Below are 112,830 nucleotides of genomic sequence, written 5' to 3' on the forward strand. Positions count from 1 at the left end.
GGCCAGGTCTTCGACACCGCCCCCGCGGTCACGATCACCGACGGCCTCGCAGCCGCCCACCAGGCGATCCTCGGTGACCGTCTGCGCCTGCCCCTCGACGCGCACCTGTCGGCAGCCGTCGCCGGCGGGCCCGTCGCACACGCCGGACTCGTCACCGATCTCGCCATCGGACAGTCCACGCTGGTCACCCACCACGTCAAGGCCAACCTGTTCTACCGCGGCCTGCGCTTCCACCGCTTCCCGCACATCGGCGACACGCTCTACACCACCACCGAAGTGGTCGGCCTGAAAGAGAATTCGGCCAAGCCCGGCCGCAAGCCGACCGGTCTGGCGGCGCTGCGGATGAACACCGTCGACCAGAACGGGCGGACCGTCCTCGACTTCTACCGGTGCGCGATGCTGCCGCTGAGCGGCAGCCCCGATCCGGATCGGGTCGTGGCCGCCGACGACCTGTCCGCAATCGGACCGCAGGAGCCGCCGCGGTGGTCCGCCCCGGTCGACTGGGACCTCGACACCTACCGGAAGCGGGTTCCGGGAACGCATTTCGATCCGTCGCTCGCCGGGGCGGCGCTGCGGTCGAGCGGCGACGTCGTCTCCAGCGCACCCGAGCTGGCGCGCCTGACCCTCAACATCGCCGCCACCCATCACGACGAACGCGTCGGCGCTGCAGGACGACTGGTGTACGGCGGCCACACCATCGGCCTGGCTCTGGCCCAGGCCAGCCGGGCGCTGCCGAACCTCGTCACCGTCCTCGGCTGGCACTCGTGCGACCACACCGGTCCGGTCCACGAGGGCGACACCCTCACCAGCGATCTGCACATCGAGTCCGCCCACCCGTTGGAAAGTGGTGGGGGCGTGCTCGAACTGCGCTCGATCGTCCATGCCCACCGCGGCACCGATGCGCCGGCAGCCGTGCTGGACTGGCGCTTCACCGCGCTCATGGCCTGACCCCGGAACCGACATGACTTCTCCTGCCCCGGCACCGATTCCCCCCGTCGTCCCGGACACACACGACTGGCGTCTGCACGCCCGCTGCCGGTTCATCGGGCCGGACACCTTCTACGCCCCCGAGGGTGAGACCCTGGGCGAGAGGCAGCGCCGGGAACGAGCGGCCCGGGACATCTGCGCGGCCTGCCCGGTGCGCCTGACGTGCCGCGACCATGCCGTGAAGAACAAGGAACAGCACGGGATCTGGGGCGGGCTCACCGAGAGGGAACGTCGCGGACTCCGCTACGTCCGCTGGCTGCCGGACCGTGCTACGTCGGCGGCAGGCTGACCGCGCTCAGACACCGAGGTCGTGCGCGAGCCGCTGCACCTTCTCGCGCGCGGCGTCCAGGCTCGCCGCAGAACGGTCCGCCATCGACTCCAGGGCCGGAATGCGTCCCGCCAGTGTGTATTCGGCGGTGACGACGGTGACGTCCATGCCGAGGGACGCGCCGAGCACCTGCTGCAACGGCGGCACGGTGCAGTCGAGTCCCTCGTCCGGATCACCGGGACCGTAGGCCAGCCCGCGACTCGAGATCACGACGACGGGCGTGCCGGCGAACGGCTGGTCCGGGGTGTCGAACGGCACGGTGGTGCCGAGCACGTGGACGTAGTCGATCCACGCCTTGAGCGTCGACGGCAGCGACCAGTTGTACATCGGGGCACCGATCACGACGGCATCGGCGCTCCGGGCCTCGGCGATCAGCTCGGTCTGCAATGCCTCCGCCGCGGGATCGACGGAGGCGCCGGGTGCCCGCAGTCGCGGCGCGTAGTGCAGTTCCGCGTCCCGCAGGTGCGGGACCGGATCGCGGTGCAGATCCCGTTCGATCACGGTGTGGTCCGGTCCGCGCCGGCGCCATGTATCGGCGAAGAGACGGGTCAGCTCACGGGAGACGGACGTCTCGAGGTTTGCGGACGAGTCGAGCTGCAACAACTGGGGCATGTCGGACTCCTTCGGGTTCGAGTACTGCGCCAGTGGATCACTGGGTCGATCGGCGTACTGGGCCGGCTACTGCACGATGCCGGCGGCGCGCAGCCCGGCGATCTGCTCGTCGGTGAGGCCGAGGTCGGCGAGCACCGCGTCGGTGTGCTGGCCCAGCGCCGGGACCGCACCCATGCGCATCTCCACGTCGGTGAACGTCATCGGCGGCAGCACGGCCCGCACGGGGCCCGCCTCGGTGGCCACCTCCCGCCACCGGTTGCGCTCCTCGAGCTGCGGGTGCTCGATCAGATCCTTCATCTCGTTCAGCCGGGCGGCGGGTACGCCCGCGGCGGCGAGACGCTTGTCGAGTTCGGCGGTCCCGAAGCGGCGCGTGTGCTCGGCGACGACCGCGTCGGTCTCGGCGCGGTGCTGCACCCGCAGGATGTTCGTCGCGAACTTCGGGTGCCCGGCGAGATCCGGACGGCCGAACACCTCGGTGACGAGGGCCCGCCAGCCGCGGTCGTTCTGCACACCGATCAGGATCTTCCCGTCGACGGTGGGGTACGCGTCGTAGGGCGCGATCGACGCGTGGCTCAGGCCCATCCGCTGAACCTGCGTGTCCTGATACATCTGCAGGTACATGGGGTGGCCGAGCCATTCGACGGTCGCGTCGAACATCGACACGTCGATCGTCGCACCCGCCCCGGTGCGCTCGCGCCGGAACAGCGCCGCCTGGATGGAGGTGAGCGCGTACATGCCGGCGGCGATGTCGGAGGTCGGGATGCCGGTCTTCGTGGCGGTCTCCGGGGTGCCCGTGATCGAACACAGCCCGGTTTCGGCCTGCACGAGCATGTCGTAGGCCTTGCGTTCGCGCAGCGGACCATCGGTGCCGTAGCCGGTCATGTTCACCACGATCAGCTCGGGTCGTGCGCGGCGCAGCTCGTCGGCGCCGAGCCCGAGCCGCGCCGCCGCGCCGGGTGCGAAGTTCTGGAGCACCACGTCGGCTTCGTCGACGAGGCGACGCACCGTGGCGACGCCCTCGGTGGCCTTGAGGTCGATGCAGATCGACTCCTTACCTCGGTTGAGCCACACGAAATGCGACGCGAGGCCGTGCACGGCGGCGTCGTAGTTGCGGGCGAAGTCGCCCTCCCCGACCCGTTCGATCTTGATGACGCGGGCGCCGAGATCGGCGAGGTGACGGGTCGCGATGGGGGCGGCGACCGCCTGTTCGAGGCTGACGACGGTGATGCCTTCCAGCGGCAGGCCCGTCGACACCTCGCCTGTCGGCTCGCTGTTCTCACTCATCCCGTCTGTGCCTTCCTGTCTCGGTATGCCGCTGCGGCTTCTCCCCTGGCACGCGAACACCACCGCCGCACGTCGTCCTCCCGCGCCCCGTGTCCGATCAGCCACGCCTCCGGCCCGCCGGGATGCGCGACCAGGCGCTCGACGATCGGGGTGATCGCCTCGGCGGGAGCGCGGAACAGGTCCGGCGGCACCGCCCGGTCGCCGTCCGAGGACGAGGCGCCGCGCAGCCCGACGGCCTCCCAGCGACGGTACAGAAGGGGCATGTTCGTGTCGGTGGCCACGTAGTCGTCGACGACGGCCTGCGGTTCCACACCCGCCGCGAGCAGCAGGACGGCGACCGCGAGACCGGTGCGGTCCTTGCCGGCGGTGCAGTGCACGAGGACCGGGCCCGCGGCCCGCGCGACTACCGGCACGAGACCGGCGAACAGCGGCGCGGCCACGTCGAACACGCGACCGTAGAGTTCGGCGAGGCCGAGGCCGGTGCGCCCGCCCGGTGCGGCGTCCGCGTGCAGCGACAGCTGGTGCACGCGCGTGCCGTCCGGCCAGGTGTATGCGCGGTGACCACGCTCGGCGTCGGACCGCAGGTCGACGACGGTCGCAGGCGGCCGGTCGGCGAGGAGTCCGCGCGCCACGTCGCCGGTGTAGCAGGCGTCGCCGCGGTACAGCACACCGGCGGCGGTGCGGCCGCCGTCGGTCAACGGCAGCCCACCGAGGTCCCGCAGGTTCACCGGCCCGGGTCCGGACTGTTCTTCGTCCTGCACGTGCGCCCCTTCTCGTCCGACCGGGACCCCGTGCCCCCGTCACCCCACAGTCGATACCCGACCGGCGGTACCTGTCCAGCGGGGTCCCGAGCGAACTACTCCGGCCGGCCGTCGGTGATCAGCGGCCACAACCCCCGCGACCCGGCCTCGACGGCCGCGGCGGTGAGCCTGTCGTCCCAGAACCGGACGGAGCCGAACTCGCGGCGCCACGACAGCAGCCGGTTCGCGTGCCGGTGCAGCTCGTGCTCCATGGTGAAGCCGATCGCACCGAGACTCTGGTGGGCGTTGCGCACCACCACCGACGCGGCGTGCCCCGCGCAGGACTTCGCTGCGGCGATCGCGAATCCCGCCTCGGTGCTGCCGAATCCGGACTCCTCGGCGATCGTCACGGCGGCCTGCGCGGCCGCGCGTGCGAGCGCGCCCTCGGCAGCGATGTCCGACACCAGGTGCTGCACCGCCTGGAACTTGGCGAGTGGACGGCCGAACTGGACGCGGGCGGTGGTGTGGCCGACCACCAGGTCGAGCACCCGTTCCATCGCGCCGCTCATCGCCAGCGCCCGGGCGAGTGCGCCGCGGCGCAGGAACTCCTCCGCGGTGCCGTCCGGCACCTCGGCACCGGAGAGCGCGGCGACGTCGACGCGGATGTGGTCGCGCGGCTCGGACGCGACGTCGACCGCCTCGGTGACCTCGACGTCGGCGCGGGCGACGTCGGCGACCCGCCACGCGCCGTCCGTCTCCCACAGCACGACCACGGCGTCCACGTCCCGGGCCCACGGCACGTGCCGGGCCGAGCCGTCGGCATTCAGCACCGCGGCGGTGCGTGCCGCCGCCGGATCGGTCACCGCGCGCGCACAGCCGGACAGCTGCAGCAGCCAGCCGGCGAGGAGGTCGTTCTCGGCCACCGGCACCGCCGCGGCACCGGCGCCCGCGGCGCCGAGCAGGTAGGCGGCCTCGGCCCAGCCCGCCTCACTGCCCCCGTCCGCCTCCGGGCCGGTGAGCCGGGCGAGACCGAGTTCGGCCAGGGTCGACCACAGTTCGCGGTCGAGACGCAGCGGGCCGCTGAGGCGGTGATCGTCGCCGCGGCGCTCACCGAAGAGCTGTTCGAGCATCTGCGCGAGTTCGCGCATCTCCACGTCGTTGCCGGTAGTCGCGTTACTCATCAGCGCATCCCCAATCCCCGCGCGATGACCCCGCGCAGAATCTCACTCGTGCCGCCTCGGAGGGTGAATCCGGGACGCTGCATGACACCGGCTCGCACCAGTTCGGCGAATCCCTCACCGGGGGCGTCGCTCTCGTCGGCCAGTTCGTCGGCGAGGTCGGCGATGTCGCCCTCGGTCTGGGTGCCGAGCACCTTGACCACCGACGCGGCGACCTCCGCGTTCTCGTGCCGCTGCAGTGCCTCGGACACCCCGCGGGACATGTGGTGCAGGCCGAAGATCCGGCCCACGAACGCGCCGATGCGGGGATCGGCCGGCAGGCGCCCGGCGCCGGCCTCGTCCACCGCGCCGGCGAGCACCCCGAAGGTGGACATGAAGCGTTCCGGGCCGCTGCGCTCGTAGCCGAGTTCGGAGGTGACCTGCGCCCAGCCGTCGCCGACGGTGCCGAGCACGAGGTCGTCGGGCACGAACACGTCGTCGAGGACGACCTCGTTGAAGTGGTGTTCACCGGACATCGACAGGACGGGCCGGATCTCCACGCCGGGCGAGTCGAGCAGGACGATGAACTGGCTCAGCCCGGCGTGCCGGTGCGCCGGGTCGAGCGGCGCGGAGCGGGCCAGCGCGAAGAAGGCGTCGGCGTGGTGGGCGCCGGAGGTCCACAGCTTGGTGCCGGTGATGCGCCAGCCGCCGTCGACCTGCACGGCCCTGGTCTTCACGCTCGCCAGGTCGGATCCGGACTCGGGCTCGCTCATGCCGATGGCCCAGCAGATCTCGCCGCGGGCGATACCGGGCAGGAAGCGCTGTTTCTGTTCCTCGGTGCCGTACTTGAGCAGCGACGGTGCAGCCTGTCGGTCCGCGACCCACTGGGCGGCGACCGGCGCACCGACGGCGAGGAGTTCCTCGGTGACGACGAAGCGCTCCATGAAGGTGCGGCCCTGCCCGCCGTACTCGGTGGGGATGGTCATGCCGACCCAGCCGCGGGCAGCCAGGGCCTTGGTGAAGTCGGTGTTCCAGCGGGCGAGCCAGGTGTCCACGCCGGGGGTGAACACGCCTGCGTCGATCTGCTCGCGCAGGAAGGCGCGCACCTCGGCTCGCAACTCCGCGAGGCTCGGGTCGGGGGCACCGGCGTCCGGCACCAGTGATGTACGCATCGTCGTCTTCTTCCGTGAGGGGGTCAGGGTCGCGGTTGCAGCAGCAGCAGGGCCAGATCGCCGTACCGGGCCGCGATGTCGGCGGGGGTGTCCGGACCGTCCGGGTCGTACCAGTTCGCGATCGAGGTCGTCATCGCCAGGATCGAGCGGCGACAGTCCTCCGGGTACGGGGTGGTGAACGCGCCGGATTTCACGCCGTCCTCGATGATGCTGCCCAGCAACTCGTTTCCGGAACGTCGCCGTTGCTCGTAGACCGCCGCGTTCTCCGGTTCCAGGTTGCGGACCTCGGTGCCGATCATCAAGCTCTGCTCCTGGCAGGTGGTGCGGAACCGGACGAGGGCGATCACCAGGGCCCGGAGTCGCTCCACCGGGTCGTCCCCGACGCGCGAAAGTTCCTCGTCGCACATCGCGTCGAAGGCGTTGACGCCGTCGATCAGGATGGCCAGGAGCAGGTCCTGCTTGTTCTTGTAGTGGTAGTACAGCGCCGACAGGCTGACGCCGGCTTCCTGGGCGATCGTCCGGATCGACGAGGCCCCGTATCCGTTGCGGACGAACTCGCGGCGGGCCGCCTCGATGAACGCCCGTTGCCGCTCCGAGGGCGCCACGGTGTCTCCCGGTCGTGCGTACGTTCCCCGCCGCGCGCTCATCGGCTACCTCCGGCGGTCGTGAGACGCAGCGCGCCCTTGACCAGCTTTCCGGTGGGGGTCCTGGGCAGTGCGTCGACGAAATCGACGCTGCGCGGGCACTTGTATCCGGCGATGCGGTCGCGGCAGTAGGCGATCAGTTCGGCGGCGAGCGCGTCGTCGCCGGCGACGCCCGCCGCCGGTTGGACGACCGCCCTGACCGATTCGCCCATCTCGGCGTCCGGCACGCCGATCACCGCGACGTCGAACACCGCGGGGTGCAGGGCGAGGGTGTTCTCGATCTCCTGCGGATAGATGTTCACCCCGCCTGAGATGATGGTGAACATGGCCCGGTCGGTGAGGAAGAGATAGCCGTCCTCGTCGAGGTATCCGATGTCCCCGGTCGTCGCCCACGTGGGATGCAGCGGGTGGCGCGACTCCGCCGTCTTCTCCGGATCGTTGTGGTACTCGAAGCTGTAGCCGGGACGTTCGAAGTAGATCGACCCGATCTGCCCGGCCGGCAACTCCGTTCCGTCCTCGGCGCAGACGTGGGCACGGCTGGGGTGGCCGTGACCGGTGCGGCCCACGGTGCCGGGTTTGCGGAGCCACTCCTGCGGCGAGACGATGGTGCTGCCGACGGATTCGGTGGACGAGTAGTACTCGTAGATCCGCTCGCCCCACCAGTCGATCATGGCGCGCTTGACCTCCGCCGGGCACGGCGCGGCCGAGTGGATGGCCACCCGCATCGCGGACAGGTCGTAGCGGGAGCGGGTCCGGTCGGGCAGCTTCAGCATCCGGACGAAATGCGTGGGCACCCACTGACTGTGAGTGACGCGGTGGCGCTCGAGGTCGGCGAGGCAGGTCTCGGCGTCGAACCTTCCGGCGACGATCGCCGTGCCGCCGAGGGCCTGCGCCGCGGCCCCGAATCGCAGCGGCGCAGCGTGGTAGATCGGGGCCGGGGAGTAGTACACGCAACTGTCGTCGAAGTCGAAACGCTGCAGCAGCCCGACCGCATTGGAGGCCGCCTGCTCGCCGACCTGGGCACCGCCGAGCGCAGGCTTGATTCCCTTGGGCCGGCCCGTCGTTCCGGAGGAGTAGAGCATGTCCGTGCCGCCGGGCTGGTCGGCCGGCGGCACGGTGCTCATCGCCGCGATCTCGGCTTCGTATCCGAGGTGTCCGGGTACGTCACCGCCGAATGCCAAGCGGTGCCGCACCTTCGGCGTGTCGACGGCAACGGCGACGGCCAGGTCCGCGAGCGGAGCGGAGACCACGAGGGCGGTGGCGTCGCAGTCGTCGACGATGTAGGCGACCTCGGAGGGGGCGAGATGCGTGTTGACGAACGTCACGTACATGCCGGACCGTACTGCCGCCCAGTACAGTTCGAATGCGGTGACGTCGTTGACCGACAGCACCGCGAGGTGGTCGCCGGGGCCGAGGCCGTGGGCGCGGAGCCAGTGCGCGAACTGCACCGAACGGTCCTCGAGCTCACGGTAGCTCACCACCCGGCCGGTGGCGGCCTCGATCGCCGCCGGCTTGTCCGGGGCGGCCGACGCGTAGCGTCCGGGATACATCCGAGCTCCTTTCCACCTGCCTGACGGGACGGCTACAGGCCGAGGTCCTTGGCGATGATTGTCTTCATGACTTCGCTGGTGCCACCGTAGATCCGGCTGACGCGGGTGTCGGCGTAGAGCCGGGCGATCGGATACTCGGTGATGTAGCCGTACCCGCCGTGCAACTGCAGGCACTTGTCGATCACGCGACCGGAGACCTCGGTGCAGAACAGCTTCGCCCGGGCGGCGTCGGCGACCGACAGCTCGCCCCGGTCGAGCAGCTCGAGGCAGTGATCCGCGAAGACGCGGGCAGCCTGCACCTCGGCGGAGCATTCCGCGAGGACGAACTTGGTGTTCTGGAACGAAGCCACCGGCTTGCCGAACACCTTGCGGTCCCGCGTGTACGCGAGGGCATGCTCGATCGCGGCCGCAGCCTGGCCCACCTGGTTCAGGGCGATGCTCAGACGTTCCTGGGGCAGGTTGTGGGCGAGGTAGCCGAACGCCTTGCCCTCCTCGCCGAGGAGATTCTCCACCGGCACCTTCACGTCCTGGTACGACAGCTCGGCGGTGTCCTGCTGGTGCAGACCGAGCTTGTCGAGCTTGCGGCCGACGGAGAACCCTTCGGCGTCGGTGGGGACGCAGAGGATCGACAGACCGGCGCGACGGTCCTGCGGGTCGAACGGCGCGGTGCGGCACACGGTGAGGACCAGATCGGCGGTGACGCCGCCGGTGATGAACGTCTTCGCGCCGTTGACGACGTAGTGCGAGCCGTCGGCGGACAGCTTGGCAGTAGTGGCGATGTTGGCCAGATCGGAGCCGGTGCCGGGCTCGGTCATCGCGATGGCGGTCATCATCCGGCCGGACGCGAAGTCCGGCAACCAGCGCTTACGCTGCTCGTCGGTGCCGTATTCGAGCAGGTACGGCAGGATCAGGCAGGAGTGCACGGTGTACGAGCCGAAGGAGACGCCGGCCCGCGCCACTTCCTCGAACACGATGGCGTTGTACTTGAAGCTCGACTCGCCGCCACCGCCGAACTCCTCGGGCACCTGGATGCCGAGGATGCCGAGTTCACCGAGACGGTGGAAGAACTCGCGCGGGGGCCGGCCCAGCCCGTCCCACTCCTCGTGCTGCGGCAGCACCTCTCGCGCGATGAAATCGCGCACCATGGATCGGAATTCGTCGTGCTCCCGGCTGAAGATCGTCCGCTCCACGGCCGTGCTCCTTCGTTTGCGTGCGGCGACCCGAGGGGGTCGCGGCGGTCAGTTCCCGGTGAAGTTCCCGCTGCGGCGTTCGAGGAACGCCGAGAGGGCCTCGCCGTGGTCGGCGGTGTGGTGCGAGAGGGCCTGGAACGCTGCGGAGAGCTCGAGGATGCTGTCGAGATCCTGGCGCTGGCCCTCGCGCATCAGCTTCTTGGTCATGCGCAGTGCGTGCGGCGGGTTCGAGGCGACGCGGGCGGCGAGCTCACCGGCCGTGGCGAGCAGCTGATCGGGTTCGACGACCCGGGAGACCATGCCCCACTCCAGCGCGGTGGCGGCGTCGACGCGGTCGCCGGTGAAGGCCATCTCCGCGGCCCGCGCCGACCCGATGGCGCGGGGCAGCAGCCAGGCACCGCCGTCGCCGGGGATGATGCCGAGCTTGACGAAACTCTCGGCGAAGAACGCGGTGTTCGAGGCGATCCGCATGTCGCACATCATGGCCAGGTCGCAGCCGGCGCCGACCGCGGGTCCGTTGACTGCGGCGATGATCGGCACCTCGCAGTGGTAGATCGCCTTGGGCAGCCGCTGGATTCCGCGACGGTAACCCTCCCGCAGCTGATGCGGGGCGCCCCCGAACATCCCCGTACGGTCGGCCATGTCCTTGACGTTGCCGCCGGCCGAGAACGCGCTCCCGGCTCCGGTGAGGATCACCACGCGGGTCTCGTAGTCCGCGTTCGCCTCGTCCACGAGCTGCACCAGTCGCTCGACGACGTCGTCGCCGGAGATCGGATTACGCGCCTCGGGCAGGTTGATCGTCCATGTCGTGACGTGGCCTTCGCGGCTGGAGAGTACGACGTCCTCGGGTGCGCTCATGCGGAGGTCCTTTCGGCCGACGGAACGGCAGGCAGCAGATTAGGTCGAACGATCGTTCAAATTACTGTGCCGAGGACCTGTTGTAAAGAGGTGGACGCCGCGACGGCCGGGCCGGCCGCGGTCAGGCGAAGTCGAATACGGGTGGGAGCACGCACACCACCAGCGCCGCCCAGATCCCGAAGACCGGCAGGTACCGGGTCTGCCAGCGTTCGACGGAGCCGAAGCCGCGGCGGCCACGGACGAACCCGAACAGGAGCCGAGCCGACCAGGCGAGACCGACCAGCAGAACCAGGTTCATCCCGAGTGCGGCCACCTTGTTGGCAGTGAAGCCGAACTCCGCGATTCGCGTGAGCATGGCGGCCAGCATGAGCACGTCGACCACGAGCGCGAGGACGACGAGGACGAGCTGCAGGCGGTCGAACAGGTCGGGCGGCAGGTACGGCTCGCGGGCGGAGACCGCGTACAGCAGCAGGCCCAGGACGACGACGAGGATCAGGTCCATCAGGATCAGCAGATTCCGGTCGACGTCGACGACGCTTCCCGTGGTCGCGAAGGCCCCGAGCAACACCAGCAGCATGACGATGGTGACGGGTGTGAACACGCGCGTCAGAACGGGCGCGATGTTCTCCACCACGTTCTGCTTCGCCTCGACCAGCCAGGCGGCGACGACGACCGCACCCGCCGCGCCGAACGGCAGCACCCACTCCTCGACGACCCACTCGGCATCCGTGCCGAGCGCATCGAACGCGCCGATCGTCAGACCCACCAGCACACCCCCGCCGAGGGCGAGAAGGGTGAGATAGACGACCCATTCGCCGGTGAACCGGATGAAGTCCATCCGGCGCCGGTCGGACCGCCACTCGCCACCGACGTAGGCGAGACCGACGACGAACCACAACACGATCGGGGTGTGGATCGCGACGATCACCTCGGTCGATCCGTTCGGCGCGAAGGGGTACCCGTTGATCACGACCGCCGCCAACGCGAACGGCACCAGCAGCGCCGCGGCGCCGCGGGGCGACATCCGGCGCTTCCACGCGAAGTATGCGGTCAGGAACGGAAGCACGAGCAGAGCGAGGTTGCGCGCGACGACGCCCTCGTCCAGGGTCGCCAGCCCCACCTTCAGGGCGACGGCACCGCCGACGGCGAGCGCGAGAACGACGAGCAGTTCACGCCTGGGGCGGGGACCGCCGTCGCCCGAGGCGTCGGATGTCAGGACGAGCTGCTTCCAGAGGCGATCGGAATGCTCGCGTGCGAATTCCCGGGAGATGTCGTCCACGCTGCCCATGCGTTTGACCGCGACCAGGAATGCCTCGTCGGCCGCCAGTCCGGCGGCGGACAGATCCGAGATCTGGTCCCTCAGGTGGTCTTCCATCTCGTCGGCGTCGGCGGTGGAGATCACGCGGCGACGCTCGACGTAGCCCCGCCACCGACCGATCTGCGACTCCAGCGCGGCGTCCATCACGACCACCCCGGGGCCGCGGGCATCTCCGCGCAGCGCCAGACCTGGTCGAGCGCGTCCGCGACGACGTCCCACTGACTGCGCCGCTCGGCGAGCGCGCTCCGTCCCGCGTCGGTGATCGCGTAGTGCTTGCGTCGCCGTCCGGTGTCGGAGCTTCCCCACGACGCCGACACGTATCCGGACCGTTCGAGCCGGTGCAGCAGGGGGTAGAGCATTCCGTCGGTCCATTGGATCCGTCCACGGGACAGGTCCTTGACGCGTTTGAGAATGGCGTAGCCGTAGGACTCACCCTCGGCGAGGATTCCGAGCACGAGCGGGGTCGCCGACGCCGCCACGAGGTCCTTCTCGATGTACATAGGTCTCCTATGCCTAGATCTGCTAGGCATGAAGGTAGCAGGTCCAGCACAGGACGGTCGGTCTTCTGCTGCGAACCACGGGTTCGAAGCGGCCGTCACGCACTTACGCCGCAGGGAGGGTGCCGGTGTCCCGGCACCCTCCCTGCGGTGGGCATACGTCGCCACTCCGTACTGCTGTGTACCGCCCGGTCGGCAGGCGGCTCTCGTGACGCGGTCAGCCCTTCTTCGGCTCCGCCTCCACCTCGTCGTCGTCGGCGAAGACCAACCGGCCGTCGTCCAGCGCGACGGCCCAACGGCGTACCGGCGCCCAGTCCCGTCCGAGTTGCTCGCCGGCCCGGGCGGCCTCGCTGGCGTAGTCCTCGACCACTACACCGGGCGCCCGGCTCTTCTCGCCGCCGCGGCGCACCACCACCCGCGAGCCGACGGTGAGCCCGCCACTGCCTGCGTCTCCCGAGTTGTCACTCATAACAAACGATCATGACATTGAATGCGCCTGCGGACAGCCCAACGGCGGTTCGGCGCCACCGTGTCGGCCTCGGCACGTCCTCACAGCTCGGCTCACTCGACGATCGGGAACAGGGAGTCGCCGTCCTCGGGACTGCCGTCGATCTGGCCGCGGTCGACGCGCGAGTCCTCGACGATGACACCGTCGACCACCTCGGCGTGCTTCCCACCGCCCGCGACGGCGACGTCCCCGTCGACCACCTCGTCGACGACATCCTCGGTCAGTTCGTCGTCGGGCATGGCCGCGACCGGCCGTTCGAGCGGCTCTGCGGGTGCCACGTCGGGCTCCTCCTCCGCGAGGCGCTGGTCCAGCGACTCGCCTTCCTGCTCCTCCCGCTGCGTGGTGCCGAACCGGTCGGCGCCGCTCCAGCCCTCCGGCGGGTCCACGGCCTCGTCGCCGTCGTCGTTGCGGACTTCGTCGGAGTCGAGGCCCTCGCTGGGGCTGAGGGTGTCGCCGGGACCGTCTTCGATACTCATGGCTGTGACGTACCCGAGCCGGCGAACACGGAAACGCACAGACCACGGAAACACACAACGGCGCAGGTTTACCGGGGCCGGCGGCCGGATATGCCGGGGAGACGACCACAGCGAGGAAGCCTTCCCATGGACGAGAACGACCTCTTCCGGCACATCGAGGAACTGGTGGACGAGGAGAAGGCGCTGCGTTCGCAGTCGAGCGGCGACGGCACGAGCGATCAGGACCGGCAGCGTCTGCGCGCCGTCGAGGAACGCCTCGACCAGTGCTGGGACCTGCTCCGGCAGCGCCGCGCGAAAGCCGAGTTCGGCAACGACCCGGACGAGGCGGAGGCGCGGCCCGTGGGGGAGGTCGAGTCCTACCGCCAGTGAGGACCTCGATGACCGGGATCACGAGGAGGACGGATGAGGTTCAGAGCATCGAAAACCATTGCTGCAGTGGCGCTCTCGCTCGGTCTGGCCACCTCGTGCAGCGACGGCGACACCCCGGCGCCGACCACCGGTGGGTCCGTGCCCGCGTCGGCACTAGTGACGGCGACGACGGTCGAGAGCACCTCCGTGCCGGACACCTCGCCGGCCACAGCGTATGAGGACACCACCCCACCACCGACCGAGGCGTCCTTTCCCGGCGAGAATCTGACCCCGGAGGAGGCCGGGGAACTTCAGCGTGCGGTCGACGAGGGCAGCCAGCCGTGGCGGCTGGATCCATCCCTGGTCGCGCAGGCATTCGTGGCGGACCGGTTCGGTTGGAGCGACACCGAGGCGCGCATGGCCGACCCGCACACCGTGGAGGTGACCGACCGCGCGGACGGCAGCATCGTGGTGCTGCAGCTGCGCCAGCCCGTCCGAGAGGGAGCCGACGGCATCTGGGTCGTCACGGACGGCGTCCGGATCGGCTGAGGAACCCGCGCCGGAATCATGCCTGCGCCGCGGTTTGCCGCACGAGGTCGACGATCGCGACGGGAGTATCCGACTGCGGCGCGTGCCCGGCCCACGGCAGCGGCACGAACCGCGCCCCGGGAATCAGCGGGACGTATCGCACCGTCTGCGCGGATGCGACGACATCGAGCACGCCCTGCGCGAGGGTGACGGGGCACGAAACGCGGTCGAGACCCGTCGGTACGTCCGTCAGTACGGCATTCCACAGCATCGACCAGTAACCCTCCGATTCCGCGAAACCTCCCTTCACGGACAGTGATTCGGCTTTCGAAGTGCGCCACGGAAGGGCCCGCAGCCCGGCGGTGAGTGCCGTGCGCCCGACGGTGCTGTGCGACATCCGCTCGATCAACGGGCTGCGTGCCTTGTTGACGATCCGCGCGGCGGCCATGAGCAGTCCCTGAAGCGCCCGCTCCGGCGGCAACCCGAGACCGGACGGGGACAGGGCCACCACCGACAGGGCGCGGCCGCGCCGTGCCAGGTCGAGCGCGAGGCGGCCGCCGAGGGAGTTGCCCAGGATGTGCACCCGATCCAGCCCGTGGGCGTCGAGGTCCGCCGCGAGGGCAGCGCCGAGGGACTCGACAGTGGGACGAGTCGGCAGCATCGGGGACGATCCGTGGCCGGGAAGGTCCACGGCCAGGACGTCGAAGTGCTCGGCGAGGCGCGGAACGAGTTCGGCGAAGTCGTCGCGGGTGGCGCCGATCCCGTGCAGGAGAAGCAGTGGTTCGCCGGAACCGGCACGTCGACAGGCCAATCGAGGAGTGTGCATCGTGCCCATCCTGCCCGGACCGGGAGGGTGCGGCCACCCGGGCGGCCCCCGTCACACCGGCTCGAGCAGTTCCGGACGGTTGTTGCGGGGGTTGTTGACCTCGGTGCCGACCTCGTACGGATGCAGGTGCGGTTCCGGTACCGAGGCGACCAGCGCGTCGACGTCGTCGCGGTCGGTGAGGGCCGGGTCGAGCCACACGTCCAGGAAGGACGGCGGCAGCACCAGTGGACACCGCTCGTGGATCTGCCCAGCGGCGTCGGTGGCCTCCGTCGTCAGCACGGTGACCGTCCACAGCCACTTGTCGGGATGGTCGTCGGGCAGGTCCGGATCGGGCCACAGCTCGTAGAGTCCCGCCATCGCGAGCACACCGTCGCCGTGCAGGAAGTACGGGACCTTGGTGCCGTCCTCGCGCTTCTGCCACTCGAAGTAGCCGTCGGCCGGCAGGATGCACCGTCGCCGCGAGGCGGCGGCCTTGAACGACGGCTTCTCGGTGATCGTCTCGCAGCGGGCGTTGATCATCCGGTTGCCGATCTTCGGGTCCTTCGCCCACGACGGCACGAGCCCCCACCGGGCGGACCGGAGCTGTCGCACCGGCTCCGCGCCGGGCTCGCCCTTCGGGGCGCGCTCGAGCACCACCCGCACGGTCTGCGTCGGCGCGACGTTGTACGACGGGGGCAGCGGATCCCCCACCGTCTCCACCACGTCGAACAGGGAGCGCAGTTCCTGATCGGTGACCGTGCTCGCATACCGACCGCACATGGGCACTCACCTTCCGTCGTCGGGCCTCGACCGGTCGATTCCCATGGTGCCGCACCGCACCGACACGCGTGTGACGCCGGTCATCGGCAGGGGCCGTCCTGACGGGACGCCGGACCCCGCGCGCTAGCCTGGGTGCCGGGACCGGTCGCGCGAACCCGGCGGCGACGTCGCGGGCAGCCGTGGTCTCCCCGGACGTGCGGGCTCCTTCTCGGGTCGGCACGCAGTCTGTCCCCCATCGGATTGGAGTACACCGTGGTCGACCTCGCCTATGTCATCGCCGGGACCGAAGCCACCGGCGGCGCAGGGCTGCAGGCGGATCTGAAGACGTTCCAGGAGCTGGGCGTCTACGGCGTCGGCACCACGACCTGCATCGTCTCGTTCGACCCCCGCAACGACTGGTCGCACCGCTTCGTCCCGATCGCGCCCGAGGTCGTCGCGGACCAGATCGAGGCGGCCACCGCGGCCCACGACCTCGACGTCGTCAAGATCGGCATGCTCGGCACCCCGGCCACGATCGACGTGGTCGCCGAGGGTCTGCGCGGCCGGTCGTGGCGGCACGTCGTTCTGGACCCGGTGCTGATCTGCAAGGGGCAGGAACCCGGGGCGGCACTCGACACCGACAACGCGCTGCGTGAGTCCGTGCTTCCCCTGGCCACGGTGGTCACTCCCAACCTGTTCGAAGCCCGCACCCTGGCGGGGATGGACCGCATCGACACCGTCGACGACCTCGTCGAGGCCGCTCGCCGCATCCACGCCCTCGGCCCGCGGTACGTCCTGGCCAAGGGCGGCGTCGAACTCGCCGGTGACGACGCCGTCGACGTCCTCTTCGACGGCGAGGAGGTCACCGTCCTCTCCGCGCCGAAGGTCGGCCGGGAACGGGTGTCGGGTGCCGGCTGCACGCTCGCCGCGGCCGTGACCGCCGAACTCGCCAAGGGCGCCGACGTGCCGGCCGCCGTCGCGCTCGCGAAGGACTTCGTCACCGCCGGTATCGAGGGCCGGGTCGGGGCGCACACCCCGTTCGACACGGTGTGGCAGGGCGCGTACGCGGCGTCGCGCACGAGCTAGGACCCTCTCTCCGTCGGCGGGACGGATTCGCCTACCGGAGTGCAGATCCGGACATCGACCACCGTCGGGACGGTTGTCGATGTCCGGAACCGGAGCGCGTGGCTCGGTATCGCGATGCGCGGGCGCGCCCGGCGCCTATCGTGGACGGGCATCCGTCCGCTCGGCCGAGAGGATCTTCGATGACCACGACCCGGTCCGCGCTCGTCACCGGCGGCACCGGCGGTCTCGGGGCCGCCGTCACGACGCATCTGCTCGAGTCGGGCTGGCGGGTCGTGGTCCCCTGGGTGGCTCGTACCGAACTCGGGCGACTCGGGGACCATCCGAGTCTGCGTCTCGTGGAGGCGGACGTGTCCGACGACGCGCAGCTGCGGCAGGCCGTCGCGCTCGCGGCCGCCGACGAATCCGCACCGCTGTCCGGCGTGGTGAATCTGGTGGGCGGGTTCACCTCGGGCCCGCGGGTCCACGAGACGCCCGTCGAGGTCCTCGACGCCCAACTGGACCTGAACCTGCGCACCGCCTACGCCGTGACCCGCGCGGCGCTGCCGCACCTGCTCGCGAGCGGCGGCGGATCGGTGGTCTGCATGTCCACCGCGGCGACGAAACGGCCGTTCGCCGGGGGCGCCGCCTACGTCGCGTCGAAGGCCGCCGTGACCGCACTGGTCGAGACCCTGGCCGTCGAGTACGCCGGCGACGGCGTGCGGGTCAATGCGCTGCTGCCCGTCGTCATCGACACGCCCGCGAACCGGGCGGCGATGCCCGACGCGGACCGGCGCTCGTGGTCGCAGCCCGCCGAGATCGCGCGGGTGATCCGGTTCCTGCTCTCCGACGACGGCGCCGCCGTGACCGGGGCGTCGATCCCCGTCACACGCGTGGGCTGACGCGCCCGCGTGTCAGGCGGGTAGCTCGAGCCCCTGTTCGGCGGCGCGGCGCGCCACCTCCGCCGGGAAGACGTTGCGCAGCAGGTACAGGTCCCGGCCGATGACCCAGCCGGGGGCGAGGGCGGTGGCGTAGCGCTCGAAGTAGCCGAGCTGCTTGCCGAACAGCACCAGTTCCTCCGGGCTGGCGATCCCCCACTGCTTGCCGAGCCGGATCAGCGCGACGATGAGGTCGCTCAGCCGCAGCTGTCCCAGGTCGCGCCCGAGGATCGGAGCGAGTGCCTGCGCCACCTGCATGCCGATCTCGGCGTCGTCGGCGTCGAGTCCGCTGGTGTAGCCGAGGGCGCGGATGCCCCGCGCCACGCGGGCGAAGTCCCCGTCGATGGCGGTCGCGCGGAACAGGTCGCGCAGGATGGCGCGCCAGTGCTCGGGCAGCTCACCGACGATGCCGAAGTCCAGGAAGGCGAGACGGCCGTCGTCGAGCAGCCACAGGTTGCCCGCGTGCACGTCGCCGTGGAACGGCCCGTGCAGGACGACCGATTCGATCCACACCTTCACCCCGCGGCGGATGAGCAGACTGGTGTCGATCCCCGCATCGGCGGGCACCCGGTCCATGGGCACACCGCGGAGCCGTTCCATGCAGATCACGCGCGGGCCGCAGTAGTCCCAGTACACCTGCGGCGTGGTGACGGTCGTGTTGTCCCCGAACGCGCCGATGCACTCCCGGAACCGGCTCTGCCGGTCTGCTTCGACCGCGCTGTTGAGTTCGGTCATCGTGGACGAGTGCAGGTCGCGGATGATGGCGGTGGCGTTGGCGATGCGGAAGAACTCGAAGGCCTGCAGCAGACGCGCGCCGACGTAGGCCGCCCGCAGGTCGACGAGCATGCGATGGGCGATGCCGGGCCGCTGCACCTTCACGACCGCCTCCCGGCCGTCGTGCAGGACGCACGCGTGCACCTGGCCGACGGACGCGGCGGCCAGCGGGACGTCGTCGAACCGGGCGAACAGTTCGCCGACGGGATGGCCGAGGTCCTCCTCGATCACGGCGCGGGCCCGGTCCGCGGGCACGGGTGCGACGTCGTCCAGGCAGCGCAGGCACGCGTCGGCCAGCGGCTTGGGGAACACCCCGGACGACGACGCCATGAGCTGGCCGAGCTTGACGAACGTGGGACCGAGGACCTCGAACGCGTCGACGGTGCCCTCGGCGGCGGCGTCGGCGGGACCGCGGCCGTCGGGCCGCAGCGGCCAGGCGAGCAGTTTCAGCAGGACGCTGACGAGGAGCACCACGCCGATGACGACCGTGCGGCCGGCTTCGCGCAGGCCGAAACGCTCGAGCGGGGGCATGTCGACATGCAGCGCCGACGCGGGCGGTCCCCCGGCGTACGGGCCTGTCGGTCGGGGCGCGATGTCGGGCACGGGTCACCTTCGTCCTTCTGCCTGCCGGCGGGGCTGTCGGCCGGGGCAGTTACTGGACGGTACCCGGAGTGCACAGATAGTTCGAGACCCTGTTTCCTGTCGGCCCCCGGGACTACGCTCACGCTCGTAACTGCACTTCGACAGCGACGGGCAGGCGGGGGTACGACATGACGGAGCAGGTTCTCGACTCGCAGGACGACTTTCTGACACTGGCCGGTCCGTACCGGCGTGAGCTGCTCGCGCACTGTTACCGGATGAGCGGCTCGATCCACGACGCGGAGGACCTCGTGCAGGAGACGTACCTGCGCGCGTGGCGGGGCTACGCCAACTTCGGGGGCCGCTCGTCGCTGCGGACGTGGCTGCACCGCATCGCGACCAACGTGTGCCTGACCGCGCTCGAGGGCAGATCGCGCCGGCCGCTGCCGACGGGGCTGGGGGCGCCGAGCTCGGATCCGGCCGACGACCTCGTCGAGCGCGGGGAGGTGCCGTGGCTCGAGCCGATTCCCGGCGGATCCTTCGGCGACGACGGCCGGCCGGAGGATCCGACGGACCCGGCGGCGATCGTGACCTCGCGGGAGTCCATTCGCCTGGCCTTCGTGGCGGCCCTGCAGCATCTGTCCGCGCGGCAACGGGCAGTGCTGCTGCTGCGCGACGTCCTGCAGTGGCGGGCGACCGAGGTGGCCGCCGCGCTGGACACCTCGACGGCCGCGGTGAACAGTCTGCTCCAGCGGGCCCGCGCGCAGCTCGAACAGGCGCAGGTGACGAAGGACGATCTGGTCGAGCCGGAGAGTCCGGAGGCCCAGGCGCTGGTGCAGCGCTGGGTCGAGGGGTTCGAGAAGTACGACATCGATTCGATCGTCGAGATGCTCACCCAGGAGGCGGTGTGGGAGATGCCGCCGTTCGAGGGCTGGTACCGCGGCGCCGCGGCGATCGGAACCCTCATCCGGACGCATTGCCCGGCGAGCGGTCCCGGCGATCAGGTTCTGCTGCCCACGGTGGCGAACGGGCAGCCCGCCCTCGGCCTCTACATGCGAGGCGAGGACGGGCAGCACCATCCGTTCCAGCTGCAGGTGCTCGACGTCGTGGGCGACCGGGTGGTGCATGTGACCGTGTTCTTCGACACCGATCTGTTCGCCCTGTTCGGACTACCCGAGCACCCCTGACGCCGACCGCTACGCCTGCGCGGACGTCTCCGCCTGCGGTCCCATCGCGGCGGCCGCGGCCTCGACGTCCATCCACATGACCTCCCAGACGTGCCCGTCGAGGTCGCGGAAGGCCCGGCCGTACATGAAGTCGGTCTTCATCTCCTCCGACCCGGCGGTGATCCAGTCGCTGCCACCGGCGGCGAGCGCGGCGTCGACGAGGCGGTCGACGTCGTCGCGGCTCTCGGCGGACACGCTCAGGAGCACCTCGCGGGCCGTGGCGGTGTCGCAGATGTCGCCGGTGATGAAGTCGCGGAAGCGTGGCTCCTCGAGGAGCATGACGTAGGTCTGGTCGTTGATCTCGAGGCAGGCGGTGTTGGCGTCGCAGAACATCTCGTTGAAGGTGAAGCCGAGGGCATCGAAGAACGTGCGGGCGGCAGCGACGTCCTTGACGGACAGGTTGGCGAAGAGCATGCGGGGCATCTTCAACTCCTTGCGTGTGAGCGGACGGCCGGCACCTCGTGTGAGGTGTCGAGCAGGTAGACCGTCCGGCTCCGGAAAACTCATCGCGCCGGACGGGATCGCCGAAACCCCGGCGCGAATCGGAGCGAGTAACTATGCTGTGCGCCCGGTGCTTCGCGCACCGGGGTGATGGACCATACCCCGACGGGTATGTACCCTGGCTTCATCGGCCGACGGAGACGATCGGCCGCCCCCGACACCGCGTCCCTCCTCCCCCCCCCCGAAGGCGGGACGTGGCGCCGGGCGTCACGCGCCCGGCGCGGACCCCCTGCCCTCCCTCCCCTCGGGCAGGGGGTTTCGTCTTTCTCGGGTCCGCCTGCGCCCCGTTCGCAGTGCGGGAACAAATCCCCCGGACCGTCGGTTAGAGTAGTTGCATAGTCAACTACATGCCGAAGGAGCCCGCCATGCCCGCGGTGACCGTAGACAACATCCTCACCCTGCCCCGCATCCCGGCGCCCGCAGCCGACGTGCCGGCCCGTCCGGTCCTCGGCGTGCGCACCGCTCCCGTCGGATACGAAGGCGAAGGCTTCCCGGTGCGCCGGGCATTCGCAGGTATCGACCAGCGCTTCCTCGACCCGTTCATCCACATGGACCAGATGGGCGAGGTGCAGTACGCCCCCGGCGAACCCAAGGGCACCCCGTGGCACCCGCACCGCGGATTCGAGACCGTCACCTACATGATCGACGGGATCCTCGAGCACAAGGACTCCAACGGCGGGGGCGGCACTATCGGCGGTGGCGACACCCAGTGGATGACCGCGGGCTCGGGGATCCTGCACATCGAGGCCCCGCCGGAACACGTCGTCGCCAGCGGCGGCCTCTTCCACGGCGTGCAGTTGTGGGTGAACCTGCCCCGGAACCACAAGATGGCGCAGCCGCGATACCAGGACATCGCCGGCAGCCACGTGGCCCTGGCCTCCTCGCCCGACGGCGGCGCCCTCGTCCGCGTCGTCGCCGGTGAGATCGGCGGTGTCCGCGGCCCGGGCGTGACCCATACCCCGATCGCCCTCGCACACCTGACCGTCGCGCCCGGCGCGTCGGTGACCCTGCCCTGGCACCGGGAGTACAACGCGCTCGGCTACGTGCTCGCCGGGGACGGCACCGTCGGCGCCGAGCATGCACCGATCCGGGCGGGACAGACCGCCGTGTTCGGACCGAACGGCGACAGCGTCACGTTCACCGCCGACCGCACCCAGGACTCGCGGACCGAGTCCCTCGAGGTGTTCCTGCTCGGCGGACGGCCGATCCGCGAGCCCGTCGCGATGTACGGGCCGTTCGTGATGAACACCAAAGCCGAGATCATCCAGGCGTTCGAAGACTTCCAGGCGGGACGTCTCGGGACGATCCCGGCCGGGCACGAACAGCTGCCGTGACGCCGCGCCGATGCCCTCGTACCCTGAACCCGCCGCACCTCCCCGAGGAGAATCCATGACCGACGCCACGACCCTCGACATCCGGCGCGCCGAGGACCGGCTGACGACGAACATCTCCTGGCTCGACTCGAAGCACTCGTTCTCGTTCGGCCACCACTACGACCCGGACAACACCCACCACGGGCTGCTGCTGGTCAACAACGACGACACGGTCCTGCCCGGCCAAGGTTTCGACACCCATCCGCACCGCGACATGGAGATCGTGACCTGGGTACTGCGCGGCAGCCTCGTGCACCAGGACTCGATCGGGCACTCGGGCGTCATCTATCCGGGCCTGGCACAGCGGATGAGCGCCGGAACGGGCATCCTGCACTCGGAGAAGAACGACTCCTGGCGGTTGCCCGGCGCCACCGGCGTGCACGCCGCGGAGCACGCCGAGCCGGTCCGCTTCGTCCAGATGTGGGTGGTGCCGGACGAATCGGGCATCACCCCCGGTTACGAGCAGCTCGAGATCGACGACGAGCTCATGCGCGGCGGGCTGGTGCCCGTCGCCACCGGCATCCCCGAGCACCGCGATCACGCCGCCATCCGCATCCACAACAAGTACGCCGGGCTGTCGGTCGCCAGGCTGCAGCCGGGCCGGCCGGTCGTCCTGCCCGACGCCCCCTACCTGCACGTCTTCGTCGCCCAGGGCACAGCCGAGCTCGAGGGCGCCGGAATCCTGCGGGAGGGCGACGCCGTGCGGCTGACCGGTTCCGGCGGACAGCGGGTCCACACCGACACGGCCGCGGAAATCCTCGTGTGGGAGATGCACGCCCGCATCGGCTGACCGGGGTGGGCGCGGCGGCGAGCCGCGAGCCTCGGTACCGTAACCGAGCGAACCCTCGCTCCGCTCGATCCCAGGATGCTGCCCGTGACCGTCACCGCCCCCGAAACCGATCGTCTCAACGCCTTCATGGGCATCGACACCGTGGCCGGGAAGCCTGGCACGGTGTCGTTCCGCCAGCCGCTCGGCACCTGGTTCCTCGACCACCGCGGCCGCACCACCGTCGGGTCGGTCGGCGTGCTCACCGATGTCGTTCTCGGCGCTGCCCCGCACCTCGTGTGGCGCGGGCAGGGCCGCGACACCCGGTCCGTCCTGACCCAGCTCAGCGCCTCGACCGCGAATCCGATGCCGGCCCGAGGGGATCTGCACGGCACCGGCCGCGCCGTCCACGTGGACGACTCCACCGCGTTGAGCACCGCGCAGATCTGCGACGCCGCAGGCGATCTGGTGGTGCAGCTGACGGGACGGTCGATGGTCGTGGATCGTCCCGCCGTGTTCGACTCGTTCGCGGACGCATCCGGTCTGGCCCGGCCCACCCCCGAACCCTGGACGGACCCTTCGGAACTCGCCGATCGCACCGGGCTCGACACGGTCGTCGGCATCGCCGCCGGAACCGTGGCCCGGGGCCCGCTCGCCGGCCTGCTCGATCTGCGCGTCGGCGCCGTCGAGAAGGGCCGTGTCGCCGCGGTCGTCCCACCCGCGGAGTGGATGGCCAATCCGATGGGCACCGTGCAGGGCGGCGTCCTGGTCTCCGTCGCCGGCACCGTCGCCGAACTCGCGGCGCAGACCCTCACCGCTGCCGGACAGGAGTACCGATTGCTGAACCTGACGCTCGACTACCTGCGCTCCCCCGCCGCTCCTGGCCCCGACCTCCTCGTCGACGCCCGCGTCACCCGGGCCGGCCGACGGCTCGCCTCGATCGACACGCATCTCACCGCACCCGACGGCACGGTCCTGGTCCGGGCCCAGGCGAGCGTGCAGCTTCTGGCGCCCTGACGACGGCCGGGCTGATCAGAGGTCTGCCGCCTGACGCAGGCGCAGCTCAGTTGCTCCGCCCGCGACGACCGTGAGCAGTGTGCCGACCGTCAGGCCGCCCGCCGCGCGACGACGACACCTGCGGCCCCGAGCCGCGGAAACCGCATGTCCGAGATGGGGGTGACACTGCCGAGGCGGTTGGTGACGAAGGCGATGGACAAGCCCGTCTCCGGATCGGCGAACGCGCCGGAGCCGCCGAAGCCGAAGTGACCGATCGACTGCAGCGGCTGCTCGCGCAGCGCGACCCAGCCCGGGTGGTAGCCGAGCCGCCAGTTGGGGCGGATACCGAGCACGTAGTCGCGGCGCCGGGTCTGCACCTCCAGGACCTGCTCGAGGGTTTCCTCCTTCAGCAGCCGCGCTCCGTCGAGTTCGCCGCCGTTCGCGAGCGCCCCGTACATCCGGGCCAGCGCGCGGGCGGTGAACACCCCGTTCCACCCCGGCATCACCGCGTCGTGCGCGGCGGGGCTGCGGGCCAGCTCGTCGAAGCCTTCGGCCATGCCCGCCTCGGCGACGCCACGTAGGCCGGGCAGCCGCGACAGCACGGTGCCGGTGACTGCCCACGGCGCGGGGGTCGGGTTCAGCCGGGGGAAGACCCGGGCGATGCGGTGCCGCTCGTCCTGCGGCACGTGGAACCAGAATTCGCGCAGACCGAGCGGGCCGGCGATCTCCTGCTCGACCAGTTCGGTGAAGGACAGGCCGGTCACCCGGATGGCGATCTCGGCGACGAGGTTGCCGTAGGTGACGGCGTGATAGCCGGGGCCGGCGAGCCGCCGCGGATCCGGGGAGGCGGCCGCGAGCGCGGACGCCACCGCATCGGAGTCGAGCAGCCCGAATCGTCCCGGGACGAGGCCCCGGGCGCGATGCAGACCGGCGCGGTGGGACATCAGCTCCCGGACGGTGATGGACTCCTTTCCGGCGGCCCCGAACTCGGGCCAGTACGTCGCGACGGGTTCGTCGTAGTCGACGAGCCCGCGCTCGGCGAGGCGGTGCAGCACGGTGCTCGCGACCCCCTTGCCCGTGGAGAACGACAGCGCGACGGTGTCGTGGGTCCACCGCCTGTCCCGGGACGCCCAGCCCGCCCAGATGTCGAGCACCGGCTCGCCGTGCAGGTACGCCGCGAGCGCCCCGCCGCCGTTCCGGGTGTCGCGGAACATCTTGAAGAACCGGTCGGCGACCGGCAGGAAGCGGGGGTCGACGATCATCTCGGTCCGGGGATGCTCCCCGTCCACCCGCCTTGCTCCCGTTTCGGCACTCATCACGCCACTCCTACCGCAGTCTCCAGCTCCGACAGAGACCGCTCCGTCAGAGGTATCAACGTCGCGATATCCGGTATTACTTCCCCACCGGCCACATATCCGAAACCGATCCGGTCGGCATACGAGCACACCGTGACGTTGAGGGCCATCCCGTCGTACACGATGGACACGGGGTACATCTCCTCGAGGTGGGCGCCGTTCCAGTACAGCTCGGTGCGCGGACCGGGCACGTTGGAGATCGGCAGGTTGTACCCGGGCCGGAGCCCCGGGTCGAACGGAAGCATGGGGGCCAGGATGGTCGGCAGGATGCTCGGTGCCGTCACCACCAGCGACGGCACCGGCCCCAGCGCTGCGACGCGGTCCTTGGCGACCTGCATCGAGCGGTGGATCAGCCGCAGCCGGTCGGCCGGGTCCGTGCGATCGGTACCCAGGGTGCACACCGCCGTTCCGAACGCATTGCCCGCCGTCGCGCCGTCCTGCCGTCCGCGCACCGAGACCGGGCAGATCGCCACCAGGGAGTCGCCGGGGAGTTCGTCGTGCTCGCCGAACCACGAGCGCAACGCGCCGGCCACCATGGCCGTGACGACATCGTTGCCGGTCACGCCCGCAGCGCGCTCGATCGCGCGCAGTCGAGACTTCGGCCAGCCGGCGGCGGCGAAGGCGCGCCCGGTTCCGAGCGGACCGTTGAGCCGGGTGCGTGGCGCCCCGAACGGCAGGACGGTGGTGTCGCTGGTCACGCCCTGCACCGTGGCCCCGACCTGCCCCCCGACGGTCCGCCGAACCAGACCCACACCGGAGGTGAGTGCCCCGAGGGCCGAGCGGGCCAGCCCGAGCGGCGTCGGAAGTCCACCGTGCGTGGCGTCGGGCCGCGGGCGCCTGCCGGTGGCGAAGAACGGGGACATCGACCGGCGATCGGGATCGGGCGACATCGACTCCTCGATCATCCGCAGGCCGGCGATCCCGTCGAGCACCGCGTGGTGGACCTTGGTGTAGAGCGCGAACCGGCCGTCGGGGAGCCCGTCGACGAGGTGGGCCTCCCACATCGGGCGGGAGCGGTCGAGCGGTTCGGCATGCAGCTCCCCCACCAGCTGCCACAGCGCGTCCCGCCCGGCGCCGGGCGGCAGCGACGCCCGCCGCACGTGGTAGCTCAGGTCGATGTCGTCCACGTCGCGCCAGGCCCACCACCCGCCGGTGTCCACCCCCCGGTGCGCCCGGCGGCGCAGCACCGGATCCACCTCGTCGGCGCGGCCGAGCGCGTCCCGGTAGGCGTCGTCGACGAACCGCGAGCCGGCATCCTCGGGTGGGTTCAGGATCAGGACCACTCCGACGTGCATGGGGTTCGCCAGCAGCTCTGCCGTCATGAGAACTGCATCGATGGGGTCCATCAGACCCACTCGTCCACCCCGCTTCCACGTGTATGTGTGGCTTCGGTCACGGTAACTCGAGCGAGGCGTGTCGCGGGCGGAGACGGCCCGTCACCCGTACGCAGGCCCGTGCCGGGTGCCGGGATTCGGTGTAAGGATGGACGGCATGACCATCGTGGAGCATCCCCGGGCTCGGCACTCGGGCATCGACCTGACCCACCTCGACCAGAGCACCCGAGCACAGGACGATCTGTTCGAACACGTCAACGGCCGCTGGCTCGCCGAACACGTGATCCCCGCCGATCGTGCCCTCGACGGCGCGTTCCGCACCCTGTTCGACAAGGCCGAGGTCGACGTCCGCACCCTCATCGAGGAGGCGGCCGCGTCCTCGGCCGAGCCGGGTACCGATGCGCAGCGCATCGGCGACCTGTACGCCAGCTTCATGGACACCGGGGCCGTGGAGGCGGCGGGCCTGGACCCGATCGCCGGCGAACTGGCCGCCGTGGCGGACGCCGCGGACCGGAACGCGCTCGCGGAGGTGCTCGGCCGCTTGCAGCGCGTCGGGATCGGCGGTGCCGTCGGGCACTACGTCGACACCGACGCGAAGAACTCCGCGCGCTACCTGATGCACACGACGCAGTCCGGTCTGGGCCTGCCCGACGAGTCGTACTACCGCGAGGACGGCCACGCGGAGATCCGCGCGCAGTACGTCGCGCACATCGGGCGCATGTTCGAGCTGGCCGGCATCGGGTACGCCCCGCAGCGGGTGCTCGAACTCGAGACCCGCCTGGCGGCCGGGCACTGGGACGTGGTCAAACGGCGCGACGCCGACCTGTCCTACAACCTGGTGACGTTCGAGGCGCTGACGTCCGAGCGACCCGGTTTCGACTGGCGCGGCTGGATCGGCGCACTCGGTGCCACCGAGGAACAGTGGGCCGAGATCGTGGTCCGCCAACCGAGCTTCCTCGACACGTTCGCGCACCTGTGGGCCGAGGCACCCCTCGACGACTGGAAGGCCTGGGCCACCTGGCGGGTCCTGCACTCCCGCGCGCCGTACCTCACCGAGGCGCTGGTCGACGAGAACTTCGCGTTCTACGGCCGCACCCTGACCGGGGCGCAGGAGATCCGCGACCGATGGAAGCGCGGCGTGGCGCTCGTCCAGGACCTGCTCGGCGAGGCCGTCGGCAAGCTGTACGTCGAACGGCACTTCCCGGCCGAGGCCAAGGCCCGCATGCAGCAGCTCGTCGCCAACCTGCAGGAGGCGTACCGGCGCAGCATCGCCGACCTCGAATGGATGAGCCCGCAGACCCGTGAGGCGGCGCTGCGCAAGCTGGAGAAGTTCACGCCGAAGATCGGCTACCCCGACAAGTGGCGCGACTACTCGGCGGTGACCGTCGCCGCGGACGATCTGGTCGGCAACTACCGCAGCGGCTACGCCGCCGAGTACGACCGCGACCTGGCCAAGCTCGGGGGTCCGGTGGACCGCGACGAGTGGTTCATGACGCCGCAGACCGTCAACGCCTACTACAACCCGGGCATGAACGAGATCGTGTTCCCCGCCGCGATCCTGCAACCGCCGTTCTTCGATCTGCACGCCGACGACGCCGCCAACTACGGCGGGATCGGGGCCGTCATCGGGCACGAGATCGGGCACGGCTTCGACGATCAGGGCGCCAAGTACGACGGCGACGGCAATCTCGAGAACTGGTGGACCGACGACGATCGCACCGAGTTCGGTAAGCGCACCGCGGCGCTGATCGCGCAGTACGACGAGTTCGAGCCGAAGGGACTCGCCGGGCACCGCGTCAACGGCAGCTTCACCATCGGCGAGAACATCGGCGATCTCGGCGGGCTGTCCATCGCGCTGAAGGCGTACGAGATCGCGCTCGACGGTGCCGAGGCGCCCGTGATCGACGGCCTCACAGGCCTGCAGCGGGTCTTCTTCGGCTGGGCGCAGGTGTGGCGGACCAAGGTCCGTGACGAGGAGGCGCTGCGCCGGCTCGCCGTGGATCCGCACTCCCCGCCGGAGTTCCGGTGCAACGGGGTGGTGCGCAACATCGACGCCTTCTACGAGGCGTTCGACGTGCACCCCGGCGACGAGTTGTATCTCGACCCCGCGCAGCGCGTGCGGATCTGGTGAGCCGGACGCCGGTGCGCCGCGCCCCCCGACGGGGCGGCGTACCGGCGTCCGAGACTAGGAACGCGAGGACTGCGGTACGGATACCCCGCGCGAGCCGAACCAGGCCAACGGATCCATCTTGGCGCCGCCCGGCTGCCACACCTCGAAGTGCAGGTGCGGACCGGTGGACTGGCCGCGGTTGCCCATCGTGGCGATCACGTCGCCCGCCCGGACCTGCTGGCCGACCGACACGAGCGACTGGTCGATGTGCCCGTAGACGCCGATCGTGCCGTCGTCCTGCTGGATGCGCACCCACAGTCCGAAGCCGGAGGCGGGGCCGGATTCGATGACGGTCCCGTCGGTGACCGACTTGATCGGCGTGCCGATGGCGTTGGCGATGTCGATGCCGTTGTGCGCCGTTCCCCAGCGGGGGCCGAAGCCGGAGGTCAGCGCCCCGATCGTCGGGAAGACGGCGCTCGGGCGGCTCGCGAGTTCGCGCGCGATGCGCTCGGCTTCCTCCTGGGCGATCCGCTCGGCCTCGCGCTGGCGCTCCGCGGCCTCCGCGGCCAGGCGCGCGGTCTCCCGCTCGGCGGCACGCTGCAGCTGGTCGACGTACCGGTCGGTGCCGGCGTCCGGGAATTGCAGCACCTGCGGCGCCGTCGAGAGTCCGACCGTCGGCTGCTGCCGCTCGGGGGCGGCCTGGGCCCGGGGCTGCCCGGGTGCCGCCTGGGCCGCGGCGCTGCCGGCCGCCAGCACGGCACCGATCGCCAGGGGAATGGTCAGCAACCGGCGAGCGGGCCCACTCCGGTGCGCACGCCGGTGTGCCCCACGCCGGGGTACTGCGGGTTCGAGTGTTTCGCTGAAGTTGTCACCATCGGGGCGGGCGTACGGGGCCAAACTGCTGTCCTCGACGTTCGAGTAGTCCGTTCAATAACGGATTGGTCACGGTCGAGTCACAGATTAGCGCATGCTTGCGGCTGTGGGTAGCGCGTCCTGCCTGACCGAATGTCACATCCGGTCGGTTCCGCGACCCGAATGTGACATTCGGTCGGAGGAAGCGCAGCCGCGCGCCGGGCAGTCAGCCGCGACAGCAACGGCGGTCGCGGCTGCCCGGGGACCGCGCGGGTGTGGACAGGACACCGCCGCGGGGCCGGCTCCTGCCGGCTGCCACCTCGATCAGCCTTCCGCGGCCTCGCGCGACGACGCGCCGCCCGGAGCCCGGACGCGGTCCGGGTCGACCAGCATTGTGTCCAGCCAGTCGAACATCCGCTGATCGGTGAGAGCGCGGCCGAGGGGCTGGCAGTGGAAGTTGGCTCCCTCCGCGGCGGTGAAAGCGACGAGTTCCTTCACCCCCGGCAGCCCCTCGGCGAGCCGGCGGGACTGGCCGGGCCAGAACTGCTCGTCCTCCGGGTCGGTGACCAGCATCGGCGTCGTGATCGAGCCGGCGAGGTCGCCGAGCCGGTACTTCAGCACCTCGGTGAGGGTGTCGAAGTACGAGTCCATCCGGCGGTAGGGGCGGGCCCGGAACCGCCAGGTGCGTTCGAGCCGGCCCGACAGCCGCATGCCGAAGGCCATGTCCCGGTCGAACTTCTCCCGGTCGCCCTTCTCGAGCAGTTCGATCATGTTCTTCGGCATGTGCGCGAACCACGACGCGGACACGTCGACCACGCCCGGGTCAGCGACGGCGGCGGCGATCCGGTGCTCGAAGGCCAGTGCGCGCGGCACCCAGTATCCGCCCTGGCTGATCCCGTAGAGAGCGATGCGCGAGTCGTCGACCTCCGGGTACCGGAGGAGGAAGTCCACGATCGGGGTGATGACAGCCTCCCAGTCGTGGCGGAACGGCACGCCGCGTTCGAACAGCATGGACTGCTGGCCGGGGCCGTCGAAGAACAGCACGTTGTAGCCGCGCGCCAGGGCACCGGCGCCCGCGGCGGTCCACAGGCTGCTGATCGGTCCGTCGCTGCCGTTGTTCAGGATCAGTGTGGGGCGGGGCTCGCCGGTCTCCGCACCGAGCGGACGCAGCAGGTAGCCCGGCAGGAAACCGTCCTCGTAGGGAATGTCGACCTGTTCGGCCGGGTGCGGGGTGGTCTCGACGAACCGGTCCCACGCCGCCCGATGCTGCCGGAACGTCGGCAGCAGCGGGCCGTCGTCGCCCAGCCCGTCGACGGAGTTGACTGCGGTAGCGAAATACGTTGCCGCGCGCAGGTATGCGCCTGCGGCACTGATCGCGTGCCCGGTCTCGATGGAGGCGTCGGCGAGCCGTCGGACGCGATTGCCGAGCGCCACCCAGGCGTCGAACCACTTCTCGGGGTCCTTCTCCCCGAGCGGGGCGATGGTGGCGAGGACCTCCCCCACGTCCGCCGCGCCGTGCACGGCCTGCCCGAGCAGGAAGCGGACGTCGAAGTCGAAGTCCTCGTCGCGGTAGAAACCTGCCGTGAACGCCTGGTGGGGATGCGCGAAGAAGGATGCGGGCATGTGAGCTCCCTCGGGCGGTAGCGGGGCACACCCACCGTACGCCCGAACCGGTCGTTCGGCTCGATTTCCGGTCACAGGCGGTGCAGTACGACCTCACCCAGTGCACCGCCGGCGACGGTGGCGGTCATGTAGGTGCAGAACGGTTGTCGCCGGCGGTCCGTCGGCGACCCCGGGTTCAGCAGCCGCAGCCCTGTCGCCGTGGTGGTGTCCCACGGGATGTGACTGTGCCCGAACACCAGGACGTCGGTGTCCGGGTACGCCGCCGACATCCGTCGGTCGCGACCTGCCGAGGCGCCGGTCTCGTGGACGACGGTGAAGCGCACCTCCTCGAGCGTCACGCGTGCGGTCTCGGGCATCCGGCCTCGCAGCTCGGCACCGTCGTTGTTACCCCAGCACGCGACCAACCGGGCCGCCCGCTCGGACAGGGCGTCGAAGAGCGCGACGTCGACCCAGTCCCCGGCGTGCAGCACCACGTCGGCGCGATCGACCTCCTCCCACACCCGCGCCGGCAGGTCCCGCGCGCGGACGGGGACGTGGGTGTCGGCCAGCAGCAGCAACCTCATGCGATCAGTGTGCCCGCCAGGTTTTCGCCCCACGGCGAGGTTTCACGCGGCTCCCACCGGGCACCCCGCCCCGAGTACGCGACGAACGAGTACACGACGAACGATGCCCGCGGCGGACGGCGGGCGCCACCGGGAGGAACACCATGGCCAACGTCGCCGACGGGATTGTCGACCGGCTCCGGGCCTGGGGCGTGCACCGCGTCTTCGGCTACGCCGGCGACGGCATCGACCCGATCCTGGCCGCGCTCGACCGCTCGTCCGAGCACATCGAACTCGTCACGACCCGGCACGAGGAGATGGCGGCGTTCATGGCAACCGGCCACGCCAAGTACACGGGCGAGGTGGGGGTGTGCCTGGCCACCCAGGGGCCGGGGGCGGTGCATCTGCTGACCGGCCTGTACGACGCCAAACTCGACGGCAAACCGGTGGTGGCGATCGTCGGGCACGTGGTGACGACGGCCCAGGGCAGCGGCTACCAGCAGGAAGTCGCGCTGCCCACCCTGTTCAAGGACGTGTGCGCCCAGTACGTGCAGACCCTCGACACCCCCGAACAACTCGACGCGGTACTCGACAACGCATTCCGCACCGCGCGGGCGACGTCGAGCCCGACGTGCGTGATCGTCCCGCACGACGTGCAGCAGGCGGGCGTCGCCGAGGAGGAGCACACCCACGGCGTGGTTCCCAGCGCCGCGACGGTCGCGGTCCCACGGGTCCTGCCCACCGACGCGGACCTCGACCGGGCCGCCGACCTGCTGAACTCCGGGCAGCGGATCGCGCTGCTCGTCGGCCAGGGCGCCCACGGTGCGGCCCGGGAGGTCGACGAACTCGCGGAACTGCTCGGCGCGGGTGTGACGACGTCGCTGCTCGGCAAGCCCGTCATCGACGAGTCCCGGGACTGGGCCTGCGGTGTCATGGGGCATCTCGGCACCACCGCCGCGGCGGACCTGACGACCGGTTGCGACACCCTGCTGATCGTGGGCAGCAACGACCCGTGGACGGAGTTCTATCCCGCTCCGGGCCAGGCGCGCGCCGTGCAGATCGACATCGACGCCCGCAACCTCGGCGCCAAGTATCCCGTCGAGGTGCCCCTCGCCGGGGACGCCCGCGAAACGCTGCGCGCCCTGCTGCCACGGCTGCACCGAACCGACCGCCCGTGGCGCCGCGACGTCGAGCAGATGGTCCGGAACTGGCGGCGGATCGCCGCCGCACGACGCACGGAGCCCGCGGACGGGCTCGATCCGCAGGCGGTCGTCGCGGCCCTGTCCGACCATCTCCCCCCGGACGCCCAGGTGGCGGTGGACGTCGGTTCGGTCGTGTACTGGTACGCCCGGTTCCTGCGACTGCCACCGGGAGTGCCGGCACACCTGTCGAGCACCCTCGCCTCGATGGGATCCGCGATGCCGTACGGCCTGGCCGCCAAGCTCGCCCACCCGGATCGCCCGGTGGTCGCGCTGGCCGGGGACGGCGCCATGCAGATGAACGGCATCTCGGAGCTGATCACTCTCGCCCACCGCTGGCGCGACTGGGCCGATCCGCGCTTCGCCGTCCTCGTCCTCGACAACGGAGATCTCACCGAGGTGTCCTGGGAGCAGCGGGAAATGGAGGGCGATGCCCGCATCCCCGCCTCGCAGACCGTCCCGCCCTTCCCCTACGCCGACTACGCCCGTCTGCTCGGTCTCGAGGGCATCCGGATCGATCGGCCCGAGGACGTCGACGAGGCGTGGCGTACCGCCCTGAGCGCCGATCGTCCGGTGCTGATCCAGGCGGTCGTCGACCCGGGCACCCCGCTGCTGCCACCGCGTGCCCCCGCGGAGAAGGTGGAGACGATGCTCCGGGCCCTCGAGCGGGAGGGCGCGCACGCGGCGGCACAGCGGCTGCGCCGGCAACGCGAGCAGGAAGCAGCCAACTGACGGCGGTCAGACGAGGTTCCGCGGAATGCGGCGGTGCCAGTTCTGCGAATGGACCCGATTCTCCACCGGCCGCGGGTCGACGTCCGGGTTCCCCAACTCGAACGCGTCCAGGCGGGCGTCGATGACGAATTCGTCTGCTGTGCACCGCAACACGGTGTTCGTCGTGATCTCGGTACGCCAGTCGCCGCGTTCGAGGCGGCGCACGGTCCTCGTCTCGCCCCGCACGGAATCGACGTCGTTGCCCCGGAAGCTGAACCACTCGGTGGTGGCGCGGCGGACCGTCGTGCCGACGTCGTCGAGCAGGATCGTGCCCTGATCGTTCTCGATCTCGAGGGTGGAGACCCCGGTCGCCAGGTCGCGTTCGACCTTCCAGTGGTGCCGGCCCGGTTCCAGGTGCGTCGCGGGGGCCTCCGGAGCAGCCTCGGGGGGGCCGAACGCACGTAGTCTCTCGTCGTCCCCGGGACGCTGTGGGCGGTGGGGAAGCGTCAGGGTGCTGGTGCCCGTATTCACCGTCAGCATCACAGGTTCCGGCGACGGCCACGCCAGCGGCCAGTACGACGAGGACACGGACAACCGGATGCGATGGCCGGCGGGGAACGAGTGGGCCATCCCGTTGAGCGGCACCCGCACACGGTACGTCCGGCCCGGCTCGAGGGGTTGCGGGTCGCCGCTGCCGTCGCGGTGGGTGAGATTCAGCAGGCCGTAGGTGACGCGGGTGGCCTCGCCGTCCGGCGCCACATCCGACAGACGCGCCGCCACCATCGCATTGGGTCGGTCCGCCGACACGTCCAACTCGAGCGTCGGCAGCCCGAACACCTCGAAGGTGTCGTCGAGCGGTTCGGTCTCGAACACCAGCGAACCGCCGTCGTCCTCCCGCTGATCGCCCGGCAGGTCCGGTGTCGCGGCATACGAGGCCCACTTGCCGGCGAACATGCCCACACTGAGCGGCGACTGCAGCCGGATCCGGTGGTGGTCGGCTTCCTCAGCAGGCTTGTCGGACAACGAATGCCGGGTCAGAGTGTAACGCCGGTCCTCGATGTTCGGGGACGGCCAGCACGGTTCCGACACCCAGCGACCGGGCCGGTCCGCGTACGTCGGCTGCGGCGGGATGCTGTCCTGCATCCAGGCCCGCAACACCGGCTCGTCCATGATTCCGGTGTCGCGGCCCTTGAGCCAATGATCCCACCAGCGGACGAGTTCCTGCAGGAACCCGATCGCCGGCCCGGGCACGCCCAGGTGCGGATACCTGTGCCCCCACGGGCCGATCAGACCGAGACGCGGAACGTGCAGATGTTCGAGCAGCCGGAAGATCGCGTTGGTGTAGCCGTCCGCCCAGCCGCCGACCGCGAGCACCGGACACTCCACGTCCCCGTAGTTCTCGTTCACCGACGCCCGCTTCCAGTAGTCGTCGCGGTGCTGATGCTCGAGCCACTTCTCGATCCACAATCCGCTGCCGGACAGGCGCTCGTGCCACATCTCCCGCCACCGGTCACCGACGATCGCCGGATCCGGGGGCAGGCTGTTGAACGCGAACATCACCGTCGCCTCGGACAGATTGTCCGAGAGCAGGCATCCGCCCATGTAGTGCATGTTGTCGACGTACAGATCCTCGGTGGCGGAGGCACTGACGATCGCCTTGAGCGCCGGCGGGCGGCGGGCGGCCACCTGCAGACTGTTGAACCCGCCCCACGAGATACCCATCATGCCGACATTGCCGTCGCACCAGGGCTGTTCGGCGAGCCATGCGATGACGTCGCAGGCGTCGTCGTGTTCGGCGGCCAGGTATTCGTCGGCGAGCACCCCGTCGGAGTCGCCGCTGCCGCGCATGTCCACACGCACGGACACGTAGCCGTGCCCGGCGAAATAGGGGTGATTGAGGGCATCCCGCGCCCGGGTCAGGTCCCGCTTCCGGTACGGGATGTACTCGAGTACCGCCGGGACCGGTTCGTCGGTGACCGGTCGCCACATCCGGGCGGCCAGGCGCGCGCCGTCGCGCATGGGAACGAACACGTTCTCGACGTCTCGCACCTCGTACGGGAACGACTCGACCGTGTGCACTAGGCGGCCTCCTCGAATTCGAAGGGCAATGCCTCGAGGCAGTCGCGATAACGCTGCTCCAGTTCGTCATGACCGGAAGCGCCGAGGTAGAGGGTGGCGAGCTTGTACCGGTAGGCGTCCTGGTTGGGTAGGTCGGACAGCCGGGTGCCGGGCTGTACGTCGATCCGCACGACCGTACCGGGGAAACGTGCCTGCAGCGCGCCGATTTCACTCTCACTCGGGACGCGGGTGACGATGCCGTCGTCGTAGCGGGGCACCATGCACTGGGCCGCCACCGCGAATTCACCCTGCCGGTGCGGCATCCGCGGCCGGCGGCCGAGAGCGACGTCGATCGCCACCGCGTGATTGGACGCTCCGTCCACCTTCGCGAACAGGTCGCTGTGCGACTGCGAGATACGGGTGTTCACCTCGATGAGCCACAGCTTGCCCGTCTCGGCGTCCCACATGAATTCGGAGTTGAAGCAACCGTTGTCGTAGCCGGTGTGCCGCAGATAGCGCTCGGTGACGTCGATCATCTGCTGTTGCACCTCGGGCGGGACGGTGCGCGCGGGGTAGTCGAGGTGATCGAAGCTGTGCCCGGACTCGTCCTTGCGCATGTCGAACACGCCGTGCACTCCGAACTCTCCCTGGAAGATCGACCCTTCGGGCGCTGCCTGCGTGCCGGTGACGATCTGTTCGGCCAGGCAGGTGCGAGCGCCCGCGGCGCGCGCCTCCACCGGGATGTCCACGTGAGCCAGCGCCTGGTCGAAGGGACTCGCGATGCGGCCGATCTCCCCTCGGATGCGTGCGGTCGCGGAGGCGAACTCCTCGGCGTTCGACACTTCGAAGCCCAGCTGAGACGAGTGCGCCTTGATCGGCTTGACCCAGAACGGGAACGGGACGTCGATCTTGTCGAGTGCCTCCGGATCGAAGGGATCGAACGCGTCGAAAGCCGGCACACACTCGGGCACGACCTCACGCTGGAGGATGCGGCTCCACAGCTTGTGTTCGCTGCGGATCACACTCTCGAGGCTCGGCGACGGCAGGCCGCGTGCGGCCGCGAGAACAGGCACGAGCACGCTGGTCGGGAAGTCCCAGTGGGCGATGATCGCGTCGACACTGCCCTCGAACGAATCGAGTTCCTTGTCCGCTCTCTCGAGCAATGTGTCGAAGTCGAAGCTGTCGGCGGAGACCAGCGACTCGTAGTCGAGCAATCCGTGGAAGGTGAAGCCTTCGGGAATCTCGACGGTGCCGAGCTCTCCGCGCTGCAGATCGGTCAGTCCAGGTACGAAAATGTTCTCAGTCATCGTGAACTGGCTATCCCCGTCGGGTCGCAACGAAACCTCGGCCGTCCGGTCGGACCGTATTGCGGGGATTGTCGGACTGTGTGCGCCGCGACCGGGTATTGCGGGGAAACTCGTCGATGGGGGTATACCGGGGGCCATCTCCGGGTATGCCTTCCTGACAGCAACGGAGGACAGCGCAGTGGATCGGTACTTATGAGGGCGTCGTTCGATCAGCAATTACGCGACCTCACCGGTCAGCTCCGGGGCCTCGCCGAACTCGCCGCGAGGGCCCTGGAGCTGTCGACACGCGCGTTGCTCGACGGCGACGTCGCAGCAGCCGAGGAAGCGCTCGATCTCGGCGAGGACATCGACACCTTGCACACCGAGTGCAGCGAACGGGCCGTGGCGATCCTGGCGTTGCAGCATCCGGTCGCCGGGGATCTGCGGTTCGTGTTCTCCGCGGTGCGGATGAGCAGCGATCTGGCGCGTATGGGCCAGCTCGCCCTGCACATCGCGCGCGCAGCCCGGCGTCGCACCCCCGGCGAGCTCGTCCCCGATCAGGTCCGGGGCGACATCACCCGGATGGGCGAACTCACGGCCACGATGGTCCGCGCCCTGTGCGATGCCTTCCGCGAGCCGAAGCTGGAGCTGGCCGCGCAGATCCGGAGCACCGACGCGGAACTCGACCTCGTCCACGCCCGCGTCCTCGGGACGCTGCGGGATCCGGCCTGGACGCACGGCGTGACCCCCGCCGTCGACCTCGCCCTGGTGGCCCGCTTCTACGAACGCTTCGGAGACCAGGCCGTGGACGTGGCCGAACGGGTCGTCTTCCTGATCACCGGACGTCGCCCCGACGGCGATCCAGCTCTACCCGGGCGGCCCTGAGGATGTGCCCGGGCCGGTCCGGGTTCACGGTCCGTTCGAGGTCGGCGACGAACTCCTCCACACGCTCCGTGGGCCAGGATTCCAGCCCTCGGCCCGTGCGCTCGGGGTAGGCGGCGTGGACGACGTCGAGGATCCGGTGCGCCAGCCGGCTCGCGTCCTCCACGTCGAGACGGTGGGTCGTGCCGTTCAGGGTGACGTCCAGCCCGTCGCCGGTGTCGGTCACGGCAAAGGTGGTCATGTGTGCCTCCTGTGCTCCCCAGGCGTGAGGGTACTCGAGACGACCACCCGCGACCACCGACGGCGTGTCAGCGGCCGGCGACTGGGTACTCGCCGGACATGAGCATTCCTGCACACGAGCGGCTCGCGATCGTCACCGGTGCCGATTCGGGAATCGGCAAGGCCACGGCCGAGACGCTGGCCTCGGAAGGATTCGACGTGGGCATCACGTTCCACACCGACGAAGCCGGCGCCCGCAGCACCCGGGACGGGATCGAGGAGCGCGGCCAGCGCTGTTTCGTCGTCCGCCAGGATCTGACCAGCCCGGACACCGCCGATGTCGTCGACACGCTCGCCGAGAAGCTCGGCGGTCTGGGTGTTCTGGTCAACAACGCCGGAACCGGGCACACGGACCGAGTTCTCGACCTCGGCTACGAGACGTGGCGCGAGGTGCTCGCGACCGACCTCGACGGTCCGTTCCTGTGCGCTCAGCGCGCGGCTCGCCGGATGATCGCCAGTGGCCGCGGGGGCCGGATCATCAACGTCACGAGCGTGCACGAGCACATCCCCCGGTTCGGGGCCGCCGCCTACTGCAGCGCCAAGGCCGGCCTGGGCATGCTCACCAAGTGCCTCGCACTGGAATTGAGCCGGCACGGGATCCTCGTCAATGCGGTTGCGCCCGGCGAGATCTCGACCCCGATGACAGGCATGGACGAGTCACAGGCGTACCACGAGGACCGTCCCGGCAATCCGGTCGGCCGGCCCGGGCACGTCCACGAAGTCGCCTCGGCCATCGCATTTCTCGCATCGCCACGCTCGTCGTACCTCACGGGCGGCTCGATTCCTGTCGACGGCGGGCTGATGCTCATGGCCGCGCACGGTCACGACATGGCCGAGGAAGCCTGGCGCGAGATCTGACGTCACACCGGCTCGATGTCCGGTAGCCGCCATGTCCTGTCGAACCACGGTTCGAGAGGACCGTACAACCGGAACATGGCCCACCAGCTCTTGCCGGGCACGGTCTGGATCCAGTTGTGGCCGCCCTCGGGTGGCTCGGGGCCGAAGTGGATGTCGACGGAGCCGTCGTCGTTCGGGGTGAAATCCCGGTCCTGGCTCGTCACCGACGGCCACTCCTGCCCGGTCTGCAGCATCGACCGGGTCTGGGTGTCGTAGACGAGGACGGACCAGAAATTGGCGGCCGGAACGTCGGCGGGAACGCGGAGCCGGTAGGTACGGCCGCCGTCGAACGGGTTGCCGTCGGTGTCGACGCAGGCAACGACGTATTGGGACCCGGCGCCGATCTTCTCGACGTCCTCTGCCGGACTCACGCCGGTGACCGAGAAGTTGAACTGCACGGCAGCGTCGAGCAGGGCGACCCCGTCTTCTTCGAACCGATGGCCACCGAGGAAGAATGCGCGCCAGGTGCTGCCCGGGTAACGGTAGGCCTCCGGCTGCCGGAACCGGTAGGTGAGGGCGCGACCGGTGGCGTCACCCACCGCGGCTGCTTCGGTCAGAATCGCCCGCATGCGCTCGTCCGGGTCGAACGGCCTGCCGCGCCGGATGCCGATCGAGGCGAAGAATCCCAGGGTGAGCGGATCGGACGATTCGGGCGGTTCGGACTGCACCACCTCGTCGAGCATTTCCCACGCCCGGAAGTCGGCGGGCGGGACGCCGACCATCGGTTCCGGCGACACGTTCACGAACCGCATGGACGGTGGACGGTCGGCGAGCGCGAGGGGATAGGCCCGGGTCTTGTCCTTGATGACCTCGACGGCGGGATGGGGATCGCCGTGCTCGTCGAGGAAGCCGCGAACGAACATCGCCATGCCGAAGCCCTTGGTACGCACCACGAAGTAGCCGTCGGGAACCTCGCCGTCGTAGCCCGGAGGCAGCAGCAGGTAGGCGCCGCCCTCGCCCTTGTCGGGTCCGGACAGGCCGACGTCGGCCACCCAACGCCCCCAGCTGTCGTCGATCGCGCCCAGCACACCGGGCGGCGCCTCGATCACGAGCGGACCGTCGTGCAGGTCGATCCAGATGGCGGTGTAGGAGGTGCTCGTGTTCGCCGTGAGCCAGACGGTGCAGGGATGCATCAGGTCTTCGAAGACGTACGCCGTCGAGTTCACCGGACCCTGCTCCAGGAGCGCCCTGCGCATCGCCATCATGTTCAGTGCGGGCAGCGCCAGCAGGTACGCCTGGACGGCGCGCTGGAAGTCCAGGTTGTCGAACAACGTCCGGACCGTCGCATCGTCCGGAAAACCGTCGAAGAATCGCAAGGTCCCCAACCGGGTGTGAACCGCGTCGGGCGACTCGATTCCGGCAGGAATGGGGGTCGCAGTCGTCTTTGTCATGGCCAGCCTCCTCGTCACGATGCCCGACTCCGACGCTACGAATCCCCATACCGGCCCTCAAGGGCCGAAAGCCCACAACTCGCCGCCGCTGCAGATTGCGAGAACGCCGCATCTCGTAACCCCTCCCCCGGTGCTTCCGCCGGCCGTTCGGGGGCGAATCTCCGGCACCACCGGACGTACGCAATCTTTCCGAGGGTTCCACCCGGCCCAGCCAGGGTAGGCACCGAACAAATCGACTGCCCGAGGCGGGCGCGACAACTCGACGAACGTGAGACGAGGTGGAACAGGTGCTGTCGGACACCGAGCAGAAAAAGAAGTTGTCGCTGACCGGATCGGTCGCGCTGGGGACCGGGGTGATGATCGGCGCAGGCATCTTCGCGCTGGTCGGACAGGTGGCGGAACTGGCCGGGTCCTGGGTGCCGTGGGCGTTCGTCGCGGGCGCGCTGGTGGTTGCATTCAGCGCCTACTCCTACGTGCGGTACTCGAGCACGAACCCGTCCTCGGGTGGGATCGCGATGATCCTGAAGGCCGCGTACGGGCCCGGTGTGGTGGCCGGGTCGTTCTCGTTGTTCATGTATGTGTCGATGATCCTGGCCGAGAGCCTGCTGGCCCGGACCTTCGGCACGTACCTGTTGCGCCCGTTCGGGATGCAGGGCTCAGCCGTGTGGGTGCCGGTCCTGGCGGTGGTAGCAATCGTCGCCGCGACGGTGGTCAACCTGGTCGGCAACCGGTGGGTGGAAGGGTCGGCGACGGCGACCGCCGCGATCAAGATCGTCGGGATCGGGGCACTGGCGGTGGCCGGGATCGCCGCCACCGGCGTGTCGGCATTCTCGCGGCTGGTCACCGGGGGCGCGGATGCGACGCCGCCGGAGAGCGGACTACTCGGTTTCCTGGCCGGCATCGCCCTGTGCATCCTGGCGTACAAGGGCTTCACCACGATCACCAATCAGGGTGACGATCTACGCGATCCCCGGCGCAACATCGCGCGCTCTATCGTGATCGCGATCGCGGTGTGCACGGTGCTCTACCTCCTGCTGACCGTCGCGGTCACCGGGAGCCTGTCGGTGCCCGAGATCGTCGCCGCCCGCGACTACGCACTGGCCGAGGCTGCCGAGCCGCTGTTCGGGTCCTGGGGTGTGTGGCTGACGGTGGCGGTGGCGGTGGTTGCGACGTTGTCCGGCTTGGTGGCGAGCCTGTTCTCCGTGTCGCGGCTGTACGACATGTTGCGACAGATGGGCCAGGTGCCCGGGTTGCCGGGGTCGGTGAATCGGCAGTCGCTGCTGATCACCGCAGCGTTGGCGCTGGTGACGGCGACGGTGTTCGATCTGAGTCAGATCGCGTCGCTCGGGGCGATGCTGTACCTGTCGATGGACATCGCCATCCACTGGGGCATGGTCCGTCGTCTGCGCGACGAGGTGGAATTCGCAATCTGGGTCCCGGCGGTGGCGATCGCGCTCGATGTGCTCGTGCTCGTGCCCTTCGTGATCATGAAGGTGCGCACGGATCTGTTCACGGTGGTCGTCACCGCAGTGGTGGCCGCAGCCGTCTTCGCCGGCCAATGGCTGATCGTGCGGCGCCGCGGCGACGCCGAGACCGACCGACAGCCGTCGGACGGGCACCGGTCGCAGAAGCGGTGACACCGCCGGGGAGGATTTCAGTTGACGGTGGGGCGGGTCGGGGGCGGGGGCTCGCCCGGCGTCCAGACGTCGAAGGGCACGTCGAAGGTCACCGAGCCGGCGCGCTCGAAGACGAAGGTGAACGGCACGGCGGTGCCCGGGTCGACGGCGGCGTCGGCCATCTGTACCCGCACGGTGATCGGATTGTCGGGGGCGAGGGGTTTGTCGAGTTGTTCGATCGGTTGGCCGGCGGCCAGGGCGGTGTCCGGGCGCAACTCCAGGGCGGCGGGGTCGGCGTCGATGGTCACCGAGGTGGCCTCCTCCGATTCGATGCGCACCAGCCGGTCGACGATGTCGACGCTGGTGTTGACGGCGGTGAACGCCAAGGTGGGGTCGCCGTACCCGGAGGGGCCTTGCGGGTCCGGTTCGGCGTCGAGGTAGACGTTGCGCAGCAGGATGTGTCCGACTTCGGCGCTGCTGCCGTTGCCGCCGCCGCGCACGTCGGCGGTCTGGGCCTGTTGCCCGGCCCCGCACGCGGCGGTCAGCACCAGCAGCAACGGCCCCAGGACGGCGGGGATCCGGTGGCGTGTCCGGGGACGTGGGGGACGCGGCGAGAAGACGACGGTCATGAACTTCGGTGCCTTTCCGATCATGGGTGCCCCGAGGCGTGCTCGGGGACCGGGGACGACGCCTATTCGACGACGGCGCAGGCGACGCGGGGGCCGGCGTCACCGGTGCTCAGGGTTTGCCGGTCGGGGACGGCGGCGCCGTCGGGCAGGGTGTAGCGGGTGGGGATGTGGCCGAAGTTGTCGGGGTCGGCGTGCACGACGACGGCGCGGCCGCGGCCGTTGTTGTTCAGATCGGCCAGGGTGAACGCGTCGGTGGAGGTCACCAGCAGTCCGCGGCCGTCGTCGCGGACATGGATCGAGGTCAGGTCCCCGCTGGCCGGGACGCCGGTGCGGTCGCCGAGCTGCAGGTGCCCACCGGCGGAGAGGAAATCACCGGTCTCGTTTCGGTCGGGGGCGGTCGAGTCCGCCTCGCACGTGCCGTTCTCGTGGACGTGGAAACCGTGAAAACCCGGTTCCAGCCCGGACACGCGGGCCTGGATCTCGAGGAAGCCGGCGCGTTCGACGAAGGTGACCGTGCCGGCCGGATCGCCCTCGGGGTCGGCGAAGCCGGCGGTGACGAAGTTGCCGCCCGGGGAGTGTCCGGGCTCGCCCGGGGTCTCGCCGGTGGTCAGCGGCGCCGGCGAGCCGGTGAACACCGACGGGAGGCCGGTGGTGGATTCGGGTGGGTCGTTGTCGGTGGTGCAGCCGGCCACGGCCAGGACTGCCGCCCCGGCGAGCAGGGCGGCTCCACGGCGCCGCGAGCTCCGGGCGCGCGGGGTCGGCTCCCGGGTGCAGGGACGAGTGGGGGCGGGGTGCGGCACGGTCATGGTTGTTCTCCTGTCCCTCGAAGGGTGCGTCGCTGTGCAGGGAATGCAACGAACCGGGCCCGGGGACAGTCGGGGTGAGCAGCGGGGGTGTCGCGCCGATCGTGTCGTGCGCCCGGCTCGGGCGACGCGCATGTCCCCGCCGTACCCGCACCCCCGCGGCCACAAACGAGGTGGGCGCACGTGAAGGGGCACCGGGAAGTGCCGAGACGGCAGGCGGGGGGCCGGCCCGCACGAGACCTCCGGCCGGCCATACCGTCTGCGGCCGGCCTGGCACAGGGCTGTGAACTGCGGAAACGCCAGGGACGGTGGGTGATCGAACAGTATCTCGGCGACGCCGCATCCCGCGGCCGGGACCCATGGGCAATGCTCGACCCACGCATTGCAATCGCATAACCATGCCGTGCTGCGCCGTACTCTGCCTTGACCCGGCGCGGGGCGTTACTAGCGTGGAGGACAGATCGATCCGACCTGCACCCTCGATCTCCGGCCGCCCCCGGGCCGCGTCTGCTCGCCTGCCTTCGGCGTGGGCACGGCGGTCCCTGAGCCGGCCGCACGAACGGAAAATGCCGTAATGACCAGCAACCCGTCCTTCGCACCCGCCCCACCCCCGGCCGGGCCATCACTGTCGGCGCCGCCACCGTCCTCGGCGCCCGCAGCCGACCGCCCCTCGGCTCCGGCCCTGCAGGTCCACCTCGATCCCTGCCCCGACGGTCCGCTCGTACTGACCGTGCGCGGGGACATCGACCTCGCCACCGCACCCGCGCTCGAGCCCCATCTGAGCCGGGCGAGCGCCGACGGCACCGATCTAGTGCTGGATCTGACGGAGGTGCCGTTCCTCGGGTGCGTCGGCATGGCGATGTTCGACGCCGCGGCGAACCGGGTGCGCCGACGCCGCGCCACGCTCACCACGGCCGTGCAACCGCAGGTGCGGCACGTCCTGCACCTGACGGGTCTCGACGCCACGCTCGGGTGCTGCGACACCGTCGCCGAGGCCGTGGCCGCCACCAACGGCAGCACCCGAACCTGACCACCCGGGAAGGAGAAGACGATATGCGCACCCGAAACCGCCTGTCCGGCCTGATCGGTGTGCTGGTGCTGATCTGGCTGGCCATCGGCGCCGTCGCGGCCGGGCAACGCGGCTACTTCGAAGACGCCTCGACCAACTGCGCCAGCGTCGGCACCATTGCCGTCACCGTCGTGGCCGGACCGTTGAACTACGCCGGGGTGAACCCGAGCGTCGACTGCGAATACCCCCAACCCAGCTCGTAGGGGAGGACACGGAAAGGAAGACTCATGGCAGCCCAGGACCGGCCCGTCCAGCCCATCCTGATCGACCTGAACGACACCGACCTGACCCTGGTCGATCCCGGTGACGACATCCGCGGCCGCGCCGTGTACGACCGCGACGGCGACGAGATCGGCACCGTCGACGGCCTGCTCGTCGACGAACAGGACCACACCGTACGGTTGCTGAGAATCGGATCCGGCGGCTTCCTCGGCCTCGGCAAGACCGACCGCCTCGTCCCCGTCGACGCCGTCGCGCACATCGCCCCCGACGCGGTCCGTCTCGACCGCACCCGCGGTCATGTCGCCGACAGCTCGCCCTACGATCCGGAACTGGCCCACGCCCCGCAGTACTACGCCGACCTGTACGGCTACTACGGATACCGCCCGTTCTGGGGACCGGGAGACATTCCCCCGCCCGTCTCCCCACACATCCGATGAGCGACCACCCGCCCCGACCACCTTTCGTCCCACCGGCGACCGGCCCGCACACCAACTCGGCACCCCGCCGTGCGCAGCCGCCCGCCCCCGACCCCGATCCCGATGGGCTTCCATGACCGACACGAACGCATACCTGTCCGCACCCGCGACGACCAGCACCGAATGGATCAAGCACCATCTGGCCCGGATGGACTCGGAGCCCCCGGCTCCGGTATCCGGCGCCGAGCTACGCACAACCGCCGGGGGGAACACCGCAGCCGGCGGAGCCCCTTCCCGCCCCGACGCCCCTTGAAGGCCCTGTCCCGCTACCGGATCGACCCGGGCAGGTGCCCCGCTGCCCAGTCCTGCCCCGTCCGAACAGCACCGACGTATGCCGCCCCGGCGTTCGGGTAGTGCACGGGCCATGACTGATTCCTCGTCCGCGTCGTCCGCGCAACCACCCGGCGCTGTCACCGGTATCGGCGTGCGCCCGATCAGCACGCCGCTGCCGGTGGGGTTTCTCGGTCTGTGCGTGGCCACCTTCTGCTTCGCCGGTCTGCAGCCGGGGGCACCGTCCGAGCAAGGCACGTTGATCGCGTAGGCAGTGCTCGGATCGACCGTGCCGGTGCAGTTGATCGCGTGCGTGTTCGGGTTCCTGGCGCGTGGTCCGGTGGCCGACACCGGACTGGCGCATCCGACCGGCATGCGCGGTGGCAGAGCACGGCCGGATGGATCGGGGTGCTGCTGGCGACGATGAGCGAGTATGCCGCGCTCGCGTTCGAGCTCGAAGGAGTGGACGAGCGTGCGGTGCTGCCGCTGTGGCGGCGCAGCGACGCCGCCACAGCGATAAACGGGGATGCGGCAGCACAGTTCACCGACCTCACGCGGGAGCCCGGAATGCGCCGGCAACTGTGAGCCGCGAGAAACCCACGGTGACGAAACCGAGTTGCCAGGCGCCTGCGACGCTCTGACCATCGGGACCGAGATCGGTTCGCCGCTCGGTCAATTCATATTCTGGGAAGTAGCTCCACGCGGTACGAACAGACGACGCGGTCGCCGATGTGGGATATGCGGCGACCGGCGACTGCCGGTGCTCAGCCAAGGGAACCGATCAGGTCCCGGCAGGCCTGTTCGCATCGCCGGCACGCCTCTGCGCACGTCTTGCAATGCACGTGGTGGGAGGCGTGCTGGGCGCACTCGTCCCCGCAGGACTTGCACGCCGCCGCGCAGGTCTCGAGCACCGAACGAGTCAGGGCGGCGTCGTAGCCGGTATGCCGCGACAGGACCCGCCCCGTGGTTTCGCAGATGTCGGCGCAATCCAGATCGGTGCGGATGCACTTGATCAACTCAGCCACCGAGTCCTCACCCAGGCAGGCATCGGCGCAGGCGGTGCACGCCTGCGCGCATTCGATACACGCCTCGATGCACGCGGTGAGCTTGCCGGTGTCGATACCGCCGAGGTCCTTCGGGTAGCTGTCGAGCATGGTCGCTGCAGTGCTCATGAGTTTCCTTTCGTCGAATCGGAACACCCGAGCTGCACGCTCCGGTACGAACTCGCGTACCCACGAGCGTGCGGGACGACACGAGACGCACGATTAGTTTTTCGGCCGATTCGGTTGCGGGGAGTCCTGTTACGTGGTGCTCACCGGTTGATGCCGGTGGTCGGCAGCGAAACGGTCACAGATCTCGTCGACGGTCCCGCCGGTGTGGAGGAACCCGGTGTCCAGCCGCCGGGTGAGGCGACGGGTCTGTTCGTCGAGGATCGCCGCGGCCCGGCGGACCTCGATCGCGGACGACCCTGCGCCCGCGGCCGCGAGTCGCGGTGCGTACGACAGAGCGGCGGCGAGCGAGAGGTCTGCGTCGGATTCGCGGAAGAAGTAGGTCTCGCCGTACTGCATAAGGTCCAGTTCGCTCGTGGTCAGCGCCTCGGTGACCGAGTCGAGCCACTGCACGGCGATGCTCGCCTCCGCGGCGGGAAGAATCTGTTCGGTGCCGGTGGCCGCCAGAAGCACGAGCCGGCGGGCAGTGGCGCGGCGACGGCTCAGCGCCGGATAGATCTGCAGCACCCAGGAAATCGCCGCAGTGAACAGCACGAACCCCATCAGCGCCTGCAACGGAATCAGCAGTCGCAGCGCCGGATAGGCCGGTGTGATGTCCCCGAAGCCGAGGGTGCCGACGGTCACCAGGGACAGATACAGCGCCATGACCGGGTCCGACGCGGCCGACGGGCGCAGCGCACTGGCGAAGTAGAATCCGTCGGGCATGTGCGGCAGGTAGATCAGGGCCCAGCCGAGCACGATCATCGTCGCCCACACCCCGGCGGTGACGACGAGTCCGACCGGCCCGACCGAACCCAGCAGCCGCCGTCGCCGCCCGAGGTGGTGCGCGCCACGCCACAGGACCACGAACACCCCCCGGCAGATCGTGCCCAATCCCCGGGGATGCCACAACGTCACGAAGATGTCCCGCAGCGCCCCGACGATCAGCGCCGCACCCACCATACTCGAGATCCAGATCATGATGTCTGCCATCGTCCTTCGAGGGCGTCGCCTACCTGCCGGATGAGCTCGTCGAAGTGCCCACGCGTCGCGGTACCGTGGCCCGGGATGTGCTCCCGCAGGCGCCCGAGCTGGTCGGTGATCGCCGCACGCTGCTGCGCAGTGGCGGCCTTCCATGCCAGCTCCCGCAGCATCGACAGCAACGCGTCCAGCACCGCCGGATCGTCGGCGCCGTAGAGCCGCGGCTGAGTGCACACCAGATCCAGCAGTTCGGCGAAGGTAGGTCGCGCCAGCACCACCCGGACCCGGCCGTGCTCGTCGCACAGGGGGTACGGGCCGAGGCGAAGGTCGAGCAGGTCGCCCAGGACCGCGGTGCACGAGACCAGTCCGTGCACCGCGGTGGTCGGGTCGTTGATGCCGGGCGAGAGGGCCCGCACCACCACATCGGTCAACTGCCGCAGCCCGTACCCGATGTCCTGGACGGCGGTGCGTTCGCTGCCGGTGCGCAGCGCACCGCGCACCCGCTCGCACAGCCTTCGGGCCTCGTCCTCGGCCGGGAGCTGCGGACGCAGGGACCACCACGACGCGACCGGCGTGCCCGCCAGCACCGGACTGCCCACCGGCCGGCTCACCCACACCACCGCCTCTGCCTGCTCGGCCGCCGCGAGCAGCGCGTGCTCGTCGAGCTCGACCAGGAATCCGGACGAGGCCGCCTCGACGTAGTGCGGGCTCGGCGGGGGGACGGGCAGCGTGGGCCGATCCTGCCGATCCGCAGGCAGCAACCTCGCAGCGGTCTCGCAGGTGTCGGCGCGCACCTGTTCGAGCACGGCCTCGACGCGGATCTGCCGGACCAGATGCCCGAGGAACAGCACGAGTGCGAGGACGCTGATGACCGCGAGCAGGTACGCCGTCGTGACCGCCAGCTGGGGGACGAAGGCACTGTCGTCGGTGTCGCTGCGGACCGTGCGCAGCACGGTCAGCGCGTAGACGAACGTCGCGAGGAACAGTCCCAGGGTGCGTTGGACGACCCGGTCGGCGGCGAAGGTGCGCAGCAGCCGCGGCGAGTACTGACTGCTGGCCAGCTGCAGGGTCACCAGGGTCAGCGAGAACGTCAGCGAGGTGACGGTGATCAGCGACCCGGCGATCGCACTGAGCACCTCGCGGGCGGCGTCGGCACCACCACCGAACAGGTACCCCGCCACCGTCGGTGGCAGCCGGTCGTCGACGGCGGCGTCGAGCTCGGGCATGCCGATGCCGGCCAGCACGGCCAGCAGCACCGCAGCTGCCGGGACCGGCCACAGCCGCGAACGTATCGCTTCGACGAACACTTGCCGGCGTTTCAGCGCAGCCCCGATCGGTCCCTGTCGTGTCCGGGTCCGAGAGTCGCCGGTCATCGCAGGCTCACTCGGTGCCGTCGGCGCTCGTCGGTTTCCGGACAGAGGCGCGGCGGCCGGGGCGGGTCACATCCTGCAGTGCCGACCCGTCCCCGAACTGTTCGCGACCGATCACACTCAGACTGCCGTCCGTCTCCAGCACCACGGCCGCAACCCGGCTGACATCCCCGGTGCCGGTTGCACGGATCGCCTGACGGACCTCTCCTGGGCTGATCCGCTGCTGCGCCAGCGCCGAATCCAGCACGGTGCCGTGGTCGACGAGGATCGTGGGCCGGGCGGTGAGCACGGCGCGGCTCCGGGGCCAGCGGGACGACACGGTCGCAACGATGTACTGCAGGGCGGCCAGCAGGATCAAGGCCACGGCGCCCTCGGCCCAGGCCACGTCGGAGCTGAGCAGGATCGTCGCCAGTGTCGACCCCAGCGCGACGGTGACGACCAGGTCGAACGCGTTGAGCTTGGCCAAGGTTCGTTTGCCGGACACCCTCAGCACGATCACCAGAGCGACGTAGGCCGCCGAGCCCACCAGCAGTACCCGCGCAATTTCCGACCATGTCTCGAACCACATCTCCTGCGAATACCCCGGGAACGGCCCGGCAATCACACTCGGAACCGGGGCGGCGCTCACCGGTGCCGCTCGGGGGACCGCGCCGCCGGAGCCGTGGCCCGCCGGTACAGCACCCGGCCCGCCACCGCCGTGACACCGAAAACCACCGTGCTCGCCGCCAGCACCAGCGACCCCGCCGCCAGCACCGTCTCGTTTGCGCCCATCCGCTCGGCCTCGAGGGTCAGATAGAACAGCGCCGACACCCCGATGGGACCGAACCACCCCAGATACAGCCCGTCCGGCAGCGCCAAGCGCAGCGGCCGGCGCAACAACAGCAGGATCGGCACCCGGCGCAACGTCAGCACCGCCACCACCAGACCTATCCCCGCCCAGCCGAGTTCGGCCCACTGCGGCCAGGGCAGCGCCGCCCCCAGCAGGACGAACAGCGGCAACACCGCGAAGCGGTTGATTGCCTCGTCGATCGGTACCTCAGCCGTCCGCTCGCTGCCGGTACTGGTGAGGTTGAATGCCAGTCCGCCGACGAACACCGCCAGCACCCCGTCGACATGGATCAATCCGGCGACACCCAGAATGCCCAGCGCGATCACGACGGTGAAGAACAGTGCCGGCGCCGGATCGGTCGCCCCGTACCTCTCCCCCCAGCGCAGGGCCCGGCCACCAGCCCATCCGCTCGCGGCCCCCATCAGCACCGCTCCGGCCACCTGCCACAGCGACTCCAGTGCCGCCGTGCCCGCTCCCATGCCTCCGGCGACGGCGACCGCGGCCAGCACCAATGGCAACGCCAAACCGTCGTTCGCCCCGGACTCGAGCGAGAGAACCTGCCGATTCCGGGCGGGCAGATCCTCCTCGGCCGCCTCTCCGGTGACGACGTTCGAGGCGAGAACCGGGTCCGTCGGGCACAGGGCCGCGCCCAGCAGCACGGCCGTGGCCAGGGGCATGGACAGCAACGCCCACCCCACTCCTGCGGTGACAGCCGCCATCACCGGCATCGCTACAGCCAGCAACACGGCGACGGGACGCCATTGCCGGCGCACGTCCGTCATCGGGTAACGCAGCGCCACCGCCATCACCGATACCGCCAGCAGGATCCGGCTCGCCTCGTGCAACAACCCCTGCTCGACCGTCAACGCCGGCAGGGAGAGTACGTCGAGGACGTACGGTCCGAGCAGCACACCCGCCGCAAGCCCGAGCAGAGGTTCGGATACCGGAAGACGGCGCATCTTTGCCGACAACGCCGCTACACCGACGCCCAGCACCCCGACGGTGGCGAGAACGATGTCGATGCTCATGCGTTCAGAGTTGCCCGGAGACCGGCACTGTCAATCCTCTCCGGATTCGGAGATGGGCAGGCACATCCGGACCTCGGTGCCGTGCGGGTCGTTCGGCAGATAGCGGATGCTGCCCCCGTGGCGCTCGACGATGTGCTCCGAGATGATCAGACCGATTCCGGAACTGTCCTGTTTGGCGGAGAACGCCCCGGACGCCAGCCGATTTCCCGAGGTATCGTCGTCCATGCCCCGTCCCTGGTCGAAGACGGAGACACAGGCCCACTCCCCCCGTCGAGCCGTCCGGACGGTCAGCTCCTTGACGGCGGTCGAGGGCAACACGATCTCGTCGATCGCGTTGAAGCAGAGGTTGATGACCACCTGCCCGATGAGCACGCTCTCGCCTTCGACCGGCAACGGCGAACGAGACCTGTCGAGCGAGATGTGCACCCCCCGCTCGGCTGCCCGCAGACGTACGAAGTACAGGCTCTCGTCGACCGTCTCGTTGAGGTCGATGGCTGTCTTGGTGCTCTCGATCCGCCGCACGTAGCGTTTCACGGAGGACACGATCTCCGCCGCCCGGCGGAGCTGCTTCGCTATCCTGTCCAGCCCGTAGCGCAGGGCCTCGGGGTCGAGAGATCGGTCGGAGATCCGTGCCTCGAGACCGCTCAGGTAATTCGTCGAGGCCGCGAGGGGCTGCCCGAGTTCGTGAGCGAGGATCATGGCCATGTCCCCCATCGCGTTGTACCGGCTGAGGTACTGGAGATTGGCCTCCTGATACGCGTGACGGCGTTCCCACTCCACCCGATCCGTGACGTCACGGATGGTCAGCACCCGGGACGTCATTCCGTCGTGCACCACGGCCTCGAGGAAGCCGGACAGCCAGGTGGTGCTCCCGTCGCTCTTCTCGATCTCCTGCATGATGCCCACCGGTCCTGCCGCCGCGTCCAGTTTGGCCGCGACGGGCTCGGCGGTCAGCCGGGGCTCGCACCGGCCCAGATCCTCCAGATACACCCCGGACAGTTCGTCCGGGGTTCTGCCGAACAGCTGGGCCGCGAGCGGCGAGATGTCTTCGATGCAGTTCGTCTCGTCGAGCACCACGATGCCCGCCGACGTGTGCGTCATGATCCGCTGCAGAGACTGCGATACCCAGCTGAGTTCCTCCTGCAGCTCCACTTCTTCCGCGATGTTGCGGAACTCGACCATCACGACCTGCCCGTCCTGGAACGTCAGGCGTGAGGCGACCGCATCGGCGAGGAAGTCCTGACCGTCCTTGGTCCGGTACTTCCACTGTCTGCGGCTCGAACCACGTACCACGGCGTCCTGGAGCCACGCCACCCCGACCGAGCGCCGGTACTGGCGCTCCTGGCTGCTCATGTGGTGAGCCTTCAGCGGTCGCAGTTCCTCGAGCGTGAAACCGAACATCCGGCACGCAGCGGGGTTGGCCCAGAGGATGTTCTTCGACGCCGCCTCGTGGATGAGGATCCCCGTCTCCGTCTTCTCCACCATTTCCTGGAAGTCGCGGCCTGTCGGGAACATCGATCCTCACTTCCGGGTGCCGTGACGGTTCATTGTCGCCCCACGATCGGCGGATCGACCATAGGGGATTGCTTTATGACCGGCGGAGTAAATCCCGATACCGCCTCGTCCGAACCTTTCCTAGCGTTCTCCTCAGCGCGACACGACGAGGTGGATGGAGACGACGATGGCGATCCGGAGCACGATGAATCCAGTGCAGGCCGCGACAGCGGGTCCCGCGCGGGAGAAGGCCTTCGAGGACGCTCTCGCCGTGTTGCGGGACCGGCGCGACGAGTTCAACCGGCAACGATTCGTACCGAAGGACTTCGTCGCGCTCCTCAAGCGCGCCGGGCTCTACCGCGCGTCGACCCCCGCACAGTTCGGTGGCGAACCGATGGCCCCCGCCTCCTTCATGAAGCAGGTCGAACGGATCTCCGCGGTGGATCCGGCGACCGGCTGGGTGGCAAGCTTCGGGTCCTCACTCGTGTACTTCGCGGCCCTGCCGGTCGAGACCCAGCAGAAGATCTACGCCGACGGCCCGGACGTCGCCTATGCGGGTGGGTTGTTCCCCATGCAGAAGGCCGAGAAGGTGGACGGCGGCTACGTGTGCAGCGGCCTCTGGCAGTTCGCCAGCGGATGCCTGGGCGCCGACATCCTCGGCATCGGCCTCGCCGGCGGTCCGGAAACGAACGGCAAGCCGCTGACCGCGCTCGTCGACCCCGCCGACGTGGAGATCGTGGAGAACTGGGACGTCGCCGGGATGAAGGCGACCGGATCGCACGCCGTGAAGGCCGACAGGCTCTTCGTCCCCGAGGAGATGACGTTCGTCCGCGGCGGCGCTCCCCGGATCGACGAGCCGCTCACCCGGTATCCGTCGCTCGCCTACGCGGCCCAGGTGCTTGCGGTGGTGACTCTCGGTGCCGCACGGGGAGCTCTGGACTACGCCCACGAGGTCGGAGCGGTGCGATCCAGCATCACCGGCGGTGACAGCAAGGGAAATCGTCCCGCGTACAAGACCGGGCTGGCCCGCGCCGAGGCCGATCTCCGCTCCGCTCGGGCCTTCTTCTACGAGATCACCGACGAGGTGTGGGACCTGGCGGTCCGCGGCGACGAGATCACCGGCGAACACACGGCCATGCTCCGCCTGGGGGCGACCCAGGCTGCCCACGTCGGCCGCAACGTCGTGCTCGCCGCGTTCGACCTGGCCGGCACCGGGGCGATCTACGAGAGCCACCCGCTGCAGCGCTACCTGCGGGACGCGCTCGTCCCGGCCCAGCACGCCATGCTCCAGACCAACACCTTCGAGGCGGCCGGAGCCGTCCTCCTGGGCCTCGAACCCGGCATTCCCAGCTTCCCCTGACCGGGACACGACCTTCGAGACCGGTTCCCGCCTTCCCAGCGAAAGGACGCCCATGACCGCCGAACCGTTGCGCACCCTGTTCTGCATCGGCAACAACCAGAACTTCTTCGATCTGCCGAAGGCCGAGATCGGGCCGGTGTGGGTCGGCATCTCCACCATGCTCTCCACTCTCGCGAACATGGACGGAGTCCAGGTCATCGGCACGTTCGACGACGACGCCCACATGGTCGGCCCGTCCGACGGCTGGCCCTGGACCTGCTACGTCCTGGCCGACGTGAAGGACCAGGAAACGGTCAGGGCCGCGTGCAACTTGTTGCGGACGACGATGATCGGCGAGTACGCCCTCTGGAAGTACTTCAAGATCGAGGCCCGCATGGGCCGGGAACTGACGATCCGCGCCGACGTCGCGGTCTGACCCGTGACCGGCACCGAGCAGCGCCTCGAGATCGTCGAGGCGAAGGACGCCGTCCGTGACTGCATCGCTCGCTACCTGGACCTGTGCGATGTGCCCGGACCACTGCAGAGCCCCGAGCAACTCGGTGTCCTGTTCACCGACGACGCGACCTGGGAAGGATTGGGTCCGGAGTACGCCGACAAGTTCGGGATCGCCCGTGGGCGAGACGAAGTCGTGGCTCTCGTGTCCCGGTACCTGCCGCCGGCCGACCACTTCCTCCGCAACGTGCACCTCCTCGGCAGCGAGCAGATCCGTCTCGACGGCAACCGTGCGAGCGGGCAGTGGATCATGCAGCAGTTGTCGCTCCGTTCGACGGGAACGGCCGAACTTCTCTGCGCCCGGCTCACGATCGACTTCGACCTCGACCGGGCACCCGGAGGAGCGACGGCCCGCATGAGCCGATTCTGCACCCGGCGGATGTTCGCCGCGCCGCTGCCGACCGACGCGATGGCCCACCTGATCCAGGGCGACCGCCCGAGCTTTCACTTCACGAACGAAGGATGACATGACGACGACAGAAGAACCCACCGCACGCACCTACGCGGACCTCGTCGAGAAGGACCGGGTCGCGGGCCGGCTGTACACCGACCCGGACATCTTCCAGGAGGAGATGAAGAGGATCTTCTACAAGACCTGGGTATGGGTGGCACATGAGAGCGAGATCCCGGAGGCGGGTTCGTTCAAGACCACCCAGGTCGGCGATCAGCCGGTCATCGTGACCCGGGATCGCAAGGGCAACTTCAACACCCTGCTGAACCGGTGCCGGCATCGCGGTGCGACGGTGTGCGATCAGCGCAGTGGCAAAGCCAACGGCTTCACGTGCCCGTACCACAACTGGTCCTACGCACTCGACGGACGACTCCGCGGCATTCCCTACCCGGACGGATACGAGGGCGTCGTCGACAAGAGGGACTTCCCGCTCCAGACCCTGCGTACCGAGAGCTACCTGGGAATGATCTGGGCAACGTTCGACCAGGACATCGAGCCCCTCGAGGACTTCCTCGGGGACGCCAAGATCTGGATGGAGCGCTTCTTCAAGCAGAGCAACGGTTTTCCGACCAAGGTGATCGGAGTTCACAAGTTTCGATTCAAGGGGAACTGGAAGATCCAGCTCGAGAACACCACGGACGGCTACCACTTCCCGATGGTGCACAAGTCCTGGATGGCCTCGGTCGATGCCGAGACGGCGGACATGATGTCGTTCATGGACGACCCCACGGCCGAGACCCACGCCCTCGGCAACGGGCACAGCGTCGCGATCATGGCCGCAGCCCACGCGGATCTCGACGTCGACGACGGCACCGAGGAGATCCAGCCTCGCTTCCAGCACCTGGTCGACGAGCTCGCCGCCGCGGGCGAAAGTCCCGAACGGATCCGGCGCTACATGCGATCCATGCACGGTTGCGGTTTCAATCTCAACACTTTCCCGAACGTCGCGATGTCGTCGTCGTTCTTCCGTGTCCTCATCCCCCTCTCCGTCGACGAGACCGAGATCTGGCACATGGCACTGGGAATGGATGGTGGGCCCGAGAGCATCAACCGCGAGCGGCTGAGGATCCACGAGCACTTCCAGGGCCCGTTCGGTTTCGGTAGCCCCGACGACGCCGAGGGGTGGATCCGGGTGCAGATCGGCGCCGGCGGCAATCCGAACATGCCGATCCTCGTCAACCGCGGCGAGGGACGCGAGTACACGACCGAAGAAGGCTGGCCCACCTCGCATGTCACCGACGAGACGGGCATGCGGGAGGCCTACGCGATGTGGAAGAAGATGATGAGCAATGACTGAGACCCTGGCGATGTCGACCCTGACGGACTCCCGTACCCTCCGCGCCATCGAGCTCGTCTGGAGGGAAGCACAGGTCCTCGATGCCAAGGACTATCGGACCTGGGAGCAGATGTACACGGACGAGGCTCTCTACGTGATTCCCATCGATCCGCACACCGAAGACTTCGCCGCGGGCCTGAACATGGTCTACGACGACAAGCGCATGCGGCACCTGCGCGTCGAGCGGATGATGCAGGGCTATTCGCCTTCTGCGGTGGCCGCGGCCCGGACCGTACGCATCGTCTCCCGGTTCACCGTGGAGGAGGTCACCGACACGTCGGTCACCCTCCGGTCGGCCCAGATCCTCAATGCCTTCAAGCGCAACGAGTTCACGACCGTCGGCGCCGAACTGACCCACCGGATCGCTCTCGGGGAGGACAGGGACGCAATCGCTCTCAAGGTCGTGCGGCTCATCGACAGCGAGGACGCGGTCAGCGCCTCGGGTTACCTGCTCTAGGGGGCCGATGTGATCTCTCAGTCCACCGACCCCGGCATCGCCGTCGTCACCGGCGCAGCCGGAGGTATGGGTGCGGCGATTGCCCGGAAGCTCCACCGCGACGGTAGACGGGTTCTGCTCACCGACATCGACACGGCCGGTGTCGAAGCCCTCGCAGCGGAGCTGTCCGGCGACGGGTCCACCGCACGTGGCCTCGAGCTCGACGTCAGCCGCAAGGACGGGTTCGAGGAAGCCCTGGCGACCTGCCGGCAGATCTGGGGCATCCCCACGATCGTCGTCAACAACGCCGCCGTCACGCAGGCAGCGGATCTGATGAACCTGGCGGAGGCGGACTTCACGAGCGTCCTCACGACGAACGTGAACAGCATCTTCTTCGGTTGCCAGGTGTTCGGTGCGGCAATGGCCGACCAGGGATTCGGACGGATCGTCAACATGGCGTCGCTCGCCGGCCAGAACGGCGGGACGGCAACCGGGGGCCACTACGCGGCGTCGAAGGGAGCGATCCTGACCACCACCAAGGTCTTCGCGCGCGAACTGGCCGGCCGGGGAGTGACCGTCAACGCGATCTCTCCCGGCCCGCACGACCTCCCGGTCGTGCGCGCGACGGTGCCCCCCGACAGGCTCGAAGGCATCGTCGCCGGTATCCCTGTGGGACGCTTGGGGAATCCGTCGTTCGTTGCCGACATGGTCGGGCTGCTCACCTCGGACGACGCCTACTTCGTCACCGGCGCCTGCTGGGACGTCAACGGCGGACTGTATCTCCGCTGACCGGATTCCTCCCGTCCGGGAGGGTCCGGCCGGCGCTTTCCGTCCGGAGAAATTCACGAGGAGAAACGGCCATGGCACTCATCGACGTCACCGTCGCCGAGATCGTTCAGGAATCACCCACCGTCAGATCGTTCACGCTGACGAAGACCGACGGATCCCCACTGGGCACGTATCGGCCTGGTGCGCACATCGACGTCGTCGGACCCACGTCGATCACCCGTCAGTACTCGCTCTTCAGTACACCCGATGCGCAGGATTCGTTCGCCTTCGCGGTCAAGCGTGAGCAGAACTCCCGCGGCGGTTCGGCTGCTCTGCACGAGCTGCAGGTGGGCGACGCTCTCCGGATCAGCCCTCCACGGAACCTGCTGAGCATCGCGACGGACGCCACGCACCACGTCCTGGTCGCGGCCGGCATCGGCATCACACCGATGCTGAGCATGGCACGCTACATGGACGTCCACGGCATCAGCTTCGAATTGCACTACTTCGCTCGCAGCGAGGCGGAAGCCGCCTTCCTTCCGCTGCTGCGCGAGCGCTGTCCCGACAGGCTCCACGCCCATCTCGGGGTGGGCCGAGACGAGCAGGACGAGATCCTCGGGAGCATCTTTGCGGGAGCGGACCCCGGAACCCATGTGTACACGTGCGGACCCGACGGGTTCATGACCAAGGTCGTTGCGCTCGCGAGCCGGCACGTCCCGGCCGAGTCGATCCACCTCGAGAACTTCCACGCGACCGAACAGCCGGATGCGTCCGAGAACTCCCCGTTCGAGGTGGAACTGGAAGGCGAGACCTACCGGGTCCCGGCCGACCGGAGCATCGTCGAGGTGCTGCAGGAGAACGGCTGCGACGTGGACACATCCTGCCAGGAGGGTATCTGCGGTACCTGCATCATGCAGGTGGTCGCAGGGACTCCGGTCCACCGGGACAACGTTCTCACGCAGGCCGAGAAGGAGTCCGGCGAGCTCATGGCGGTCTGCGTCTCGCGGGCCGCGGGCGAGCGTCTGGTGCTGGACTACTACTGATCCTCGACCGGCACGTCCACCCCGTACCGGAGCACGTCCCGTACGAGGGTGCTGATGCTGTCGGCGTCGGTCTTGCTCTTGATGCGGGCACGATGGACGTCGACGGTCTTCACGCTCATGCCGAGCTTGCGGGCGATGTTCTGGCTGGGCAGACCTTCGACCACGAGCGCCAGGATCTGGCGCTCACGCGGGGTGAGGGACGCGACCTTGCTCCGCACCGATTCTCGCAGTACGTGATCGGTGAAGCGGAGACGAGCCTTCTCCACCCCGGCCTGCACGGCATCCAGCAGCCGTTGCGGATCGTAGGGCTTCTCCAGGAAGTCCAGGGCGCCCGCCTTCAGGGTGGAGACGGACATCCGGATGTCACCGTGGGCGGAGACGAAGATGATCGCGACGTGCGGCGCGAACTCGTTGAGCTTCTCCTGCAACCGCGTCCCACTCATGTGGGGCATGCGCACATCGAGGACGATGCAGGCCGGCCGGCTGCCGTCGTAGGCGTTCAGGAACTGCTCACCGCTGTGGCAGATCACCGGTCTGATCCCGATGCTCTCCAGCAACCAGTCGACGGATTCGCATACTTCGAAGTCGTCGTCGACCACGTACACCGTCGTCTCGGCTCGGAGGTCTTCCGCACTCTCCGCCATGGCTCGTCACCACCTCCGAATTCGGGAGCCAGGGCTTGTCCCCGACTCCCGACATTGTCCCCGCCCCGGCCGGGCGGGAACCACCGGCTCACGCAACGTCCGCCGGAGCGTCGTCCCAGCAGGCGTCGGCGGTCCAGTAGTCCATTCCCGCGGCGCTCACCCGGTGCTGCCACTCCGTGGTCCGGCGCAGGAGTGGTTCCTCCCTGCGAACCGACTCGTCGGCCGCCTCCGGGCCGTCGGCCTCCACTGTCCAGTGCACCCAGTTGACCTCACGGCCGTACTCGTCGTGGACGAACAGATCGACGTGGTGCCAACCGCGGTCGAAGGTGTCCTCGTAGCAGGTGAGGAACATCCTGTGATGGTGGGTCGGGCGGGGTTCGAGCATGACCGGTCCTTTCTACCGAGCGGAGCAAGCAGATTTCACGAGCCGAGCGAGCAGATTTCACGAGCCGAGCGAGCTCGCAGCTCAGGCGGCAATTTCCGGCAGTTCGCGAAGGAGCACTTCGAGCTTCTCGCCCACGTCGAGCAGCCGGTCCTCGTGTCCCGGTAGCCCGACGATCTGAAGACCCAGTGGCAGCCCCGAGGACGTGCGGGCGCCCGGCACGACCACGACCGGCAATCCGAGCAGCTGCCACGGTCGGCTGAGTATCGGGGACCCGGTTGCGGACAGACCGAAGGGGGCCGGTCCCAGCGCTGCCGGTCCGACGATGATCGGAGCGGAGACGAGAATCGCGTCCAGCAGTTCCCGGGAGCGGTCCCGACGGGTCAGGGCCGCGGCATACTCGGTTCCGGCGATCCTGCGACCGTTCTCCAGCAGATCCCGGATCGGCGCGCTCAGTGCACCCGCGTGTTCGTCGAATTCGTGGGCCCGAGCCCGCGCGGCTTCGTACGACATGACGGTGACGTGGTCCTCGGACAAGGTCTGGACATGATCGTCCCAGTCGAGAGGTTCGGCCTTCACCCCGATCTCCTCCAACAGGGCGGGCACATGTGCCAGCAACGCAGACATGGGGGGTTCCACGGGGTGGAGGGCACCGGCGTTCCAGACCAGGCCCCGAGTCACCGGCTCCGACGCCGGAACCTCCGAACGCCCGTGACCGAATACGTTGTGCACGAAGCGAAGATCGGCTACGGACCGCGTGAGCAGACCCAGGGAGTCCAGTGACTCGCTCAGACCGGTGATGCCGGACATGTCCGTGGTGCCGTGCGCGAGAACCATGCCGGCGGCCCCGCAGTACGAGGCCGGCCGGGTCAGCGAGCCGGCCGTCTGGGTACCGAGCGCCAGGGGCACGGTCCCTGCTGCGACGGCCGCAGCAGAGCCACTGGAGGACCCGCCGGGGGTGTGGTCGAGGGCGTGCGGGTTGCGGGTGGGGCCGGGAGTGAAGTAGCCGAACTCCGTCGTCACGGTCTTGCCCTGGACGATCGCACCGAGGGAACGCAGACGACTCACGCAGGCAGCATCGGTGCCGACCGCATTCGGAGAGGTCACCGTGGAACCGGCGCGCGTCGGCATCCCGGCGACGTCGATGAGGTCCTTGACCCCGACGGACAACCCGGCCAACGGTGCCGAGCCGAGGCCCCGGTCGACGGCACGGGCCTGTTCCGCAGTCGTCGACGACAGGCACACCCAGGCACCGAGTTCCGGTTCCCGCAGTTCGATCGCTCGTCTGACCTGTGTGGCGAGGTCCTCGGCGGTCACCGATCCGGTTCGGACAGCCCCGACCTGCTCACCCAGGGACAGGTCCGACGCGCGCGTGCTCATAGTCCTCCTCCGGTCTCGACTCCTTCATTCTGGGTGAACACGGCGGGAGCCGACAGTAAAGGTTTCCCTCCTACCGCAGTAGGGACGCGTGGAAATAGCTTCTGAACCACTGTCGACTCGCCGACGGATCGAGCATCCGCGGCTCGCTAGGAAAGGTGGCTGCTCATGGCTTCGACCGTGGCGCCCGATGTCTCCGCCTCCCCGGAATCCGGGGAGAAGAGGATCGACTTCCACAGGATGAACCGCAAGGCGTGGATAGTGACGGCTCTGCTCGTCCTCTTCCAGATCGTGGCCTTCGCCGACAAGGCCGTGCTCGGCCTGGTGGCCTCCGAGGCCATGCCCGATCTCGGAATCTCCGCCGTGGAGTTCGGATTCATCGGCAGCGCGTTCTTCTTCCTCTACGCAGTGGTCTCCGTGATCACAGGCTTCCTGGCTGCCAGATTCTCGGTCAAGTGGATCATCCTGACGATGGGCGTCGTCTGGGCGGTCATGCAGTTCCCGATGCTCCTCGGTGGCGGTGCCGCGGTGCTGTTGGTGACCCGCATCGTCCTCGGCGGCGCCGAAGGCCCGGCTACGGCGATGTCCCTGACCTCGGCCCATTCGTGGTTCGAGCCGCGTCGTCGCGCACTGCCGTCCAATCTGGTTGCCGCCGGCTCGACGCTGGGGCCGGTCATCGCCGCGCCTGCCCTCGCCTGGGTCATCGTCGCCTGGGGTTGGCGCTGGGCCTTCGGCGTCCTCGGCATCGTCGGATTCGTGTGGGTCGTCGCCTGGCTCCTGATCGCCGCCGACGGACCGTTCGCCGGGCACGGCAAGCACACCCCGGCGGACGACCGTACCGGCGACCGGAAGCCGGCGCAGCGCACCGCGGAGGTCGCCACGGCCGAGGTGGACGAGCAGAAGCCGGTCGTCGTATGGCGCGCCCTGCTCAGCATGACCTTCCTCGCCGCGGTGATCGGAGGGGCCTCCAACTTCTGGGTCCAGGGTTTCGTCACGACCTGGTTGCCTCAGTACCTCGGCACCGTGGTGGGCCTGTCACTTCCTCAGGTCGGCACAGTCACCACCATTCCCTGGATCCTCGGTGCCGCCGTGCTGCTGCTGCTCGGTTTCCTCGGCCACCGGTTGATGAAGCACGGCCACAACGCGCATCGCGCGATCGCTGTCCCGTTCGGTATCGCAGCCCTGGTGGCCGGAACCTGCTTCATCCTGGTCCAGACGACCTCCGGTGTGCCGGCCGTCGCCCTGCTGTGCCTCGCAGCCGGCTGCAGCCTCGCGTACCCGATGACCGCCTCCGCGATCGCCTACGCGGTCGGTGCCAAGCAGCGGCCGATCCTCATGGCCACGCTCGGCGGCGTGGCCTCGATCGGTGCCATCGTCTCCCCGACGCTCGTGGGCTGGCTGATGGCCCGCGCCGGTTACGTGTCGCCCGCTGCCGGCAGCAAGCTGACTCCCGAGATGGCGACGAACATGGCGACCGGTGTGCACCAGGCATTCACCATCACCGGCATCATCCTTCTCGTGGGCGGCGTGCTCTGCATCCTGTTCCTCCGGCCCGAGAGCCTCGGACGGAAACTGCAGTCCGAGTACGTCAAGCATTGAACCCGGCATCTCGGATGCATGCCGGAACCATCCCGTCCCCGAGATCAGGAGGACCGCAATGACGGAGATCGCGACCCCGGTCGACCGAGGGCTCTTCCGGGAGGTGATGGGGCACTACCCGACCGGTGTGGCCGTCGTGACCGGCCGCGCGGACGACGGTGAACTGCTGGCCCTGGTGGTCGGGACCTTCGGGTCGGTGTCTCTCGATCCGCCCCTCGTCTCCTTCATGCCGATGAAGACGTCGAAGACGTTCGCCAAGCTGCGGGAGTGCGCGTCGCTGTGCATCAACATCGTCGGCGGTGAGCAGGAGGAACTGGTCTCCGCCCTCGCCCGCCGCTGGGAGAACAAGTTCGACGGAATCGACTGGTTCCCGTCCCCGTCGGGGGATCCGGTGCTGGCGGACTCGGTGGCCTGGATCGACACCCGCATCACCGACGCGGTGGAGGCAGGGGACCACTGGATCGTCCTGTGCGCCGTGGCGGACATGGCCGTCACCAACCCGGTGGCCCCGCTGATCTTCTTCCAGGGCGGTTACGGGAGCTTCGTCGGAACCTCGTTGCTGGCTCGGCTGGAGCACCGGCTGCTGTCGGAGATCCAGGAGGCGGACTGCGCCCGGACGGCCGTCGAGGACCTCGCGCACGACATCGGCTGCGAGGTCACGGTCTACACCGCGGTGGGTCGGGACGAGATGGCAACGGTACTCTCGGCGTCGGCTCCCGGAATCGATCCGGAGAACGGCCTGGCGCAGCGAGTTCCGATCGTGCCCCCGATCGGTGACTCGCTCGTGTTCGATCTCCCGCCGGAAGATCAGGAGCGGTGGCTCGCCAAGGCCCGCGGCGTCGAGGAGCCGGGGAGGCAGCTCTACCGGGACCGTCTCGACTTCGTCCGCGCCCACGGGTTCCTGCTGTCGTTCCTTCCTCGGGAAGGCGGAGCCGCATACGAAGGGATGCGCGACGCCACCCACCGTTATGCGAACGGGAGACTGACCCCGGCCCAGGAGCGGAACATCCGGGAGCGCGTGGTCGAATCGGTGGTCGACTACACCTTGCGCGACCTCGAGGAAGAGGAAACCTACGACATCGGTTCCGTCGTACTGCCGGTTCGCGACCGAGCGGGCGGCTACACGCGCACGCTGCGTTTGGGGCAGCTTCCCCGCCGGGTTTCCGGGACGCGGGTACGCGAGTGGATCGCCCGGGCCCAGGAGATTGTCGACATCCTCGAACGCGGGGCCGGTTCCGACCGGTAACCTGTTCCCGCAGAACGGTAGTCGTTTCCGAAGACGAGCACCGGTCAGCCCGTGACCATGATCTGCGCGGCGCTCTCCTTGAGTTTCGCATTGGCCCAGCGCAGTTGGCGCAGCGTCTGCGGGTGGCAGCGTTCGGCCGTGGCGAGCAGTTCCCGGTCCTGCATGGCCTGCGCGGTCTGGGCCAGTATCTCCCAGTCCAGGGAGACCCCGGCTGCCATCCGGTGGATCTCACGCAGGTCGTGCAGGAGCAGCAGGCCGGGCTCGTGGTGCCGGCCGAGCAGTTCGCTGCCCTTCTGCCGCAGCCGGGCCAGGATGGTGTGATCGTCCTCCGGCTCGGCGTCGAGGTCGAGACCGTAGTCACGTCCGACCCGGGCGAGCTCGCGCACGTGCTGCTGGGACCAGCGCGCGAGATCGCGCCCGAGGTAGAAGATCTCGTGGTCGACCTTCTGCCGATCCGAAATCTCCAGCAACTTGCCGGCCAGGTCGTTCTCAGCTCGGTGCAGCTCCTCGATCGCCATGCCCACCTTGTTCACGATGCGCCTCCGCTCGTGTCGACGACGGTCTCGGTCACGGTGGCCGCGGGTCCGCCCTCGGTGTCCGGTATGCCGGCGCCCACCGGACGCGACGCGGTGGTCGTCGGTGCGGCGGACGGCGTGCCGTCACCGGCCAGGAGACGCTCGGCCCGGGCGGCTCCGGTCTTGAACAGTGGCTGTTTCGACGCCGGATCCCAGTCGGTGACGGTCAGTTCGTTGGCGGCCCGGCCCTCGGCGCCGCCCGGCTCGTGCCCGCCCGGGGTGTCCCAGTAACCGTAGTGGAACGGCAGGAACAGCACCCCGGGGCGGATGCCGCTGATCCGCAGCCGTGCCTCCACCCGGCCGCGCGGGGTGGTGATGCGCAGCAGGTCGCCCTCCCCCCAGCCGTGCCGCTGGGCGTCGGAGGCGGACATCTCCACCCACACCTCGGGGGCGGCGTTCTGCAGCTGCGGCGCCCGCCCGGTCTTGGTGCGGGTGTGGAAGTGGTACAGCGTCCGCCCGGTGGTGAGCAGGTACGGGAACTCCTCGGAGACCACCTCGTGCGGGGGCAGGTACTCCCCTGCCTTGATCACCGCCTTGCCGAGGGGGTTCATCGCCTTGTACTCGGTCGGTTCGAGCGGGGCGCCGGTGACCATGTCGCGGCCGTAGCTCTCGCAGTAGTCCGGTGCGCTCCAGAACTTCCCGTCCTCGTAGAGGCGTTCGGTGCCGTCGGGGTGTTCGTCGTTGCAGGGCCATTGGATGCCGCTGCCGCCGCGGAGCTTGTCGTACGAGAGACCGGTGTAATCGCACGGCCGTCCCGCAGTGCACTGCTTCCAGCCCTCGAACGCCTCCTCCGGCGTCGACCACTTGACCAGGGGCTGCCCGTCCTTGTCCTGCAGTCCCAGCCGGCGGGCGTAGTCGATGAAGATGTCGAGGTCGGCGCGGGCCTGCCCGGGCGGGTCGACGGCCTTCTCCGACAGGTGCACGGTGCGGTCGACGTTGGTGAACGTGCCGGTCTTCTCCCCCCACGTGGCGGCCGGCAGCACGACGTCCGCGAGTTGCGCGGTCTCGGAGAGGAAGATGTCCTGCACGACGAGGAAGAGCCGTTCCTGGGTGAGGATTTCGCGGATTCGGCCGAGTTCCGGCAACGACACCGCCGGGTTGGTGCCGTTGACGTACAGGAACCGGATCGAACCGTCCTCGACGTACCGCATCATCTGCATCAGGTGGGTGGGCGCGGTGTAGTGCGGGATCCGCATCGGATCGATGTTCCACACCCGTCCGAGTTCGGCGATGTGCTCGTCGTTCGCCCAGTTCCGGAACGCGGGCAGGTCGCCGTCGGCCCCGCACTCGCGGGTGTTCTGCGCGGTGGGCTGACCGTTCATCTGCAGCACCCCGCATCCCGGCTTGCCGAGCATGCCACGGATCAGGTGCACGTTGTTCACCTGGACGGCGGCGGCGGTGGCCTGATGCGACTGGTAGAAGCCCTGTAGCACGGTGGACAGCAGCCGTTCGGCGGTGCCCAGGAGCCGGGCGGCCGCCTGCAGGTCGGCGAGCGGGACGTCGCACACCTGCGCGACCTTCTCCGCCGGGTAGTCCTCGAGTTGCTTCTCCAGTTCGGCGAAGCCGACGGTGTGGGCGTCGATGTAGTCGCGGTCGACCCAGCCGTGGTGCACGATCTCGTGCAGCAACCCGTTCATCAGCATCACGTTGGTGCCGGGCCGGGGTGCGAGGTGCACGGTGGCCGCGCGTGCCACGGGCGTCTCCCGCGGGTCGACGCAGACGATCGCCGGAGGGTTCGGGCCGGCGAGCCGGTCGAGCACCCGGGTCCACAGCACACTCTGGGTCTCGGCCATGTTGTGGCCGTAGAGCGCGATCACGTCGGCGTGGTCGATGTCGGTGTACGAACCCGGTTGGCCGTCGCACGCGAAGGACTCCTTCAGCGCCGCAGCCGCCGTCGCCGTGCACAGCCGGGTGTTGCCGTCCATGTGGTTGGTGCCGATGCCGCCGTGTCCGATCAGCGCCAGCGTGTAGTACTCCTCGAGGAACAGCTGCCCGGTGGTGTAGAAGCCGATCGAACTGGGTCCGCGCTCCTGCAACAGTTCCTTCGTCCGCCCGGCGACGGCGTCCATCGCCGTGTCCCAGTCCGTTTCCACGAGCGCGCCGTCGCGCCGGATCAGCGGCGTGGTCAGCCGGTCCGGCGAATGGTTGGCCTGCCAGCCGAACAGATCCTTCGGACCGAGACGGCCGTGGTTGACCCGGTCCACCGCCCGGCCACGGACACCGACCATGCGTCCGTCCTTGACGGCGATGTCCAGCCCGTCCCCGTTCGAGTGCAGGATCGTCGCCGACTGCACCCACGCCTCGACGTCGTCCTCGTCCACCCCCTCGGCGAGGTACATGTCGACCCTGGTCGGCCACGCCTCACCGGGGCCATAGGGGGTGCGGGCGCCCCACGGATCTCTGATCCGGTCCACAGCAGTCATGGCAACGGCGGTACCCGAAAAGGGAGCAATCAAACACCTCCGCTACCTTCGCGTCGGACCGGCGCGACTGGCGTGCGGGACAACTTGGTCTGTGCAGTCATGGGCTCGGGTGCGGTGGTGGCTTCAGGTCGTCGCGGCCGCTGATGAACCCGTTGCTCCCAGCCTGGCGGGAGAAGGTCTTGTCGCGCAGCACCTCGGAGACCGCCTCGGCCAGTGCGCCGAGGTCGACGGTGGGCGGGCAGTACCGGTGCGCGACGAGACACCGGGTCCCTGCGGGCAGCGGTTTCGGCCATCCGGCGCAGAATGCGGCTTTCCCGCTTGTCATGAGGTCGGGCCATGCCTCGGCGAACCAGTTCGCGCACGACCGAAGAGCGAACACGCGGGAGCGTGAGGCACCAACTTGCCGGTCACACCGTCGACGACGGTCCGAGCATCCCGCCGACGCGTTGAACCTGCCCGGGACGAACCGTAGCGACATTATGACTGCAGGGACGCAATTGTTGCCGGCACACATGATGCCGGGGCAGGATGGCGACATGGACCCGACGGCTCGCCCCTCGTCACAAAATCGCCGCGGTAGAAAGAAGTTCGACACTCAGGTCGACGCGGTGATGTGGGCGTCGCGCGCTCTGGTCGGGATCGCGGCGACGTCGGTGGCAGAGGTCGAGGACCGGGTGAGCATCCCGCAGTTACGCATCCTTGTATTGGTCGGAACTCGGGGACCGCTCAATCTCGCTGCCGTGGCGGAGGAATTGGAGGTCAATCCTTCCAATGCCAGCCGAGCGGTCGACCGACTGATCAAGCTGGGGTTGTTGGATCGCCGCGATTCTCCGTCCGATCGCCGCAACCTCGCGCTCACGTTGACACCCGAGGGGACAGAACTTGTCCGGACGGTGACCGAGCACCGTCGCAGTGCTATCGCCGCCGTGCTCCAGCGGTTGAGTGCGCAGGAGCGGGACAAGCTGGCGTCCGCATTCGATGCCTTCGCAACCGCTGCTGGAGAACCCACCCACGGGGATGCGCTGACGTTGCTCTGGCCGCTCGCACCATGACGGCCGGAGCGAATTCGGAGGACCGACTTCGACAGCGGTTACCGTGAAGACTCGACTCGACGGCCGACCAGTGCCGCAGTGCTGACCGCGCCTACCGCACCCAGGACCGCTCCCACTAGTCCGTGATGTCTGGACAACCACGCTTGCGCACTCGAGGTCTTGGCGCGATCGTCGAACGCCCCGTGCGCAGTGAAGTCTTTTCCGTCCGGGCCGTCCACCGGATGCCAGAGGTTGACCGGCTGATCTGGATTGCGTGGTTGGTCTGTTTGCTGGGAGTCGTATCCCGTCCGGGCCAGGTAACGATCGAGAAGGCCGGGGGCGATGGCATTGGCCGCGAGTGTGGCGGCGGTGCTGCCACCGACCCAGTATTCGCGCCGATGCGGATGGTCTGCCGCATGCAGGACCGCTCGAGCGGTCACTTCCGGCTGGTAGATCGGAGGTACGGGCTGGGCTTGGCGGGGAAGCCGCGACAGGACCCACGCGAACTGAGGGGTGTTCACTGCCGGCATCTGCACCATCGTCGCGTGTACATGGCTTCCTTCGTGCAGCAGTTCGCACCGCAGCGCTTCGTGGAAACCCTGAATGGCATGTTTGGAGCCGCAGTATGCGCTCTGCAGCGGAATCCCCCGGTAGGCGAGCGCGGAGCCGACCTGGACGATGGTCCCGCGGTCACGGGGCATCATCCTGCTGAGTGCGGCCATCGTTCCGTATACGAAACCCAGGTAGTTCACTTCCGTCACTCGTTTGAACTCGGCCGCAGAGATATCGGTGAAGGGCGCGAACACCGAGGTGAACGCCACGTTGACCCACACATCGATTCGGCCGAACTGTTCCTCGGCCGCAGCCGCGGCTGCCTCCACCGCAGCAGGGTCGGCAACATCGGTGGGCACGGCCAGTGCCTGTCCGCCTGCGGTTTCGACTTCCCGAGCGGCCGCTGCCAATCCGAGTTCACCTCGTGCCAGCAAGACCACCTTGGCGCGGCGATGTCCGAAGGAACGGGCCACTGCACGTCCTATTCCGGCGCTGGCGCCGGTGACGACGACGACTTGACCTGTAGGAGAGGTAGTCATGGGAACGGTCCTTTCCGTCACCGACCGGCTGTTCTCATCCTCGGGATCTCCAAGGACGCGCCAGTCGTTGAGCCGATTCGAGCAACAGTGCGTGGACGAAGGCCTGGGGGAGGTTGCCTCGCAGTTGCCGCTCGATGACATCGAATTCTTCTGTGAACAGCGCGGGCGAGCCGCATGCGGCGCGGTTGCGTTCGAACCAGCGCACGGCTTCGAACGAGTTGCCCTGTTGATGGTCGGCTAATGCCATGACGAACCCGCAGAGCAAGAAGGCCCCTTCCGCCTCCGCGAGTGGACGGTCGTCGTGGCGGAAGCGGTACACATAGCCGTCGCGGCCGAGTTCCGTGCGGACAGCGTCGAGTGTGTGCCGGCTCGTCGGATGGTCCGGTGGCAGGGCTCCTCGGAGGGTGGGAAGGAGCAGTGCTGCGTCGACCCGTTCGTCATCGGGAGCGCGTTGCCATCTTCCGGAGGGATGGACGCATTCGGTCACAGCGGACCTGGTCAACGTGTCGGCGAGGCTGCTCCAATGATCGCGCTGGATGCGGGGGGCGACCGCGGCAACGGCCCGCAGCCCGGCTGCACATGTCAATGTCGAATGTGTCCAGCGACGGGTGTGCAATTCCCAGATTCCGGCGTCGGGCTCTGTCCATCGCGACTCGATGGCCGCCACGGCAGCCTCCACGGCACGCCAGTGCTGTTGTTCCAAGCGGTCGCGGCGGGATGCGGCGGCGAAAAGCAACAGCGCTTCTCCGAACGTGTCGAGCTGGAATTGCTGGTTCACCCAGTTGCCGACGACGACTTTGCCCCCCGGGTATCCCGGTAGCGGCGGAGTGCTCTGAGAAGGGACCAGACCTCCGCCGACGGTGTATGCCGGCTTCAGTTGTGGGCCGTCGGCGAGAAGACGGTCGCTGACGAAGTTGATCGCGGCGTCGAGAAGAGGATGCGGGCCGTAGACCGCCGTCGCGTGACCGGCATAGCACTGGTCACGGATCCAGCAGTAACGGTAATCGTAATTGCGACCCTGAGCGGCTCGTTCGGGCAAGGCGGTCGTCGCGGCGGCCACCATGCCACCGCTGCCGCTGGTCAGGCCCGTCAGAACGGCGGTCGCGTGGCGTGCATCCCGGTCGGCGAGTGTGCCGTGGATCGGTGCTGTCGCAGCCGCCCATGCCTGCTCCGTGCGGCGCCACACGGCTTCAGCAGAGGGCGTCGCCGTGGCGAACGGGCGATCGGAGATCTCGAGCAGCAAATCATGGGTGCGGCCCGAGCGCAGTCCCAGCCGCATTTCGAAACCAGTGGCGCTCGAAGTGGCCGTGCCGGCACCCTGCCACCTCAGATGCAACGAACCGGCCCGCGCATGCCACACGCCGTCGCGGAGCGTCGGACACTCCATACCCCGGCCTTCGTAACCCACCCGGACTCGCAGTGCCACCCGCAGTCGGGCGTCGCCCTCGACGGCGACCAGGCGGCGAAGGATCACTACCGTGTGCGGATCTGCGGGCATGGCGAGAGCCTCGCGGCATTCGACGATGCCGTTGTCCACCCATCGACTGCGCCAGATCAGGGTGCCGTCCTCGTAGTAGCCACCCCATACGAACCGGGAGGTATCCGGAGCGACGACGTACGTCCCGGTTCCGCCGAGCAGAGTCGAGAACACCGGCTCGGAATGCCACAGCGGGGCGCACATCCATGCGAAATCCCCGCGCGGACCGATCAAAGCCCCTCGCTCACCATCGGCAACGAAGGAGTACTCCCGTAGCACGTGCGGGGCGACATCTGCGTCCGGTGCGACATCTGCGTCGTACCGAGGAATTGGAACCATGGACTCCGCTTCGATTCGTGAACTTGTGGGGACGGCCGACAAGAGTTGCGCGGCCGTATCACACCGTCCCTATCTTGCTACTCGCAATGGTTGTTCTTCCGCAACCTTTGTCTAGCGGTTGCCGGACTCGTGCCCGAGGACAATCATGGTCCCTAGAGGGATCAGCCACCCCGATGCGGGACTCCGAACGAACAACCCCGCGATCTCCAACCGACCACGACCACGGTGGACGGCGCAGCAGACGCACGCCTCGTGTCACCCGGATCATTTCGAACCGGGCTCGCCCACCGTCGTTCGAAATGCACACAGTGTCACCCGACAAGGAGGCACCGATGGCCAGCGCAAAGGTAGCCGACTATCTACTCGAGCGGCTGCGCTCCTGGGGCATCGAGCACGTGTTCGCCTACGCCGGTGACGGCATCAACGGAATGCTCGCCGCCTGGGGTAGAGCCGGCAACAGCCCGCAGTTCGTGCAGTCCCGGCACGAGGAGATGAGCGCCTTCGAAGCGGTCGGTTATGCGAAATTCACCGGCCGCCTCGGGGTCTGCATGGCGACGTCGGGTCCGGGCGCGATCCACCTGCTCAACGGTCTGTACGACGCCAAGCTCGACCACGTGCCCGTGGTGGCGATCGTCGGGCAGACGAACCGCACCGCGATGGGCGGGTCCTACCAGCAGGAGGTGGACCTGCTGAGCCTGTACAAGGACGTCGCGAGCGACTACGTGCAGATGGTCACCGTGCCCGAGCAGCTCCCCAATGTGCTCGACCGGGCGATCCGGGTCGCACTTACCCAACGCGCCCCCACGGCACTGATCGTGCCCGCGGACGTGCAGGAACTCGAGTACTCGCCGCCGACACACGAGTTCAAGATGGTCCCGTCGAGTCTGGGTGTGGACTGGCCCACCGTTGCGCCGGACGACGAGGCGATCGGCCGCGCCGCCGAGATCCTCAACGCCGGCGAGAAGGTGGCCCTGCTGGTGGGCAACGGGGCCCGCGGCGCCCACGAGGAGATCGAGCAGGTCGCCGACCTGCTCGGCGCCGGGGCAGCCAAGGCGTTGCTGGGCAAGGACGTGCTCTCCGACGAACTACCGTGGGTGACCGGCTCCATCGGCCTGCTGGGCACCCGGCCCAGCTACGAGATGATGCGCGAGTGCGACACTCTGCTGACGATCGGCTCGAGTTTCCCGTACACCCAATTCCTGCCCGAGTACGGCCAGGCCCGCGGGGTTCAGATCGACATCGACGGCCGGCTCGTCGGCATGCGCTACCCGAACGAGGTCAATCTGATCGCGGATGCGCGTACCGCGCTCCGAGCGCTGATTCCGAACCTGAGGCGGAAGGAGACCCGCGCCTGGCGGGAGAAGATCGAGTCCGATGTCGCGCGGTGGTGGGAAACCATGGAGATGGAGGCCGCCGTGCCGGCCGATCCCGTCAATCCGCTCAAGTTGTTCGCCGAGCTCTCCCCGCGGCTGCCCGACGACGCGATCGTCACCGCGGATTCGGGTTCGTCAGCCAACTGGTACGCCCGGCAGTTGCGTTTCCGCGGCCGGATGCGCGGGTCGTTGTCGGGCACGCTGGCGACGATGGGGCCGGGGGTGCCGTACGGCATCGGTGCCAAGTTCGGCCACCCCGACCGGCCGGTGATCGTCTTCGCCGGTGACGGTGCGATGCAGATGAACGGGATGGCCGAGCTGATCACGATCAAGCGCTACTGGGAGAGCTGGCGCGATCCCCGGTTGATCGTCGCGGTGCTGCACAACAACGACCTCAACCAGGTCACCTGGGAGATGCGGGCAATGTCCGGTGCACCGAAATTCGTCGAATCCCAAACTCTTCCGGATGTGGACTACGCGGCCTTCGCATCGAGTCTGGGTATGCAGGCGATCACCGTCACCGACCCGGACGACGTGGGCGGAGCCTGGGAGACTGCATTGTCCGCGGATCGACCCACCGTTCTCGACGTGCACACCGATCCGAACATGCCGCCCATCCCGCCGCACGCCACCTGGGAACAGTTCAAGTCGGCCACGGCCGCGGTGCTCGGCGGGGACGAGGATCGCTGGGACTTCGTCAAGGAAGGCATCCGGACCAAAGCCCAGGAATTCATGCCCCACAAGAACGGTTGACCGGGCACCCCGGAATGCGCGGCCTCCCATGAACGAACCGGTCCTGACGGCCCTGACCGCCGAGGCGTACACGATCCCCACCGACGCCCCCGAGGCGGACGGCACCCTCGCCTGGAACAGCACCACCCTGGTCCTCGCGCGCGCCCACGCCGCGGACCGCACCGGGGTGGGCTGGACGTACGGCCCCGCCATGTGCGCCTCCGTCGTCACCGACCTGCTCGCTCCCGTCGTCGTGGGGCGTCGCGCGACGGACGTGCCCAGTGTCCACGAAACCATGGTCCGTGCGCTGCGCAACGCGGGCCGTCCCGGCATCGCCGGTTGCGCCTTGTCCGCGGTCGACGTCGCGCTGTGGGATTTGAAGGCGCGGTTGCTGTCGTTGCCGCTGCACCGGTTGCTCGGCGCGGTGCGCGACGCCGTCCCCGTATACGGCAGTGGTGGATTCACCACCTACGACCGTGCACGGCTCGAACGGCAACTGTCGGACTGGACGGGCCGCGGCATCCCCCGGGTCAAGATCAAGATCGCCGAGAGCTGGGGCAGTCGGCCCGACCGCGACCTCGAGCGCATCCGGGAGGCCCGGGCGGTGGTGGGCGCCGGCACGGAACTGTTCGTCGACGCCAACGGCGGCTACGGACGCAAGCAGGCCGTCCGCATGATGGACGAGGCCGCCGAGTACGACATCCGCTGGTTCGAGGAGCCGGTGTCGTCCGACGATCTCGACGGCCTGCGGCAGGTGCGCGACGCGGTCCGCCCCGATGTCGCCGCCGGCGAATACGGCTACGACCTCCCCTATTTCCGGCGCATGTGTGCGGCGGGTGCCGTCGACTGCCTCCAGGCCGACGTTTCCCGCTGCGGCGGGATCACCGAATGGCTGCGGGTGGCGGCGGTCGCGGCGGCGCACGGCCTCGAGGTCTCGGGGCACTGCGCGCCGCATCTGCACGCGCACGTCGCCGCCGCCACCGTGAACCTGCGGCATCTCGAGTGGTTCCACGACCACGTACGCATCGAATCGACGTGCTTCGACGGCACTCTCGACCCGGCCGGCGGTGCCCTGCACCCGGACGACGGCGCCGTCGGCCACGGATTGACACCCCGCACCGCGGACCTCGATCGCTATCGGGTCCGGTGACGGGCCGGAACACGGAAAGGCGGCCACGGTGGTGACGAACACGACCGGGACGAAGACAGCAGGAACGAACGCGGCGGATGCGAGCACCGCGGGGACACACGGCACGGCTGGCGCCCTGCTGTTCGACGCACTCGCCGCAGCGCTGCGCACGCGGGTCGACGGCGAAGTCCGGTTCGACGCCGGATCGCGGGCGACGTATTCGACCGATGCGTCCAACTACCGGCAGGTCCCGATCGGTGTGGTGGTGCCCCGAACACCCGAAGCCGCGGTCGAGACGGTTGACGTCTGCCGCGAGTTCGACGTGCCGGTGTTGTCCCGCGGTGGGGGCACGAGCCTGGCCGGGCAGTGCTGCAACGTCGCGGTCGTGCTGGACTGGAGCAAGTACTGCACCCGGGTGCTCGAGGTGGACGACGAGGCCGGCACAGCGCTGGTGGAGCCGGGCGTCAAGCTCGACGACCTCAACGATGCACTGGCGCCGTCCGGCTGGATGGTCGGTCCCAAACCGTCCACGCACGTCAGCTGCACGATCGGCGGCATGATCGGCAACAACTCCTGCGGGTCGAGCGCCCAGGCGTACGGCAAGACGGTCGACTCGGTCCGCCGCCTCGAGGTGCTCACCTACGACGGGGCGCGAATGTGGGTGCAGGCCACCGAGGACGACGAGTACGACCGCATCGTGCACGAGGGAGGGCGTCGCGGCGAGATCTACCACGGTCTGCGTGCGCTGCGGGACCGTTACGCCGACGAGATCCGCGAACGGTACCCCGACATCCCGCGGAGGGTTTCCGGGTACAACCTCGATTCGCTGTTGCCGGAGAAGAACTTCGACGTCGCCCAGCTGCTCGTCGGCAGCGAGAGCACACTGGTGACGGTGCTGCGTGCCGAACTGACGCTGGTGCGCCGGCCGGCCGCCTCTGCGCTCGTGCTCCTCGGCTTCGACGACATCACCACCGCCGCCGACGCGGTGCCGCTCGTCGTGCAGCACGATCCGGCCGCGCTCGAGGGCATCGACCACCGGCTGGCCCAGCTCGAGCACAGCCGCCACCTCGCCGAGAACGCCCTGCGGCAGTTGCCGGAGGGCGCGGCCTGGTTGATGGTGCAGATGAACGGCGACAGCCGCGCCGAGGCCGACGCCAGGGCGGAGAAGATGATCGACGACGTCTGCCGCCGCACCGGCGCCCACGCGGCCGTCTTCGACGATGCCACCCACAAGAAGCAGATGTGGGCCGCCCGAGAGGCCGGCCTCGGCGCCACCGCCTACCCCGCGGGCGAGCCGGAAACCCACGAGGGGTGGGAGGACGCGGCGGTCCCCCCGGACCGGCTCGGGGACTACTTGCGTGACTTCCGGGCACTGCTCGACCGGTACGGGTACGGAACCGCCTCACTGTACGGGCATTTCGGGCAGGGCTGCGTGCACACCCGCATCCCGTTCGACCTGCGCACCGCGGACGGGATCGCGAAGTACCGTGCCTTCGCCGAGGACAGCGCCCACCTGGTCGTCGACTACGGGGGCTCGCTGTCCGGGGAGCACGGCGACGGGCAGTCCCGCGCCGAGTTGCTGCCGATCATGTTCGGCGAGCGCCTGGTCACCGCGTTCGGTGAGCTCAAGGCCCTGTTCGATCCGCGCAACCGGATGAACCCGGGCAAGGTCGTGCACCCGTTCCGGCTGGACGAGAACCTGCGCCAGGGCGCGACCTATCGCCCGCTCGAGCCGGACACCCACTTCGCCTACCCGGAGGACGGCCATCGGTTCAGTCACGCGGCGGCGCGATGTGTGGGGGTGGGCAAGTGCCGCGGCCACGAGTCCGGCGTCATGTGCCCGAGCTACCGCGCCACCGGCGAGGAGGAACACTCCACCCGCGGGCGGTCCCGGTTGCTGTTCGAGATGTTGCAGGGCGATGTGATCACCGACGGCTGGCGCTCGACCGCGGTGCGCGACGCCCTGGATCTGTGTCTGGCCTGCAAGGGCTGCCGCAGCGACTGCCCGGTCGACGTGGACATGGCCACCTACAAGGCCGAATTCCTGGCGCATCACTACGAGCACCGGCTTCGCCCGCTCGCCCACTACTCGATGGGCTGGATCCCGCTGTGGGCGCGCCTGGCCGCCATCGCCCCCGGACTCGTCAACACCCTCACCCACGCCCCGGGTCTGTCGAGCGCTCTCAAGGCCGCCGGTGGCATCGATCGCCGCCGGCCCGTGCCGCGGTTCGCCCGGCAGCGCTTCCGGGACGAGTTCACCCGCCGCACCCCGGCACAGCCGGGCGGCGAGCGCGGCACCGTCGTGCTGTGGCCGGACACGTTCACCGACAACTTCGACCCGCAGATCGCCCGCGACGCCGTAACAGTCCTCGAGGCCGCCGGCTTCGACGTCCGGATACCGGACCGCACCGCGTGCTGCGGGCTGACGTGGATCTCCACCGGCCAGCTCACCACGGCGAAACGCGTGCTGCGGCGCACCCTGAAGGTCTTGGGCCCGGACTTGCGCGCCGGTACCCCGGTCGTCGTGCTCGAACCGAGTTGCGCGGCGGTGTTCCGCGCCGACCTGCCCCAATTGCTCTACGGCGACGAGGACGCCCGGCGTCTCACCCGGCAGACCGTCACCCTCGGCGAACTGCTGCGCGAGAAGGCCCCGCACTGGCACCCCCCGCACCTGAATGCCGAGGCATTGCTCCAGCCGCACTGCCACCAGCACGCGGTCTTGAAATATGCCGCCGACCACGACGCCCTCGCGGGTGCCGGAATCGAGGTCGACATCCTCGACGCCGGATGCTGCGGCCTGGCAGGCAATTTCGGGTTCGAACGCGGACACTACGACGTGTCCGTCGCGTGCGCCGAAGACAAACTGCTGCCCGCGGTCCGCGCCGCCGACCCCGGCGCACTGATCGTCGCCGACGGATTCAGCTGCCGCACCCAACTGCGCGACCTCGAGCCCGGCAGCGCCCCCCTGCACACCGCCCAGGTCCTCGCCGCGGCGGTACACGGCACAGAACCGAACACAGGAAGAGGTAACCGACTGCCATGAGTACCATCACCGAATCCGTCGACGTGGCCGTACCGGTGTCCGTGGCCTACAACCAGTGGACCCAGTTCGAGAGTTTCCCTGAATTCATGGAAGGCGTCGAATCCGTCCAGCAGCTCGACGACACCCACCTGCTGTGGATCATCACGATCGGTCTCACCGCCCGCAATTTCCACGCCACCATCACCGAACAGCACCCGGACCAGCGCATCGCCTGGAAATCGGACGGCTTGGTCCGCCACGCCGGTGTCGTCACCTTCCACCGCATCGACGACACCCACTGCCGGGTCACCGCCCAGATGGACATCGACCCCGGCACCGTCACCGAGACCGTCGCGGACAAGACCGGGATCATCCGCCGCCGCGTCGCAGGCGACATGCAGCGCTTCAAAGACCTCGTCGAAACCCGCGGCTCCGCGACGGGTGCCTGGCGCGGCAACATCGACCCTCCGGACCGGCACTCGGCCTCGCCGCCGAACTCGTGAAGGCACCTCCATGACCCGAACCACGACCCGACCCGCCACTGCGCATCGTCCCTACCCGGCGCGCTTCCGGCGCAAAGGTGCGACGATCGTCGCGGCCGTCACCACCACCGATCCGAAGATGCTGGGTGTGTTCTACCTGAGCACCGCGTTCACCTTCTTTCTGCTCGGCGGGCTGATGGCGCTGCTCGTCCGGGGCGAGCTCGCCGTGCCGGGACTGCAGTTCCTGTCCAACGAACAGTACAATCAGCTGTTCACCATGCACGGCACGATCATGCTGCTGCTCTACGCGACCCCGATCGTGTTCGGATTCGCGAACTACATCCTGCCCCTGCAGATCGGCGCCCCCGATGTCGCGTTCCCACGCCTCAACGCCTTCAGCTACTGGGCCTACCTCTTCGGCGGGATCATCACGGTCGCGGGATTCGTCACCCCCGGCGGCGCGGCCGATTTCGGATGGACCGCCTACGCCCCGCTCAACGCCCTCGCCCACTCCCCCGGTATCGGAGCGGATCTGTGGATCATGGGTCTGGCACTGTCCGGGCTCGGCACGATCCTCGGCGCGGTCAACATGATCACGACCGTGGTGTGTCTGCGCGCGCCGGGTATGACCATGTTCCGGATGCCGATCTTCACCTGGAACATCCTCCTCACCAGCCTGCTGGTGCTGCTGGCCTTTCCGATCCTGACCGCCGCGCTCATGGGCCTGGCCGCCGATCGCCACCTGGGCGCTCACCTCTATGATCCGGCCTCCGGGGGCGCCATCCTGTGGCAGCACCTGTTCTGGTTCTTCGGACACCCCGAGGTGTACATCGTCGCGCTGCCGTTCTTCGGGATCGTCACCGAAATCCTGCCGGTCTTCTCCCGCAAGCCGGTGTTCGGTTACAAGGGACTGGTCTTCGCCACCATCTCCATCGCCGCGCTGTCGATGGCGGTATGGGCCCACCACATGTTCGCTACCGGGGCCGTACTGCTGCCGTTCTTCTCGTTCACCTCGTTCCTCATCGCGATCCCGACAGGGGTGAAGTTCTTCAACTGGATCGGCACCATGTGGAAGGGACAACTGTCCTTCGAGACGCCGATGCTGTTCTCGGTCGGATTCGTCGTCACCTTCCTGTTCGGTGGCCTCTCCGGCGTGATCCTCGCCAGTCCGTCACTCGACTTTCAGGTCCACGACACCTATTTCGTCGTAGCACACTTCCACTACGTGCTCTTCGGCACCATCGTGTTCGCCACCTACGCAGGCATCTACTTCTGGTTCCCGAAGATGACCGGGCGCATGCTCGACGAGCGGCTCGGCACATGGCACTTCTGGCTGACCTTCGCCGGTTTCCACACCACCTTCCTGGTGCAGCACTGGCTCGGCGCCGAAGGCATGCCGCGGCGCTACGCGGACTACCTGCCCTCCGACGGCTTCACCACGCTCAACACGATATCGACAATCGGTGCGTTCATGCTCGGCGCCTCGACGCTTCCATTCCTGTGGAACGTCTTCCGCAGCTACCGGTACGGGGTGCCGGTCACGGTCGACGATCCGTGGGGCTACGGCAACTCGCTCGAGTGGGCGACCACCTGCCCGCCGCCGCGGCACAACTTCTACGAGCTGCCGCGTATCCGCTCCGAGCGGCCCGCGTTCGAGCTGCACTACCCGCACATGGTCGACCGCATCCGCGCCGAAGCCCACGTGCACCCGTTTGGGGCCGGGCGTGGCACTCGCGTCGCCGAGGACACCGCACACCGCGGGGATCACTCGGCGACGTCCGGCGCGGAGCACCGCCCCGTCCCCCCGTCGTCCCGGCGCTCCGACGAGGAAAGGAGTTAGAGGTGCGGCGATTCGACGCGGTCGTGATCGGCGCCGGACCCAACGGGCTCGTCGCCGCCAATCTGCTGGCCGATGCGGGATGGAGCGTGCTCGTCCTCGAAACCGCCGACGAACCCGGTGGATCGGTGCGCAGTGCCGAACTCACCGCACCCGGCTTCCGGACCGACCTGTGCAGCGCCTTCTATCCCCTCGGTGCCGCCTCTCCAGTGATCGCCGGCCTCGAACTCGACCGGTACGGGCTGCGCTGGCGGCACGCCCCCGACGTGCTGGCACACATCCTGCCCGACGACGAAGTAGCGGTGCTGTCCCGAGATGTCGACCGCACGGCGGCCTCGGTAGGCCGGTTCGCACCGGCCGATGCGCAGGCCTGGCACGGCGAGGTCGAGCTGTGGCACCGCATCGGCGACGACCTGCTCGCGGCCCTTCTGCGGCCCTTTCCGCCGATCCGGTCGACCACGGCGCTCGTGCGCACCCTCGGGACCGCGCAGACGCTCCGGCTCGTGCGGCGGTTCCTGCTGCCGGTCCGCCGGTTCGGCCACGAGACCTTCCAGGGTCGGGGTGCGCGAATCCTGTTCGCCGGCAGCGCCGTCCACAGCGAGCTCGGCCCCGACGACGCGGGCGGCGCCATGTTCGGATGGCTGCTGACCATGCTGGGGCAGACCGTCGGGTTCCCGGTGCCCGAGGGCGGGGCCGGCCGCATCACCGATGCGCTGGTGCGCCGGCTCACCGCGTACGGCGGCACGGTGGAATGCGGCCGTGCGGTGACCGCCGTCGTCGTCCACGACGGCCGCGGAACCGGCGTGCGCGACGTGCACGGTGAGGAAATCGCGGCGACGCGCGCCGTGCTCGCCGACGTGGACGCCCCGGCGCTGTATCACCGGCTCCTCGGGGAGGAGCACCTGCCGGCCCGTCTGGTCGACGACCTGCGGCGCTTCCAGTGGGATTCCGGCACCGTCAAGATCGACTGGGCGCTGTCCGAACCGATCCCCTGGTCGAATCCCGCGGCAGCCGGTGCCGGAACGATTCATCTCGGCGCCGACATGAACGGCCTCGCGACGTACCACACCCAGGTACGCAACGGGATACTGCCGGACCGGCCGTTCCTGCTCATGGGGCAGATGACGACCGCCGACCCGAACCGCTCCCCGCAGGGCACCGAAGCGGTGTGGGCGTACACCCACGTGCCCCGCGACATCGACTGGACGAAGGACCGGCTGGAGCGTTTCGCCGAACGGATCGAGGCCACCGTCGAGCGGCACGCCCCGGGATTCGCCGGCCGGATCGTGGCCCGGGCGATCCAGAGCCCCGAGGATCTCCAGCACCACAATCCGAGCCTTGTCGGCGGGGCGATCAATCAGGGCACCGCAGCGATCCATCAGGAGCTGATCTTCCGTCCCACCCCAGGTCTGGGCCGCGCCGATACCCCGGTCGACCGTCTGTTCCTGGCCAGCGCCTCAGCTCACCCTGGTGGGGCGGTGCACGGCGCCCCGGGGGCCAACGCCGCCCGTGCCGCGCTCGCCCGCGATGGCGCATTCGGCGGGGTGTACCGCACGGTGATGCAGTCGGCGCAGCGGGTGCTATTCCGATGAGCGTGATCCGATGTTCGACATCGACGTCGCGGTGGAGTTGACGGTCATCGCACGGAGGCTCCGCACCGAGCGCGAGAGCTGGCAGAGGGACACGACGGGCGTCGGTGCGTCCGCATGCTGGGTATCGCCGGCCTCGGTAACGAGGGGAATTGCCTGATGAAGAAACTACCCTCACTGCCGTGTTCGCTGCACCGTGCAGCGCCACAGCGGCCGGGTTCCAGGCCTGTCCGCATACATCCTGCATTCGCAGGCCGACATGCCGAAAACCAACAGGAGCGGAGACGTCGAGAAGAGCGAACTGCCCTCCACCCTGCAGCGCTCCGACGAGAAGTCCAGCGCACGTTCGCCAAGACATACGACTCGGCCGACGAGGAGTAACGACGACGAATCACGCACCGCCCCGCATCGCCTGGAGCGCGGTGAAACACACCCATGAAAAGGTCTGTGACCACTGGGAGCCGAAAGGTCGCAAAGGCACTTCCGACTTGCGGGCCGAGAGCGCAGGCGGCCACGATTCGGGAGCGGCCGAGGGCGGTGTGGATGCCGATGCCACCAAGAAGCATCTCTACCAGCAGGCCCGGAAACTGGGTATCGACGGCAGATCCATTATGTCCGAGGACGAACTCGTCGAGGCCTTGTGCACAGCCAAAGACAGGGAGACCAGGAAGAGCCGGGAGAACCGGTAAACGCAGGCGGAGACACCGATGGATCGTCGCCGACCGCACAGAGGTGTCGACGTCGTCCTCGTCTGCGTCGTATCGGGACAGATTCCGGGCCTCAGCTGCCACGCGGCAGGCGCACGATGTGGAGGAAGAAGTTGTCGATCCGGCGTATCACCTCCGCGAACTGCGGGAAGTCGACCGGTTTGGTGATGTAGGCGTTGGCGTGCAGCCGATAGCTGCGCAGCAGGTCTTCCTCGGCGGCGGAGGCGGTGAGCACCACCACCGGGATGTGCCGCAGTTCGGGGTCCGCCTTGATCCGTGCGAGGACCTCCCGGCCGTCGTACCGGGGCAGATTCAGGTCGAGGAGGATCAGATCGGGCCGCGGCGCGTCGGGATAGGGGTCGCGCCGGAAGAGAAAGCTCAATGCCTGCTCACCGTCGCGTACGACGTGCAAGGTGTTGGCGAATTTGTGCTCGTCCAGGGCTTCTCGGGTCATCAACTCGTCCCCGGCGTCGTCCTCGACCAGCAGGACGACGATGGGTTCGGCAGGCTGGGTCATGTGGTGGGCTCCTGGACCAGGGGTGCATGAAACGTTCTCCGACCGTATGCGGTGCGGCAACTGCTGTACTCCGGCCGCCGCGACCGGCCGACATGCCGGGAAGCGAAGACCACGGCGTGTCCGGTGTGGTGCCAGACTCCGGAACATGGCTGTCGATCCACGCGGTGCCGACCTGAAGCGCTTTCTCACCGAGGACCCGGGCGGGCCGGTGGTGATGCTGAATCTGCTGCGGTTCGGCGCAGGTGGTCGCGAACTCTATGCCCGCTACGCCGACGCCCTCCACGAGACGTTCCTGCCGCGCTACGGCGGCGAGGTGCTCTACGCGGGCGACGGGTCGACCGCTCTCGTCGCGGAGAACGGGCAGGACTGGGACGCGGTCCTGTTGGTGCGCTACCCGTCGCGGCGTGCCTTCTCCGAAATGGTCGCCGACCCCGAATACCAGCGGGTCACGGCGTGGCGCACCGACGCGCTGCAGGAAGCCGTCCTGCAGGCGACGGTGCCCTGGCCGACGCAAACCTGACACCTGCGGTCAGTAGCGCAGCAGTGCGCCGATGCCGTCCGCGGGGGTGAGGCGCTCGTCCATCCGGAGCACGGTCGCGCCGGTGGCCACGGCCGCGAACGGCAGAGCTTCGTCGGCGCGGCAGACGCGTTCGCTCCCCGAACCCATCTCGGACAGCGCTCCTGCGTCGGCAGCCACGAGCGACGGGTCGTCGCCCACCAGCACCGTGGTGTCGTCGAGATCTCCCAGGATCAGCGTGTCGACCCGTCGTTCGCGCAGCGCCGCCGTCACCTCGGACGAACCCTCGACCGCCAGGCCGGTTCCGGCGCCGGCCCGATAGCGTTCGGCCGCGTCGTCCATTTCGACCAGGCGGCGTTGCGCGAGTTCCTCCTGGATGGACTGGCGGACCCGTTCGCGGTCGGAACCTTCGGCGCGAGAGCCGGTCTGCACCTGCACCAGAACATCGCCGGTGCGCTGAGGCACGGTCTCCGCCAGATCCGTGCGGGAGCGGACCTCGCCGATCACGAACACCGGGTCGGCGTGGTGCTCGTCGACCAACTCGGTGATGCGGTCGGCGACGGCAGCGATGTTGCGGCGCCGCTGCTCCTCGACGTTGGGTTCGGGATCCCCGTAACCGGGTGACTGGGCGCCGGCAGCCTTGTGGATCGGGTAGCCCTCTCCGGTGACCGTCTCCTCGTGGAGTACGCCGCCGTGCCGGTCGTAGACGGTCAGGTCGCCGCCCGCGTGGTCGACAGCGGCCACGAGGTAGGGCCGGCCGCTCGTGCCGTGTTCCACCAGCGGAAGCAGGTACGGCATGTCGGACACTCGCACCTCGGTGCGCAGCGGCGGGCGCACGAGCCGCTCGTGCACGAGGACCCCTTCCGGGTTTGCCACGATCGCACGGCCGCCGCTGCCGACCGCCGTCGGTGCTTCGGTCACCGCGCGCTCGACGTTGTCGAGCACGGCCTGCGGAGTCCCGAGTCGTTCGAGTTGCTCCGAGATGGAACGCCAGGTCAGTTCGGCAACCTTTGCAGCATCCTCTGTCGCATGCGAATCCTCGTAGTACACCGAGGCGAACGGGCCGGTCGCGGTGGTGAAGTCTGCGAATCGATCGGCGTGCACAGCTGCTCCTTCGTCGGTGGCCTTTCGAGTCGTGTGCCCGCGACCGACAGGAGTAAACGTGCCCGCAACGATCCGACGGTAATTCGCTCCACGCGGTTTACCTGCCGCAGAATCGGCAACCCTGCACCTGTGGCGTCCTCGGTGAACGTGCTGTCGTGGCACGTTCACGGTTTCTCGATGCCCCCGCACGTTCGGAGTCCGCACCGGTCACGGGTTCGCGGGTCGCATTCGCTGTCAGGTGGCGCGACGAGGCTGTCGGGCGACGCGACGAGCACGACGATCCGCAGAAGGGGAGGGCCATGAAGATCGCGATGGTGTCCGAGCACGCAAGCCCCTTCACGGCCCCGGGCGAGGTCGACGCCGACGGCCGGAAGGTGCACGTCGCCGAACTCTCGGCGGCGCTGGTGCGGGCGGGACACGACGTGACCGTCTACACCCGTCGCGACGACCCCGACTTTCCCGAGCGAGTTCGGACCGACGTCGGATACGAAGTGGTCCACGTCCCCGCCGGTCCGCCGGCTCCGCTGCCGGCGGACGAACTCCTCCCGCGGATGGGCGAGTTCGGCACCTTCCTCGAACGGGAATGGACGAGGGATCGCCCCGACATCGCCCACGCCCATTGCTGGATGCCGGGGATCGCGACCCAGCTCGCCGCCCGCACCGTCACGGTGCCCACGGTGCAGACCTTCCACACCCTGGGCGTGGTGGAGAGCCGGCACCGGGGCGGTGCGGAGACCGGGTCGCCGAACCGGATCCGTCTCGAGCGGCTCCTGGCGCGCGGCGCGAGCCGGGTCGCCGCCACCTGCACGGACGAGGTGTTCGAGCTCGCCGCGCTGGGCCTGCCCCGCACCCGCACGTCCGTCGTGCCCTGCGGGGTGGACCTCGCACAATTCGCGCCCACGGGACCCCAGGCTCCGGCGCGTGGGCCGGGGCGCCGCATCGTCGCTGTCGGACCGCTCGTGCCGCGTATGGGCTTCGACGTGGCGATCCGGGCTCTGGCCCTGCTCCCCGACACGGAACTGGTGATCGCCGGCGGACCGGCGGACGACGGCACCCCCGACGAGACCGCACGCCTGCGCGCCGTCGCCGGGCACCACGGCGTGCTCGACCGGGTGCAAATGACCGGACACGTGTCCCGGACGGACATGCCGGCCCTGCTGCGGTCGGCGGACGTCGTCGTATGCACGCCCTGGTACGAACCGCTCGGCCTCGTGCCGCTCGCTGCCATGGCGTGCGGCCGGCCGGTGGTCGCCACCGCGGTCGGTGGCCTGCTCGACACGGTCGTCGACGGGGTGACGGGCACGCTGGTGCCACCGCACGCGACCGACGCCGTCGCGGCAGCGGTACACACCCTGCTCACCGACCACGTCCAGCGCACCGCCTTCGGTCTCGCCGGCCACGACCGGGCGAGTACCCGCTACTCGTGGGACCGTTCCGCTGCCGACGCCGTGCGCACCTACGAGAGATGCGTCCCGGCGGATCCGCAGTCGGTGCGGTCCGTCCGCTCCGGAGCGCGCTGAAGCGTTCGGGCACGACGGGGATTCCCGGGTCTTCACAGAATCTTCACGGATTCGGCCTACAGGTACGCCGCCGAGACGTTACTGTTGCGAACGAGGTTGAGAAGCAGCCGCATTTCGTTACGTAGGCGACTGCTGCTCTCCTGCCCAGCCAGGCGTTGCTCCAGCAGTCGGAAGTGTCGACGGAGGAACAGCAATGGCCCATCTGCTCGCCATCCCGGCCGCACCCCACGGGTGCGATCTCCGAAGCGCATCACGGCAGGTGCAGCCGTGACGGTCAATGTCGTCCTGCTGCTGTTCGTGCTGGCAGCAGGCATCGGCGGCACCGCAGCGTTGCAGGGGGCGCTGCGGCGCCGCCGCTGAGTGCACCGCGGCATCGCCGCCGCGTTCCCTGCGGCATCGCCGCCGCGTTCCCTGCGGCATCGCCGCCTCGTTCACTGCGCGTTGGTAGTGTTCTTCGTCAGCTGCCCCGGTCGCCCAGACCCCGGGAACGGAGAAGCGCGATGCACGACGAACACGTCGACGTCCTCATCGTCGGCGCCGGCCTGTCCGGTATCGGCGCGGCCTGCCACCTGCAGGACGAATGCCCGGACAAGACCTTCACAGTCCTGGAGGCCCGCGACGCCATCGGCGGCACCTGGGACCTCTTCCGCTACCCGGGCATCCGATCCGACTCCGACATGTTCACCCTGGGGTACTCGTTCGAGCCCTGGGCCGAGCCCGAGACCTTCGCCGACGGCCCGTCCATCCGCGACTACGTCCGTCGCACCGCACGCGACCGCGGCATCGACGAGAAGGTCCGGTTCCGGCATCGCGTGGTCCGCGCCGAATGGTCCACGCCGGCGGCCCGCTGGACCGTGACGGCCGAGCGCACCGACACCGGGGAGCGAGTTCGTCTGACCTGTGGCTTCCTCTTCGTCAATTCGGGCTACTACCGCTACGACGAGGGCTACACGCCCGAGTTCCCCGGCGTGGAACGGTTCACCGGCACTCTCGTGCACCCGCAGCACTGGCCCGAAGACCTGGACTGCACCGGCAAGCGCATCGTCGTCGTCGGCAGCGGCGCCACCGCCGTGACCCTCGTCCCGGCTCTCGCGAGGACGGCCGCACACGTGACGATGCTGCAGCGCTCCCCGAGCTACGTCATGTCACGTCCCTCGATCGACCCGGTCGCCGGCGCGTTGCTCGGTCGGATCCCGCTGAAGCTGGCCTATCCCGTCGTCCGCTGGGCAAACGTGCTGGGCAGCATGGCCTTCTTCCAGTTGAGCCGGCGCCGGCCCGATCTGGTCAAGCGGCTGCTACGCAAGGGTGTGCAGAGCCGCCTGCCCGCGGACTACGAGGTGGACGTCCACTTCCGGCCGCGGTACGACCCGTGGGACCAGCGCGTCTGTTTCGTTCCCGACGGCGACCTGTTCCGGGCGCTGCGCGAGGGCCGGGCGACGGTCGTCACCGACACGATCGACACCTTCACCGAACGCGGGATCCGGCTGGGATCCGGGCGGGAACTCGACGCCGACGTGATCGTCACCGCGACGGGACTGAACCTGCTTCTGCTCGGCGGGATGGCCGTGAGCGTCGACGGTCGCGACGTCGAGATGGGAAAGACGCTGGCGTACAAGGGGATGATGCTCTCCGGAGTGCCCAATCTCGCATTCACCGTCGGATACACCAACGCGTCGTGGACGTTGAAGGCCGATCTTGTCGCCGGATACGTGTGCCGCCTGCTGCGGCACATGGACGCACGCGGATATGCCTACTGCACCCCGACCGCCCCCGCAACCACGACCGAGACATCCCCGTTGGTCGATCTCGAGTCCGGGTACGTACTGCGCAGCATCGATTCGATGCCCAGGCAGGGTCCCGCAGCGCCGTGGCGCCTGTTCCAGAACTACATCCGGGACCTGGTGATGATGCGCCGCGGACGACTCGAGGACGGCGCCGTGCGCTTCTCCCGGGCAGCACTTCCGGCAACGACGCAGCCGGTGGCCTGAAGCCGCAGGCGAAAGAACCAGCGTAGGAGCGTGGTTCGCACCCGAGCGCGACACTGCGCACGTCCGCCGCATAGACTTCCGGTGGAGGAGGCGGTCGATCCTTCCGGCGCACGGATCCGCAGCCACAGCTACTTCGAGGGGCGGAGAGTGACAGATGCAAGTTGGTGCCCTGTTCGGTAGGTACCGTCTGGACCGTCCACTGTCGGTGGACGCGACGGGCGAGGTATGGGCCGCGTTCGACACCACCACGGGACGGAACGTCGCGGTGCGGGCGCTGCCGCCGGACGTGACCGAGGACGACGAGTACCGCGCTCGTTTCGAACGCGAAGCCGAGATCGCCGCTCGGATCCGGAACCCTCGTGTGCTCCCGATCCACGACTTCGGGCAGATCGGCAGCAGGCTATTCCTCGCAACGCCCGTCGTCGAAGGCACCGATCTGCAGACGATGCTCCGGTCCACCGGGTCGATGGACGTCCCGCGCGCAGTCGATGTCGTCGAGCAGCTGGCGTCGGCCCTCGAGGCCGTGCACGCCGCCGGACTGGTCGAACAGGAAGTGACATCGGCGAACGTCCTGGTGCAGGGCGACGGAAACGTCCTTCTCACCGATGTCGGGTTCCCCCCGCATCCCGGCGCTGCGACGGGCGTCTACGGCCTGACGACGGTGCTGTACGAATGCCTCACCGGCGGACTCTTCCAGTCCTCGGGTGGACGAGCGGGGCCACCGCAGTCGTCGTCGGCGATCTCGGCCCTTCCGGCCGGCATGGTCGAGGTCATCGCACGCGGAACGGCACCCGAACCCGCGCGGCGCTACGGATCGGCGAGCGAGCTGGCCGCGGCGGCGCGCGCCGCAGCTTCGCCGTCACATCCGACCGGCAGATCCGTTCCCGCGGTCGCCCCGCTCGCCCGGAACCGGCGCGTCCTGATCCCCGTTCTCGCGGCGATCGTCGCTGTACTCGTACTCGTCGTCGGCGGCATGGCCCTCGGGGCCGTGTCGTCCGATGACGCCGACCCGACGCCCGTCCCCATCGCGGTGCAGCCGGCCTCTCCGACGCCCGCACCCTCGCCGTCACCGACCACCTCGACGGCCGAGGAGCAGGAGCCGGCGCCCCCTCAGGAGGAATCCCAGGTCGCCGAGGTCCCATCGCAGGACGCCGGGGTCCCACCGCAGGACGCCGCCCCCGCGAGGCCGGCCCCTCGATCGGCACCGCCTGCCCCTGCTCCGGCGCCTACCCCGGCACCGGCAGCGCCGCAGGTCCTGCCCTGCTACCCGGGCTATGAACACACCCCGCCACCGGACGGACCCTGCCTGCCCGCCGGGTCAGGCCCCGCGCCCGCCCCGGCGCCGGCACCGGCGCCGGCGCCCGCAGCGCCGCAGGTCCTGCCCTGCTACCCCGGCTACGAGCACACCCCGCCACCGGACGGACCCTGCCTGCCCGCCGGGTCGGGCCCCGCACCGGCCCCGGCCCCGGCTCCGGCACCGGCACCGGCTGCACCGCAGGTCCTGCCCTGCTACCCCGGCTACGAGCACACCCCGCCACCGGACGGACCCTGCCTGCCCGCCGGGTCGGCTCCGGCCGGGTAGCGGCGCTCGTATCCGCAGGGCGCTGTCACCTCCGCAGGGCGCTGTCACCGTGCGTGCCGGCTCGTGCTCGTCACGACGCGTGCGCGCCGGCGAGTCGCACCTGGACCGACTTCGCCATCGGACACCGTTCGACAGCCCGCAACGCGAGGGCTTCCCGCGCATCGCGATCCTCGACACGAGGCAGCCGCACGTCGACCTCGGCGGAGAGATCGAACTCCTGATTGCCCTGTGGAGTGAGTTCCACGCGAGCGTCCACGGCGCACTCCCCCAGGTCGTGATCGCCGGCCGACGCCGTCGCGATCAGGGTCTGGTACACGCACGCCGCCAGTGCCGCCGCATACAGTTGCTCGGGCGTCACCGAGTCGAACCCGGCGGCGTTGTCCGGCGTCGTCACGCGCAGGTCCGGCGAGTGCCCGTCGATGCGCACCGAGGTGTCCTCGGCCGTTGCGGTGTATCGATACGAATTCGGCTCTGCCATCAGGTGTTCCTCCGGTCCGCATTCCGCTTCGAGTGCCGGCGCAGCGCGCCGGCCTTGTGCACGGCATCGCTGCCGCTGTTGTCGCTGCGCACGCGGTACTGCGGATCGTCCTCCGAGGCTCGCACCGTCCGTCCGGCTGCCTCGGTGTCCGCGGTGAGGATCTCCTCCACCACGCCGCTCACGGTGCTGCCGTGACTGTTCCATTCCACCCCGTCGCCGACCCGGAGCTCTTTCTCCTCCACTGCCGTCCTCCCTTCCCACTGGCCGGCCGGTGCGGCTCGTCCCGGCACCGGTGCGATCACCCGGATGCCCGCACCGCGGCCGGGGAAACCCGCGGCCGGGGATTGACCCTCACCCGACCGGGTAACCGCACCCATGACCACCCTTCGTGCCCTTGCCCTGAACTGCACACTCAAGCCGTCCCCGGCGGAGTCCAGCACCGATCTGATGGTGTCGCATGTACTGTCCGCCCTCGCCCCGCACGGCGTGACCACCGAGTCGGTGCGGGTCGTCGACCACGACGTCCATCCCGGAATAGAGGCGGACATGGGTGACGGCGACGAGTGGCCGGGCCTGCTCGAACGCATCGCCGCCGCCGACATCCTGGTCGTCGCCACGCCGACCTGGGTCGGCCACATGTCCAGCGTCGCCCAGCGCGTCCTCGAACGCCTCGACGCGGAACTGTCGAGCACTGACGACGAGAACCGGCCTCGCATGGTCGGGAAGGTCGCCGTCGCCGCGGTCGTGGGCAACGAGGACGGTGCGCACAAGATCGTCGCCGACCTCTTCCAGGGTCTCAACGACATCGGATTCAGCATCCCGGCCCAGGGCTGCACCTACTGGAACGGGGAAGCGATGTCCGGCACGGACTTCAAGGACTTGTCCGAGGTGCCCGAACCGGTTTCCACGACCACCCAGGCGCTGGCCCGGAACGCCGTGCACCTGAGCACCGTGCTGCGCGAACGGCAGTACCCGCCCTATCCGGGCTGAGCCTGCTCCTCCCGCGTGCCCCGCTTCGACCGAATGTCACACGCGTTCGATCGAATCGACCGCATGTGACATTCGGTCGCCCACACCGAGGCGGGCACCCGTCGTCGCGGAGAAGAAGTAGACCTCACCCGGTTGCGGGAGCAGGTACACCTGTTCTCCCGGGCCGATCGCCACTCGCCGATCCACCCGCACCACGACCTTGCCCGACGCGCTCGACCAGTCGGCCGGCCCGGCCGCCGTCGCATGGACGAAGGCCTCCGCGCCGAGCTGCTCGACGAGGTCCACCGTCAGGGACAGGGTCCCGGACCGCCACGCGCCGACGGGAGTCCAGGCCTCGGGCCGCACCCCCACGACGATCCGTTCGGCGTCGACGCCGGCCGGTACCGGCACCCGCAGAGCGCCGAGCACGGCCTCGCCGTCGCGGACGGGTGCGTCGAGCAGGTTCATGCCGGGCGAACCGACGAACCCGGCGACGAAGGTGTTGACGGGGTTGTCGTACAGGACGCGGGGTGCGGCGACCTGCTGCAGGCGACCGCCGTTGAGGACGGCCACCCGGTCCCCCATCGTCATGGCCTCCACCTGGTCGTGGGTGACGTACACGGTCGTCGTGCCGAGCCGCCGCTGCAGTCCCGCGATCTGCGAACGCGTGCTGACGCGCAGTTTCGCGTCGAGGTTGCTCAGCGGTTCGTCCATGCAGAACACCGCGGGCCGTCGCACGATCGCCCGCCCCATGGCCACGCGCTGTCGCTGCCCGCCCGAGAGCTTGCCCGGCTTGCGGTCGAGCAGCGGCTCGAGTTCGAGCATCCGCGCGACGTCGAGCACCCGCGCCGTCCGTTCCACCCTGCCGACGCCGGCGTTGCGCAGTGCGAAACCCATGTTCTCGGCCACGGTCATGTTCGGGTAGAGCGCGTAGTTCTGGAACACCATCGCCACGTCGCGGGCCTTGGGCGGCAGTCCCGTCACGTCGGCCCCGCCGATCTCGATGCGGCCGTCGTCGACCGCCTCGAGGCCGGCGAGCATGCGCAGGCTCGTGGTCTTCCCGCAGCCCGACGGGCCGACCAGGACCAGGAACTCCCCGTCCGCGACGTCGAGATCGAGGCGGTCCACCGACGGCCGGTCGGCGCCGGGATAGCGGTGGGTGACGGATCGGAAACGTATGCTTGCCAATGCTTTCCCTACAGATTCGGGGTGATCTGACGGTCGATGATCTGCTGCAGCTGCCGCGCGACGTCGCCGAACGCCGTCGTCACGTCGGCGCCCTGCAGCGCGATCTGTTCGAGGCCGGTGCCGATGATCTGGTCGCCGCCCGGAACGAAGACGCGCGCGTAGTCCTGCGACCGGGTGCGTGCGAGTTGGTCGACCGCGGTGCGGGCGTTGGGGTTCTGCTCGAGGAACGCCTTCATCGCGGGATCCTCGGTGGCGGACTTGCGTACCGGCATGTAGCCGATCTTCTGCGAGAAATAGGCGGTGTTCTCTGCGTTGGTGACGAAGTCGACGAACTTCAGCGCGTTGCGCTTCCGCTCTTCGGAGATGTTCGCCGGAATCGCCAGTCCCGCACCGCCGGTGGGGCATCCCGGCGTCCCGTCCGGGGCGGGCAGGAACGCAGTGCCGAAGTCGAACGCGGCGTTGGCGGTGATGCCGGACAGGTCGCCGGTCGATGCGATGGTGGACGCGATGATCCCGGCCGAGAAGTCGTTGGCGATGTCCGTGGACACGCCCGCGTACCTGCCGGTGTGGATCATGTCCTTCAGGAACTGTCCCGCGGCGATCGTCTCCGGGTCGCCGAAACGCAGCCGCCAGCCGTCGGAGTAGGCTCCGCCGAACGTCCAGATCGGTCCTTCGAAGGTCCAGCCGAGGTAGTCCTTGGCGTTGCCCCAGCCGTGCGCCAGCTTGCCGGATCCGACCACGCGCTGCAGTTCGGGGCCCCACTCGGCGAACTCCTGCCAGGTGGCGGGCCCGCGGTCGGGAAGACCGGCCTGCCGCCAGACGTCGCGGTTGTAGTAGAACAGCGGCGTCGAGCGGGCATAGGGCAGCGCGAAATGACGGCCCTCGAAGAGGTAGTCGGCCAGCAGCGAATCGACGTAGTCCCCGGTGTCCACGCCGACCTCGGTGAACAGATCGTCGAGCGGTGTGATCGCGCCGGTCAGCGCGTAGTTGAACCACCACACGTCCGACAGGACCACCACATCGGGCAGACCGCCCCCGGACAGGGCCGCGTTGAACTTCTGCGACACCTCTTCGTAGTTCTTGCCGCCGTCGATCAGGTCGACCGTCAACTCCGGGTACCTCGCCTCGAACCGGGCGATGAGCTCCCGCTCCACGTCCTGGGACTTGCCCGGGTGGTTGGACCAGAACTTGACGGTGTTCGCGGCGGCGGACTCCGACGGTCCGGACGAGCCGGTGCCGGCGCACGCGGCCAGCGCGGCGCTCGCCGCGACGACCCCGGTCAGTCCGAGAAACCTACGCCTGTCGATGTTCACGAGATTGCTCCTAGGAGAGTTCAGCCCTTGACCGCACCGGAGGTGAGGCCCTTGATCATGTGACGTTGCAGCGCAAGGAAGATCACGAGGATCGGCAGCATGGCCAGCACCGTGCCGGCCATCACCGGTCCCCAGTTGGTGACGCCGTCGTTGTTCTGCAGCTGGGTCAGCCCGATCGGTAGCGGCGCCACGGATGCGTCGTCGGCCATGAGAAACGGCCACAGGTATTCGTTCCATTCGTTGACCACGGTGATGAGTGCGAACGAGACCAGGGTCGGCCCGGACACCGGTAGCACCACCCGCCACAACAGGCGGACGTGCCCGGCGCCGTCCATCCGCGCCGCCTCGATGATCTCGGCGGGGATGGATAGGAAGTGGTTGCGCAGCAGGAACGTTCCGAATGCCACACCTGCCAGCGGCACGATGATCCCCTGGAAGGTGTTGCGCCATCCCCATTCCGCTACCAGCGCGTAGTTGGAGATGACGGTGATCTGGTTCGGCACCATGAGCGCGGCGACGATTCCGAGGAACACGAGGTTCTTGCCGGGGAAGCGCAGGAACACCAGACCGTAGGCACTCAGGATGCCGAGGACGAACTTCACGCTCGACAGCACCGTGGTGATGATCAGCGAGTTCCGCAGGAACGTGCCGAACGGCACCGAGGTGACCGCCTCGGTGTAGTTCTGTGGATGGAACACGCCGGGCCACCAGGTGACCGGCAGCGTGTAGATGTCGGGTCGCTGCTTGAACGAGGTCACCACGATCCAGTACAGCGGGAGCGCCACGACGAGCAGCGCCACGACCATCGCGGCGTAGGCGAGTACCCGGATCGTGCGCTCGCGTCGCCGGTACGGCTGCGCCGCTTCCGGTTCCGCGGGCGCGATCGGACGGTCCAGCAGCGTCGTCATTCTGCAGCCCCCGCCCGCCGGCCCGACCGAATGTCACATTGGTTCGATGTAATCGAACCAATGTGACATTCGGTCGCATGGGCACGGACACGCCCACGCACGCGCCGGGGACGACGGGCGGGGCGCGGCGCGTCGTCGCGGTCCATCAGACGCACCTGGTAGACCGTGACGGCCAGCAGCACGAGGAACATGATCGTCGCGACGGTGGCACCGTAGCCGGCCCGGAAGTTCCGGAAGGACTCGTTGTAGACCTGGTAGACCATCGTGGTGGTACCGGTGCCGAGCGGTCCGCCCCGGGTCATCACGTTGATGATGTCGAAGACCTGGAAGGAGTTGAGCAGTACGGTGATCGACAGGAAGTACGTGGTGGGACGGAGCTGTGGCAGCAGTACGCGCCGGAAGGCGGTCCACGACGAGGCGCCGTCGATCGCGGCGGCCTCGGACAGTTCGGGACGCAGGCCCTGCAGGGCCGCCAGGTAGATCACGAACGTGTAGCCGAGGTTCTTCCACAGGTAGGTGAGGGTGACCATCACCAGCGCCCAGGTCGGATCCTGGTAGAAGTCCGGGGTGTTCAGCCCCAGCCTGCCCAGCAGATCCTGGACGAGGCCGAAGTTGGGGTCGAACACGAACTGGAACGCCACCCCCACCGCGGCACCGGAGATGACGAACGGGGCGAAGAGCGCGGACCGGACAAGGTTGCGGCCCAGCAGTTTCCGATCCAGCAGGAGCGCCAGCGCCAGCCCGAGCAGCATGGATCCCGCGACGGTGGCGACGGTGAAGGCGACGGTGTTGCCGACGATCTGCCAGGTGTCGGCACGGCCGAACCACTCGCGGTAGTTGCCGAGTCCGACGAACGTCGCGGTGGGGCTCGAGATGTTCCACTCGAAGAACGACAGCCGGATGTTGTCGACGAGCGGCCGGTACGTGAACAGGACCAGCAGTGCGAGATTCGGCCCGATCAGCGCGGCGAACAGCGCGTAGTCGCCCCAGGGGCGTCCCCACGGACCCCGGTCGGTTCGGGGCAGTACTCTTTCCGGACTCGAGCGCACTGCGGCAGTGTGTCTGCCGCGAACGAACCGGAGGTTACGCCGGTCTGGCGCCGACGAGTACTCTCGCCACCTTCGCGGTCACGAAGTGCTCGCCGACGCCGGCCGTTGTGTGACTAGAGGTTCCAGTCGCCGAGGCCGTCCCAGCCGTTGAGGGTGCCGCCACCGGTGTTCTGCACGATCACCGGGTCGCCCTTCCGGGCGTTCTCGAAGAACCAGCGGCCGTCCTCGGTGCTCACGTTCAGGCAGCCGTGGCTGACGTTCGTGCTGCCCTGCGCCCACTCGGACCACGGCGCCGCGTGCACGAAGATGCCGCTGTTGGAGATGCGGGTCGCGTACTCGACGTAGGTGCGGTACCCCTCGGGCGAGTCCACCGGCACGCCGTACGTGGACGAGTCCATGTACATGTCGCGGAACTTCTCGCCGACGATGTAGGTGCCGTTGGGCGTCTCGTAGCCCGGCTTGCCGAACGACGTCGGCATGGTCTTGACGACCTCACCGTTGCGGGTGACGGTGATGGTCTTGGTGGCGTCGTCCGCGACGGTGATCAGCGCGTCGCCGACGGTGTACGACGACTGCGTGCCCCCGGCGTTCACGGTGACCTGGGTGTGTGCGGGCCAGAACTCGAAGGGACGCCAGCGCACCTGCCGGTCCGACGCCCAGTAGAAGTGCCCGTCGACGGGCGGGTCGGCCTCGACCTCGATGTGCCGCTCGGCGGCGGCGCGGTCGGTGATCGGCTCGTCGAAGCGGATGATGATCGGCTGCGCGACGCCCACGGTCTCGCCGTTCGACGGGTTGATCGACGGCGCAGAGAACGGGGCCGGTTCCGGAGCCTGGCCCGGCAACCGTTCGACGAGTTCCTGCACGCTCGGCAGTTCGGGTCCGCCGGGCCACAGGGGTACCGCGGCGGCGGGTCCCGTCATGGTGAGCGTGGCGGCGCCGACACCCACCAGCGCGGTGACGACACGACCGGACCAGCGTCCGGCGCGGCCGCGACTGCTCGGCCGACCCTTGTTCTCGAACATTCGACAACCCATCGTTCGTTCGTGCCGTCGCACCCACGTCCGCCCCGACAGCGACGACTTGGCGAACCCATTAGACACAGCACACCTGCGGGCGGGCAATTCGACCGCGCCCGTCAGGGCCACCCGCCGGAGCTCGACCCCAGGTCAGGACTCGATTCGGGAGGCAGCGAGGAGATCGTCGACAGCGACGAACTTCACGCGGGAGCGGCCCGCAGCACCGCCCCGGGCGCGTTCCTGCTTGTCGATCTGCTGCCAGCCCCGGTAGTCAACGTATTCCGGCCGGCGCTCGGAGATCAGCGCCGCGAGCTTCTCCCGGTCGGCGACGGGGGCCACGAGGCGGCCGGCCACGAAGTCCTGGACCAGGTGCTCGACGGTCTGGGCGGAGCACTGCTTGTTGGTGCCGATGACGCCGGTGGGTCCGCGCTTGATCCAGCCCGCGGTGTACACCCCGGGCAGGGGCTCGTTCGTTTCCGGGTCCACGACCCGGCCCTCCTCGTTGGGGAGGATGCCGCGCGTCTCGTCGAACGGCAGATCGGCGACGGGATGCCCGCGGTAGCCGACCGACCGCAGGACCAGGCCCGTGGACAGAGTCTCGGTCTGCCCGGTGCGGTGCGCCTCGAGGCGACCGTTGGTCTCGGCGAGTTCGGTGCGTTCGAGGGTGATCGATTCGACCCGGCCGTCACCGTTGAGCGCGACGGGTGCGGCGAGGAAGCGCAGCACGATCCGCTTGTTGCCCTCGCTCGGGGTCCGGCGGGCGAAGCCCTGGACCTGGTCGACCTTCAGTGCGATCCGCGGTTCGACGGCGGGGTCGTCGACGAGGGCTTGGCTGGCCGGGTCGAGTTCGGCTTCGGCCGGGTCGACGACGAGGTCGACGCCCGGGAGCTGACCGAGGGCCAGCAGTTCCGGGTTGGTGTAGGCAGCCTGGGCGGGTCCGCGCCGTCCCACGACGACGACCTCGCGGATGTTCGACGCGCGCAGGGCGGCGACAGCGTGGTCGGCCATGTCGGTCTTCGCCAGCTCGTCCGGGTCGGTGACCAGTGCCCGCGCCACGTCGAGGGCGACGTTGCCGTTGCCGATGATCACCGCGCGTTCACCGGACAGGTCGAAGGTGCGGTCGGCGTAGTCGGGGTGCCCGTTGTACCAGGCGACGAACTCGGTGGCGGCATGCGAGCCGGGCAGGTCCTCGCCGGGGACGTCCAGGTGCCGGTCGCCGGCGGCACCGACGGCGTAGATCACCGCGTGGTGATGCGCGAGCAGTTCCTCGTGGCTGATGTGGGTGCCCACCTCGACGTTGAACCAGCACTGGCTCCTCTTGTGCCCGAGGGCGCTGCGGAACAGCTCACCGACGGACTTGGTGCTCTGATGGTCCGGGGCGACACCGGCGCGGACGAGTCCGTACGGGGTGGGCAGGCGGTCGAAGATGTCGACCTCGACGCGGGCCCGGCCGGTCAGCTCCAGCGCGGCGTAGCAGGCAGACGGACCCGAACCGACGATCGCGACCCGCAGGGTGCCGAGTTCGGCGGGGATCTTGGTGCGGTCGCGTTCCTCGGGCCAGTCCGGCCCGATCGGGTAGCGCCGGTAGTAGTCCTCGGCGATCTTCAGGTAGGGCTCGTGCTCGGCGGGGAGTTCGTTGTCGGCGTAGATCGCATCCACCGGGCATTCGTCCACGCACGCGCCGCAGTCGATGCAGGTGTCCGGGTCGATGTAGAGCATCTCGGTGGTGGCGAACGGCGCCTCGTCGGGCGTGGGGTGGATGCAGTTGACGGGGCAGACCTCGACGCACGAGGCATCGTTGCAACACGCCTGGGTGATCACGTAAACCACGGTGGATACCTGCCTGAAGTGCCGGGGGTTCGACGACCCACTCAGACTATAACGTGTTCCAATTCCGGTCGAGATCCGGTTCGCTGCACCTGCTCTCCCGGCGTGTCCCCCGCGCCGGGCGTCAGCTGTCGCTCGGCTCGATGCGGAAGCCGATCTTCACGGTCACCTGGATGTGCGCGACGGCCCCGTCGTCGATGTGGCCCCTGACGTTCATCATCTCGAACCACTCGAGATGACGCGTGGTCTCCGCCGCCCGCGCGACGGCCTGCTTGATCGCGTCGTCGACGCTGTCCGTCGACGAACCCACCACCTCGATCACCCGGTACACGTGGCTCACAGCTTCGCTCCCTCCGTATCGAACTGCTTCGAACACTCGTGGCCGTCCTCAGGCGCGACGGGCAAGCTCGCGGGCCACCGCGCCCAGTCGGGCGAGCCGCAGATCGCCCAGCGCGATCGGGCCGCTGCCCAGGCGATTCGTCGTGAACGCGAGCGACAGACCGGTGTCGAGGTCGGCGAAGGCGCCCGAACCGCCGACCCCGTAGTGGCCGAGCGCCCCACGCGGCCGCTCCCGGCTGACGAACACCGGCTGGTGGTAGCCGAGGCGCCACGCCATCGGGACGCCGAGCACGTAGTCGCGCCCGCGCACCCGGACCTCGTTCATGGCCTCGACAGTCTCCGGTTTCAGGAACTGCACGCCGTCGATCGTGCCGCCCGCGGCGATCGCCCCGTACATCCGCGCCAGGGCCCGCGCCGAGAACACCCCGTTCCACCCGGGCATCACCGCGTCGTGCACCGACGGATCACGCACCAGCTCGTCGAACTCCTCCGGCATCGCGGCCTCCGCGAGACCGCGGGTCAGGCTCACCAGCGACAGCACCGAGGCGGTCATCCCCCAGTGCAGTCCGGCGGGATTGATCCGCGGGAACAGCTTGGCGATGCGGTGACGCTGGTCCTCCGGAACGCGGAACCAGAAGTCGGGGGTGCCCAGGGGTTCGGCGATCTCCTGCCGGACGACGTCGACGAACGGCAGCCCGGTCACCCGCTGCACGATCTCCGCGACGAGCCAGCCGTAGGTCACCGCGTGGTACCCCGGTCCGCTGAGCCGGCGGGGATCGGGCGGCGCCGCCGCCAGCGCACGCACCGTCGCGTCGTAGTCGACGATGCCCATCCGGCCGGGCCGCAGGTGGCGTACCCGGTGCAGCCCGGCGCGGTGGGTGAGGACGTCCGCGACGGTGACGTGCTCCTTACCGGCCGCCGCGAATTCCGGCCAGTACCGGGCGACCGGCGCGAAGTAGTCGATCAGGCCGCGCTCTGCGAGCCGGTGCACCACGGTCGACGCCACGCCCTTGCCGGTGGAGAAGGACAGCGACACCGTGTCGCGGTTCCAGCGCCGGTCGCGGGTGGCCCAGCCCGCCCAGATGTCGAGTACTTTCTCGCCGTCCAGGTAGGCGGCGAGGGCACCGCCGCCGTGCCGGGGCAGCCGGTACAGGTCGAAGAAGCGATCCGCGAGCGGCAGAAATCGCCGGTCGACGTGCATCTCGGTCGGCGGCGGGTCCTGGACCGCCGTCGCGCCCCGCACCGGTCGGGCTGTCATCCGTGGTACCTCCCAGTCGACATCGTGCCGCCAGGCTACGTCGCAGCGTCCGTTCCCGAACGGGTTTTGCCGAACGGTCCGTCAGGGTGCGACGTACCGGAACGTCCCCAGCACGACGCAGCCCCGTCCCGTCGTGAGGTTGACCGCGGTCGCGGCGGACCCTTCGCACAGCACCGGATCGCGCAGGTCACCGATGAACGCCTGGGACTGCGGGCCGGCCAGGACGAGCGCGGCCGCGGGCTCCTCGACGATCCCCAGCGCCAGGGCGTTCTCGCCGAAGCCGACGGCGGCCAGGGGGCCTCCCGTGGCTTCGCCCGCTCCGGCACCCCCGGACAGTCCGGCCGCGAGCACCCGTGCCCCGGTGCGGGCATCGGCGAAGCCGACTCCGCCGTCGCCGTAGCTCCACGCGCCGCTCGGTGCGTCCGCGACCGCACCGCACGCGGTCCGCCCGTCGAGCTGGGTCACCGAGGTCGCCGTACCCGGAGGCGCGGCGCACGTCACCGCCTGGGCGGACGGTGCCGCGACGAGTGCGGCCGCGACACCCGCGACCACCACCGCACCACCGCCGAGCACCCGAACCGACTTGCGTGCATGCGCTACCACCGACACGGTGACTGCCTCCTCCGGCCTCGTCCCCCGCAAACCGAATCCCCTCAGGGGAGTCTACGGAGACGCGCACCGGTTCACCGGGTGGGCGGGCATCGATGCGGTCACGGGACGTCACCGCTCCGGTGACTACGCCCCGGGGAAATGCCTACCCGGGCCGCGTGCGATCCGTGTCGCGCGACGGCTGCACCCGCTTCGGCTCGCCCGGCATCTTGGGGTGGGTGGGCGGGTAGGGCAGGTCGCCGAGACCGGCGGCGGCGTCCCGCTCGGCCATCTCGAGCAGCACGTCGAGGGTCTGCGCGGTCTCGTCCATCGCGGCCATCGGGTCGCCGCGGCGCTCGAGCAGCCCCGGCACGGTCGCGATCGTGAAATCGTCCGGGTCGGCGTCGACGAGTTCGTCCCACGTCAGGGGTGTCGACACCGTCGCGATCGGGGTGCGCCGCACCGAGTACGCCGACGCGATCGTCTTGTCGCGGGCGTTCTGGTTGAAGTCGAGGAAGATGCGCTGCCCACGCTCCTCCTTCCACCACGCGGTAGTGGCCCGTCCGCCGCTACGACGTTCCACCTCCCGCATCAGGGCGATGCCGGCGCGGCGCACGCCGACGAAGTCCCACTCCGGGACGATGCGCACGTACACGTGCAGGCCACGGCCACCCGACGTCTTCGGGAACCCGACCAGACCCAGTTCGTCGAGCAGCGGCCGCAGCACCTCGAGGGCGACCGCACGGGCATCGTCGAAGGCGGTCCCCGGCTGCGGGTCCAGATCGATGCGCAACTCGTCCGGGCAGTCGACGTCCCCGCAGCGCACCGCCCACGGATGGAACGTCACGGTGCCCAGGTTCGCCGCCCACACGACGTCCGCGGCGGCGCGCACCCGCAGCACGTCGGCGGTCCGGCCGGACGGGAACGTGACCTCGCATGTCGCGACGTGGTCGGGCCGGCGGGCGGGCACCCGCTTCTGGTAGATCTCCTCGCCCTCGATCCCGTCCGGGAACCGCTGCAGATGCGTCGGCCGCTCCTGCAGCGCCTGCAGCAGCGGCGCCGAGCCGGCCGTCGCGACGGTCCGGTAGTACTCGACGAGTCGGCGCTTGCTGCCGGCCTCACCGAGCCGGGGGAAGTAGACCTTGTCGGGGTTGGACAGGCGGACGGGCACACCGCCGACGTCCAGCTCCACCGCGGGAGAACGCTTCGCGTCGGGCACCGGAGATCACACTCCTGTCCGGTCGAGGACGTCGGCGAGGTCGTACCGCACCGGCACGTCCAACTGTTCGAAGGTGCAGCTGCGCGGATCGCGGTCGGGCCGCCACCGCAGGAACCGCGCCGCATGCCGGAACCGCAGGCCGGCCTCCACGCTGCCCGCCACCTGACTGCCCTCCATCTGGTCGTAGGCCACCTCCAGCACCCGCTCGGGCCGCAGCGGTATCCATCGACGGTCCGCGGCGGTCCGCCACCGGCTCGGCTCGCCCTCGGCGACGACGTCGGCACCGACCCGCAGCGGCGCGAGGTCGGCGAGCAGTTCCTGGCGCTGCTCGACGGTGAACGCCGACGCGCCACCGACCATCACCGGTTCGTCGCCGCCGTCGTACAGCCCCAGCAGCAGGGACCCGACCCCGTCGATGCTCTTGTGCGGGCGGTAGCCGATGAGCACACAGTCGGCGGTGCGGGCATGCTTGACCTTGCGCATCTCCCGCTTGTCGGGCACGTAGGGTCCGTCGAGACGCTTGGCGACGACCCCGTCGAGGCCGGCGCCCTCGAACTCGGCGAACCATCGGCCGGCGATCTGTGCGTCGAGGGTGGCGGCGGTGACGTGGCAGCTCGGGCCGCCACCGACCGCCGCCCGCAGCCGCTCCCGGCGCCGCGCGAACGGCATCTCCATCAGGTTCTCGTCGCCGAGGGCGAGCAGATCGAAGCCGACGAACTGCGCGGGGGTCTGCTCGGCGAGCAGCGCGATGCGGCTCGCCGCCGGGTGGATACGTTCGGACAGGGCCTGCCAGTCGAGCCGGGTCCGGCCGTCGTGCGGGCGCGGCACCACGATCTCCCCGTCGACCACGCACCGGGCGGGCAGTTCCGCCCGCACCGCAGCGGTCAGCTCCGGGAAGTAGCGCACCAGATCCTTCCCGCCCCGCGAACTCAGCACCACCTCGTCGCCGTCGCGGAACACCACAGCCCGGAAGCCGTCCCACTTCGGCTCGTACGACCACTCGGGGTCGCCGTCGGTGGGCTGGGCCGGAACCTCGGGCACGGCCTTGGCGAGCATCGGTGCGATCGGCGGTTCGACTGGCAGCTGCACCGGCTCATGGTCGCACCCGGGGCCGACACGTGCCCGCCGGATCTGTGAGAAATCGCCCTACGGTTCCCGTCCGAGGCGGACATTCCGTACGCTCTCCCCCCATGAACCTCATTCGACGGGTGAGCGGCACCGCCGTTGCGTTGGCCGCGGCGGCTCTGGTGCTCGGCGCGTGCGGATCGGACGTCGAGCCCCGGGCGGTGCCCGAGTCCGGGTCCGAGACCACGTCGGCGAGCGCATCGGATACCCGGACGACCACCGGCCGTCCGACCACCACCACCTCGGCACCGACGTCCCCCGGCTCCTCCGGCCTGGACATCGACGTCGAGATCGGTGACTGCGTGCGCCTCGGTGGCACCGTCGACGACGCGACCATCGAGAACGCGACCTGCGGCAGCATGGACTCGAACTACAAGGTGATCGACATCGTCGACTCCAGCGAGCAGTGCGTCTCGGACGCCGACCAGACCTACTACGAGTCCTCCGGCGGAGTCGAGGTGGGCGCCCTGTGCCTCGACGTCGACTGGGTGGTCGGCAGCTGCATGGACATCTCCGGTGAAGACCCGCAGCGCGTCGACTGCGCCGCGCCCGGCCCCGAGACGGAGAAGGTCACCGAGATCCTGCAGAACACCGACAACGTCAACGACTGCTCCGTCTCCGAGGGTGGATTCGTCTACAGCGAGCGTCGTTTCGTGGTCTGCACCGACACGCTCTGAGGTCGCCGTCCGCCGCGGCCGGCTACAACCAGCCGCGGCGGCGGAAGATCGCGTAGAGACCCGCGCACGTCATGACCATCATCAGAAGCGCCATGGGATAGCCCACAGCCCAATGCAATTCCGGCATGGTGTCGAAGTTCATCCCGTAGACCGTGCCGATCAGCGTGGGCGCGAACAGAATCGCCGCCCACGCCGAGATCCGCTTGATCTCCTCGTTCTGCTCGATGCTCGCCCGGCTGAGATTGCGCATCTCCTCGTTCTGCATCTGCGACACCAGTGTCGCGTTGACCGTAAGGATGTTGCCGAGCAACTGCCGGAAGCTGTCGACCTGCTCGACGACCGTCGTCGCGTGGTCGGTGACGTCCCGCAGGTAGCGCTGCAGTTCGTCGTCGGTGCGGTACTTGGCGAATCCCGACGACAGACCGGACAGCACCGTGAGCAGCGGCTTGGCCGCCCGCTGGAACTCGATGACCTCGCGGGAGAGCTCGTAGATGCGGCGCGAGACCCGGGGATCCCCGCTGAACACCTCGGTCTCGATCTCGTCGATGTCGTTCTGCAGGCCCGCGACGACCGGCGCGTACCCGTCGACGACGGCGTCGAGAATCGCGTAGAGCACCGCCTCGGGACCCAGCCGCAGCAGCTCGGGCTCGCTCTCCATCCGGTCCCGCACCGCCGACAGGTCGGGCGATTCGCTGTGCCGGACCGTCAGTACGAACGTCGGACCGACGAAGACGTGCACCTCACCGAAGTCGACGCGCTCGGATTCGTCGACGTAGCGGGCGGCACGCAGCACGACGAACAGGGTGTCGCCGTAACGCTCGAGCTTCGGGCGCTGGTGGGCGGCAATGGCATCCTCGACGGCCAGCTCGTGCAACCCGAATTGCTCTGCGGCGGCGTGGAGTTGCGCGTCGGTGGGCCGGTACATCCCGATCCAGGCCATCGACCCGGGCTCGGGCAGGCAGTCGAGGGCCTGCGCGAGTGTCGCCGGCGACGCGACGCGGCGGCCGTCCCGGTAGACCGCGCTGTCGACGATGCTGTTCTCCGCCCGCGCCGCACCGTCACGGCCGGAGCTCTGCGCGGCAGCGGGATTCAGGGACGCGCCGAAACCGGCGGACGGGTCGGCGGTCGCCGGGACGGAGCGACGCGGCAGCAGGGCACGGACGGAACGGTTCGGCAGCATGTCGGCACGGCCTTTCGGGGGCACGGAGGGCGACGGCGAGAGTGGTCGCCGTAGGGGCACACACACGCGACGGCAACCGTCGCGCACCGACAGGGCGCGTACGGGCTGCCGTCAGCTGGTACTCGGAGGTCGACTGCGCATCGCGAGTCCCACCTCCTCCACATCACCCGGCACCGCGCCGAGGCTCGACGAACCCCCAGCAGCGTACGCCCTCGTGCCGTGCGGAGCCAGCCGGTCCGGCCCCCGGGCTCGCGCTGCGCCGACGTGTCGGTGGGTGCGGCCACAATCGCCGTGACCGCCCGACCGACGACAGGACCCCGATGACGCACTGGCCCGATCGACCGATCTGCGCGTTCGACCTCGAGACCACCGACCGCGATCCGCGGATCGCGCGCATCGTGACCGCGTCCGTCGTCGTCTTCGACGGTGACACGGTCTCGTCGCGGACATGGTTGCTCGATCCGGGCATCGAGATCCCCGAGGAGACGTCGGCGATCCACGGTGTGACCACGGAGCGTGCGCGCGCGGAGGGTCTCGAGTACACGACCGGATACACCCGGATCCGTGAGGCACTGTGCGAGGCATGGGTCCGTGATCACATCGTCGTGGCGTTCAACGCCAGTTACGACCTCACGGTGATCGATGCCGAGGGCCGCCGGCTGGGTCTGCCGGGACTCGAGACGGGCCTGGTGTTCGACCCGTACGTCGTCGACCGCGAGCTGGACCGCGACCGCGAGGGCAGCCGCACCCTGCAGGCGGTCTGCGAGGCATACGGCATCGCGTTGACCGCCGCTCACCAGGCCGAGGCGGACGCCCTCGCGGCGGGGCAACTGGCGCGGGCGCTGTGCACCCGCTTCCCCCAGCTCGCCGACCTGGACATCATGACGGACCAGGCGGCCTGGCACGCGGAGCGGCAACGCAATTTCGCCGAGTATCTCGCGGGTCTCGGGCGCGACGTATCCGACGTGGACCCGCAGTGGCCGATTCGCGGGATCGCCTGAGAGCTGTTGCGACCCAATGTCACATCGCGTCGATGCAGTCGACCGAATGTGACATTCGGTCAGGGCGGAGCGCTCACCCCTTGACGACACCGAGCGGCACGAGCCGCGCGACCCGACGGGCCAGGCCCGCCCGCTCGCTGACCTCCGTCACCGCGTCGATGTCCTTGTACGCCTGCGGTTTCTCCTCGGCCAGGCCCCGCCACGAACTCCCCCGCACGAGCACGCCGTGGGACTCGAGCGCGTCGCGCACCACCCGGCCGTCGGTGTGCCGGGCGGCGCGGTGCCGGCTCTGCACCCGGCCGGCCCCGTGCGCGGTGGAGTAGAACGCCGGGTTCCCGGCGATGCCCGCGAGCACGTACGACGCGGTGCCCATCGTGCCGGGAATGAGCACCGGCTGCCCCACGTCCACCAGATCCGCGGGGACGTCGGGATGGCGGGGCGGCAGTGACCGCGTCGCGCCTTTGCGGTGCACACACAGGGTGCGGACCTGGCCGTCGACCTCGTGCCGCTCGAGTTTCGCGAGGTTGTGCGAGATGTCGTAGAGGAGGTCGAGGGTCGTACCGGCCGTGTCCTCGAAGACCCGGCGGGCCGCCTCGGTGAGCAACTGCCGGTTGGCCCGACCGTAGTTGGCCGCCGCCACCATCGCCCCGAGATACGCCTCCCCCTCCGGTGACCGGACCGGAACGCACGCCAGCTGTCGGTCGGGAACGTGAATCCCGTAGCGGCCCATGGCCTTACCCATCTCCCGCACATGGTCGGTGCAGATCTGGTGGCCGAGGCCGCGGGACCCGCAATGGATCATCACGCACACCGTGCCCACGTCGAGACCCATCGGCCGCGCGGTGTCCGGATCGAAGATCCGCTCGACGGCCTGCACCTCGAGGAAGTGGTTTCCCGACCCCAGGCTGCCGAGCTGACCGAGGCCCCGCTCGACGGCCCGGTCGCTCACCGCGGCCGGGTCGGCGCCGTCCAACACGCCCCGGTCCTCACATCGCTCGAGATCGCGGACGACGCCGTGCCCCTGCTGCACCGCGAATCGGGCGCCGCCCTCGAGCACCTCGTGCAGGACGGTGCGGTTCGGCAGCTCCCACACGCCCCGGGTCTGCATGCCACGCGGCACGACGTGACCGAGCCGGTCCATCAGCGGCCCGAGGCGCGGCGCGAGCGCGGACCGGTCGGCGTCACGCGCGATCAGCAGCCGCACGCCGCACGAGATGTCGAAGCCCACCCCACCGGGGGAGACGACGCCGCCGTCGTCGATGTCCGTCGCCGCGACCCCGCCGATGGGAAAGCCGTAACCCCAGTGCACGTCCGGCATGGCGAACGACGCGGTGACGATGCCCGGCAGGGTCGCGACGTTCGCGACCTGGGTCAGCGCCTCGTCTCCTTCCGCGGCGGGAAGCAGGGACCGGGCCGCGAAGACGATCCCGGGTACGCGCATCGCGCCGGTCCGGTCGATCCGGAACCGGTACGGGGTCTCCTCGACGATCCTCATCACTGTCCGATCCGGGGTGGAGAACGCGACGTCGGCGGCTTCGTTCCACCATAGAATCTGCAGTGCCCGCTGCACAGGAGCGCGTCATGAACGAAAGCGGGTACCGGTCGGTGCCGCACACGGCGGACCTGCGCATCGAGGCGTGGGCACCCACCCGTGACGAGTGCATCGCGCAGGCGGTGCGCGGCGCCGTCGCGAGCTTCGCCGACACCTCCGCCGCCGGGCCGGCCCGGGTGCGCACCCGCCGGCTGGCAGCCGACGGTGACGAGGACCTGCTCGTCGCGGTACTCGACGAGGTCGTCTATCTGCTCGACGCGGCCGGCGAGGTCCCGGTCGACATGGCCGTCGACTCGGGCGCCGGCACGGCGGAGGTGCGGTTCTCGATGGTCGACGCCGCCACGGTCACCCAGGTGGGTGCGGTCCCGAAGGCCGTGTCGCTGCACGGACTGCGCCTCGGGCGCGGACCGGGCGGATGGTCGTGTTCGGTGACCCTGGACGTGTGAACCGGCGACGCGCGCCCGGCCGACGCGCCTCGCTCGGGGCCGCTAGGGCAGCAAACCCTGCCGGCGGGCCTCGACGACCGCTTCGTGCCGGCTGCCCACCTCGAGCTTGCCCATCAGGTTGCGCATGTAGCTCTTGACCGTCTCCACGCTCAGCGCCAGCCGCTCGGCGATCTCGGCGTTGCGGCACCCGAGCGCCACGTACGCCAGCACATCCCGCTCCCGCGCCGACAGCCGCACCGCCGGGGCCGCGTTCCCACCGGTCAGCGTCCGCAGTTTCTCCTCGACCTCACGCAGGCGCGCTTCGATCGCCGGGTCGGACGTCTGTGCCGCGATCTCGCGCAAGGCCAGGTAGCTCTCGGTGATGCCCTCCGATACCGCCGCGGACACGGCCGGCGGAGCGGCGGCGCGGGCGTTGTCGATGAGGGCGACCCGCCGGTCCACCTCGTCGCGAATCTCGATTTCGCGGGCGAGGGTGCGGGCCGACCGCAGCACCTGCTCGACGACCACGTCGCCGATGGGCAGGTTGGTGCGCAGGCCGCCGTACAGGGCAGCGCGGGTGCGGCGGCGCACCACCACCGGCACGGCGACCAGCGACTCGATGCCCTCCCCCGCGACCTCGCGGTCGTACTCGTGGGAGATCTGACGGGAATTGAAATAGTCCGACACTGCGCCCGGCCGCTGCTCGGCGACCACCTTGCCGCCGAGCCCGCACTCCGAGCTGATCACCAGGTCGCGGAGGATGCCACTGCGCGTGCCGACGAACCCGGACAGCAGCATGTCCCCGCCGTGCACGGTGCCGCCGAACAGCACCGGCATCCCCGTCAAGGTCTGCAGGCGGCGCAGCTCGGCGCGCAGCGCGTCCTCGTCGCTCGGCCGCAGCTGCGCGTGCCGGCCCGTCGGCGCAGCAGTCGACGCCCCGAGCCTCGCCGACACAGACCTCACCGGAACCACCTCCGAGACCACGAATACCCACTTCGGAGGGTAGCGGGGGATCTCCCGTGACCCATAACCTCCACCCGTTCCGGTGTTGCAGCAATCACAATGGCGTACACCGACCGAGTGCCGAAGTTCCGGAGGTATCCGTGTCCACCCCGACGTCCACCCCGTCGTCCACCCTCACGTCCAGCACCGCCGCCCGAACGGCGAACCACACCCCGCTCAGCCCGCTGCGGTTCCTCGAACGATCGTCGTCCGTGTTCCCCGATCGCACCGCGATCATCCACGGCGACCGCCGCTACACGTACGCGCAGTTCGCCGACGAGGCACAGCGCTTCGCACGGGTTCTGCGCAGCCGCATCCAGCCCGGCGACCGGGTGGCGTTCCTGGCGCCGAACGTGCCGGAACTGCTCATCGCGCACTTCGCGGTGCCCCTCGCCGGTGGTGTGCTCATCGCGCTGAACTCACGGCTCGCCGGACCCGAGCTCGAGTACATCCTCGGCCACGCCGAGGCGTCGCTGCTGTTCGTCGACTCGGAGTTCGTCGGCTCGGTCGCAGGCGTCGCGGACCGCGTGCCGTCGCTGACCGAGGTCGTGGAGGTGCCGGATTCGACGGTTCCGTACCCGGACGTTCCGGCCGGGATCGTCACCGCCCGGTACGACGAGTTCCTCGCCGCCGCCGACGGCCTCGACAGCACCCCGTTGCACTGGGGCGTCGACGACGAGGAGCAGGTCATCACCCTGAACTACACCTCGGGCACCACCGGCAAGCCGAAGGGCGTGATGTACACGCACCGCGGCGCGTATCTCAATTCCTTCGGCGAGACATTCCACAACGGGTTCGACGGGAAGACGCAGTACCTGTGGACCCTGCCGATGTTCCACTGCAACGGGTGGTGCACGCCGTGGGCCGTCACGGCGGCCGGCGGTACGCACATCTGCCTGCGGGCCGTGCGGGCGGACGCGATCTGGGATGCCGTCGACAACCTCGGGGTCACCAACCTGTGCGGCGCTCCGGCAGTGTGCTCGACCATCGCCGAAGCCCCGCAGGCCCACCGGCTGGACCGGCCGCTGCGGATCACCACGGCGGGCGCGCCGCCGTCGCCGACGGTGATCGCACAGCTCGAGAAGATCGGCGTGACCGTGGTGCACGTGTACGGCCTGACCGAGGTCTACGGGCCGTACACGATCTGCGAGTACCAGGACTCGTGGGACGACAAACCCGCCGAGGAACGCGCGGCGCTGCTGTCGCGTCAGGGCGTGGGCATGCTGCAGGCGGAAAACGCCCGGGTCGTCGACGCGAACATGAACGACGTGCCCGCCGACGGGCAGACGATGGGCGAGATCGTGCTGCGCGGCAACAACGTCATGGCGGGCTACTTCAAGGATCCGGAAGCCACGGCGAAGGCGTTCGAGGGCGGCTGGTTCCACACCGGTGACCTGGGCGTGATGTACCCGGACGGCTACATCCAGCTCAAGGACCGCGCGAAGGACATCATCATCTCCGGCGGCGAGAACATCTCCACCGTGGAGGTCGAACAGGCCATCGTGAGCCATCCGGCGGTGCTGGACGTCGCGGTGGTGGGCGTGCCCGACGAGAAGTGGGGCGAGCGACCCAAGGCGTTCGTGATCCTGAAGAAGGACGAGACCGTCACGGCGGAGGAGCTCATCTCCTACACCCGCACGCTGCTCGCCGGGTACAAGGTGCCGCGGGAGATCGTGTTCCCGCTGGACCTGCCGCGCACGCCGACCGGCAAGATCCTCAAGTTCGAGCTGCGGGCCGCGCACTCGCCGCAGGCCTGAGGCCGTCCGCGCCGCCGGTCCGGCGGCGCGGCCGTTTCGACTTCGATGCGGCGGATTGGATACTGAGAACCATGGCACTCGGTCCCGACTCCGCCCGCCGCATCGACGCGACCGGCCCCGATCCCGCTCAGTTCCGGGTGCACGTGGTGACGCAGGCGATCCGCCTGTTCTCCGAGTACGGCTACGAGTCGACCACCGTCGAGCAGATCGCGTCGGCCGCGGGGGTGTCGCGCCGGACCTTCTTCCGGCAGTTCCGCTCGAAGGAGGACGTGATCTTCGCCGATCACGAGTCGCTGCTCGAGCAGGTCGCGCGGTACCTGTCGGGGCACTTCGCCGATCCGTGGGCGGCCACGGCCGAGGCCGCCGAGCTGGTGTTCGGGCACTTCCGGGACAAGCGGGAGCTCGCGGTGTGGCGGTACCGGGTGGTGCAGCGGGTGCCCGCGCTGCGCGAGCGGGAGCTGGTCACGACGTACCGCTACGAGCGGCTGTTCACCGACTACCTGCGTTCCGCGGTGCCGTCGGAGTCGGGGGTGCGGATCGTCAGCTTCGCGGCGGCGATGACCGCGACGCACAACTTCCTGTTGCGCGCGATGATCCGCGGCGACGAGTCCGCGACGGCGGAGGAACTGCGCCGCGCGCTGCTCGAGGTGCGACGCTCGTTCGGTGTCGCCCCGGGGCAGAGCGAGGCCCCCGGCGTCGCTGCCGCCGCGGACGAGCGGGCGATCACGGTCGTGACGTATCCGCCGGGCACCCCGCCGGCGGAGGTCGCCCGCCGGGTGCAGGCACAGCTCGAGGCGGCACCGGACTGACGCCGGGTGAACCTCCGACCCGCGCAACCATTGACTTGGCACTGAGTGCCGTGCTTCACTTGATGCAATTTCATGACGTCGCGCGCCCTACGTCCGATAGGGTGGATGCGACACCAACTCAGATACTGGCACTGCGTGCCGATAGGAGTCCGCCGTCATGGCCTTCAACCCGGAGTTCGGTCTGTTCAAGCTGAACGAGGAGCACGACGAGCTTCGCGCCGCGATCCGCGCGCTGGCCGAGAAGGAGATCGCGCCCTTCGCCAAGGACGTCGACGAGAACTCACGCTTCCCGCAGGAGGCGCTCGACGCCCTCAACAAGTCCGGCCTGAACGCGATCCACGTGCCGGCCGAGTTCGGTGGCGACGGCGCCGACTCCGTCGCCACCTGCATCGTCATCGAGGAGGTCGCCCGCGTATGCGGCTCGTCCTCGCTGATCCCCGCCGTGAACAAGCTCGGCACCATGGGACTGATCCTGTCCGGGTCCGACGAGCTCAAGGGCAAGGTGCTGCCCGACCTCGTCAAGGGTGAGATGGCGTCGTACGCCCTGTCCGAGCGTGAGGCCGGCTCCGACGCCGCGAGCATGCGCACCCGCGCCAAGGCCGACGGTGAGGACTGGATCCTCAACGGCTCGAAGTGCTGGATCACCAACGGCGGCAAGTCCAGCTGGTACACCGTCATGGCCGTGACCGACCCCGACAAGGGCGCCAACGGCATCTCCGCCTTCATGGTCCACAAGGACGACGAGGGCTTCGTGGTCGGCCCGAAGGAGAAGAAGCTCGGCATCAAGGGCTCCCCGACCGCCGAGCTGTACTTCGAGAACTGCCGCATCCCCGGCGACCGCATCATCGGCGAGCCCGGTACCGGCTTCAAGACCGCCCTCGCCACGCTCGACCACACCCGGCCCACCATCGGTGCGCAGGCCGTGGGCCTGGCGCAGGGCGCGCTCGACGCCGCGATCGCCTACACCAAGGACCGCAAGCAGTTCGGCAAGTCGATCTCCGACTTCCAGGGCGTGCAGTTCATGCTCGCCGACATGGCCATGAAGGTCGAGGCCGCCCGGCTGATGGTGTACACCTCCGCGGCACGCGCCGAGCGGGGCGAGCCGAACCTCGGCTTCATCTCCTCCGCGGCCAAGTGCTTCGCGTCCGACGTCGCGATGGAGGTCACCACCGACGCCGTGCAGCTGTTCGGCGGCGCCGGATACACCACCGACTTCCCGGTCGAGCGCATGATGCGCGACGCCAAGATCACCCAGATCTACGAGGGAACCAACCAGATCCAGCGGGTCGTCATGTCCCGCGCGCTGCTGCGCTGACCCTGCGGCAGTAAGTTCACCCTGGTCCAACCTTCGTAACGAGGAGAATCCCCGTGGCAGTGGAATTGATCGGCGTGGTCGGTGGCGGCACGATGGGTGCCGGCATCGCCGAGGTGTGCGCCAAGGCCGGCAGCGACGTCATCGTGCTCGAGACCAGCGAGGAGTTCGCCGAAGCGGCCCGCAAGCGCGTCGCCGGCTCGATCGGCAAGGGCGTCGCCCGCGGCAAGATCACGCAGGAGGAGGCCGACGCCGCCGTCGCGCGGGTCCGCGTCACCACCGACGTCTCCGACCTCGCCGACCGCGACCTCGTCATCGAGGCGGCGCCCGAGGTCGAGTCGCTCAAGGTCGACATCTTCACCAAGCTCGACGCGGTCGTGAAGCCGTCCGGCATCCTGGCGACCAACACCTCGTCGCTGCCGGTGATCAAGATGGCCCAGGCGACGTCGCGTCCGGGTCGGGTCGTGGGTGTGCACTTCTTCAACCCGGTGCCGGTGATGCCGCTGGTGGAGATCATCTCGGCGCTCACCACCGAGGAGGAGACCGCGAACGCCGTCTTCGACTACGTGAAGAACACCCTCGGCAAGACGACGGTCCGCGCCGGCGACCGCGCCGGCTTCATCGTCAACGCGCTGCTGATCCCGTACCTGACCTCCGCCGTGCGGATGCTCGAGTCGGGCTATGCGACGAAGGAAGACATCGACGCCGCGATGAAGGGCGGGTGCGGCTACCCGATGGGCCCGCTCACCCTCATCGACACCGTCGGCCTCGACATCACGCTCAACGCCGCCCAGTCGCTCTACGACGAGTTCGCCGAGCCGCACTACGCGCCGCCGGCGCTGCTGCGCCGCATGGTCGACGCCGGCCGTCTCGGCCGCAAGACCGGCCAGGGCTTCTACAGCTACAACTGAGCCCCACAGCACGGACCCCCGTCGGATCTCCGGCGGGGTCCGTGCTGTCGCCGTCCCCGCGCGGGGTAGTGCTGCATGCGCCCGTAAGTACCCGCGCGACAAGGTTTTGCGCGCGCAGGTGCACGACCGGCTCTAAGCCGGCGGCGCTTCCTGCTGCGCCCCGGCGATGCGGTCCTCCATGCGCCGGTGCAGGGCGCCGATCCGCGAGTCGAGGTCGCGGGCACGCTCGGCCGCCACGCCCAGCTCGTCGAGCATCTCCGGCGGCAGG

The 112,830-nt window shown here is 69.3% G+C and carries 110 protein-coding genes (2 of these 110 running past the window's edge); 49 read left to right on the plus strand and 61 right to left on the minus strand.

Translation table 11 applies throughout. From position 1 onward, the window contains the following. Both ACM26Y_RS21860 and ACM26Y_RS21865 read left to right on the plus strand, forming a co-directional pair. Positions 1-948, plus strand: the 3' portion of a protein-coding gene (locus ACM26Y_RS21860) for a MaoC family dehydratase (protein WP_416061940.1). The gene continues 57 nt to the left of window position 1, outside the view; 948 of the gene's 1,005 nt are visible here — the last part of the coding sequence; its start codon lies off the left edge, out of view; its stop codon occupies positions 946-948. A gap of 13 nt (positions 949-961) precedes the next feature. Continuing rightward, positions 962-1,276: a WhiB family transcriptional regulator gene (locus ACM26Y_RS21865; protein WP_416061941.1), complete on the plus strand. Its 315-nt coding sequence runs from the start codon at positions 962-964 to the stop codon at positions 1,274-1,276. A gap of 6 nt (positions 1,277-1,282) precedes the next feature. On the opposite strand, the gene ACM26Y_RS21870 is transcribed toward ACM26Y_RS21865, so the two are convergent. The 13 genes from ACM26Y_RS21870 to ACM26Y_RS21930 all read right to left on the minus strand — a co-directional run bounded on the left by ACM26Y_RS21870 (position 1,283) and on the right by ACM26Y_RS21930 (position 13,321). After that, positions 1,283-1,927: an FMN-dependent NADH-azoreductase gene (locus ACM26Y_RS21870; protein ID WP_416061942.1), complete on the minus strand. Its 645-nt coding sequence runs from the start codon at positions 1,925-1,927 to the stop codon at positions 1,283-1,285. Between the two features lie 66 nt (positions 1,928-1,993). Then, positions 1,994-3,211 carry a CaiB/BaiF CoA transferase family protein gene (locus tag ACM26Y_RS21875; RefSeq protein ID WP_416061943.1) on the minus strand — a complete coding sequence of 406 codons (1,218 nt, stop codon included), beginning with the start codon at positions 3,209-3,211 and terminating at the stop codon, positions 1,994-1,996. Next, positions 3,208-3,972: a tyrosine-protein phosphatase gene (locus tag ACM26Y_RS21880; protein WP_416061944.1), complete on the minus strand. Its 765-nt coding sequence runs from the start codon at positions 3,970-3,972 to the stop codon at positions 3,208-3,210. The genes ACM26Y_RS21875 and ACM26Y_RS21880 overlap by 4 nt, the downstream gene beginning before the upstream one ends. Positions 3,973-4,067: 95 nt before the next feature. Beyond that, positions 4,068-5,132 (minus strand): acyl-CoA dehydrogenase family protein, encoded by a 1,065-nt coding sequence (locus ACM26Y_RS21885; RefSeq protein ID WP_416061945.1) that lies wholly within the window; start codon positions 5,130-5,132, stop codon positions 4,068-4,070. Further along, positions 5,132-6,280, minus strand: coding sequence for an acyl-CoA dehydrogenase family protein (locus ACM26Y_RS21890; RefSeq protein WP_416061946.1), 1,149 nt, complete (start codon positions 6,278-6,280; stop codon positions 5,132-5,134). The genes ACM26Y_RS21885 and ACM26Y_RS21890 overlap by 1 nt, the downstream gene beginning before the upstream one ends. A 23-nt stretch (positions 6,281-6,303) precedes the next feature. Then, entirely contained in the window at positions 6,304-6,885 is a 582-nt protein-coding gene (locus tag ACM26Y_RS21895; RefSeq protein WP_003938186.1) for a TetR/AcrR family transcriptional regulator, read from the minus strand. A gap of 38 nt (positions 6,886-6,923) precedes the next feature. Beyond that, positions 6,924-8,474, minus strand: a complete 1,551-nt coding sequence (locus tag ACM26Y_RS21900) for an acyl-CoA synthetase (RefSeq protein ID WP_416061947.1) — start codon at positions 8,472-8,474, stop codon at positions 6,924-6,926. A gap of 32 nt (positions 8,475-8,506) precedes the next feature. Next, positions 8,507-9,664, minus strand: coding sequence for an acyl-CoA dehydrogenase family protein (locus ACM26Y_RS21905; protein ID WP_054374325.1), 1,158 nt, complete (start codon positions 9,662-9,664; stop codon positions 8,507-8,509). 48 nt (positions 9,665-9,712) lie between these two features. After that, entirely contained in the window at positions 9,713-10,522 is an 810-nt protein-coding gene (locus tag ACM26Y_RS21910; protein ID WP_003938189.1) for a crotonase/enoyl-CoA hydratase family protein, read from the minus strand. A 121-nt stretch (positions 10,523-10,643) separates the two neighbouring features. After that, complete coding sequence (locus tag ACM26Y_RS21915) at positions 10,644-11,984, minus strand: permease prefix domain 1-containing protein (protein ID WP_054374365.1); 1,341 nt, start codon at positions 11,982-11,984, stop codon at positions 10,644-10,646. Beyond that, positions 11,984-12,340 carry a PadR family transcriptional regulator gene (locus ACM26Y_RS21920; protein ID WP_003938191.1) on the minus strand — a complete coding sequence of 119 codons (357 nt, stop codon included), beginning with the start codon at positions 12,338-12,340 and terminating at the stop codon, positions 11,984-11,986. The genes ACM26Y_RS21915 and ACM26Y_RS21920 overlap by 1 nt, the downstream gene beginning before the upstream one ends. A gap of 214 nt (positions 12,341-12,554) precedes the next feature. Further along, the gene (locus tag ACM26Y_RS21925) at positions 12,555-12,806 is read right to left on the minus strand and encodes a hypothetical protein (protein WP_003938192.1); all 252 of its coding nucleotides are present in this window, start codon (positions 12,804-12,806) and stop codon (positions 12,555-12,557) included. 92 nt (positions 12,807-12,898) lie between these two features. After that, positions 12,899-13,321 carry a hypothetical protein gene (locus tag ACM26Y_RS21930; protein WP_054374331.1) on the minus strand — a complete coding sequence of 141 codons (423 nt, stop codon included), beginning with the start codon at positions 13,319-13,321 and terminating at the stop codon, positions 12,899-12,901. Between the two features lie 126 nt (positions 13,322-13,447). Here ACM26Y_RS21930 and ACM26Y_RS21935 point away from each other — a divergent pair, with 126 nt between their 5' ends. Both ACM26Y_RS21935 and ACM26Y_RS21940 read left to right on the plus strand, forming a co-directional pair. Then, positions 13,448-13,690, plus strand: a complete 243-nt coding sequence (locus tag ACM26Y_RS21935) for a DUF2630 family protein (protein WP_416061948.1) — start codon at positions 13,448-13,450, stop codon at positions 13,688-13,690. A gap of 33 nt (positions 13,691-13,723) precedes the next feature. After that, a complete protein-coding gene (locus ACM26Y_RS21940; protein ID WP_416061949.1) occupies positions 13,724-14,218 on the plus strand; it encodes an acyl transferase in 495 nt (164 codons plus the stop codon). A 16-nt stretch (positions 14,219-14,234) separates the two neighbouring features. Here the strand turns inward: ACM26Y_RS21940 and ACM26Y_RS21945 are convergent, their stop codons facing one another. Together ACM26Y_RS21945 and ACM26Y_RS21950 are read right to left on the minus strand one after the other, a co-directional pair. Beyond that, positions 14,235-15,008, minus strand: coding sequence for an alpha/beta fold hydrolase (locus ACM26Y_RS21945; RefSeq protein ID WP_289378614.1), 774 nt, complete (start codon positions 15,006-15,008; stop codon positions 14,235-14,237). A 66-nt stretch (positions 15,009-15,074) separates the two neighbouring features. Next, the gene (locus tag ACM26Y_RS21950; protein ID WP_003938197.1) at positions 15,075-15,782 is read right to left on the minus strand and encodes an SOS response-associated peptidase; all 708 of its coding nucleotides are present in this window, start codon (positions 15,780-15,782) and stop codon (positions 15,075-15,077) included. Positions 15,783-16,034: 252 nt separating this feature from the next. Between ACM26Y_RS21950 and thiD the strand changes: the two genes are divergently transcribed. Beyond that, positions 16,035-16,847 (plus strand): bifunctional hydroxymethylpyrimidine kinase/phosphomethylpyrimidine kinase, encoded by an 813-nt coding sequence (thiD, locus tag ACM26Y_RS21955; protein WP_416061950.1) that lies wholly within the window; start codon positions 16,035-16,037, stop codon positions 16,845-16,847. 179 nt (positions 16,848-17,026) lie between these two features. After that, on the plus strand, positions 17,027-17,725 hold the full coding sequence (locus tag ACM26Y_RS21960; protein WP_416061951.1) for an SDR family NAD(P)-dependent oxidoreductase: 699 nt from the start codon (positions 17,027-17,029) through the stop codon (positions 17,723-17,725). Positions 17,726-17,737: 12 nt separating this feature from the next. Here the strand turns inward: ACM26Y_RS21960 and ACM26Y_RS21965 are convergent, their stop codons facing one another. After that, on the minus strand, positions 17,738-19,138 hold the full coding sequence (locus ACM26Y_RS21965; protein WP_003938200.1) for an ABC1 kinase family protein: 1,401 nt from the start codon (positions 19,136-19,138) through the stop codon (positions 17,738-17,740). 167 nt (positions 19,139-19,305) lie between these two features. Here ACM26Y_RS21965 and ACM26Y_RS21970 point away from each other — a divergent pair, with 167 nt between their 5' ends. Then, the gene (locus tag ACM26Y_RS21970) at positions 19,306-20,301 is read left to right on the plus strand and encodes a sigma-70 family RNA polymerase sigma factor (RefSeq protein ID WP_054374345.1); all 996 of its coding nucleotides are present in this window, start codon (positions 19,306-19,308) and stop codon (positions 20,299-20,301) included. A gap of 9 nt (positions 20,302-20,310) precedes the next feature. On the opposite strand, the gene ACM26Y_RS21975 is transcribed toward ACM26Y_RS21970, so the two are convergent. Continuing rightward, positions 20,311-20,763, minus strand: a complete 453-nt coding sequence (locus ACM26Y_RS21975; RefSeq protein ID WP_054374347.1) for a VOC family protein — start codon at positions 20,761-20,763, stop codon at positions 20,311-20,313. A 443-nt stretch (positions 20,764-21,206) separates the two neighbouring features. On the opposite strand from ACM26Y_RS21975, the gene ACM26Y_RS21980 reads away from it, so the two are divergent. The 3 genes from ACM26Y_RS21980 to ACM26Y_RS21990 all read left to right on the plus strand — a co-directional run bounded on the left by ACM26Y_RS21980 (position 21,207) and on the right by ACM26Y_RS21990 (position 23,997). Continuing rightward, on the plus strand, positions 21,207-22,175 hold the full coding sequence (locus ACM26Y_RS21980) for a pirin family protein (protein ID WP_003938203.1): 969 nt from the start codon (positions 21,207-21,209) through the stop codon (positions 22,173-22,175). A gap of 55 nt (positions 22,176-22,230) precedes the next feature. Further along, positions 22,231-23,004 (plus strand): pirin family protein, encoded by a 774-nt coding sequence (locus ACM26Y_RS21985; protein ID WP_003938204.1) that lies wholly within the window; start codon positions 22,231-22,233, stop codon positions 23,002-23,004. Between the two features lie 84 nt (positions 23,005-23,088). Then, positions 23,089-23,997: a PaaI family thioesterase gene (locus tag ACM26Y_RS21990; RefSeq protein ID WP_416061952.1), complete on the plus strand. Its 909-nt coding sequence runs from the start codon at positions 23,089-23,091 to the stop codon at positions 23,995-23,997. An 89-nt stretch (positions 23,998-24,086) separates the two neighbouring features. On the opposite strand, the gene ACM26Y_RS21995 is transcribed toward ACM26Y_RS21990, so the two are convergent. Beyond that, entirely contained in the window at positions 24,087-25,292 is a 1,206-nt protein-coding gene (locus ACM26Y_RS21995) for a serine hydrolase domain-containing protein (RefSeq protein ID WP_052034019.1), read from the minus strand. Then, on the minus strand, positions 25,292-26,686 hold the full coding sequence (locus ACM26Y_RS22000; RefSeq protein ID WP_416061953.1) for a WS/DGAT/MGAT family O-acyltransferase: 1,395 nt from the start codon (positions 26,684-26,686) through the stop codon (positions 25,292-25,294). Before ACM26Y_RS22000 ends, ACM26Y_RS21995 begins: the two co-directional genes overlap by 1 nt. A gap of 136 nt (positions 26,687-26,822) precedes the next feature. Between ACM26Y_RS22000 and ACM26Y_RS22005 the strand changes: the two genes are divergently transcribed. Continuing rightward, complete coding sequence (locus tag ACM26Y_RS22005; protein ID WP_416061954.1) at positions 26,823-28,796, plus strand: M13 family metallopeptidase; 1,974 nt, start codon at positions 26,823-26,825, stop codon at positions 28,794-28,796. 54 nt (positions 28,797-28,850) lie between these two features. Here ACM26Y_RS22005 and ACM26Y_RS22010 read toward each other — a convergent pair whose 3' ends face one another. The 3 genes from ACM26Y_RS22010 to ACM26Y_RS22020 form a co-directional block, all read right to left on the minus strand. Beyond that, positions 28,851-29,561, minus strand: a complete 711-nt coding sequence (locus ACM26Y_RS22010) for a M23 family metallopeptidase (RefSeq protein ID WP_003938213.1) — start codon at positions 29,559-29,561, stop codon at positions 28,851-28,853. A 390-nt stretch (positions 29,562-29,951) separates the two neighbouring features. Then, a complete protein-coding gene (locus ACM26Y_RS22015) occupies positions 29,952-31,250 on the minus strand; it encodes an alpha/beta hydrolase family protein (RefSeq protein WP_416061955.1) in 1,299 nt (432 codons plus the stop codon). A 71-nt stretch (positions 31,251-31,321) separates the two neighbouring features. Further along, positions 31,322-31,813, minus strand: a complete 492-nt coding sequence (locus ACM26Y_RS22020) for a metallophosphoesterase family protein (protein WP_416061956.1) — start codon at positions 31,811-31,813, stop codon at positions 31,322-31,324. Between the two features lie 143 nt (positions 31,814-31,956). Between ACM26Y_RS22020 and ACM26Y_RS22025 the strand changes: the two genes are divergently transcribed. After that, positions 31,957-33,723: a thiamine pyrophosphate-requiring protein gene (locus ACM26Y_RS22025; RefSeq protein WP_416061957.1), complete on the plus strand. Its 1,767-nt coding sequence runs from the start codon at positions 31,957-31,959 to the stop codon at positions 33,721-33,723. Between the two features lie 6 nt (positions 33,724-33,729). Here ACM26Y_RS22025 and ACM26Y_RS22030 read toward each other — a convergent pair whose 3' ends face one another. Next, positions 33,730-35,781 (minus strand): CocE/NonD family hydrolase, encoded by a 2,052-nt coding sequence (locus ACM26Y_RS22030; protein ID WP_416061958.1) that lies wholly within the window; start codon positions 35,779-35,781, stop codon positions 33,730-33,732. Beyond that, on the minus strand, positions 35,781-37,067 hold the full coding sequence (locus tag ACM26Y_RS22035; protein WP_416061959.1) for an ATP-grasp domain-containing protein: 1,287 nt from the start codon (positions 37,065-37,067) through the stop codon (positions 35,781-35,783). The genes ACM26Y_RS22030 and ACM26Y_RS22035 overlap by 1 nt, the downstream gene beginning before the upstream one ends. Positions 37,068-37,259: 192 nt before the next feature. Here ACM26Y_RS22035 and phoU point away from each other — a divergent pair, with 192 nt between their 5' ends. Next, on the plus strand, positions 37,260-37,931 hold the full coding sequence (gene phoU, locus ACM26Y_RS22040; RefSeq protein ID WP_416061960.1) for a phosphate signaling complex protein PhoU: 672 nt from the start codon (positions 37,260-37,262) through the stop codon (positions 37,929-37,931). Here phoU and ACM26Y_RS22045 read toward each other — a convergent pair. Then, a complete protein-coding gene (locus ACM26Y_RS22045; RefSeq protein WP_054372498.1) occupies positions 37,882-38,169 on the minus strand; it encodes a hypothetical protein in 288 nt (95 codons plus the stop codon). The two genes, phoU and ACM26Y_RS22045, sit on opposite strands and share 50 nt — an antisense overlap. A 98-nt stretch (positions 38,170-38,267) precedes the next feature. Between ACM26Y_RS22045 and ACM26Y_RS22050 the strand changes: the two genes are divergently transcribed. Then, on the plus strand, positions 38,268-39,065 hold the full coding sequence (locus tag ACM26Y_RS22050) for an SDR family oxidoreductase (protein ID WP_416061961.1): 798 nt from the start codon (positions 38,268-38,270) through the stop codon (positions 39,063-39,065). A gap of 2 nt (positions 39,066-39,067) precedes the next feature. Here the strand turns inward: ACM26Y_RS22050 and ACM26Y_RS22055 are convergent, their stop codons facing one another. Continuing rightward, on the minus strand, positions 39,068-40,495 hold the full coding sequence (locus ACM26Y_RS22055; RefSeq protein WP_416061962.1) for a DUF1254 domain-containing protein: 1,428 nt from the start codon (positions 40,493-40,495) through the stop codon (positions 39,068-39,070). A gap of 278 nt (positions 40,496-40,773) precedes the next feature. Between ACM26Y_RS22055 and ACM26Y_RS22060 the strand changes: the two genes are divergently transcribed. After that, entirely contained in the window at positions 40,774-42,132 is a 1,359-nt protein-coding gene (locus tag ACM26Y_RS22060; protein WP_416061963.1) for an APC family permease, read from the plus strand. Between the two features lie 17 nt (positions 42,133-42,149). Here the strand turns inward: ACM26Y_RS22060 and ACM26Y_RS22065 are convergent, their stop codons facing one another. Together ACM26Y_RS22065 and sodC are read right to left on the minus strand one after the other, a co-directional pair. Next, positions 42,150-42,764 (minus strand): hypothetical protein, encoded by a 615-nt coding sequence (locus ACM26Y_RS22065; protein ID WP_416061964.1) that lies wholly within the window; start codon positions 42,762-42,764, stop codon positions 42,150-42,152. A 38-nt stretch (positions 42,765-42,802) separates the two neighbouring features. Continuing rightward, complete coding sequence (gene sodC / locus ACM26Y_RS22070) at positions 42,803-43,546, minus strand: superoxide dismutase[Cu-Zn] (RefSeq protein WP_416061965.1); 744 nt, start codon at positions 43,544-43,546, stop codon at positions 42,803-42,805. Between the two features lie 571 nt (positions 43,547-44,117). Here sodC and ACM26Y_RS22075 point away from each other — a divergent pair. From ACM26Y_RS22075 to ACM26Y_RS22095, 5 genes are all read left to right on the plus strand, one after another. Beyond that, the gene (locus tag ACM26Y_RS22075) at positions 44,118-44,573 is read left to right on the plus strand and encodes an STAS domain-containing protein (protein ID WP_416061966.1); all 456 of its coding nucleotides are present in this window, start codon (positions 44,118-44,120) and stop codon (positions 44,571-44,573) included. Positions 44,574-44,596: 23 nt separating this feature from the next. Then, the gene (locus tag ACM26Y_RS22080; RefSeq protein ID WP_416061967.1) at positions 44,597-44,815 is read left to right on the plus strand and encodes a hypothetical protein; all 219 of its coding nucleotides are present in this window, start codon (positions 44,597-44,599) and stop codon (positions 44,813-44,815) included. 24 nt (positions 44,816-44,839) lie between these two features. Beyond that, on the plus strand, positions 44,840-45,271 hold the full coding sequence (locus tag ACM26Y_RS22085; protein WP_416061968.1) for a PRC-barrel domain-containing protein: 432 nt from the start codon (positions 44,840-44,842) through the stop codon (positions 45,269-45,271). Between the two features lie 403 nt (positions 45,272-45,674). After that, positions 45,675-45,851, plus strand: a complete 177-nt coding sequence (locus ACM26Y_RS22090) for a hypothetical protein (protein ID WP_161628470.1) — start codon at positions 45,675-45,677, stop codon at positions 45,849-45,851. 152 nt (positions 45,852-46,003) lie between these two features. Continuing rightward, positions 46,004-46,165, plus strand: a complete 162-nt coding sequence (locus tag ACM26Y_RS22095; RefSeq protein ID WP_416061969.1) for a hypothetical protein — start codon at positions 46,004-46,006, stop codon at positions 46,163-46,165. Positions 46,166-46,344: 179 nt separating this feature from the next. On the opposite strand, the gene ACM26Y_RS22100 is transcribed toward ACM26Y_RS22095, so the two are convergent. From ACM26Y_RS22100 to ACM26Y_RS22125, 6 genes are all read right to left on the minus strand, one after another. Continuing rightward, positions 46,345-46,752, minus strand: a complete 408-nt coding sequence (locus ACM26Y_RS22100) for a four-helix bundle copper-binding protein (RefSeq protein ID WP_003934813.1) — start codon at positions 46,750-46,752, stop codon at positions 46,345-46,347. Positions 46,753-46,881: 129 nt separating this feature from the next. Next, the gene (locus ACM26Y_RS22105; protein ID WP_416061970.1) at positions 46,882-47,781 is read right to left on the minus strand and encodes a potassium channel family protein; all 900 of its coding nucleotides are present in this window, start codon (positions 47,779-47,781) and stop codon (positions 46,882-46,884) included. Continuing rightward, positions 47,766-49,142 carry a DUF2254 domain-containing protein gene (locus ACM26Y_RS22110; RefSeq protein WP_416061971.1) on the minus strand — a complete coding sequence of 459 codons (1,377 nt, stop codon included), beginning with the start codon at positions 49,140-49,142 and terminating at the stop codon, positions 47,766-47,768. Before ACM26Y_RS22110 ends, ACM26Y_RS22105 begins: the two co-directional genes overlap by 16 nt. Before the next feature lie 7 nt (positions 49,143-49,149). Then, the gene (locus ACM26Y_RS22115) at positions 49,150-49,707 is read right to left on the minus strand and encodes a DUF421 domain-containing protein (RefSeq protein ID WP_289381552.1); all 558 of its coding nucleotides are present in this window, start codon (positions 49,705-49,707) and stop codon (positions 49,150-49,152) included. A 56-nt stretch (positions 49,708-49,763) separates the two neighbouring features. Next, the gene (locus ACM26Y_RS22120; protein WP_289381553.1) at positions 49,764-50,996 is read right to left on the minus strand and encodes a cation:proton antiporter; all 1,233 of its coding nucleotides are present in this window, start codon (positions 50,994-50,996) and stop codon (positions 49,764-49,766) included. 30 nt (positions 50,997-51,026) lie between these two features. Continuing rightward, positions 51,027-52,511 (minus strand): PAS domain S-box protein, encoded by a 1,485-nt coding sequence (locus ACM26Y_RS22125; protein WP_416061972.1) that lies wholly within the window; start codon positions 52,509-52,511, stop codon positions 51,027-51,029. Positions 52,512-52,665: 154 nt separating this feature from the next. Here ACM26Y_RS22125 and ACM26Y_RS22130 point away from each other — a divergent pair, with 154 nt between their 5' ends. The 7 genes from ACM26Y_RS22130 (at position 52,666) to ACM26Y_RS22160 (ending at position 58,376) form a co-directional block, all read left to right on the plus strand. Then, positions 52,666-53,850 (plus strand): acyl-CoA dehydrogenase family protein, encoded by a 1,185-nt coding sequence (locus tag ACM26Y_RS22130; protein WP_289381555.1) that lies wholly within the window; start codon positions 52,666-52,668, stop codon positions 53,848-53,850. Between the two features lie 52 nt (positions 53,851-53,902). Further along, complete coding sequence (locus ACM26Y_RS22135) at positions 53,903-54,265, plus strand: hypothetical protein (RefSeq protein ID WP_003934820.1); 363 nt, start codon at positions 53,903-53,905, stop codon at positions 54,263-54,265. A gap of 3 nt (positions 54,266-54,268) precedes the next feature. Continuing rightward, the gene (locus tag ACM26Y_RS22140) at positions 54,269-54,808 is read left to right on the plus strand and encodes a nuclear transport factor 2 family protein (RefSeq protein WP_416061973.1); all 540 of its coding nucleotides are present in this window, start codon (positions 54,269-54,271) and stop codon (positions 54,806-54,808) included. Between the two features lies 1 nt (position 54,809). Then, positions 54,810-56,090: an aromatic ring-hydroxylating oxygenase subunit alpha gene (locus ACM26Y_RS22145; protein WP_371382091.1), complete on the plus strand. Its 1,281-nt coding sequence runs from the start codon at positions 54,810-54,812 to the stop codon at positions 56,088-56,090. After that, a complete protein-coding gene (locus ACM26Y_RS22150) occupies positions 56,083-56,586 on the plus strand; it encodes an aromatic-ring-hydroxylating dioxygenase subunit beta (RefSeq protein WP_416061974.1) in 504 nt (167 codons plus the stop codon). The genes ACM26Y_RS22145 and ACM26Y_RS22150 overlap by 8 nt, the downstream gene beginning before the upstream one ends. Before the next feature lie 9 nt (positions 56,587-56,595). After that, positions 56,596-57,354: an SDR family NAD(P)-dependent oxidoreductase gene (locus tag ACM26Y_RS22155; RefSeq protein ID WP_416061975.1), complete on the plus strand. Its 759-nt coding sequence runs from the start codon at positions 56,596-56,598 to the stop codon at positions 57,352-57,354. 71 nt (positions 57,355-57,425) lie between these two features. Beyond that, complete coding sequence (locus ACM26Y_RS22160; RefSeq protein ID WP_371382088.1) at positions 57,426-58,376, plus strand: PDR/VanB family oxidoreductase; 951 nt, start codon at positions 57,426-57,428, stop codon at positions 58,374-58,376. On the opposite strand, the gene ACM26Y_RS22165 is transcribed toward ACM26Y_RS22160, so the two are convergent. From ACM26Y_RS22165 to ACM26Y_RS22175, 3 genes are all read right to left on the minus strand, one after another. Next, entirely contained in the window at positions 58,370-59,020 is a 651-nt protein-coding gene (locus ACM26Y_RS22165) for a response regulator transcription factor (RefSeq protein ID WP_003934826.1), read from the minus strand. The genes ACM26Y_RS22160 and ACM26Y_RS22165 overlap by 7 nt on opposite strands. Before the next feature lie 88 nt (positions 59,021-59,108). Further along, entirely contained in the window at positions 59,109-59,405 is a 297-nt protein-coding gene (locus ACM26Y_RS22170) for a hypothetical protein (protein WP_289381564.1), read from the minus strand. Between the two features lie 81 nt (positions 59,406-59,486). Continuing rightward, on the minus strand, positions 59,487-60,782 hold the full coding sequence (locus ACM26Y_RS22175; RefSeq protein WP_416061976.1) for an amidase: 1,296 nt from the start codon (positions 60,780-60,782) through the stop codon (positions 59,487-59,489). Between the two features lie 165 nt (positions 60,783-60,947). Between ACM26Y_RS22175 and ACM26Y_RS22180 the strand changes: the two genes are divergently transcribed. Then, positions 60,948-62,378 (plus strand): MFS transporter, encoded by a 1,431-nt coding sequence (locus tag ACM26Y_RS22180; RefSeq protein ID WP_416061977.1) that lies wholly within the window; start codon positions 60,948-60,950, stop codon positions 62,376-62,378. Positions 62,379-62,436: 58 nt separating this feature from the next. Then, positions 62,437-63,624 (plus strand): flavin reductase family protein, encoded by a 1,188-nt coding sequence (locus ACM26Y_RS22185; RefSeq protein ID WP_416061978.1) that lies wholly within the window; start codon positions 62,437-62,439, stop codon positions 63,622-63,624. 44 nt (positions 63,625-63,668) lie between these two features. Here ACM26Y_RS22185 and ACM26Y_RS22190 read toward each other — a convergent pair whose 3' ends face one another. The 3 genes from ACM26Y_RS22190 to ACM26Y_RS22200 form a co-directional block, all read right to left on the minus strand. Beyond that, the gene (locus ACM26Y_RS22190) at positions 63,669-64,157 is read right to left on the minus strand and encodes a hypothetical protein (RefSeq protein WP_407041128.1); all 489 of its coding nucleotides are present in this window, start codon (positions 64,155-64,157) and stop codon (positions 63,669-63,671) included. Further along, positions 64,154-66,622: a molybdopterin oxidoreductase family protein gene (locus ACM26Y_RS22195; protein WP_371382086.1), complete on the minus strand. Its 2,469-nt coding sequence runs from the start codon at positions 66,620-66,622 to the stop codon at positions 64,154-64,156. Before ACM26Y_RS22195 ends, ACM26Y_RS22190 begins: the two co-directional genes overlap by 4 nt. A 97-nt stretch (positions 66,623-66,719) precedes the next feature. Beyond that, positions 66,720-66,947, minus strand: coding sequence for a hypothetical protein (locus tag ACM26Y_RS22200; RefSeq protein ID WP_407041130.1), 228 nt, complete (start codon positions 66,945-66,947; stop codon positions 66,720-66,722). Positions 66,948-67,158: 211 nt separating this feature from the next. Between ACM26Y_RS22200 and ACM26Y_RS22205 the strand changes: the two genes are divergently transcribed. After that, a complete protein-coding gene (locus ACM26Y_RS22205) occupies positions 67,159-67,674 on the plus strand; it encodes a MarR family winged helix-turn-helix transcriptional regulator (protein ID WP_407041133.1) in 516 nt (171 codons plus the stop codon). A gap of 38 nt (positions 67,675-67,712) precedes the next feature. Here the strand turns inward: ACM26Y_RS22205 and ACM26Y_RS22210 are convergent, their stop codons facing one another. Next, complete coding sequence (locus ACM26Y_RS22210) at positions 67,713-68,744, minus strand: SDR family oxidoreductase (protein ID WP_416061979.1); 1,032 nt, start codon at positions 68,742-68,744, stop codon at positions 67,713-67,715. Between the two features lie 34 nt (positions 68,745-68,778). Next, complete coding sequence (locus ACM26Y_RS22215; RefSeq protein ID WP_416063730.1) at positions 68,779-70,560, minus strand: glycoside hydrolase family 15 protein; 1,782 nt, start codon at positions 70,558-70,560, stop codon at positions 68,779-68,781. Between the two features lie 332 nt (positions 70,561-70,892). Here ACM26Y_RS22215 and ACM26Y_RS22220 point away from each other — a divergent pair, with 332 nt between their 5' ends. The 7 genes from ACM26Y_RS22220 to ACM26Y_RS22250 all read left to right on the plus strand — a co-directional run bounded on the left by ACM26Y_RS22220 (position 70,893) and on the right by ACM26Y_RS22250 (position 81,413). Next, on the plus strand, positions 70,893-72,686 hold the full coding sequence (locus ACM26Y_RS22220) for a thiamine pyrophosphate-requiring protein (protein WP_289379321.1): 1,794 nt from the start codon (positions 70,893-70,895) through the stop codon (positions 72,684-72,686). 28 nt (positions 72,687-72,714) lie between these two features. Further along, entirely contained in the window at positions 72,715-73,815 is a 1,101-nt protein-coding gene (locus ACM26Y_RS22225) for an enolase C-terminal domain-like protein (RefSeq protein WP_407041137.1), read from the plus strand. Between the two features lie 115 nt (positions 73,816-73,930). After that, positions 73,931-76,837, plus strand: a complete 2,907-nt coding sequence (locus ACM26Y_RS22230; protein WP_416063731.1) for an FAD-binding and (Fe-S)-binding domain-containing protein — start codon at positions 73,931-73,933, stop codon at positions 76,835-76,837. Continuing rightward, positions 76,834-77,319 carry an SRPBCC family protein gene (locus ACM26Y_RS22235; protein WP_289379319.1) on the plus strand — a complete coding sequence of 162 codons (486 nt, stop codon included), beginning with the start codon at positions 76,834-76,836 and terminating at the stop codon, positions 77,317-77,319. Before ACM26Y_RS22230 ends, ACM26Y_RS22235 begins: the two co-directional genes overlap by 4 nt. Before the next feature lie 10 nt (positions 77,320-77,329). Beyond that, complete coding sequence (ctaD, locus tag ACM26Y_RS22240; RefSeq protein ID WP_289379318.1) at positions 77,330-79,138, plus strand: cytochrome c oxidase subunit I; 1,809 nt, start codon at positions 77,330-77,332, stop codon at positions 79,136-79,138. A gap of 2 nt (positions 79,139-79,140) precedes the next feature. Further along, a complete protein-coding gene (locus tag ACM26Y_RS22245) occupies positions 79,141-80,727 on the plus strand; it encodes a phytoene desaturase family protein (RefSeq protein ID WP_289379317.1) in 1,587 nt (528 codons plus the stop codon). A 419-nt stretch (positions 80,728-81,146) separates the two neighbouring features. Continuing rightward, the gene (locus ACM26Y_RS22250; RefSeq protein WP_328517609.1) at positions 81,147-81,413 is read left to right on the plus strand and encodes a hypothetical protein; all 267 of its coding nucleotides are present in this window, start codon (positions 81,147-81,149) and stop codon (positions 81,411-81,413) included. A gap of 91 nt (positions 81,414-81,504) precedes the next feature. Here ACM26Y_RS22250 and ACM26Y_RS22255 read toward each other — a convergent pair whose 3' ends face one another. Continuing rightward, positions 81,505-81,948 (minus strand): response regulator, encoded by a 444-nt coding sequence (locus ACM26Y_RS22255; protein ID WP_289379316.1) that lies wholly within the window; start codon positions 81,946-81,948, stop codon positions 81,505-81,507. A gap of 145 nt (positions 81,949-82,093) precedes the next feature. Here ACM26Y_RS22255 and ACM26Y_RS22260 point away from each other — a divergent pair, with 145 nt between their 5' ends. Continuing rightward, positions 82,094-82,468: a DUF1330 domain-containing protein gene (locus tag ACM26Y_RS22260; protein WP_289379315.1), complete on the plus strand. Its 375-nt coding sequence runs from the start codon at positions 82,094-82,096 to the stop codon at positions 82,466-82,468. Between the two features lie 9 nt (positions 82,469-82,477). On the opposite strand, the gene ACM26Y_RS22265 is transcribed toward ACM26Y_RS22260, so the two are convergent. Continuing rightward, on the minus strand, positions 82,478-83,569 hold the full coding sequence (locus ACM26Y_RS22265; RefSeq protein WP_416061980.1) for a hypothetical protein: 1,092 nt from the start codon (positions 83,567-83,569) through the stop codon (positions 82,478-82,480). A gap of 299 nt (positions 83,570-83,868) precedes the next feature. Between ACM26Y_RS22265 and ACM26Y_RS22270 the strand changes: the two genes are divergently transcribed. The 3 genes from ACM26Y_RS22270 (at position 83,869) to ACM26Y_RS22280 (ending at position 88,659) form a co-directional block, all read left to right on the plus strand. Next, entirely contained in the window at positions 83,869-85,089 is a 1,221-nt protein-coding gene (locus tag ACM26Y_RS22270) for a glycosyltransferase (protein WP_416061981.1), read from the plus strand. A gap of 500 nt (positions 85,090-85,589) precedes the next feature. Then, positions 85,590-87,077 (plus strand): flavin-containing monooxygenase, encoded by a 1,488-nt coding sequence (locus tag ACM26Y_RS22275; protein WP_416061982.1) that lies wholly within the window; start codon positions 85,590-85,592, stop codon positions 87,075-87,077. A 154-nt stretch (positions 87,078-87,231) separates the two neighbouring features. Beyond that, positions 87,232-88,659, plus strand: a complete 1,428-nt coding sequence (locus tag ACM26Y_RS22280) for a serine/threonine-protein kinase (RefSeq protein WP_416061983.1) — start codon at positions 87,232-87,234, stop codon at positions 88,657-88,659. A gap of 70 nt (positions 88,660-88,729) precedes the next feature. Here ACM26Y_RS22280 and ACM26Y_RS22285 read toward each other — a convergent pair whose 3' ends face one another. After that, positions 88,730-89,137, minus strand: coding sequence for an OsmC family protein (locus ACM26Y_RS22285; protein ID WP_003934838.1), 408 nt, complete (start codon positions 89,135-89,137; stop codon positions 88,730-88,732). Beyond that, positions 89,137-89,379, minus strand: coding sequence for a DUF2945 domain-containing protein (locus ACM26Y_RS22290; protein ID WP_416061984.1), 243 nt, complete (start codon positions 89,377-89,379; stop codon positions 89,137-89,139). The genes ACM26Y_RS22285 and ACM26Y_RS22290 overlap by 1 nt, the downstream gene beginning before the upstream one ends. A 133-nt stretch (positions 89,380-89,512) precedes the next feature. Between ACM26Y_RS22290 and ACM26Y_RS22295 the strand changes: the two genes are divergently transcribed. Next, complete coding sequence (locus ACM26Y_RS22295) at positions 89,513-90,127, plus strand: flavodoxin family protein (RefSeq protein WP_416061985.1); 615 nt, start codon at positions 89,513-89,515, stop codon at positions 90,125-90,127. 36 nt (positions 90,128-90,163) lie between these two features. On the opposite strand, the gene ACM26Y_RS22300 is transcribed toward ACM26Y_RS22295, so the two are convergent. The 11 genes from ACM26Y_RS22300 to ACM26Y_RS22350 all read right to left on the minus strand — a co-directional run bounded on the left by ACM26Y_RS22300 (position 90,164) and on the right by ACM26Y_RS22350 (position 101,900). Then, the gene (locus ACM26Y_RS22300; protein ID WP_416061986.1) at positions 90,164-91,294 is read right to left on the minus strand and encodes an ABC transporter ATP-binding protein; all 1,131 of its coding nucleotides are present in this window, start codon (positions 91,292-91,294) and stop codon (positions 90,164-90,166) included. 8 nt (positions 91,295-91,302) lie between these two features. Beyond that, positions 91,303-92,607 (minus strand): ABC transporter substrate-binding protein, encoded by a 1,305-nt coding sequence (locus ACM26Y_RS22305; RefSeq protein WP_416061987.1) that lies wholly within the window; start codon positions 92,605-92,607, stop codon positions 91,303-91,305. A 20-nt stretch (positions 92,608-92,627) separates the two neighbouring features. Beyond that, the gene (locus tag ACM26Y_RS22310; RefSeq protein WP_416061988.1) at positions 92,628-93,515 is read right to left on the minus strand and encodes a carbohydrate ABC transporter permease; all 888 of its coding nucleotides are present in this window, start codon (positions 93,513-93,515) and stop codon (positions 92,628-92,630) included. Next, positions 93,512-94,564, minus strand: coding sequence for a carbohydrate ABC transporter permease (locus ACM26Y_RS22315; RefSeq protein WP_416061989.1), 1,053 nt, complete (start codon positions 94,562-94,564; stop codon positions 93,512-93,514). The genes ACM26Y_RS22310 and ACM26Y_RS22315 overlap by 4 nt, the downstream gene beginning before the upstream one ends. A gap of 113 nt (positions 94,565-94,677) precedes the next feature. Continuing rightward, positions 94,678-95,586 (minus strand): L,D-transpeptidase, encoded by a 909-nt coding sequence (locus ACM26Y_RS22320; RefSeq protein ID WP_054372542.1) that lies wholly within the window; start codon positions 95,584-95,586, stop codon positions 94,678-94,680. A 144-nt stretch (positions 95,587-95,730) separates the two neighbouring features. Further along, positions 95,731-97,410: a 4Fe-4S binding protein gene (locus ACM26Y_RS22325; RefSeq protein ID WP_416061990.1), complete on the minus strand. Its 1,680-nt coding sequence runs from the start codon at positions 97,408-97,410 to the stop codon at positions 95,731-95,733. A 121-nt stretch (positions 97,411-97,531) separates the two neighbouring features. After that, positions 97,532-97,747, minus strand: coding sequence for a dodecin (locus ACM26Y_RS22330; RefSeq protein ID WP_003934847.1), 216 nt, complete (start codon positions 97,745-97,747; stop codon positions 97,532-97,534). A gap of 48 nt (positions 97,748-97,795) precedes the next feature. Continuing rightward, a complete protein-coding gene (locus ACM26Y_RS22335) occupies positions 97,796-99,004 on the minus strand; it encodes a serine hydrolase domain-containing protein (RefSeq protein ID WP_416061991.1) in 1,209 nt (402 codons plus the stop codon). Between the two features lie 81 nt (positions 99,005-99,085). After that, positions 99,086-99,613 (minus strand): DUF6764 family protein, encoded by a 528-nt coding sequence (locus tag ACM26Y_RS22340; protein ID WP_416061992.1) that lies wholly within the window; start codon positions 99,611-99,613, stop codon positions 99,086-99,088. Between the two features lie 145 nt (positions 99,614-99,758). Then, entirely contained in the window at positions 99,759-100,811 is a 1,053-nt protein-coding gene (locus ACM26Y_RS22345; protein ID WP_416061993.1) for a DNA polymerase domain-containing protein, read from the minus strand. A 6-nt stretch (positions 100,812-100,817) separates the two neighbouring features. Beyond that, entirely contained in the window at positions 100,818-101,900 is a 1,083-nt protein-coding gene (locus ACM26Y_RS22350) for an ATP-dependent DNA ligase (protein ID WP_416061994.1), read from the minus strand. A 101-nt stretch (positions 101,901-102,001) separates the two neighbouring features. Between ACM26Y_RS22350 and ACM26Y_RS22355 the strand changes: the two genes are divergently transcribed. Next, positions 102,002-102,613, plus strand: a complete 612-nt coding sequence (locus ACM26Y_RS22355) for a hypothetical protein (RefSeq protein ID WP_003934853.1) — start codon at positions 102,002-102,004, stop codon at positions 102,611-102,613. Between the two features lie 22 nt (positions 102,614-102,635). Here the strand turns inward: ACM26Y_RS22355 and corA are convergent, their stop codons facing one another. Further along, positions 102,636-103,793 carry a magnesium/cobalt transporter CorA gene (gene corA / locus ACM26Y_RS22360; RefSeq protein ID WP_003934854.1) on the minus strand — a complete coding sequence of 386 codons (1,158 nt, stop codon included), beginning with the start codon at positions 103,791-103,793 and terminating at the stop codon, positions 102,636-102,638. Between the two features lie 320 nt (positions 103,794-104,113). On the opposite strand from corA, the gene ACM26Y_RS22365 reads away from it, so the two are divergent. Further along, entirely contained in the window at positions 104,114-104,794 is a 681-nt protein-coding gene (locus ACM26Y_RS22365; protein ID WP_416061995.1) for a 3'-5' exonuclease, read from the plus strand. A 73-nt stretch (positions 104,795-104,867) separates the two neighbouring features. On the opposite strand, the gene ACM26Y_RS22370 is transcribed toward ACM26Y_RS22365, so the two are convergent. Beyond that, entirely contained in the window at positions 104,868-106,289 is a 1,422-nt protein-coding gene (locus ACM26Y_RS22370) for an RtcB family protein (protein ID WP_416061996.1), read from the minus strand. Between the two features lie 86 nt (positions 106,290-106,375). Between ACM26Y_RS22370 and ACM26Y_RS22375 the strand changes: the two genes are divergently transcribed. Next, positions 106,376-106,792: an archease gene (locus tag ACM26Y_RS22375; protein ID WP_416061997.1), complete on the plus strand. Its 417-nt coding sequence runs from the start codon at positions 106,376-106,378 to the stop codon at positions 106,790-106,792. Between the two features lie 42 nt (positions 106,793-106,834). Here the strand turns inward: ACM26Y_RS22375 and ACM26Y_RS22380 are convergent, their stop codons facing one another. Continuing rightward, on the minus strand, positions 106,835-107,725 hold the full coding sequence (locus tag ACM26Y_RS22380; protein ID WP_416063732.1) for a response regulator transcription factor: 891 nt from the start codon (positions 107,723-107,725) through the stop codon (positions 106,835-106,837). Positions 107,726-107,874: 149 nt separating this feature from the next. On the opposite strand from ACM26Y_RS22380, the gene ACM26Y_RS22385 reads away from it, so the two are divergent. From ACM26Y_RS22385 to ACM26Y_RS22400, 4 genes are all read left to right on the plus strand, one after another. After that, positions 107,875-109,530, plus strand: coding sequence for an acyl--CoA ligase family protein (locus ACM26Y_RS22385; RefSeq protein ID WP_416061998.1), 1,656 nt, complete (start codon positions 107,875-107,877; stop codon positions 109,528-109,530). A 71-nt stretch (positions 109,531-109,601) separates the two neighbouring features. Continuing rightward, entirely contained in the window at positions 109,602-110,339 is a 738-nt protein-coding gene (locus ACM26Y_RS22390) for a TetR family transcriptional regulator (RefSeq protein WP_003934861.1), read from the plus strand. 157 nt (positions 110,340-110,496) lie between these two features. Beyond that, entirely contained in the window at positions 110,497-111,654 is a 1,158-nt protein-coding gene (locus ACM26Y_RS22395; RefSeq protein ID WP_003934862.1) for an acyl-CoA dehydrogenase, read from the plus strand. Between the two features lie 59 nt (positions 111,655-111,713). Further along, positions 111,714-112,562, plus strand: a complete 849-nt coding sequence (locus tag ACM26Y_RS22400; RefSeq protein WP_416063733.1) for a 3-hydroxybutyryl-CoA dehydrogenase — start codon at positions 111,714-111,716, stop codon at positions 112,560-112,562. Positions 112,563-112,694: 132 nt separating this feature from the next. On the opposite strand, the gene ACM26Y_RS22405 is transcribed toward ACM26Y_RS22400, so the two are convergent. Then, positions 112,695-112,830 carry the 3' end of a GTP pyrophosphokinase gene (locus ACM26Y_RS22405; RefSeq protein WP_416061999.1) on the minus strand. It continues 467 nt past the right edge of the window, so the window shows 136 of its 603 coding nt (coding positions 468-603); its start codon lies off the right edge, out of view; it ends in the stop codon at positions 112,695-112,697.

The sequence above is a fragment of the Rhodococcus indonesiensis genome, assembly GCF_047782815.1.
Taxonomy (GTDB): Bacteria; Actinomycetota; Actinomycetes; order Mycobacteriales; family Mycobacteriaceae; genus Rhodococcus; species Rhodococcus indonesiensis.

Excerpts from the sequence above, each read along its gene's own strand:
- ACM26Y_RS22355 (WP_003934853.1), top strand. The coding sequence starts at position 102,002 with ATGAACCTCATTCGACGGGTGAGCGGCACCGCCGTTGCGTTGGCCGCG.
- ACM26Y_RS21910 (WP_003938189.1), bottom strand. The coding sequence starts at position 10,522 with ATGAGCGCACCCGAGGACGTCGTACTCTCCAGCCGCGAAGGCCACGTC.
- ACM26Y_RS22100 (WP_003934813.1), bottom strand. The coding sequence starts at position 46,752 with ATGAGCACTGCAGCGACCATGCTCGACAGCTACCCGAAGGACCTCGGC.
- ACM26Y_RS21920 (WP_003938191.1), bottom strand. The coding sequence starts at position 12,340 with ATGTACATCGAGAAGGACCTCGTGGCGGCGTCGGCGACCCCGCTCGTG.
- ACM26Y_RS21870 (WP_416061942.1), bottom strand. The coding sequence starts at position 1,927 with ATGCCCCAGTTGTTGCAGCTCGACTCGTCCGCAAACCTCGAGACGTCC.
- ACM26Y_RS22180 (WP_416061977.1), top strand. The coding sequence starts at position 60,948 with ATGGCTTCGACCGTGGCGCCCGATGTCTCCGCCTCCCCGGAATCCGGG.
- ACM26Y_RS22175 (WP_416061976.1), bottom strand. The coding sequence starts at position 60,782 with ATGAGCACGCGCGCGTCGGACCTGTCCCTGGGTGAGCAGGTCGGGGCT.
- ACM26Y_RS21900 (WP_416061947.1), bottom strand. The coding sequence starts at position 8,474 with ATGTATCCCGGACGCTACGCGTCGGCCGCCCCGGACAAGCCGGCGGCG.
- ACM26Y_RS22025 (WP_416061957.1), top strand. The coding sequence starts at position 31,957 with ATGGCCAACGTCGCCGACGGGATTGTCGACCGGCTCCGGGCCTGGGGC.
- ACM26Y_RS22195 (WP_371382086.1), bottom strand. The coding sequence starts at position 66,622 with ATGACTGCTGTGGACCGGATCAGAGATCCGTGGGGCGCCCGCACCCCC.
- ACM26Y_RS22160 (WP_371382088.1), top strand. The coding sequence starts at position 57,426 with ATGGCACTCATCGACGTCACCGTCGCCGAGATCGTTCAGGAATCACCC.
- ACM26Y_RS22370 (WP_416061996.1), bottom strand. The coding sequence starts at position 106,289 with ATGAGGATCGTCGAGGAGACCCCGTACCGGTTCCGGATCGACCGGACC.
- ACM26Y_RS22065 (WP_416061964.1), bottom strand. The coding sequence starts at position 42,764 with ATGATCGGAAAGGCACCGAAGTTCATGACCGTCGTCTTCTCGCCGCGT.
- ACM26Y_RS22035 (WP_416061959.1), bottom strand. The coding sequence starts at position 37,067 with ATGACTGAGAACATTTTCGTACCTGGACTGACCGATCTGCAGCGCGGA.
- ACM26Y_RS22095 (WP_416061969.1), top strand. The coding sequence starts at position 46,004 with ATGAGCGAGTATGCCGCGCTCGCGTTCGAGCTCGAAGGAGTGGACGAG.
- ACM26Y_RS21930 (WP_054374331.1), bottom strand. The coding sequence starts at position 13,321 with ATGAGTATCGAAGACGGTCCCGGCGACACCCTCAGCCCCAGCGAGGGC.
- ACM26Y_RS22020 (WP_416061956.1), bottom strand. The coding sequence starts at position 31,813 with ATGAGGTTGCTGCTGCTGGCCGACACCCACGTCCCCGTCCGCGCGCGG.
- sodC (WP_416061965.1), bottom strand. The coding sequence starts at position 43,546 with ATGACCGTGCCGCACCCCGCCCCCACTCGTCCCTGCACCCGGGAGCCG.
- ACM26Y_RS21890 (WP_416061946.1), bottom strand. The coding sequence starts at position 6,280 with ATGCGTACATCACTGGTGCCGGACGCCGGTGCCCCCGACCCGAGCCTC.
- ACM26Y_RS22075 (WP_416061966.1), top strand. The coding sequence starts at position 44,118 with ATGACCAGCAACCCGTCCTTCGCACCCGCCCCACCCCCGGCCGGGCCA.
- ACM26Y_RS22285 (WP_003934838.1), bottom strand. The coding sequence starts at position 89,137 with ATGGCAGAGCCGAATTCGTATCGATACACCGCAACGGCCGAGGACACC.
- ACM26Y_RS22080 (WP_416061967.1), top strand. The coding sequence starts at position 44,597 with ATGCGCACCCGAAACCGCCTGTCCGGCCTGATCGGTGTGCTGGTGCTG.
- ACM26Y_RS22050 (WP_416061961.1), top strand. The coding sequence starts at position 38,268 with ATGAGCATTCCTGCACACGAGCGGCTCGCGATCGTCACCGGTGCCGAT.
- phoU (WP_416061960.1), top strand. The coding sequence starts at position 37,260 with ATGAGGGCGTCGTTCGATCAGCAATTACGCGACCTCACCGGTCAGCTC.
- corA (WP_003934854.1), bottom strand. The coding sequence starts at position 103,793 with ATGCTGCCGAACCGTTCCGTCCGTGCCCTGCTGCCGCGTCGCTCCGTC.
- ACM26Y_RS21940 (WP_416061949.1), top strand. The coding sequence starts at position 13,724 with ATGAGGTTCAGAGCATCGAAAACCATTGCTGCAGTGGCGCTCTCGCTC.
- ACM26Y_RS21925 (WP_003938192.1), bottom strand. The coding sequence starts at position 12,806 with ATGAGTGACAACTCGGGAGACGCAGGCAGTGGCGGGCTCACCGTCGGC.
- ACM26Y_RS22320 (WP_054372542.1), bottom strand. The coding sequence starts at position 95,586 with ATGTTCGAGAACAAGGGTCGGCCGAGCAGTCGCGGCCGCGCCGGACGC.
- ACM26Y_RS22145 (WP_371382091.1), top strand. The coding sequence starts at position 54,810 with ATGACGACGACAGAAGAACCCACCGCACGCACCTACGCGGACCTCGTC.
- ACM26Y_RS22335 (WP_416061991.1), bottom strand. The coding sequence starts at position 99,004 with ATGACAGCCCGACCGGTGCGGGGCGCGACGGCGGTCCAGGACCCGCCG.
- ACM26Y_RS22295 (WP_416061985.1), top strand. The coding sequence starts at position 89,513 with ATGACCACCCTTCGTGCCCTTGCCCTGAACTGCACACTCAAGCCGTCC.
- ACM26Y_RS21865 (WP_416061941.1), top strand. The coding sequence starts at position 962 with ATGACTTCTCCTGCCCCGGCACCGATTCCCCCCGTCGTCCCGGACACA.
- ACM26Y_RS22110 (WP_416061971.1), bottom strand. The coding sequence starts at position 49,142 with ATGACCGGCGACTCTCGGACCCGGACACGACAGGGACCGATCGGGGCT.
- ACM26Y_RS22130 (WP_289381555.1), top strand. The coding sequence starts at position 52,666 with ATGGAGACGACGATGGCGATCCGGAGCACGATGAATCCAGTGCAGGCC.
- ACM26Y_RS22220 (WP_289379321.1), top strand. The coding sequence starts at position 70,893 with ATGGCCAGCGCAAAGGTAGCCGACTATCTACTCGAGCGGCTGCGCTCC.
- ACM26Y_RS22390 (WP_003934861.1), top strand. The coding sequence starts at position 109,602 with ATGGCACTCGGTCCCGACTCCGCCCGCCGCATCGACGCGACCGGCCCC.
- ACM26Y_RS22115 (WP_289381552.1), bottom strand. The coding sequence starts at position 49,707 with ATGTGGTTCGAGACATGGTCGGAAATTGCGCGGGTACTGCTGGTGGGC.
- ACM26Y_RS22275 (WP_416061982.1), top strand. The coding sequence starts at position 85,590 with ATGCACGACGAACACGTCGACGTCCTCATCGTCGGCGCCGGCCTGTCC.
- ACM26Y_RS21915 (WP_054374365.1), bottom strand. The coding sequence starts at position 11,984 with ATGGACGCCGCGCTGGAGTCGCAGATCGGTCGGTGGCGGGGCTACGTC.
- ACM26Y_RS22210 (WP_416061979.1), bottom strand. The coding sequence starts at position 68,744 with ATGACTACCTCTCCTACAGGTCAAGTCGTCGTCGTCACCGGCGCCAGC.
- ACM26Y_RS22090 (WP_161628470.1), top strand. The coding sequence starts at position 45,675 with ATGACTGATTCCTCGTCCGCGTCGTCCGCGCAACCACCCGGCGCTGTC.
- ACM26Y_RS22365 (WP_416061995.1), top strand. The coding sequence starts at position 104,114 with ATGACGCACTGGCCCGATCGACCGATCTGCGCGTTCGACCTCGAGACC.
- ACM26Y_RS22150 (WP_416061974.1), top strand. The coding sequence starts at position 56,083 with ATGACTGAGACCCTGGCGATGTCGACCCTGACGGACTCCCGTACCCTC.
- ACM26Y_RS22135 (WP_003934820.1), top strand. The coding sequence starts at position 53,903 with ATGACCGCCGAACCGTTGCGCACCCTGTTCTGCATCGGCAACAACCAG.
- ACM26Y_RS21960 (WP_416061951.1), top strand. The coding sequence starts at position 17,027 with ATGACCACGACCCGGTCCGCGCTCGTCACCGGCGGCACCGGCGGTCTC.
- ACM26Y_RS22045 (WP_054372498.1), bottom strand. The coding sequence starts at position 38,169 with ATGACCACCTTTGCCGTGACCGACACCGGCGACGGGCTGGACGTCACC.
- ACM26Y_RS22005 (WP_416061954.1), top strand. The coding sequence starts at position 26,823 with ATGACCATCGTGGAGCATCCCCGGGCTCGGCACTCGGGCATCGACCTG.
- ACM26Y_RS22125 (WP_416061972.1), bottom strand. The coding sequence starts at position 52,511 with ATGTTCCCGACAGGCCGCGACTTCCAGGAAATGGTGGAGAAGACGGAG.
- ACM26Y_RS22270 (WP_416061981.1), top strand. The coding sequence starts at position 83,869 with ATGAAGATCGCGATGGTGTCCGAGCACGCAAGCCCCTTCACGGCCCCG.
- ACM26Y_RS21885 (WP_416061945.1), bottom strand. The coding sequence starts at position 5,132 with ATGAGTAACGCGACTACCGGCAACGACGTGGAGATGCGCGAACTCGCG.
- ACM26Y_RS22280 (WP_416061983.1), top strand. The coding sequence starts at position 87,232 with ATGCAAGTTGGTGCCCTGTTCGGTAGGTACCGTCTGGACCGTCCACTG.
- ACM26Y_RS21970 (WP_054374345.1), top strand. The coding sequence starts at position 19,306 with ATGACGGAGCAGGTTCTCGACTCGCAGGACGACTTTCTGACACTGGCC.
- ACM26Y_RS22185 (WP_416061978.1), top strand. The coding sequence starts at position 62,437 with ATGACGGAGATCGCGACCCCGGTCGACCGAGGGCTCTTCCGGGAGGTG.
- ACM26Y_RS22165 (WP_003934826.1), bottom strand. The coding sequence starts at position 59,020 with ATGGCGGAGAGTGCGGAAGACCTCCGAGCCGAGACGACGGTGTACGTG.
- ACM26Y_RS22235 (WP_289379319.1), top strand. The coding sequence starts at position 76,834 with ATGAGTACCATCACCGAATCCGTCGACGTGGCCGTACCGGTGTCCGTG.
- ACM26Y_RS22205 (WP_407041133.1), top strand. The coding sequence starts at position 67,159 with ATGGACCCGACGGCTCGCCCCTCGTCACAAAATCGCCGCGGTAGAAAG.
- ACM26Y_RS22225 (WP_407041137.1), top strand. The coding sequence starts at position 72,715 with ATGAACGAACCGGTCCTGACGGCCCTGACCGCCGAGGCGTACACGATC.
- ACM26Y_RS22170 (WP_289381564.1), bottom strand. The coding sequence starts at position 59,405 with ATGCTCGAACCCCGCCCGACCCACCATCACAGGATGTTCCTCACCTGC.
- ACM26Y_RS22375 (WP_416061997.1), top strand. The coding sequence starts at position 106,376 with ATGAACGAAAGCGGGTACCGGTCGGTGCCGCACACGGCGGACCTGCGC.
- ACM26Y_RS22015 (WP_416061955.1), bottom strand. The coding sequence starts at position 31,250 with ATGCCCGCATCCTTCTTCGCGCATCCCCACCAGGCGTTCACGGCAGGT.
- ACM26Y_RS22055 (WP_416061962.1), bottom strand. The coding sequence starts at position 40,495 with ATGACAAAGACGACTGCGACCCCCATTCCTGCCGGAATCGAGTCGCCC.
- ACM26Y_RS22215 (WP_416063730.1), bottom strand. The coding sequence starts at position 70,560 with ATGGTTCCAATTCCTCGGTACGACGCAGATGTCGCACCGGACGCAGAT.
- ACM26Y_RS22200 (WP_407041130.1), bottom strand. The coding sequence starts at position 66,947 with ATGACAAGCGGGAAAGCCGCATTCTGCGCCGGATGGCCGAAACCGCTG.
- ACM26Y_RS22310 (WP_416061988.1), bottom strand. The coding sequence starts at position 93,515 with ATGACGACGCTGCTGGACCGTCCGATCGCGCCCGCGGAACCGGAAGCG.
- ctaD (WP_289379318.1), top strand. The coding sequence starts at position 77,330 with ATGACCCGAACCACGACCCGACCCGCCACTGCGCATCGTCCCTACCCG.
- ACM26Y_RS22105 (WP_416061970.1), bottom strand. The coding sequence starts at position 47,781 with ATGGCAGACATCATGATCTGGATCTCGAGTATGGTGGGTGCGGCGCTG.
- ACM26Y_RS21980 (WP_003938203.1), top strand. The coding sequence starts at position 21,207 with ATGCCCGCGGTGACCGTAGACAACATCCTCACCCTGCCCCGCATCCCG.
- ACM26Y_RS21985 (WP_003938204.1), top strand. The coding sequence starts at position 22,231 with ATGACCGACGCCACGACCCTCGACATCCGGCGCGCCGAGGACCGGCTG.
- ACM26Y_RS22395 (WP_003934862.1), top strand. The coding sequence starts at position 110,497 with ATGGCCTTCAACCCGGAGTTCGGTCTGTTCAAGCTGAACGAGGAGCAC.
- ACM26Y_RS22260 (WP_289379315.1), top strand. The coding sequence starts at position 82,094 with ATGGCTGTCGATCCACGCGGTGCCGACCTGAAGCGCTTTCTCACCGAG.
- ACM26Y_RS22255 (WP_289379316.1), bottom strand. The coding sequence starts at position 81,948 with ATGACCCAGCCTGCCGAACCCATCGTCGTCCTGCTGGTCGAGGACGAC.
- ACM26Y_RS22085 (WP_416061968.1), top strand. The coding sequence starts at position 44,840 with ATGGCAGCCCAGGACCGGCCCGTCCAGCCCATCCTGATCGACCTGAAC.
- ACM26Y_RS21975 (WP_054374347.1), bottom strand. The coding sequence starts at position 20,763 with ATGCCCCGCATGCTCTTCGCCAACCTGTCCGTCAAGGACGTCGCTGCC.
- ACM26Y_RS22120 (WP_289381553.1), bottom strand. The coding sequence starts at position 50,996 with ATGAGCATCGACATCGTTCTCGCCACCGTCGGGGTGCTGGGCGTCGGT.
- ACM26Y_RS21935 (WP_416061948.1), top strand. The coding sequence starts at position 13,448 with ATGGACGAGAACGACCTCTTCCGGCACATCGAGGAACTGGTGGACGAG.
- ACM26Y_RS21875 (WP_416061943.1), bottom strand. The coding sequence starts at position 3,211 with ATGAGTGAGAACAGCGAGCCGACAGGCGAGGTGTCGACGGGCCTGCCG.
- ACM26Y_RS21995 (WP_052034019.1), bottom strand. The coding sequence starts at position 25,292 with ATGAGTGCCGAAACGGGAGCAAGGCGGGTGGACGGGGAGCATCCCCGG.
- ACM26Y_RS21950 (WP_003938197.1), bottom strand. The coding sequence starts at position 15,782 with ATGTGCGGTCGGTATGCGAGCACGGTCACCGATCAGGAACTGCGCTCC.